The 109079-nt window shown below is 71.6% G+C and carries 78 protein-coding genes and 2 pseudogenes (1 of these 80 running past the window's edge); 38 read left to right on the plus strand and 42 right to left on the minus strand.

The genetic code is table 11. The annotated features are described in order from the left end of the window. The 8 genes in view from IO36_RS43180 to IO36_RS20715 are tightly spaced (at most 44 nt apart) and all read left to right on the plus strand, a layout consistent with a single transcriptional unit that may run on beyond the window. Positions 1-122, plus strand: partial view of a hypothetical protein gene (locus IO36_RS43180; protein ID WP_051900718.1) — the 3' portion only. It extends 2368 nt beyond the left edge of the window; only the last 122 of its 2490 coding nucleotides appear in the window; its start codon lies off the left edge, out of view; it ends in the stop codon at positions 120-122. Between the two features lie 12 nt (positions 123-134). Continuing rightward, entirely contained in the window at positions 135-1001 is an 867-nt protein-coding gene (locus tag IO36_RS20685; RefSeq protein WP_245173361.1) for an immunity 49 family protein, read from the plus strand. 44 nt (positions 1002-1045) lie between these two features. Further along, entirely contained in the window at positions 1046-1324 is a 279-nt protein-coding gene (locus IO36_RS20690) for a hypothetical protein (protein WP_037621808.1), read from the plus strand. A 21-nt stretch (positions 1325-1345) separates the two neighbouring features. Next, positions 1346-2725 (plus strand): type VII secretion integral membrane protein EccD, encoded by a 1380-nt coding sequence (gene eccD, locus IO36_RS20695; protein ID WP_051900719.1) that lies wholly within the window; start codon positions 1346-1348, stop codon positions 2723-2725. 11 nt (positions 2726-2736) lie between these two features. Then, positions 2737-3945, plus strand: coding sequence for a CpaE/TadZ family protein (locus IO36_RS44685; protein WP_078943316.1), 1209 nt, complete (start codon positions 2737-2739; stop codon positions 3943-3945). Between the two features lie 43 nt (positions 3946-3988). Further along, positions 3989-7987 (plus strand): type VII secretion protein EccC, encoded by a 3999-nt coding sequence (locus IO36_RS20705; protein ID WP_037621809.1) that lies wholly within the window; start codon positions 3989-3991, stop codon positions 7985-7987. Then, a complete protein-coding gene (locus IO36_RS20710; protein WP_037621810.1) occupies positions 7984-9399 on the plus strand; it encodes a DUF6177 family protein in 1416 nt (471 codons plus the stop codon). Before IO36_RS20705 ends, IO36_RS20710 begins: the two co-directional genes overlap by 4 nt. Then, complete coding sequence (locus IO36_RS20715) at positions 9396-11414, plus strand: PE-PGRS family protein (RefSeq protein WP_107065757.1); 2019 nt, start codon at positions 9396-9398, stop codon at positions 11412-11414. Before IO36_RS20710 ends, IO36_RS20715 begins: the two co-directional genes overlap by 4 nt. A gap of 96 nt (positions 11415-11510) precedes the next feature. On the opposite strand, the gene msrB is transcribed toward IO36_RS20715, so the two are convergent. The 4 genes from msrB to IO36_RS20735 form a co-directional block, all read right to left on the minus strand. After that, a complete protein-coding gene (gene msrB / locus IO36_RS20720) occupies positions 11511-11921 on the minus strand; it encodes a peptide-methionine (R)-S-oxide reductase MsrB (RefSeq protein WP_037621811.1) in 411 nt (136 codons plus the stop codon). A 46-nt stretch (positions 11922-11967) separates the two neighbouring features. Then, positions 11968-13356: a UDP-N-acetylmuramate--L-alanine ligase gene (gene murC / locus IO36_RS20725; protein WP_037621812.1), complete on the minus strand. Its 1389-nt coding sequence runs from the start codon at positions 13354-13356 to the stop codon at positions 11968-11970. A 162-nt stretch (positions 13357-13518) separates the two neighbouring features. Beyond that, entirely contained in the window at positions 13519-13992 is a 474-nt protein-coding gene (locus tag IO36_RS20730; RefSeq protein ID WP_209441232.1) for an indole-3-glycerol phosphate synthase, read from the minus strand. 141 nt (positions 13993-14133) lie between these two features. Further along, positions 14134-14943 (minus strand): pyrimidine reductase family protein, encoded by an 810-nt coding sequence (locus tag IO36_RS20735; protein ID WP_037622045.1) that lies wholly within the window; start codon positions 14941-14943, stop codon positions 14134-14136. Here IO36_RS20735 and zapE point away from each other — a divergent pair. From zapE to IO36_RS20760, 5 genes and pseudogenes are all read left to right on the plus strand, one after another. Beyond that, positions 14942-16081: a cell division protein ZapE gene (zapE, locus tag IO36_RS20740; protein ID WP_387704299.1), complete on the plus strand. Its 1140-nt coding sequence runs from the start codon at positions 14942-14944 to the stop codon at positions 16079-16081. The two genes, IO36_RS20735 and zapE, sit on opposite strands and share 2 nt — an antisense overlap. A gap of 119 nt (positions 16082-16200) precedes the next feature. After that, positions 16201-16911: pseudogene (locus IO36_RS48240) on the plus strand (slipin family protein); the annotation flags it as partial. 429 nt (positions 16912-17340) lie between these two features. After that, a pseudogene (gene thrS / locus IO36_RS20750) lies at positions 17341-18615 on the plus strand (threonine--tRNA ligase); the annotation flags it as partial. A 127-nt stretch (positions 18616-18742) separates the two neighbouring features. Continuing rightward, positions 18743-18949 carry a hypothetical protein gene (locus IO36_RS20755; RefSeq protein ID WP_037621816.1) on the plus strand — a complete coding sequence of 69 codons (207 nt, stop codon included), beginning with the start codon at positions 18743-18745 and terminating at the stop codon, positions 18947-18949. A 190-nt stretch (positions 18950-19139) separates the two neighbouring features. After that, the gene (locus IO36_RS20760; protein WP_037621817.1) at positions 19140-19904 is read left to right on the plus strand and encodes an aminoacyl-tRNA hydrolase; all 765 of its coding nucleotides are present in this window, start codon (positions 19140-19142) and stop codon (positions 19902-19904) included. A 12-nt stretch (positions 19905-19916) separates the two neighbouring features. Here the strand turns inward: IO36_RS20760 and IO36_RS20765 are convergent, their stop codons facing one another. Further along, the gene (locus tag IO36_RS20765; protein WP_051900720.1) at positions 19917-20405 is read right to left on the minus strand and encodes a hypothetical protein; all 489 of its coding nucleotides are present in this window, start codon (positions 20403-20405) and stop codon (positions 19917-19919) included. A 274-nt stretch (positions 20406-20679) separates the two neighbouring features. Between IO36_RS20765 and IO36_RS20770 the strand changes: the two genes are divergently transcribed. Together IO36_RS20770 and IO36_RS20775 are read left to right on the plus strand one after the other, a co-directional pair. After that, positions 20680-20910 carry a DUF397 domain-containing protein gene (locus IO36_RS20770; RefSeq protein ID WP_037622048.1) on the plus strand — a complete coding sequence of 77 codons (231 nt, stop codon included), beginning with the start codon at positions 20680-20682 and terminating at the stop codon, positions 20908-20910. A gap of 141 nt (positions 20911-21051) precedes the next feature. Next, positions 21052-21975: a helix-turn-helix domain-containing protein gene (locus IO36_RS20775; protein WP_037621819.1), complete on the plus strand. Its 924-nt coding sequence runs from the start codon at positions 21052-21054 to the stop codon at positions 21973-21975. A 37-nt stretch (positions 21976-22012) separates the two neighbouring features. On the opposite strand, the gene IO36_RS20780 is transcribed toward IO36_RS20775, so the two are convergent. Next, entirely contained in the window at positions 22013-22831 is an 819-nt protein-coding gene (locus tag IO36_RS20780) for an SAM-dependent methyltransferase (RefSeq protein WP_037621820.1), read from the minus strand. A 369-nt stretch (positions 22832-23200) separates the two neighbouring features. Between IO36_RS20780 and IO36_RS20785 the strand changes: the two genes are divergently transcribed. The 3 genes from IO36_RS20785 (at position 23201) to IO36_RS20795 (ending at position 27449) form a co-directional block, all read left to right on the plus strand. Next, complete coding sequence (locus tag IO36_RS20785) at positions 23201-24622, plus strand: MbnB/TglH/ChrH family RiPP precursor modification enzyme (RefSeq protein WP_063764884.1); 1422 nt, start codon at positions 23201-23203, stop codon at positions 24620-24622. A 190-nt stretch (positions 24623-24812) separates the two neighbouring features. Continuing rightward, positions 24813-25625: a TIGR04222 domain-containing membrane protein gene (locus IO36_RS20790; RefSeq protein WP_037621821.1), complete on the plus strand. Its 813-nt coding sequence runs from the start codon at positions 24813-24815 to the stop codon at positions 25623-25625. A gap of 180 nt (positions 25626-25805) precedes the next feature. Continuing rightward, positions 25806-27449 carry an alpha/beta hydrolase gene (locus tag IO36_RS20795; RefSeq protein ID WP_037621822.1) on the plus strand — a complete coding sequence of 548 codons (1644 nt, stop codon included), beginning with the start codon at positions 25806-25808 and terminating at the stop codon, positions 27447-27449. 113 nt (positions 27450-27562) lie between these two features. On the opposite strand, the gene hemQ is transcribed toward IO36_RS20795, so the two are convergent. Both hemQ and hemG read right to left on the minus strand, forming a co-directional pair. Beyond that, entirely contained in the window at positions 27563-28294 is a 732-nt protein-coding gene (gene hemQ, locus IO36_RS20800; RefSeq protein WP_037621823.1) for a hydrogen peroxide-dependent heme synthase, read from the minus strand. Between the two features lie 4 nt (positions 28295-28298). Continuing rightward, on the minus strand, positions 28299-29777 hold the full coding sequence (gene hemG / locus IO36_RS20805) for a protoporphyrinogen oxidase (RefSeq protein ID WP_037621824.1): 1479 nt from the start codon (positions 29775-29777) through the stop codon (positions 28299-28301). Positions 29778-30062: 285 nt separating this feature from the next. Here hemG and IO36_RS20810 point away from each other — a divergent pair, with 285 nt between their 5' ends. Both IO36_RS20810 and IO36_RS20815 read left to right on the plus strand, forming a co-directional pair. After that, on the plus strand, positions 30063-31181 hold the full coding sequence (locus IO36_RS20810; RefSeq protein ID WP_078943344.1) for a DUF4349 domain-containing protein: 1119 nt from the start codon (positions 30063-30065) through the stop codon (positions 31179-31181). Positions 31182-31208: 27 nt separating this feature from the next. After that, entirely contained in the window at positions 31209-32663 is a 1455-nt protein-coding gene (locus IO36_RS20815; protein WP_078943318.1) for an FAD-dependent oxidoreductase, read from the plus strand. A gap of 133 nt (positions 32664-32796) precedes the next feature. Here the strand turns inward: IO36_RS20815 and IO36_RS20820 are convergent, their stop codons facing one another. Beyond that, on the minus strand, positions 32797-33126 hold the full coding sequence (locus IO36_RS20820) for a hypothetical protein (protein ID WP_078943319.1): 330 nt from the start codon (positions 33124-33126) through the stop codon (positions 32797-32799). A gap of 209 nt (positions 33127-33335) precedes the next feature. Here IO36_RS20820 and IO36_RS20825 point away from each other — a divergent pair, with 209 nt between their 5' ends. Further along, the gene (locus IO36_RS20825; RefSeq protein ID WP_037621826.1) at positions 33336-34154 is read left to right on the plus strand and encodes a rhomboid family intramembrane serine protease; all 819 of its coding nucleotides are present in this window, start codon (positions 33336-33338) and stop codon (positions 34152-34154) included. Positions 34155-34169: 15 nt separating this feature from the next. Here IO36_RS20825 and hemE read toward each other — a convergent pair whose 3' ends face one another. Beyond that, positions 34170-35237 (minus strand): uroporphyrinogen decarboxylase, encoded by a 1068-nt coding sequence (gene hemE, locus IO36_RS20830; protein WP_037621827.1) that lies wholly within the window; start codon positions 35235-35237, stop codon positions 34170-34172. A 187-nt stretch (positions 35238-35424) separates the two neighbouring features. Between hemE and IO36_RS20835 the strand changes: the two genes are divergently transcribed. The 5 genes from IO36_RS20835 (at position 35425) to IO36_RS20855 (ending at position 42274) form a co-directional block, all read left to right on the plus strand. Next, entirely contained in the window at positions 35425-36102 is a 678-nt protein-coding gene (locus tag IO36_RS20835; protein ID WP_078943320.1) for a DUF3000 domain-containing protein, read from the plus strand. Positions 36103-36381: 279 nt separating this feature from the next. Then, positions 36382-37044, plus strand: coding sequence for a response regulator transcription factor (locus IO36_RS20840; RefSeq protein ID WP_019073943.1), 663 nt, complete (start codon positions 36382-36384; stop codon positions 37042-37044). Positions 37045-37166: 122 nt separating this feature from the next. Continuing rightward, positions 37167-38459, plus strand: a complete 1293-nt coding sequence (locus IO36_RS20845) for a ribonuclease D (protein WP_037621829.1) — start codon at positions 37167-37169, stop codon at positions 38457-38459. Positions 38460-38924: 465 nt separating this feature from the next. Then, positions 38925-40151: a thiolase family protein gene (locus IO36_RS20850; protein WP_037621830.1), complete on the plus strand. Its 1227-nt coding sequence runs from the start codon at positions 38925-38927 to the stop codon at positions 40149-40151. Continuing rightward, complete coding sequence (locus tag IO36_RS20855; protein ID WP_037621831.1) at positions 40148-42274, plus strand: 3-hydroxyacyl-CoA dehydrogenase NAD-binding domain-containing protein; 2127 nt, start codon at positions 40148-40150, stop codon at positions 42272-42274. The genes IO36_RS20850 and IO36_RS20855 overlap by 4 nt, the downstream gene beginning before the upstream one ends. Before the next feature lie 148 nt (positions 42275-42422). On the opposite strand, the gene IO36_RS20860 is transcribed toward IO36_RS20855, so the two are convergent. Together IO36_RS20860 and IO36_RS20865 are read right to left on the minus strand one after the other, a co-directional pair. Further along, positions 42423-43907 (minus strand): hypothetical protein, encoded by a 1485-nt coding sequence (locus IO36_RS20860; protein ID WP_037621832.1) that lies wholly within the window; start codon positions 43905-43907, stop codon positions 42423-42425. Between the two features lie 97 nt (positions 43908-44004). Continuing rightward, a complete protein-coding gene (locus tag IO36_RS20865; protein ID WP_078943321.1) occupies positions 44005-47862 on the minus strand; it encodes a bifunctional glycosyltransferase/CDP-glycerol:glycerophosphate glycerophosphotransferase in 3858 nt (1285 codons plus the stop codon). A 363-nt stretch (positions 47863-48225) separates the two neighbouring features. On the opposite strand from IO36_RS20865, the gene IO36_RS20870 reads away from it, so the two are divergent. Further along, positions 48226-49335 (plus strand): LCP family protein, encoded by a 1110-nt coding sequence (locus tag IO36_RS20870; RefSeq protein WP_051900721.1) that lies wholly within the window; start codon positions 48226-48228, stop codon positions 49333-49335. 166 nt (positions 49336-49501) lie between these two features. Here IO36_RS20870 and IO36_RS20875 read toward each other — a convergent pair whose 3' ends face one another. From IO36_RS20875 to IO36_RS20900, 6 genes are all read right to left on the minus strand, one after another. After that, positions 49502-50518 carry a DUF8189 domain-containing protein gene (locus tag IO36_RS20875; RefSeq protein ID WP_037621833.1) on the minus strand — a complete coding sequence of 339 codons (1017 nt, stop codon included), beginning with the start codon at positions 50516-50518 and terminating at the stop codon, positions 49502-49504. Between the two features lie 85 nt (positions 50519-50603). Then, on the minus strand, positions 50604-51662 hold the full coding sequence (locus IO36_RS20880) for an NlpC/P60 family protein (protein WP_037621834.1): 1059 nt from the start codon (positions 51660-51662) through the stop codon (positions 50604-50606). Positions 51663-51698: 36 nt separating this feature from the next. Next, positions 51699-52181 carry a poly-gamma-glutamate biosynthesis protein PgsC/CapC gene (locus IO36_RS20885; RefSeq protein ID WP_037621835.1) on the minus strand — a complete coding sequence of 161 codons (483 nt, stop codon included), beginning with the start codon at positions 52179-52181 and terminating at the stop codon, positions 51699-51701. Then, positions 52178-54058: a poly-gamma-glutamate synthase PgsB gene (gene pgsB, locus IO36_RS20890; protein ID WP_037621836.1), complete on the minus strand. Its 1881-nt coding sequence runs from the start codon at positions 54056-54058 to the stop codon at positions 52178-52180. The genes IO36_RS20885 and pgsB overlap by 4 nt, the downstream gene beginning before the upstream one ends. 6 nt (positions 54059-54064) lie before the next feature. Beyond that, positions 54065-56326: a HAMP domain-containing protein gene (locus IO36_RS20895; protein WP_037621837.1), complete on the minus strand. Its 2262-nt coding sequence runs from the start codon at positions 56324-56326 to the stop codon at positions 54065-54067. 418 nt (positions 56327-56744) lie between these two features. Beyond that, entirely contained in the window at positions 56745-57968 is a 1224-nt protein-coding gene (locus IO36_RS20900) for a CapA family protein (protein ID WP_245173367.1), read from the minus strand. Between the two features lie 65 nt (positions 57969-58033). On the opposite strand from IO36_RS20900, the gene IO36_RS20905 reads away from it, so the two are divergent. Both IO36_RS20905 and IO36_RS20910 read left to right on the plus strand, forming a co-directional pair. Next, on the plus strand, positions 58034-58966 hold the full coding sequence (locus tag IO36_RS20905) for a hypothetical protein (protein ID WP_107065758.1): 933 nt from the start codon (positions 58034-58036) through the stop codon (positions 58964-58966). 4 nt (positions 58967-58970) lie between these two features. Further along, a complete protein-coding gene (locus IO36_RS20910) occupies positions 58971-59417 on the plus strand; it encodes a PIN domain-containing protein (RefSeq protein ID WP_245173368.1) in 447 nt (148 codons plus the stop codon). A 244-nt stretch (positions 59418-59661) separates the two neighbouring features. Here IO36_RS20910 and IO36_RS20915 read toward each other — a convergent pair whose 3' ends face one another. From IO36_RS20915 to ngcE, 9 genes are all read right to left on the minus strand, one after another. After that, on the minus strand, positions 59662-61188 hold the full coding sequence (locus tag IO36_RS20915) for an amino acid permease (RefSeq protein WP_037622058.1): 1527 nt from the start codon (positions 61186-61188) through the stop codon (positions 59662-59664). Positions 61189-61335: 147 nt separating this feature from the next. Beyond that, a complete protein-coding gene (gene dxs / locus IO36_RS20920) occupies positions 61336-63267 on the minus strand; it encodes a 1-deoxy-D-xylulose-5-phosphate synthase (RefSeq protein ID WP_037621838.1) in 1932 nt (643 codons plus the stop codon). A gap of 193 nt (positions 63268-63460) precedes the next feature. Next, positions 63461-64750, minus strand: coding sequence for a sugar ABC transporter permease (locus IO36_RS20925; RefSeq protein ID WP_037621839.1), 1290 nt, complete (start codon positions 64748-64750; stop codon positions 63461-63463). Further along, a complete protein-coding gene (locus tag IO36_RS20930) occupies positions 64747-65535 on the minus strand; it encodes an ATP-binding cassette domain-containing protein (RefSeq protein WP_037621840.1) in 789 nt (262 codons plus the stop codon). The genes IO36_RS20925 and IO36_RS20930 overlap by 4 nt, the downstream gene beginning before the upstream one ends. Positions 65536-65715: 180 nt before the next feature. After that, on the minus strand, positions 65716-66816 hold the full coding sequence (locus tag IO36_RS20935; protein ID WP_037622059.1) for a substrate-binding domain-containing protein: 1101 nt from the start codon (positions 66814-66816) through the stop codon (positions 65716-65718). Positions 66817-66948: 132 nt separating this feature from the next. Then, the gene (locus tag IO36_RS20940; RefSeq protein WP_037621841.1) at positions 66949-68148 is read right to left on the minus strand and encodes an ROK family transcriptional regulator; all 1200 of its coding nucleotides are present in this window, start codon (positions 68146-68148) and stop codon (positions 66949-66951) included. A 242-nt stretch (positions 68149-68390) separates the two neighbouring features. After that, on the minus strand, positions 68391-69329 hold the full coding sequence (locus tag IO36_RS20945; RefSeq protein ID WP_037621842.1) for a carbohydrate ABC transporter permease: 939 nt from the start codon (positions 69327-69329) through the stop codon (positions 68391-68393). 15 nt (positions 69330-69344) lie between these two features. Continuing rightward, the gene (locus tag IO36_RS20950) at positions 69345-70277 is read right to left on the minus strand and encodes a carbohydrate ABC transporter permease (protein ID WP_037621843.1); all 933 of its coding nucleotides are present in this window, start codon (positions 70275-70277) and stop codon (positions 69345-69347) included. A gap of 34 nt (positions 70278-70311) precedes the next feature. Next, positions 70312-71763, minus strand: a complete 1452-nt coding sequence (ngcE, locus tag IO36_RS20955) for an N-acetylglucosamine/diacetylchitobiose ABC transporter substrate-binding protein (protein WP_037621844.1) — start codon at positions 71761-71763, stop codon at positions 70312-70314. A 486-nt stretch (positions 71764-72249) separates the two neighbouring features. On the opposite strand from ngcE, the gene IO36_RS20960 reads away from it, so the two are divergent. Further along, positions 72250-76074: a GH92 family glycosyl hydrolase gene (locus IO36_RS20960; protein WP_078943323.1), complete on the plus strand. Its 3825-nt coding sequence runs from the start codon at positions 72250-72252 to the stop codon at positions 76072-76074. 103 nt (positions 76075-76177) lie between these two features. Here IO36_RS20960 and IO36_RS20965 read toward each other — a convergent pair whose 3' ends face one another. From IO36_RS20965 to acnA, 3 genes are all read right to left on the minus strand, one after another. Further along, positions 76178-79456 carry a GH92 family glycosyl hydrolase gene (locus tag IO36_RS20965; protein WP_037621845.1) on the minus strand — a complete coding sequence of 1093 codons (3279 nt, stop codon included), beginning with the start codon at positions 79454-79456 and terminating at the stop codon, positions 76178-76180. Positions 79457-79872: 416 nt separating this feature from the next. Beyond that, entirely contained in the window at positions 79873-80982 is a 1110-nt protein-coding gene (locus tag IO36_RS20970; protein WP_078943324.1) for a lytic polysaccharide monooxygenase auxiliary activity family 9 protein, read from the minus strand. 283 nt (positions 80983-81265) lie between these two features. Continuing rightward, positions 81266-83980 (minus strand): aconitate hydratase AcnA, encoded by a 2715-nt coding sequence (gene acnA / locus IO36_RS20975; RefSeq protein WP_037622063.1) that lies wholly within the window; start codon positions 83978-83980, stop codon positions 81266-81268. A gap of 387 nt (positions 83981-84367) precedes the next feature. Here acnA and IO36_RS20980 point away from each other — a divergent pair, with 387 nt between their 5' ends. Then, complete coding sequence (locus IO36_RS20980; RefSeq protein WP_037621846.1) at positions 84368-84565, plus strand: DUF4236 domain-containing protein; 198 nt, start codon at positions 84368-84370, stop codon at positions 84563-84565. Positions 84566-84794: 229 nt separating this feature from the next. Beyond that, positions 84795-86324 carry a helix-turn-helix domain-containing protein gene (locus tag IO36_RS20985; protein ID WP_037621847.1) on the plus strand — a complete coding sequence of 510 codons (1530 nt, stop codon included), beginning with the start codon at positions 84795-84797 and terminating at the stop codon, positions 86322-86324. 183 nt (positions 86325-86507) lie between these two features. Here the strand turns inward: IO36_RS20985 and IO36_RS20990 are convergent, their stop codons facing one another. The 6 genes from IO36_RS20990 to IO36_RS21015 all read right to left on the minus strand — a co-directional run bounded on the left by IO36_RS20990 (position 86508) and on the right by IO36_RS21015 (position 95119). Beyond that, positions 86508-87725 carry a nitrate/nitrite transporter gene (locus IO36_RS20990; RefSeq protein ID WP_425535544.1) on the minus strand — a complete coding sequence of 406 codons (1218 nt, stop codon included), beginning with the start codon at positions 87723-87725 and terminating at the stop codon, positions 86508-86510. Continuing rightward, positions 87722-88450, minus strand: a complete 729-nt coding sequence (gene narI, locus IO36_RS20995) for a respiratory nitrate reductase subunit gamma (protein ID WP_037621849.1) — start codon at positions 88448-88450, stop codon at positions 87722-87724. Before narI ends, IO36_RS20990 begins: the two co-directional genes overlap by 4 nt. Next, the gene (gene narJ, locus IO36_RS21000) at positions 88447-89061 is read right to left on the minus strand and encodes a nitrate reductase molybdenum cofactor assembly chaperone (RefSeq protein WP_037621850.1); all 615 of its coding nucleotides are present in this window, start codon (positions 89059-89061) and stop codon (positions 88447-88449) included. Before narJ ends, narI begins: the two co-directional genes overlap by 4 nt. Further along, positions 89058-90839: a nitrate reductase subunit beta gene (gene narH, locus IO36_RS21005; protein WP_078943325.1), complete on the minus strand. Its 1782-nt coding sequence runs from the start codon at positions 90837-90839 to the stop codon at positions 89058-89060. The genes narJ and narH overlap by 4 nt, the downstream gene beginning before the upstream one ends. A gap of 1 nt (position 90840) precedes the next feature. Next, positions 90841-94518: a nitrate reductase subunit alpha gene (locus IO36_RS21010; RefSeq protein WP_037621851.1), complete on the minus strand. Its 3678-nt coding sequence runs from the start codon at positions 94516-94518 to the stop codon at positions 90841-90843. A gap of 175 nt (positions 94519-94693) precedes the next feature. Then, a complete protein-coding gene (locus IO36_RS21015; protein ID WP_037621853.1) occupies positions 94694-95119 on the minus strand; it encodes a DUF6299 family protein in 426 nt (141 codons plus the stop codon). 559 nt (positions 95120-95678) lie between these two features. Between IO36_RS21015 and IO36_RS21020 the strand changes: the two genes are divergently transcribed. Continuing rightward, entirely contained in the window at positions 95679-95873 is a 195-nt protein-coding gene (locus IO36_RS21020; RefSeq protein ID WP_037621855.1) for a DUF5999 family protein, read from the plus strand. A 15-nt stretch (positions 95874-95888) separates the two neighbouring features. Here IO36_RS21020 and IO36_RS21025 read toward each other — a convergent pair whose 3' ends face one another. After that, positions 95889-96287, minus strand: a complete 399-nt coding sequence (locus IO36_RS21025; RefSeq protein ID WP_037621856.1) for a RidA family protein — start codon at positions 96285-96287, stop codon at positions 95889-95891. 31 nt (positions 96288-96318) lie between these two features. Then, entirely contained in the window at positions 96319-97464 is a 1146-nt protein-coding gene (locus IO36_RS21030; protein ID WP_037621857.1) for an acyl-CoA dehydrogenase family protein, read from the minus strand. A 138-nt stretch (positions 97465-97602) separates the two neighbouring features. On the opposite strand from IO36_RS21030, the gene IO36_RS21035 reads away from it, so the two are divergent. After that, a complete protein-coding gene (locus IO36_RS21035) occupies positions 97603-99372 on the plus strand; it encodes an AMP-binding protein (RefSeq protein ID WP_078943327.1) in 1770 nt (589 codons plus the stop codon). A 15-nt stretch (positions 99373-99387) separates the two neighbouring features. After that, positions 99388-100242: a PaaX family transcriptional regulator gene (locus IO36_RS21040; protein WP_037621859.1), complete on the plus strand. Its 855-nt coding sequence runs from the start codon at positions 99388-99390 to the stop codon at positions 100240-100242. Here the strand turns inward: IO36_RS21040 and IO36_RS21045 are convergent. Both IO36_RS21045 and IO36_RS21050 read right to left on the minus strand, forming a co-directional pair. Continuing rightward, positions 100226-102514: a bifunctional salicylyl-CoA 5-hydroxylase/oxidoreductase gene (locus tag IO36_RS21045; RefSeq protein ID WP_037621861.1), complete on the minus strand. Its 2289-nt coding sequence runs from the start codon at positions 102512-102514 to the stop codon at positions 100226-100228. The genes IO36_RS21040 and IO36_RS21045 overlap by 17 nt on opposite strands. A gap of 7 nt (positions 102515-102521) precedes the next feature. Further along, positions 102522-103349 (minus strand): enoyl-CoA hydratase family protein, encoded by an 828-nt coding sequence (locus tag IO36_RS21050; protein ID WP_037621862.1) that lies wholly within the window; start codon positions 103347-103349, stop codon positions 102522-102524. 502 nt (positions 103350-103851) lie between these two features. On the opposite strand from IO36_RS21050, the gene IO36_RS21055 reads away from it, so the two are divergent. Further along, positions 103852-104292 (plus strand): ATP-binding protein, encoded by a 441-nt coding sequence (locus IO36_RS21055; RefSeq protein ID WP_037621863.1) that lies wholly within the window; start codon positions 103852-103854, stop codon positions 104290-104292. Positions 104293-104381: 89 nt separating this feature from the next. Here the strand turns inward: IO36_RS21055 and argF are convergent, their stop codons facing one another. Continuing rightward, a complete protein-coding gene (argF, locus tag IO36_RS21060) occupies positions 104382-105389 on the minus strand; it encodes an ornithine carbamoyltransferase (RefSeq protein ID WP_037621864.1) in 1008 nt (335 codons plus the stop codon). A 205-nt stretch (positions 105390-105594) separates the two neighbouring features. Beyond that, complete coding sequence (locus IO36_RS21065) at positions 105595-106818, minus strand: arginine deiminase (RefSeq protein WP_037621865.1); 1224 nt, start codon at positions 106816-106818, stop codon at positions 105595-105597. Between the two features lie 233 nt (positions 106819-107051). Here IO36_RS21065 and IO36_RS21070 point away from each other — a divergent pair, with 233 nt between their 5' ends. Further along, complete coding sequence (locus tag IO36_RS21070) at positions 107052-108131, plus strand: SPFH domain-containing protein (protein WP_037621866.1); 1080 nt, start codon at positions 107052-107054, stop codon at positions 108129-108131. Next, positions 108128-109021: an inorganic polyphosphate kinase gene (locus IO36_RS21075; protein WP_037621867.1), complete on the plus strand. Its 894-nt coding sequence runs from the start codon at positions 108128-108130 to the stop codon at positions 109019-109021. Before IO36_RS21070 ends, IO36_RS21075 begins: the two co-directional genes overlap by 4 nt. Positions 109022-109079: the final 58 nt, after the last annotated feature.

The raw sequence follows: 109079 nt of genomic DNA on the forward strand, positions 1-109079 counted from the left end.
GCATCGCGGACAGCCTCTTCGACGCGCTGGAGGATGGGAAACTTCAGTACGTCCTGGTGAAGGCGAACGAGAACACGGGCTCGTACACCGGCGCCGTTCTGGAACATTTCAAGATTTTCTAGAGGAGAGATCACGTGGTCACGAACGTTCCCCGCCATGACTTCCCCGCCGCGGCGGTAGCGGAGGACATGGCGGGGCTCCTCGGGAGCACCGGCCGTGTACTCGACCGGCTCGAAGGATCGGAGATGTCCCGCTCCCGAGCCTTGGAGAGCGCGCTGACCGTGGCCAAGTCCTTCTGTGCGAACGACCCGTGGGCGGGCAGGTTCGAGACCTGGGAGGCATGGGTCACCGCCATGCAGGTCGGCTCCGCACTGTTCGACGCGGCCATGGCGTCGGAGGGTCCCGTGGCATGCCGCATCGGGAGCCACGGCGAGGTGAAGAACCTGCCCGCCACCGGCCCCACGTCCTCTACACACGCCGGCGCCTGGGTCACCTCGTTCTACCTGGCGGTGATCTGCCGCGACAACGCCCGCGTCGATCGACTGGCCCAGGTGCCCGTGGCACTTCTCCGCGAGTCCGGCGCGGTCTTCGACGAGTACATCTACTCATGGGTGGAGACACTCCAGGGTCTGGTCTCCGGGCGGGCGGACGTCGGCAGCAGTCTCGAAGCGGCCTTCCACGGCACGGACCCCGAGGTGGCTCACGTCGCGGACAAGGAAACGCTGTTGAAGATCCTCTACCCGCCGGTCAACCTGTTCTACCGCTTGGTGAAGCCCGATCCCGGAGAATTCAACGAGGCTTTGACCGACGCGCTCACCTGGCACAAGGAGTACTGGACCGACAACGAGGCCCGATCACTGAGCAGCGACGGTCTCGTCGCCCTGGGTCCCCTCGCACTGGCCTGTATGGCCTTCGACAACGGCTTCCCCATCGAGGTCGAGTCCGAGTACCTGCCCAGATTCCTTCTTCAGGGCAACTGGGTCGGCGAGTACGCCACCTGACAACCGATGTCCCACCCCGCGACCTGAACGGACGACGCATACCCGTGGCAGCCCAGGACTACGACAGTCAATTGCTCGAGTCGGTGTCGGTTCGGCGTCGGCGGCTCAGGGATGCCGTTCTGTTCGGGACGCAGCGGCAACGGCGGTCGGTGGACGAGCGGTTGGGCAAGGCGTTCGCCGGGATCGTCGTCGCGGCGGTGCTGTGCGCCGGATGCGTGGGCTGGTCGTTCGTTTCGCACCGGGTCATCGGGAAAAGCCCGTACGGCACCTCCGTGCCCTCCACCTCGCCTTCCGCGGCGCTTTCGCCGTCTTCCACCCGATGACTCGATGATAGGTTCGAACGCGTGATATCTGCGGGGTCCCTGAGCCGTACGACGCCGAACCGGACGGCCCTGAGCCGGGTCACCCTGGTCGGCGAACGGAGGCGGGTCGATCTCGTCCTCCCCTCCACGGAACCCGTCGGACTGCTTCTGCCCGAAGTGATGCGACTGCTGGACGACCAGGTGTCCGCCCGGCCCGCGTCACGGCATCTGGTCACCGCTGACGGTTCGGCGCTCGCGCACGACAGCACGCTGGAATCTGCGGGAATCCCGGACGGAGCCGTCCTGCGGCTCGTGCGGCTGGAGGACGCCCCCGGGGCACCTGTGGTGCACGACGTCACCGATGAGGCCGCCGAGGATCCGCATGGCCGCGCATGGCGGTGGAGTCCCGCCGCCCGGCGCGTCGTGGCCGGAGTCGCGACGGTCGGCTGGGCCGCGACGGCCGGCACCCTGGCGCGCGGGGAGTTCGGTCCGTCGGCCGTGGGCGGCGCCCTGGCGGCAGTCGCTGTGCTGTGCTCACTGGCGGGGGCCCTTCTCGGTCGGGCCGCGCACCGTGGTCTGGCCACCACGCTCCTCGTCACCGGGGGAACCCTCGGTGCCCTCGGCGCATGGACGCTGGCCGACGCCCACGCCTGGTCCGGGGCCGTGCGCCTGGCCGGCGTCTCCGTCGCCCTCGTGGTGGCACTGCTCCTGCTGGGCCGGTTCGCACCGCTGGGCCGCGCCGGTCTCGTCGGTGCCGTCGCCCTGTTCGGCTGCACGCTCTGCTGGCAGGCGGCGCTCGCGGTCCAGTCGGGCGCGGGTACAACGGTCCAGCAGGCCCGTGCGGGCGCGCTGTCGGGCGTCGTCTCGATCGTCGCCCTCGGTGTGCTTCCTCGACTCGCGCTCATGGCATCCGGCCTGTCCGGGCTGGACGACCGCCGCTCCGGCGGAATGTCCGTCAGCCGCCTGGAGGTTCGCACCGCCCTGACCGCGACGCATCGTGGATTGGCTCTCGCCACCGTCGTCCTGGCCGCCTCGGCGATGTCCGCGGGGGTCCTCGTCCTGAGGGCGCCTTCGGTCTGGACCGTGCTGCTCGCCGTGGTGGTCGCCGCCGTTCTGGCGCTGCGTGCACGTGCCTTCCCGCTCGTCATCGAGGTCGTGGCACTGCTCGGGGCCGGCGCGGTGATCACCGTCCGGCTCGTCGGCGTCTGGCAGGAACGCTCCGGTGCCGTGGGGCCGTTGGCCTTGCTCGTCGCCCTGGCCCTCGTGCCCCTGGCGGTGCTGGCCGTGCAGCCCGCCGAGCATGTGCGGGTGCGGTTGCGGCGCTTCGGCGACGTCCTCGAGTCGGTGGGAGTCATCGCCCTGTTCCCGCTCCTCATCGGGGCGTTCGGTGTGTACGGGCGCCTGCTCGGCACCTTCGCGTAGGGGTGGGCTCCATGGCTCGGCGAGAGGACTGGCAGCAGGACGTGCTGCGGCAATTGGGACGGCACGAGGGTCCGGGGAAGACGGCCGGTGCGGGCGGAGCCGACGAGGCGGCCAGCGCGGGCGAGGGGACCGGTCCCGCCCCTGGGCCGACCGGTGCCACGGAACGGCCCCGACCGGCGCACGCACCGCCGGGGCCGCCCGGCGCCGCACGATCCACGGCCTCGCCCGGCTCCCCTCAGGGCTCGGTCCCCGCGTCGGCCCCCGTCGTCGCGAGTCCCGGTGATCCCCGCCTCCCGCTGCACACCCCGGAGTCCGTACCGACCGTCGACCCCCGCCTGGCGCTCGCCCTGGGGCGTCCCCGGTACGGCGATTCCGTGACCCGCCGGACCGGACGCACGCTCCGTGATCTCGCCGCCTCGGCTTCCCGGGATGTCGCCGAAGAGACCCGCCTCGCACAGGAGTTGCAGCAGCCGGTCACCACCGGCAGGGTCATCGCGGTGACATCCATCAGGGGCGGGGTGGGCAAGTCGACCGTCTCCGCCCTGCTGGGCCGCACCTTCAACCACTACCGGCACGACCCCGTCCTCACGCTGGAGGCCGACACCGCGCTCGGCACCCTCCCGGTGCGGATGGGCGCCGCGTCGGTGCGCTGGACGTGCGCCGACCTCGCCCGGATCCTCACCCCCGCGATGCGACTCACCGACGTCACGGGCTACTTGGTACCCGTGACCGACGGCGGATGGCTCCTCCCCGCCGGCCAGGGCCGCGTCGGCGCGCCGATGGACGTCCGCACCTACCGCACGGTGACGCTCGCCCTGCGGCGCTACTTCGCGGTGACGGTGGTGGACTGCGAGACGCTGCCGGGCGATGTGGCCCGTACGGCGATGGACACCGCCCACGCCCGGGTGGTGGTCGCCCCGATGACCGCGGAGGGCGTCAACGGCACCCGGCAGGTCCTGGACTGGCTGGCCCAGCTGCCGCACGCCGCCCTGGCCGGCACCGTCGTGGCCCTGTCCGCGCATTCCCCCGACACCACGCTGGACGAGAAGACGGCCGCCGCGCATCTGCGGGAGACCGGCGTGTCCGTCGTACGGCTCCCCTACGACCGGCATCTGGCGCAGGGAGGCCCGATCCACACCGCCATGCTCGGCCGGGCCACCCGGGACGCCGTCGTCCGCCTCGCGACGGAGACGATGCACCGCGCGGTCAGAGTGCGATGAGCACAAGCCAGGCTTCTGGACCCGTTCGAGAAAAGGCCCGTCCGTGACCCAGCATCTCGTCCACCGGCCCGCGCGGTCCACCCGCCCCCTCACCGCGCCACAGCCGCGCACCGTCGAACCGCCGCCCAACCTGCCCAAGGGAAAGACCGGCAACGCGGCGACCGCGTTGCTGCCGATGGCCGGCGTCATCAGCTCCGTCGTGATGATGACCGTGATCCGCAACAGCCAGTTCGCCGCCCTCGGGGCGATCGTGCTCGTCTTCGCCCTGCTCGGCGCGGCGGCGCTGTTCCTGTCCCAGCGAGGCAAGGCGCAGCGCACCCGGCGCGTGCAGCGCGAGCGGTATCTCGAGTACCTCGAGGAGCTGCGCGAGGAACTCGGCCTGCTCGAACTGGAGCAGCGTGGGCGGGCGCGCCTGCTGAACCCGCCGCCCGAGGCCCTGTACGACCTCGTGCGCGATCCGGCCCGGTTGTGGGAGCGGCGCCGCCAGGACCCCGACTTCCTGCGGGTACGGATCGGAACGGGGAACGTGCCGGTACAGGAACTGACGGTCGGGCAGAACGGCGCGGGCGGGGTCCTCACTCCCCCGGACCCCTTCATGCTCAACGAGGCCCGCGCGCTGCGGGAGAGGTTCGCCACGACGACACACTTCCCGCTCACCGTGCCCCTGGACCGGGCGGGCGACGTCAGCATCGTGGGTGACCGTGAGGGGGTGCTGCGGGTCGCCCACGCTCTGCTCGTCCAGACGGCGGTCACGCACGCGCCGGACGACGTGGCCGTCGCGCTCGCGGTGCCCGCCGAGCGGCTGGCCGACTGGGACTGGGCCAAGTGGCTGCCCCACGTGCTCGATCCGTCCGGGCACGACGGTCCGGTCGCCGCCCGCCGGATCGCGCCGGACCTGGCCGGGCTGGCCACGCTGTGCCGTCACGATCTGCGCCGGCGCGCCTCGTATGCGGCGGAGGTACGACGTGGGCTGTCGGACCGCGGCGCGCTCCGGATGACCGACCGGCTGCTGGTCGTCAGCGACGAGTACGGCGAGACTGCGGCCGAACTACAGCGCCCCGACACGGCGGTCGATCTGCCGGACATGGGCGTGACGGTGCTGCACCTGCTGGAGCAGCGCGTGCACGAGCCGGATCAGGTGACGGTCCGCGTCACCGTCGACGAGGACCGGATCACGGTGGAGGACCTGCGCGACACGTCGACGGCGGCTCAGGGCTCGCCGGATGCCATCGGCGTCGCGGGCGCGGCAGGGCTGGCCCGCATGCTCGCCCCGCTCAGGCTGTCCGCGGAGTCCGCGGCCGAGGGCACCCCCGTCTCCGGGCCGGTGGACTTCCCCGGCCTGCTGGACATCGACGACCCCGCGGCACTCGACATCGACCGGCTGTGGGCACCCCGGAGCGAGCGGGCGTTCCTGCGCGTGCCCATCGGCATGACGGACCGTCATGAGCCGGTGTTGCTGGACCTGAAGGAGTCCTCCGAGCTCGGCATGGGTCCGCACGGTCTGTGCGTGGGCGCGACCGGCTCCGGCAAGAGCGAGCTGCTGCGCACGCTCGTCCTCGCGCTCACCGCGACCCACTCCCCCGAGGACCTGGCGCTCGTACTGGTCGACTACAAGGGCGGCGCCACCTTCGCCCCCTTCACCGGCCTCCCGCACGTGGCCGGGGTGATCACGAACCTGGAGAACCAGGCCGGGCTCGTCGAACGCGTCCACAGCAGCCTCGCCGGCGAGGTCAAGCGCCGCCAGCAGGTGCTCAAGGACGCCGGCGACATCGCCGACATCGGCCACTACGCCGTTCTCCGTGCCACCGGGCGCCCGGACCTCGAAGCCCTGCCGCACCTGTTCGTCGTCATCGACGAGTTCGGCGAACTGATCACCGCGAAACCGGACTTCATCGATCTGTTCCTGTCGATCGGACGCATCGGCCGCTCGATCGGCGTCCACCTGCTGCTGTCCAGTCAGCGCATCGAGGGCGGCAAGCTCAAGGGGCTGGACACCTATCTGTCGTACCGCCTGGGCCTGCGCACCTTCTCCGCCGACGAGTCGCGTACGGTGCTCGACACCACGGACGCCTTCGATCTGCCGCCGCTGCCCGGCTTCGGCTATCTGAAGGTCGACACCTCCACCTACGAACGCTTCAAGGCGGGGTACGTCTCCGGTGCCTACCGCAGCCCGAACCCGCACGCCGAGAAGGACGACGAACCGCTCGCGTCGCCGTATCCGACGTACACCACGCCGGGCACGGAGTCCTCGGCGGCTGCGGCGGGGGAATCCGCGGCCACCAGACGGGAGACCGGACCGACGGTGATGTCGGTCATGGTCGGACAACTCGCCACCGCCGCCCCGCCGGTACGCCGGATCTGGCTGCCGCCCCTGCCGGACGCCGTCACGCTCGCCACCGCGGCCGGCCCTGTCGAGGCCGGCACGCAGGGCCTCCGGCTCGCGCGACGCGACGGCGCCCTGAGCGTTCCGCTGGGCGTTCTGGACGACCCGGCCAGGCAGTGGCAGCGGCCCTGGCTGCTGGACCTGACCGTCGCGGGCGGCCACACGGCCGTCATCGGCGGCCCGCAGTCCGGCAAGACCACTCTGCTGCGCACCCTCGCCCTCTCGCTGGCCCTCACCCGCACCCCGCACGAGGTCGCCGTCTACGGCCTCGACCTGGTGGGCGGCGGACTGTCCGCCCTCGCCGGTCTGCCGCACGTCGGCGGCATCGCGGGGCGCGCCGACCACGAGCGCGCCGCGCGTACCGTGGCCGAGGTCCGCGCCATGCTCGCCCAGCGCGAGGAGATCTTCCGCGCTCACGGGGTCGACTCCGTCGACCACCTGCGCCGACTGCGCGCCCAGGGCAGGCTGCCGCAACTCGGCTCGACCGACGTCGTGCTGCTCATCGACGGATTCGGGGCGCTGCGCGACGAGTTCGCCGACCTCGACGACGCCGTCGCCGACCTCCTTAAGCGGGGTGGCGGCTACGGCATTCACGTCGTCGCCGGAATGCTGCGCTGGAACGACGTCCGTATCGCCACCCAGTCGATGTTCGGGACACGCGTCGAACTGCGGCTCAACGACCCGGCCGACTCCTCGATCGACCGCAGACTGTCGGCGACGCTGGCACCCGACGTGCCGGGCCGGGTGCTGACCGACGGAAAACTGTTCGCGCAGGTCGCTCTGCCCCGCATCGACGACCGCCCCCACACGGAGGATCTCGCGGCCACCCTGGAGCGGACCGCCCGCACGATCCGCGCGGGCTGGCACGGCGACGTCGCCGCCCCCGTGCGGGTGCTCCCGGTGCGCCTTCCCGCGGCGAAGCTCCCCTCACCGGCCGGCGCGCCGGGGGTGGTTCCCATCGGCGTGGACCAGGACGCGCTCGCCCCGGTGCTGCTGGACCTGTTCGGGAGCGATCAGCACCTGCTCGTCCTCGGCGACAGCGAGTGCGGCAAGACCAACCTGCTGAAGCTGATCGTGCGGCAACTCGTGACCCGGTACGGCGACGAGGAGCTGGTGTTCGGTGTCTTCGACCCGCGGCGCGGTCTGCGCGGTGTCGTCCCGGAGCCGTACCGCGGCGGTTACGCCCACAACGCGAAGCTGGCCGCCGCCCTGGCGACAGGCATCGCGGCCGAGCTGGAGAAGCGTCTGCCGGAGACCGCGGACCCCGACGCGACCGGTGCGGATCCCTCGTTCACCGGGCCGAGGATCGTGATCCTGATCGACGACTACGACATCCTCACCACCGCCGGACAACAGCCCCTGGCCCCCTTCCTGCCGTACATCTCCTCCGCCCAGGACATCGGCCTCCACTTCGTCGTCGCCCGCCGTACCGCCGGAGCCTCCCGCGCCCTGTACGAACCGCTGCTGACCACCCTGCGCGAGACCGGCACCGCCGCCCTCGTCATGACCGGTGACCGCTCCGAGGGGCAGCTCTTCCCCGGCCTGTACGCGTCCGCCCAGCCTCCCGGCCGCGGCACGCTCGTCCGCCGCGGCCACCACCGGCTCGTCCAGACCGCCGTCGTGGACGAAGCCGACGACGATCGGGGATCCGCTCCATGACCAGGGACGTCATCGCCCTCACCCCGAGGATGCCGGACCTGCGCACCCTCCTCGCCGGCCTCTACGCCGGAGGTCCCGACCTCGGTGTGAGCACCTTGGCCGACGGCGCCGTCATCCAGCTCCGCGCACCCGACGGTCGGCCGCTCGTCTCCGTCGAAGCCCCTGTCCTGGTCCAGGTCCCCGGCGAGACCACCCGCCTCCTCGGCGCGGCTCCCGGTCTCCCCGACAGCCCGGTGTGGTGGACCGAGGCCCGGGCCGCCACCGCCGTCGCGGAAGGCGGCCTGCTGGCGGGCTCCTTCGCCGGACGCCTCGCCACCGTCCTCGACGGATCGGTCTGGCCCCCGGAGGCCGCCTCGACCGGTGTCGTGCCCCTCACCACGGACATCTCCGCGGTACCCGTGCCCGCCACCTCGGCCCCGGCGGTGGACGTCCTCACCGACAAGGCCGCCGTGGTCATCCAGGACCGCCCCCTCGTCACCATGACCAGCTGGCTCTCCGACGCCCTGCGCGGCGCGGCCGCCGACGGCCGCGCCCTTCAGATCGTCACCCCGCGTGCCACCCGCCTGACCCGGCCCGCTCTCACCGCCCTGCATGGCCACCCCAACCGCTGGGTCGTCCAGGAGGCCGACCACGGCTTCTACGACGGCCTGTCCGGTGCCGTGCTGCACTGGAAGGGCGGCGTCTTCACCCCCGTCCTCGACGAGAACGGCGCGGCGTCGGTCGCGGACGCCTTCGCCACCACCGCCGACAGCGGGGAACGCCAGCTCGTCCTCTCCCTGCGCACCCGGCACCCCGCCGACGAGGACCTCGTCCTCGGCCGGGCGCCGGAAGCCGCCTGGCGCATCCTCACCGGTGCCCCACCCACCGGATGGAGCACCGCCGAACCCGTCAACCTTCCGTGGTCGACACGCCAGTTGACCGACCTCGCCCGCGACCGCGCGCCCCGGCCCACATTGCTCATCGCCGTCGGCCACCCGGACCGCCCGGCCATCGCGACCGTCCGCGTCACCCGCACGCCCGACGGCGTCGAGGAGGACGTCGTCCTGGCGCTCGGCTACGGCCGGGACGAGACCCCGCCCCTGGACAGGGTCGCGTCTCTCGCCGAGACCCTCTGCGCCGAGCACTCCCTGACCAGCATGCTGACGTCGCTTCGCGCCGCCCGTCGTGATCTGACCGTTCCCCCGCGTTTCGAGGCCCCGCCCGTCCCCCACACCTTCACGCTGGGACCCGGCGAGGTCAGGGCGGTCGGCCTCGCCCACGCCCTCAGCCCGCCCCTCGGCCCCACCCCTGTCCGGCTCGGCCCACCGGCCGGCCCCGCCCTGCACTACCCGATCGGCGACGGCACCGACCCGCGCGGCTGGCACACCTTTCGCGGGCTCACCCGGCACCTGGAGCGGGGGACACCGGCGTGACGACGCCACGGGAGAAGGCCGACGCGATACTCGCCGAGGCCGGTCTGGAGGACGCGGGCGGCTGGGGCGCCGGCTCCGGCGCCCTCCCCGTCCGTGCGGCGCTGCGGCCGATCGCGGCGGGAGACGCCGTACCGGCCGCGGTCGTACGACTGGACGCCGTCGCTCCGTTCGCCGACACCGACACGGAGTGGTTCCGGCTGGCCACCGCGCACGGGCTGTTCGGCGAGGACGGCGGCTTCCTGGTCACGCTGGGCCACGGCGGCTGGTTCAGGGTCCGGCTCGGGGAGGATTGGCGGCTCGCGGAGGTCCTGCGGGATCAGCCTCGCTGCCCGGAGTTCATGACGCTCTCCCCGGACGGGAAGACGCTGATCGGCGTCACCACCGAGGAGTACGAGATCTGGCTCATCGTGGTCGTAGACCTCCCCGCGCACCAGGAACGACGGGCCCTGGCACTGGCGCGGGAGGAGAGCGAGGAGGAGCGGGAAGCGGCCTGGGAGGGGCTGTTCGGCAGGCTCCGGATCTCACGGCGGACACGCGAACGGTGGGCGATCGGACTCCTGTCCAACCCCTCGGTGCCCAAGGACCTCCAGCTCGACCTCTCGGTACGCACCGGGCGTCACCACGGCCGCGACCTGCCCGCCGACCTGATCGAGCAACTGCTCGTCCACCCGGAATGGAACGTGCGCAGCGCCTTGGTCGACACCGGTGTCAACCAGCTGACGCCCGGCCAGTGGAGCCGCCTCGTCCTCTCCGAGGAGAACGACCGCCGCCGCTGGGCCCTGGTCAGCGTCGCCGTCGATCACCGCGCGACCTTCACCTCGGCCGCCTACGAGCGGCTCGCCGCCGATCCCGTCGCGCGTGTCCGCGCCGAGTCCGCCTCCCTGACGGGCCTGCCGGTCACCGTGGCCCGCGCCCTCCTCACCGACCCCGAGCCCCGGGTCCGACGGTCCGCCTGCCCCGCGGCCTGGCCTGACCTGGACGACGACGAGCGCCACGCGCTCCTCACCGACCCCGACCCCGGCGTCCGCACCGCCGCCCGGCGGCTGCATCACCGCGAGCATCCGGTCCCCCTCGCCGTCTTCCTGAGCGGCGACCTCGGCGACGCCATCCGCGTCGTGACCGACTCCGTACTGGAACCGGAACTGGCCCACCACCTGTCCCGGCACCCGGATTCCGCCCTGCGCCGTGCCCTCGCCGGCAATCCTCACCTGTCCCCGGCCCTGATCGCCGTCCTGGCCGTGGACCCAGACCCCTCCGTCCGGGGCACGATCGCCCGCCGCCCGGACCTCACCGAGACCCGACGCGCCACCATCTCCTACGACTTCGATCCCACGGTCCACCACGACACGCTCCCCTGGGTCCACGCCCTCCACGACGACCCCGAAGCCATGCGCCGCCTCTCCGCCTCGGCCCACCCGCTGATCCGCCGCTCCGTCGCCCGCGCCCGCCACCTCCCGCCGGACGTCGTGGACCGTCTCGCGCACGACGAGGACCGGGTCGTCCACCTCTTCCTCGCCGAGTCCTGCGACGACGCCCCGCCCTGGATGCTGCTCCAGGTCTGGCGCTGGTGGAACGGCAGCCTCACCGCCCCCGGCCGACCCCGTACGCACCCCCGCTTCCCGCGCACCGGCCTCCTGCGACACGCCGGCGATCCCGACCCCCGTCTACGCCAACTCGCCCTGGACGACCCGGACTCCACCCCGGAACTGGTCGACCGCCTCACCCTCGACCCGCATCACGAGGTCCGCTTCCGCGCCGCCGAAGATCCACGCCTGAGCGGCCTGGGCGCGGTCCGTCTCCTCGACGACCCCGACCCCGCCGTCCGCCGGGCCGCCGCCCGCTGCCCCCGCCTCCCCGCCCACGTCCTGGTCGCGCTCCTGCGTGACCACGACACCGCCGAGGACGCGGCCCGGAACACGGCGATCCCGCCCGGCGTCATCCGGAGAATGGCCGAGCGGGATCGGGGCGCGCCGGAGGGAAGCACCGAGGCATCTCCCGGCCCGGACCCGGCCTGAGCGAGGTCGGGCCGACGCGACCTGGGGAAACGTGACGACGCCCGGGCAGGACCTCCTGCCACGGGCGTCGTGCGGTCCGGCGTCAGCCGGTGGTGGTCAGCTCTCGTCCGCCGGTGTCAGCCGCAGCGAGATGCTGTTGATGCAGTACCGCTGGTCCGTCGGGGTCGGGTAGCCCTCGCCCTCGAAGACATGGCCGAGGTGCGATCCGCAGCGGGCGCAGCGCACCTCCGTGCGCACCATTCCGTGCGAGCTGTCGGCGATCAGCTCGACGGCGTCGGAGTCCTTCGGGTCGTAGAAGGACGGCCAGCCGCAGTGCGAGGCGAACTTCTCCGTGGAGGTGAAGAGTTCGGCGCCGCAGGCACGGCAGGAGTAGACGCCCTTCGTCTTGGTGTCGGTGTACTCACCGGTGAAGGCGGGCTCGGTGCCCGCCTTGCGCAGCACCGTGTACTCGGCCGGGGTCAGCTCCGCGCGCCACTGCTCGTCCGGCTTTTCGATGTCGTACGACATGAAGCTCAACCCCTCACGTTCAAGGAGGCCCCCTGAGGGCCCACGGTCATTCGGCCAGGCGGGCGAGGATCTCGGGTCCGAGGTCCGTCACGTCGCCGGCGCCCATGGTGAGAACGAGATCACCGGGCTTCGTCATTCCCGCGACGACCGCGGGAACCTCGGCCTTGTCGTGGACCGGGGTCACCTCGGCACCCGCCTTCCGCGCGGCCTGGATGATCAGCTCGCTGGTGATCCCGGGGATCGGGTCCTCGCGGGCCGGGTAGATGTCCAGGACGACGGAGGAGTCCGCCAGCGACAGGGCCTCGCCCATCTCCGTGCCCAGCTCCTGGGTGCGGGAGAACAGGTGCGGCTGGAAGACCACGAGGATGCGGCCCGAGGCCCCGGCCCGCATGGCCTCCAGGTCGGCGGTCATCTCGGTCGGGTGGTGCGCGTAGGAGTCGACGACCTGGACGCCGGCCGCCTCGCCCTTCAGCTGGAGCCGGCGCTTCACGCCGGTGTAGGAGGCGAGCGCGGGGGCCAGCTCGGCCGCGGGGATGCCGAGCGCGGCGCCCGCGGCGAGCGCCGCCACCGCGTTGTGCGCATAGTGACGGCCCGGGACGGAGACGGTGAAGGTCAGCTCGGCGCCGTCCAGCAGGACCGTCACCTCGCTCGTGAGGCCGTGCGGGACCACGGACAGCACCCGCACGTCCGCGTCGGCGGCGTCGCCGTACGTCACGACGCGCACGGCACGGCCGGCGAGGCGGCGGGTCAGCTCGCGGGCGCCCTCGTGGTCCGCCGAGATCACCAGCGTGCCGCCCTCGGTGACCCGGTCCACGAACGTCTCGAAGGACTCGTAGATCTCTTCCATCGACGCGTAGTTGGCGTGGTGGTCGAGTTCGACGTTGAGGATGATCGCGACCTCGGGCGCGTACTTGTGGAAGCTGCGGTCCGATTCGTCCGCCTCGGCGACGAAGATCTCGCCCGCGCCGTGCAGGGCGTTGGAACCGGGGGCGTAGAGGTCGCCGCCGATGGCGTACGAGGGGTCGAGGCCCAGCGTCGACAGGGACACGGCGAGCATCGAGGTGGTGGTCGTCTTGCCGTGGGTGCCGGCGACCGCGATCGGGCGCAGACCGTCCATCAGACGGGCCAGGGCGTCCGAACGGTGGACGACCGGGATGCCGAGCTCGGCCGCGCGGGCGAGCTCGGGGTTGTCGGCGCGGATCGCGGAGGAGACCACGACGCAGGTGGCGTCGGGAGCCAGGTGACCGGCCGCGTGCCCGATGTGGACCGTGGCGCCCAGCGAGCGCAGCGCCTCGGCGGTGGCGGACTCCTTCGCGTCACTGCCCGCGACCACGGCTCCGCGCTGCGCGAGGATCTTGGCGATGCCCGACATCCCGGCGCCGCCGATGCCGATGAAGTGCGGTCGGTCCATCGCGGTAGGAAGGCCGGGTGCCATGCGTGTTTCTCCCCAAGATCCGGTACGAAGGTGGGCGCGCTCTCCCGAGGGGAACGCGGGCCCAGCCTATTGGGTGCGGCGGACACCGCCTCACAAGGGACACCGCCGGACGCGCCCGGGCGAGCCCAGGGCACCCCGGGCGGGCGTCGGCGGGGCCCTCGGTCACGCCTTGCTGTGCGAGAACAGCTTCAGGACCGGCACACCGACCTTGTGGCGGGCCCGGGAGGCCCAGTCCCGGTGGAAGAACTCCTCCACGTAGTGGGGGTCGGTCAGCACGATGACCTCGTCGGCCTCCACCTGGTCGACCAGGCCCTTCAGCGCGTCGAGGGGGTGGTCCTCGATGAGCCGGCCCTCGGCCGTGTTGCCGGACCCGCGCAGCGCCAGCAGCGAGACCTCCAGCGCCCGCTCGCCCTGACTGGCGGCCTCCTCGCCCTCCGGTGTCTCGCCCTCGTGGGTCGCCTCGTCGATCTCGCCCATCGCGACGTCGTCGATGGCCCGCAGCAACCGGTCCGCCTGGTCGCCCCGGGGCTGGAGCAGCACATGGAAGGCGACCGTCTCGTCACCGTGCAAGGTGGTGACGAACTCCACGTCGGCGGACGTCAGGGCCTTCTCGATCATCAATACGCTCGTGAACACGACAGGCGCCCTTCTCGTCCGTGGGCCGTCCCGGCCCCCTGCGGAAACCATCCTGCCCCGTGACAGCACGGGTACTGCGCGAATTAGTGTGCCCGTCCGAAGAGAAACGGAATCTTTCATTCCGACTGTCGACCGCGGCAGCTATTCCGACTGTCGGCCAGGGCGCCGGTACCGGCCGTACAGGAACCCGTCCTCCTCCAGCAGGGAGACCAGTTCGAAGCGCCGGGGAACCGGTACCGAAGGCCCGCCGGCGATCCGCTGGGCGTCGCCCGCGGCAAGCATCGGGGACAGCGTCACGCACATCTCGTCCAGGACGCCGGCCGCCACGAACTGGCCGAGCAGCCGGGGCCCGCCCTCGGTCAGCAGCCGGGTGTGCCCGAGGGCGCCGAGGGCGCTCACGGCACGGGCGGGATCGACTCCGGTGCCGTCCCCCGCGACGACCACGGTCGCGCCCGCCCGCTCGGCCTCGGCGATCCGTTCCGGCGGCGCCGCGGCGCCGGTCAGGACCAGCGTGGGCACCAGGGGCGAGGTGAACAGCGGCAGCGAGAAGTCGAGGCCGAGGCTCGCCGTGACCACCGCGATCGCGGGCGCGGGGCCCTGCCCGGCGGCCTCCCGCCGGGCCGCGAAGGCCTCACGCGCGCGTGCCGGCCGGTAGCCCTCCTGCCGCACCGTCTCCGCCCCGACGACCACGACGTCCGCGAGCCCCCGCAGGACGCCGAAGATCCTCATGTCGGCGGCGTTGGAGATGGGCTGCGAGCGCCCCTCGTGCTGGGCGGCGCCGTCGAGCGTCGACACCATGTTGGCCCGGAGCCAGGGCGAGGAGACCGCGGGGTAGGCGTACGCCTCCGCCAGTTCCCCGAGCTCCCACTCGCGCTCCGTCACATCCGTCCCGGGGGCCTCTCCAGAGGGCTGGGCAGCTGTTTCATAGGTCACAGGGAACAGGCGTCGCATGACGTGCAGTGTGGCACGGAGCATAGAGTGGGGAACCGTGTCGTCCACCTCCACCGCCTCCGCGATCGACCCGATAGCCGAAGCGGCCCCGCTGTCCCTGTGCGCCCGCGAGCCGCACGTCCCCGCCGACCGGCTCGTCGCCGAGATGGTGCCGCCGCCGCGCTTCGACTCGGTCCGCTTCGCCACGTACATCCCGGACCCGAACCAGCCCAGCCAGACCGAGGCCGTGGGCATCCTCGAAGGGTTCGCGGCCGGGCTCGGCGGAGCGCACGCCGTGGGGGCACCCAAGCGCAGGCTGTTCGGCCGCGGCAAGGCCCCGAAGACACCGGCCGGCCCCCGCGGTGTCTACCTGGACGGCGGCTACGGCGTCGGCAAGACCCACCTGCTCGCCTCCCTGTGGCACGCGACCCCGGCGGAGCCCTCGCTCAAGGCGTTCGGCACCTTCGTGGAGCTGACGAACCTGGTCGGCGCGCTCGGCTTCCAGCAGACCGTGCAGACCCTGTCCGGGCACCGCCTCCTGTGCATCGACGAGTTCGAGCTCGACGACCCGGGGGACACCGTCCTCGTCTCGTCCCTGCTCGGCAGGCTGGTCGACGCGGGCGTGGCACTCGCCGCCACCTCGAACACGCTTCCGGGCAAGCTCGGCGAGGGCCGGTTCGCCGCCGCCGACTTCCTGCGGGAGATCCAGGGCCTGTCCGCGCGCTTCCGCCCGCTGCGGATCGACGGTGAGGACTACCGCCACCGCGGGCTGCCCGAGGCGCCCGCCCCGTTCTCCGAGGAGCAGGTCACCAAGGCCGCGTACGCGACCGACGGCGCGTCCCTGGACGACTTCCCGCACCTGCTCGCCCACCTCGCCCGGGTCCACCCGAGCCGGTACGGCGCCCTGACCGACGGGGTCGAGGCGGTCTGCCTGACCGACGTCCAGCCCGTCCCGGACCAGTCGACGGCGCTGCGGCTCGTCGTCCTCGCCGACCGGCTGTACGACCGCGAGGTACCGGTCCTCGCCTCCGGAATGCCCTTCGACCAGTTGTTCAGCGAGGAGATGCTGAACGGCGGCTACCGCAAGAAGTACTTCCGCGCGATCTCCCGGCTGACCGCGCTGGCCCGTGACGCGAAGGGGCTCGTGGAGAGCCACTGAGCCCGCGGGCCGCGGCAGGCGGCAGGCGGCGGATCCCCCCTCCCCCCCGGCGGCAACAGCGCCCCCGCGACGTAAAGTGGAATGGCCAGACAAACGGGGCGGCTCGGAAGGGGGTCGTCATGGTCCAGGAACTCATCGTGGCGATCACGGCGGCCTGCTCCGCCTCGGTGGTCTATGTCGCGGCCGGCGCCAAGGTCGTCAAGCAGTACGAACGCGGGGTCGTCTTCCGGCTCGGGCGCGTGGCGGGCGAGGTCCGCTCCCCCGGCTTCACGATGGTCGTGCCGTTCGTGGACCGGATGCGCAAGGTCAACATGCAGATCGTGACCCTGCCCATCCCGGCCCAGGAGGGCATCACCCGGGACAACGTCACCGTCCGCGTCGACGCCGTCGTCTACTTCAAGGTGGTGGACGCGACGAACGCCATCATCCAGGTCGAGGACTACCGCTTCGCGGTCTCCCAGATGGCGCAGACCTCGCTGCGCTCGATCATCGGCAAGAGCGACCTGGACGACCTCCTGTCCAACCGCGAGAAGCTCAACCAGGGCCTCGAGCTGATGATCGACAGCCCGGCGATCGGCTGGGGCGTCCAGATCGACCGGGTCGAGATCAAGGACGTCTCCCTGCCCGAGTCGATGAAGCGGTCCATGGCCCGCCAGGCCGAGGCCGACCGCGAACGGCGCGCCCGGGTCATCAACGCCGACGCGGAACTCCAGGCCTCCAAGAAGCTGGCCGAGGCCGCCGGGGTGATGTCGGAACAGCCCGCCGCCCTCCAACTGCGCCTGCTCCAGACCGTGGTGCCGGGGTCGACCCCGTCGAACCTCCCCTCACCGCGGAGCGGCTCGGCAGGTCGCTGGGCGCGCTCGGTATCCCGGAGTCGTTCGCCGACACGGACGGGCTCGGCGTCCCGGACACGTTCGGGATCCTGGGTGAGCCCAGGGTGCCGATGGAACCGGAGGGACCGGAGGAGTCCGCGCGCCCGCAGGAGTTCGGGAACGGCCAGGACCGGGCTCCGGACCCGGAGGAACACGCGAAGCCGGAGACGCCCTCGGGGTGAGGCCCGCCGGGGCCGGCGCGGAGCCCGGGGGTACCCGTGCATCCGAGCCGAGCACCCGTGGGGCGATACCCGCCCCGCGCAGCGAAATTCGCGTGCCCAGCGAGGGAACCGGCCGCTAGCGTGTCCGCCATGAAGCAGCGTGCCGCGATGAACACGACGACGCCGGAGAGTGCCCCGGCGCGCTGACCGCTGACGTGAGTCGAAGCCCCGGGGCGAGCGCCCCGGGGCTTCGCCGTGCGGTCGCTCGCCCTCCGTACACGAGGAGACCGCCATGAACGACCACCGCCGGCTCGGCCGCGAACTCGGCCTGTTCGACACCGACCCCCTGATGGGCGCCGGACTTCCGTACTGGCTGCCGGACGGCGCCGCCGTGCGCCACGCCCTGGAGGAGTACGTCCGTGACGCCGAACGGCGCGCCGGGTACCAGCACGTGTACTCGCCGGTGCTGGGCAAACGGGAGCTGTACGAGATCTCCGGGCACTGGTCGCACTACGGCGACGACATGTTCCCGCCGATGCAACTCGGCGAGGAGCAGATGCTGCTGCGTCCGAGCCTGTGCCCCCACCACGCGCTGATCTATCGATCCCGGCCGCACAGTTACCGCGAACTTCCCTTCCGTATGGCGGAGTTGGGCGGCATGTACCGATCCGAGCTGTCCGGTGTGCTGGGCGGTCTGACCCGGGTGCGCGCCATCCAGCTCAACGACGCCCACGTCTTCTGCACCCCGGACCAGGTCGCCGAGGAGGCCTTCGCGGCCCTCGGAATGATCCGCGCCGCGTACGACGCGATGGGCATCGAGGCGGCCCGTTACCGGCTGTCGCTGCCGGGCCCCGGAGGCAAGTACGTGGCCGGTCCCGGGCTGTGGGAGCGGTCGGCCGCGCTGCTGCGCGAGGTCCTCGACGCCTCGGGCGTGGCGTACGAGGCCGTCGAGGGCGAGGCCGCCTTCTACGGACCCAAGATCGACGTCCAGATCGCCGATCCGGCGGGCCGCGAGTCCACCCTCTCCACCGTCCAGGTCGACTTCCACCAGCCCGAACGCTTCGGACTGCACTACATCGGCGCCGACGGCGGAAGGCACCGGCCCGTCATGGTGCACCGCAGCGTGATCGGCAGCCTGGAGCGGGCGGTCGCCCATGTCATCGAGGTGCACGGGGGCGCCTTCCCGCCCTGGCTGGCGCCGGCCCAGCTGGTGGTCCTGCCGGTCTCCGAGGCCGAGACCGAACCGGCGCTCCGGCTGGTGCGCCGCTGCCGCGACGAGGGGCTGCGGGCCCGGCTCGCCGCCCCGGAGGAGGGCACCCTGGGCGCGCGGGTGCGGGCCCACCGGCTGGTCCCGTACCAGGCGGTGATCGGCGCCCGGGAGGCGGCGGACGGCCTGGTCGCCCTGCGGCTGCGGGACGGTCGCCGTCTCGACGCCCGGCCGGCCGACGAGGTCCTGCACCGCGTCAGGGAGCGGATCGCCTCGCGCGGCGCCGAACTCTGACCGCTTCCGGCCGGGACCGGCTCCTCGGTCCCGGCCCCACGACGCGTCCGCTCCCCGCCCGGTCCGGGCCCCGGGGTCCGTCAGTTCCCCACCCGGTCCTCTGCCATGCCCCTCGTAAGGTGGGGGCATGAGCGACGACCAGTGCACGAGCGGCACGGACGGGGCGGCCCAGGAGGCCGGCGGGGTTCCGGGCGCGGCGGAGCCGGGCGGGCCCCCGTTCGCGGAGTGCGTGCTGTGCCGCGAGCCGACCGAGTACCCGGAGTCGCACAAGGGGATCACGCTGTGTCCCGTCTGCGCCTGGCAGGAGGCCCAGCGCACCGCGTGCTCGGGCTGATCACAAGACCGGGCTGCCCACGAGATCGGGCCGACCCCGAGCGGAGGCTGCCCGGGAGCGGGAGCCTGCCAGGAGTGGAGGCCCGCCGGGATGCGGCCCGCCCGCGGAGCGGGCGCCCCCGGACCGGACCGACCGCCCGTGCGGTCGCCCGCCCGTCCGGGGCGGATCTTCCGCCTGGCAGACTGGGGGCGTGAGCAGCGACGACCCGACCCCCGCCGACACCGACGCCGACGCCGGACCGTTCCGTGAGGAGCACACCGTGCGCGACAAGGCACGGCAGTTCGTGCTGCCCCTGGTGGTGCACATCGAGAAGGACGCTCCCCCGGCGCGCACCGACGCGCTGGAGACCTCCGCGCGGGCCGTGCTGACGATGCTGAGCGACGAGCGTTCCCTGGGGGACGGCATCTGGGCGCAGGCGATGCGGGACTGGCAGGACGCCCGGATCCGCAAGGTCGTACGGCGGGCGCGCGGAGCGGAGTGGCGGCGGGCCGAGGCGCTGCCCGGCATCACCGTGACCGGGCGGTCGGCGGAGGTACGGGTCTTCCCCCCGGTGCCCCTGGACGGCTGGCCGAAGGATCTGGCACGGCTCCAGGTGTCGGGAACGGATCTGGACGATCCGGAGCCGCCGGCGCCGGCCGATCCGACCGCGCCCGTGCTGTGGCTGAACCCGGAACTCGACATGTCCGCCGGCAAGACGATGGCACAGACGGGCCATGGCGCCCAACTGGCCTGGTGGGAGCTGTCGGAGGAGGAGCGGATCGCCTGGCGCGAGGCGGGCTTCGCCCTCTCCGTGCGCACCGCCGATCCGGCCCACTGGAGTGAACTGAGCGTCTCCGACGTGCCGTTGGTCCGGGACGCGGGGTTCACCGAGATCGCTCCCGGCCTGACCGTGGCCGTCGAGGGGCACGGCCGTGCCGGTGCCCTGCCGAAGCGTTCCGTCGCGGCGGCGGACTGACGGCGGGCGCGCTCAGTCCGCCAGCGTGGTGGCCAACTCCGCGGTGACTCGGACGAGTTCGGTGTCCGGCTCGGCCAGCAGGTGCTCCAGGGTGCCGCGCCGGGCGCGTACGGCCTGACGGGCTTCGCGCTCCCAGCCCACCCAGTTCTCACGGCGGTTGAGGAGCTTGGGGTAGGCGGCGGCGGTGCGCTCCCACTGCCGGGCCTCGGCGATGTCCCTCAGCAGCTGGATGATCTGCACACGGCAGGTGACCTGGGGCAGTTCGGCGAGCTCCCAGAGGAAGGGGACGGTGGCGGCCGTCGCCTGCTCGACGACGAACCCGAACTGGCAGATTCGTTCCCGCAGGTCCTGCAGGGCCTCTCTGGCCGTCTCCGCGTCACCCCGGGCCACGGTGTCGAGCAGGAAGGGGATGGTTTCTGCGGACCCCTTGGAGTCCTTGATCTCGTCCCACGACACGCGTTCCAGGTTCCTGAGTGGTGTTGCCATTTCCGCTCCCTCCAAAGGCGTCGGACAGTGACAGGTGCGCGGGGGGCCACCGGCCCTCCCGGACGATCACGCTCCTCGGGGAGCGGCTGAACCGACGTCAGAACGGGCCCCTGGTAACGAGGTTGACGCCACGGCTATTATCCACGCTGACAGCGTCTTCGTGCAATTGCACGAGAAATTGCATGAAGACGGAGAGGGTCACGGGCCGGGCGAGGTCCGGCCCGGCGCCCGCGACCGGGCCGCCGGCCGGGTCCGTACCTGGTGGAACGTCAGCAAGGAGAGTGCGTTGGTGCCATCAGTGCCGAACGGAGTGCGGGCCAGCTCGCTGGGAGCCTCCTGGATCAAGAGCAGGCACAGCAATGCCGAGGGCAACTGCGTCGAGGTGGCCTCCCTGGACGGCGGCGGCATCGCGCTGCGCAACTCCCGCGACCCCGACGGTCCCGCCCTGGTCTACACCCCGGCCGAGGTGGCGGCGTTCCTGGCCGGCGCGAAGGACGGGGAGTTCGACCACCTGCTCTGACCAGCGCGTCCCGGCCGGTCTCCCGCACCCCGAACTCCGGTGAAATGGAAGGGTGGTTGTCCACTTCCGACTCCCGCTGCGGCAGACCCCCGGGCAGTGCGATAATTTTGGCTGCCTTCTGCCGGTCGACAGGGAGTCAGGATGTCCGTCGAGTCACCCCGCGTCTCCCGCCTCGAACCGTATCTGAGCCGGGAGGAGCCCGCTCCCACTCTGCTGAAGATGCTGGTGGGCGTTCAGCTGGCCGGCGCCCGCGAGGACGCGGGTCTCTCCCAGGAACAGGCGGCGCGCTCCCTCGGGTTCAGCGCGGCGAAGCTGTCGCGCATGGAGGCGGGCAAGGGCCGCCGCCCGCCCGTCGAGGCCGACGTCCGCGCCCTGCTGGAGCTGTACAAGACCGACGAGTACGAGATGTCGGTGCTGCTCAGACTGCTCAAGCGGGCGGGCGAGCCGGGATGGTGGCAGCGCTACGACAAGCGGCTGATGCCCGAGTGGTTCGACCGGCTGGTCGGACTCCAGGAGGCGGCCACCACCATCCGCACCTTCGAGATCCAGTACGTCCCGGGCCTGCTCCAGACCGCCGAATACACCCGGGCCGTGGTGGAGCGCGGACTGCCGACGGCGCCCGCCGCCGAGGTTCAGCGCCGGGTCGAGCTGCGCATGCGCCGGGCGGAGTTGCTGAACCGGGAGGACCCGCCCCATCTGTGGGCGGTGGTCGACGAGTCCGTGCTGCTGCGCGTCCTGGGCAGCCGTGACGTGATGCGCGCCCAGCTGGAGCACCTCGTCGAGATGGCGCAGCGGCCCCACGTGGTCGTGCAGGTCGTCCCGCTGGACGTCACCAACGCCTCGGCCCCGGCCATCCCCGTCACCTATCTGCGCTTCGGCGGTGTCGAACTGCCCGACATCGTCTACCTGGAGCACATCAGGAGCGCCAACTTCCTGGAGGACCGCGACGAGACGGAGGAGTACCGCGTGGTGCTGGACCGGCTCGCCGACGAGGCGCTCAGCCCGCGCGCGTCCCTGGAGCTGCTGCGCGACACGGTGGCACAGCGGTACAGCGCCTCGCGCTGACGGGGCCGGCGGATCGGGCCGGCCCCGGCCGGCGGTGTCAGCGGATCCGGCCGACCCCGCCGAACTCGATCCACTCCTGGGTGAGCTGACGCGGCACGACATCGGTGTCCGGGCGCCAGGTGGACACCTCGACCAGTCCGGGCTCCAGGACGTCCATGCCCTCGAAGAACCGCTCGACGTCCGCCTCCTGGCGGACCCGGCCCCAGTGCCCCTGTGTGGCCTTGTCCATGAAGTCGGTGACGAAGTCGCGGACCGCGGCGTCCTCGCTGACCAGCTGGCACATCACCATGAAGCTGCCGGGCGCCAGCCGTTCGGCGACGCGCCGGATCACGGGGAGGGGACCGTCGGTCTCGCTGTCCGGGATGCAGTGGAACACCGAGTTGAACAGCACGGCCACCGGCTGCTCGGGATCGATCAGCCGCCGGGTGTCCGGGTGGGCGAAGATCTCCTCCGTCTGCCGCAGATCGGCGTGGATGACGGCGGTCCGCTCGTTCTGGTCCAGCAGGGCCCGGCCGTGCACCAGCACCATCGGGTCGCTGTCGACGTAGACGACCCGGCAGGTCTCGTCGACCGCCTGGGCCACCTGGTGCACGTTGTTCTGCGTGGGCAGGCCGGATCCGTGGTCGAGGAACTGCCGGATCCCGTATCCGTCCGCGAGGGTGCGGACCACCCGCTGGAGGAAGCGCCGGTTGTTCAGCGCGAGCGCGCGCGTGCTGGGCACGACCTTGTCCAGCTCTTCGCACGCCGCCCGGTCGGCGGCGTAGTTGTCCTTGCCGCCGAGGTAGTGGTCGTACATGCGCGCGGCCGTGGGCACCGTGGCGTCGATCGACGTGGACAGCTGTTCGCCGGACTGCATCGTTCCCCCAGATCACCGTCGGCCGGCCCGACCGGCCCGACCGGCAAACCATCTTAGGGAAGCGGAAGTTGGCGTTGCCAGCCCCGAACGGAGGACACGGGAGGGGATTCGGGCCAACTTGTGCCCCGCCGCCCCACGGGCTGGCGCGAAACGACCGATCGGCGGTCGTTGGGCCCGCGTGTGCGCCACCACGGCCGTGACAGCCGTGCGAGTCCCCGGCCGGGGGCCGAAACCTCAAATGTTGCTCTGAACGTCCTCCCCGGTGGGTTCGGTCCCGGTTCCCGGGGCCATGACCTGTTCACGCCGGGGCACCGGCCGTCGTGGGGAGCGACGCAGGGGCACGGCCCGGGCCGTGACGGAGGAGGGGACATGCGGGAGCCGATACGGCTGGGCACGGGAATCGGATGGCGTCCGGAGATCGCCGAGGCCGTGGAGAACCTGCCCGGCGTCGACTGGGTCGAGGCGGTCGCGGAGAACCTGTGCCCCGGCCACCTCCCGGAGTCGCTGGTGCGGCTGCGCGAGCGGGGGGTCACGGTGGTGCCGCACGGCGTCTCCCTGGGACTCGGCGGCGCGGACCGGCCCGACGAGGCGCGGCTGACCGCCCTCGCCGAGCGCGCCGAGGCGCTGGGGTCCCCGCTCGTCACCGAGCACATCGCGTTCGTCCGGGCGGGCGGCCCGCTCACCGCGTCACCGCTGCTGGAGGCCGGGCACCTGCTGCCCGTGCCCCGCACCCGGGACGCGCTGCGCGTGCTGTGCGAGAACGTCCGCGCCGCCCAGGCCGCGCTGCCGGTCCCGCTCGCCGTGGAGAACATCGCCGCGCTCGTCTCCTGGCCCGGCGAGGAGATGACCGAGGGGCAGTTCCTCTACGACCTGGCCGACCGGACCGGCGTCCGGCTGCTGATCGACGTCGCCAACCTCCACACCAACCACGTCAACCGCGGCGAGGACCCCGCCGAGGCGCTCGGCGAGCTGCCCGTGGAGGCGATCGCGTACGTCCACGTCGCCGGGGGCTTCGAACGTGACGGCGTGTGGCACGACAGCCACGCCCATCCCGTCCCCCGGCCCGTGCTCGACATCCTCGCCGACCTCGCGTCCCGGGTGACCCCGCCGGGCGTCCTCCTGGAACGGGACGAGAACTTCCCCGCACCGGCCGAACTGGAGCGGGAACTGACCTCGATCCGGGAGACGCTGGAGAAGGCGGAAGCCCCGTACCGGACGACCGGCAGGTACGGGCAGAGGGCCGACCCGGACCCGCACGGCGACGCCCTCGCCGACCCGGACCCGCACGGCGACGCCCTCGCCGACCCGGACCCGGACAGCGACGCCCTCGCCGACCCGGACCCGGACAGCGACGCCCTCGCCGACCCGGACGACTCCCTCGCCTCCCGGCAGCGCGTGGCGCTGGCGCAGGCCGCGCTGTTGTCCGCACTCGTCGCCGGGACCCCCGCGCCCGAGGGGTTCGACCGGGTGCGCCTCGGGGTGCAGGCCCGCGCCCTCGCCGCCAAGCGGGCCGACGTGGTGGCGAAGGTGGCCCCGGAGCTGCCGGAGATCCTCGGCGACGGCTACCGCCCCGCGTTCCTCGCGTACGCGCGGCGGCACCCGATGACCGGCGGCTACCGCCGTGACGCCCTGGACTTCGCCGGGCACCTGCTGCTCACCGGACTCCCGGAGGGCGCCCGGGCACGACGGCTGCGGGCCTGGTGGCTGGAGCGGTCCGGTCCGGCACCGCTCTCGGAACGTCCCGTGACCCGGCTGGCCCGCGCCACCCGCAGGACACTGCTGCGCCGCTGAACGGCCCGCCGCCCGGGCGCCCCCGGACTCACCGTCGCACCGCCACCGCCTCCCCGCGGGACCAGTCCGTACCGGGTGTTCGGGACTTCCGCGCACCCAGGAAAGCGGAATGTCACACACCGGCAACGGCTCCGTCCCACATAGTGAGTGGAGCATGGCGTCGGCCCGGCCCATCGCATAGAAAAACGCCATGTTCTGGGTCCTTCTCCTGCTCCTGGCCTGGGCGGCGGCCGGTGTCTCCTGCGCCCGCCTGTGTCTGGCCGCAGTCCGCGCCGCCTCGCTCGACACCGACACCGACACCGACGCCGACGCCGGCCGCGGGCACGATCTCACGCTGTACGAGGCCGCGTTCCTGTCCGGCGGCCCCGCACGGGTGGCCGACCTGACCCTGGTGTCGATGGCCCGTCAGCGCCGCCTGCTGCTCGCGCACACCGGCTGGGCCACCGTCGTGGACCCGCGCGGGCGCGACGAGATGGAGCGCTCGGTCATCGGCGCCATCGGCCCCGAGGGCCAGTCCCGGATAGCACCGCTGCGCGCCGCCACCGCGGCCGCCGACTCGGTACGCCGGCTCGCGGACCGCCTGGTCGCGGCGGGCCTCGCCGTCCCCGACGGGGCCCGCACCACCGTCGCGGGGGCCCTGCGCCAGGTCCAGGCCGCCGCGGCCGCCGTCCTCGTCCTCGGCGCCGCCGCCCTGCTGCTGCCGGGTCAGACCCCGGGCAGCGACGTCCCGGTGGCCGTCTGGTTCCTGCTCCCGCTCATCCTGACGCTGAGCTGTCTGGCCATAGCCCGGATCGAGGTGCACCCCAGCACCCGCTGGGCCTCCCCCGCCGGGCAGCGCCTGCTCGGCACCCTGGCACGGCACTCCGACGCCTCCGGTGACGACCGTACGTACCTCACGTCCGTCGCCGTACGCGGCATCCGCGCCATCGGCGAGCCGGAACTGCGGGCGGCCCTGACCCACCGGGACCGGGACCGCGACTCGGCCTGGCGGGAAGCGCACTAGAGCCTGTCCGCAGCCCCCGTCCGCCCGGCGACGCCCCGCACGCACCGGCCGGGGGGTGGAAGTGCGCCCGCGGGGGGCGCATCGGGGGCATTGGCGCCGACACCGGCGGGCGGTGCTTTACTTCGCCGTCCGCCGAACGAAGCATCCTTCTGTCGCCGCCACGCGCCGAAGGGACTCGCGATGAGAGCTGCCGTCCTCCACGGAACCGCCGCAGCCCTGCTGCTGACCGGACTCGTCGCCGCCCCGGCGGGCGGTGCCCCGGCCTGGCCCGCACCGGCCGGTTCCGCCGAGACGCACGGCACCGCCGTCGCCGCCCGGCGCGCCGCCGCCGCGGGCATCCGTTTCGGCAGCTGCCCCAAGGAGGAGCACCTGCCCTCCAGTCTCCGGTGCGGCACGGTCACCGTGCCGCTCGACTACGCCGTCCCCGACGGCAGACGGATCAGACTGACCGTCAGCCGAATCAAGGCCACCGGCAAGGACCCGCACGACGCGAAGCACAGCGTGCCGCGCCAGGGAGCCCTCGTCTACAACCCGGGCGGTCCCGGCGCCTCCGGCATGTTCTTCCCGCTGATCGGCTACCTGCCCGAGTGGAAGCGGATCGGAGCCGCGTACGACCTCGTCGGCTACGCGCCCCGCGGCGTCGGCCGGTCCGCGCCGCTGTCCTGCCGGGACCCCCGCCACCCGGCGAAGCCCCTCCTGGAGTCCCCGGCCGTCCCCTCGGAGGCGTTCAAGAAGGCGCGGATCGCGGAGGCGAAGGCGTACGCCCGCGGCTGCGCCCGGCGTTCGGGCGCCGCCCTGCGCCACTACACCTCGCTGAACAACGCCCGTGACCTGGAGGTGCTGCGCGCCGCGCTCGGCGAGCGGAGGCTCACGTACATGGGTGCCTCGTACGGGACGTACTTCGGCGCGCTGTACGCGACGCTGTTCCCCTCGCACGTGCGCCGGATGGTCTTCGACTCGGCGGTGAACCCCGACCCCGACAAGATCTGGTACGAGAACAACCTCGACCAGTCGGCCGCGTTCGAGGTCCGCTGGGCGGACTTCCGCGCGTGGACGGCCCGGCACGACGGGGTGTACAAGCTGGGCCGCACCCCCGAGGCGGTGCAGCGCTCGTACGACCGGGCCCGGGCCCGGCTCGCCGCCTCGCCCGCGGGCGGCACGGTGGGACCCGCCCAGCTCCAGGGCGCCTTCCTCCAGGCCGGCTACTACGACGACTACTGGCCGCAGCGGGCGCTGGCGCTGTCCGCCTATCTCGCCGGGGACCCGAAGCCGCTGATCCAGGTGGCGGCACCGCAGCGGGAAGCCGCCGCCGAGCAGGAGAACTCGAGCGCGGTCTACACGGCCGTGGAGTGCAACGACGCGCCCTGGCCCACCGACTGGCACACCTGGGACCGGGACAACACCCGGCTCGCGCGGGTCGCCCCGTTCGAGACCTGGGACAACGTGTGGATGAACCTGCCGTGCGCGTACTGGTCCGCGCCCCGGCAGAAGCCGCTCGACGTACGGACCCTGCCGGGCGAGCTGCCGCCGACGCTGATCCTCTCCGCCGAGCGGGACGCGGCGACGCCGCACGAGGGCGCCGAGGAACTCCGGCGACGGCTGTGGGGCTCGGTGCTGGTGACCGAGAAGGGCGCCGGTACCCACGGGATCGCGGGCGGGCCCAACAAGTGCGTCAACGGCCACCTCGACGCCTATCTGCTGGAGGGCCGGCTCCCCGAGCACGACGCCGGGTGCGCCCCGCACAAGGAACCGGTGCCACCGGCGCCCGCCGGCCGGGCCCGGGGCGCGAAGGGCGGCCACCGCACGACGGCGCCGAAGGGCTGAGCGCGCTCCGGGACCGGGCGGCCGCGTGAGCGGCGGACGGCCCGGCGCGAAGGACGCGGACAGGAAAAGGCGGGCGTCCCCCTCGGGGGCGCCCGCCTCGTGTGCCGGGACCGTCAGGCGAGGCCCGCGACCAGGTCGGCGACGTCCTTGCGGCGGCCGGTGTAGAACGGGACCTCCTCGCGGACGTGCCTGCGGGCCTCGGAGGCGCGCAGGTGACGCATGAGGTCGACGATGCGGTACAGCTCGTCGGCCTCGAAGGCGAGGATCCACTCGTAGTCGCCGAGCGAGAACGAGGCGACCGTGTTGGCGCGCACGTCCGGGTAGCCGCGGGCCATCTTGCCGTGGTCGGCGAGCATGCGGCGGCGGTCCTCGTCAGGCAGCAGGTACCAGTCGTAGGAGCGCACGAAAGGGTAGACGCTGACGTAGTCGCGGGGCGTCTCGTCGGCGAGGAACGCCGGGATGTGCGAGCGGTTGAACTCGGCGGGCCGGTGCAGCGCCATGTTCGACCAGACCGGCTCCAGGGCGCGGCCCAGACGGGTGCGCCGGAAGAGGTTGTACGCCTCCTGGAGCTGGTCGCTGGTCTCGGCGTGCCACCAGATCATCACGTCGGCGTCGGCGCGCAGGCCCGAGACGTCGTAGGTGCCACGGACGGTGACGTCCTTCGCGGCGAGCTGGTCGAACAGCTCCTGCACCTCGTCGGCGTAACCGGCGCGGTCCTCCGGGAGCACGTCCTTCAGCCGGAAGACCGACCACAGGGTGTAGCGGATGACCTCGTTCAGGTCCTTGGCCAGCTTGCCCTTGTTCGGGATCCTGGCGGACTCGGTGGTGGGGGCGTCGTCACTCATGGGGCTATTCTCCCGCGCCGCCGTGCAGGCTCTGCACCGGGGCGGCCGCGAGTGCCTCCAGGGCGCCGCCGTCGCCGCCGAGCCGGTCGACGGCCGCGTACGCGGAGGCGATGCAGGCGGGGATGCCGACCCCGTCGTACGCCGCGCCGCACACCGCGAGGCCGGGCAGCTTCGCGACGTGCTCGCGGACGCGGGCCACGCGCGCGTGGTGGCCGACCGGGTACTGGGGCAGCCCGTCGTCCCAGCGGGTCACCCGCGACTCGACCGGCTCGGCGTCGAGACCGGTCGCCTCCTTCAGGTCGTGCCGGGACACGGCGACGAGGTCGGCGTCGGGCCGGCCGAGCACCTCCGTCTCGCCGTGGCGTCCCACCGAGGTGCGCAGGACCAGCAGGCCGGGGTCCTGATCGGCGATCCAGCCCCATTTGCGGGAGGCGAAGGTGGACGCCTTGATGGTGTGCCCGTCGACCGGCGGCACCAGGAAGCCGCTGCCCTCGGGGAGGGTGACGCCCTCGGCGCGGTAGGCGAGGGTCACCAGCGCCATCGACGCGTACTCCACGGCGGCCAGCTCGGCCGCGGCGGCCGGTGCCTCGGCCCGCAGCAGCGCGGCGGCGGCCGGGGCCGGCACGGCGAGGACGACCGCGTCGGCGTCGAGGACCCGGTCCCCGGCGACGACGCGCCAGGCCGAGGTGGCCGGGCCGGCGGTCCCGGCCGCCGCGGTCCGGCGCAGTTCGGTCACCGGTGTCCCGGTCAGGATCTCGCCCCCGCGGGCCGTCACCGACGCGGCGACGGCGAGCGGCAGCCGGCCCACCCCGCCGTCGATGCCCATGAACACCGGGCCGCTCTGCCCGGCGGCGGCCGCCTTCTCCTGGATCTCGCGCACCGCCTCGGTCAGGGACGTGTGGGTACGGGCGGCGGCGTAGAGCTGGGGGACGGCCAGGCGCAGGGAGATGCGGTACGCGTCGCCCGCGTACACCCCGCCGAGGAGGGGTTCGACGAGCCGGTCGACGACCTCGCGGCCGAGGCGCGCCGCCACGTACTCGCCGACCGCGATGTCCTCGCCGACCTCGGTGCGGGGCAGGTCGGCGTCCCGCTCGATGCGGCGCAGTCCCTCTTCGGAGAGGACGCCGGCGACGGCGGAGGCGGTGCCGGGGACGCCCATGACATGGCCCTTGGGCATGGGGCGCAGGGTTCCGCGGGTCCACAGGGAGGCCGTCGCCGTGGCGGGCGGCTGGAGACTGTCGCCCAGGCCCGCCTCGCGGGCGAGGTCCACGGCCTCCGGGCGGCGCGCCAGCATCGACTCCGCGCCGAGGTCCACGCGCGCGCCCGCGATCTCGCCGGCCAGCAGCTTGCCGCCGAGGCGGTCCGAGGCCTCCAGGACGGTGACGCGGGCGCCCCGTCCGAGCAGGCGGTGGGCGGCGGCCAGCCCCGCGATCCCTCCGCCGACGACCACGACGTGTTCCGGGGAAGTGTCCTCTTCGCGCATGTCTCCACCTTCTCAGACGGCGCCGCTGCCCCGGCCGGGAGCCCGGTGTCCGGCGCGAGTCCCGACCGTGACCTCTTCGGGACCGAACTCCGCCAACGTCCCGCCCTCCTCCGGCGTCGAAGAACCGTCAGTCGTCACCACCCTGGGGGGAAGACCCACATGCGCACACGCAGTCACGGACAACCGGTCCGGCCCGTCACACCCGTCGCGTCCGCCGCGTCCCCGCCGTCCGCCGCGCCCGTCGCGTCCGCCGCGCCGGTGCGCGCCGGCCGCACGACCCGGGTCATGGCGGGGACGTTCCTCGTCGCCGCGCTCGCGCTGGCGGGGTGCGGCGCGAACGAAACCGGCGTCGCGAGCGACAAATCGGCCGCGCGCAGCGCCGGGGACGCGGCCGTCGCCCCCGGGGAACGGGCGGACTCGGGGGCGGCGGGCAGCGGCTCCTCGAACGGCCGCAAGGCGGCGGCCCCTCCCAAGCTGAGCGTGAACAGCATCATCCGCACGGCCTCGCTGACCGTCGTGGTCAAGGACGTTTCCGGGGCGCTGGACGACGCCCGTACGGCGGCCGAGAACGCCGGCGGCTACGTCGGCGACGAGACCACCACCCGGGACGGGCACGACCACGAGCGCACCCGCGTGGTCCTGCGGGTGCCCTCCGAGCGGTACGACGAGGTGCTCGCCGGTCTGGAGGGCGCCGGCAAGGTCGTCGAGCGCACGGCCAAGGCCGAGGACGTCACCGACCAGGTGGTGGACGTGGAGAGCCGGGTGAAGTCGCAGCGCGCCAGCGTGGCCCGGGTCCGCGAGCTGATGGACAAGGCGACGAAGCTCAGCGATGTGGTGGCCCTGGAAGGGGAGTTGAGCAGCCGGGAGTCCGACCTGGAGGCGCTGCTCGCCCAGCAGGCCTCGCTGAAGGACCGCACGAGCCTGGCCACGATCACGCTCACGCTGTCCGAGACCCCGGTGAAGAAGGCCGAGAAGAAGGAGTCGGACCCGGGCTTCCTGGACGCGCTCTCGGGCGGCTGGCACGTGCTGGTGACCGTGGTGCGCTGGCTGGCCCTGGCGATCGGTGCGGTGCTGCCGTTCGCGGTGGTGCTGGGTCTGATCGCCCTGGTGTGGGCGCGTGCGGTGAGCCCCCGGCTGCGCCGCCGCCAGGCCCCGGCGACGTCTCCCGGTCCCTCTCCGGCGATGGCTGTCGGCCCGTACCCGGCCATGGCTTCCGGTCCGTCCCCGGCTGGTGCCCCTGGTCCGGCCGCGGGTCCGGTTCCGTCTCCGGCGGTGCCCGGGGGCCACGGACCGGCGCCGGTTCCGGGCTCCCGCCCGGCGTCCGACCCGGGGGAAGGCCCGGCCGCCGAACCGGCGGGCGGCGCGCCCTCCGGTACGGATCGGGAAGGCGGCGGGGAGGACTGAAGTGCCGTGCCCCCGTAGCGTGTTCGCATGAGCATCAGTGGCCCGAGCGGCGCGATCGACACCGGTGGTACGCGGGGGACGGACGGGACGGGCGGCGGGCCCGGCGCCCGGGAACGGCTGGTCGTGATCGGGGGTGACGCGGCGGGCATGTCCGCCGCGTCACAGGCGCGCCGGCTGCGCGGCCCGGACGAGCTGGAGATCGTGGCCTTCGAACGGGGCCACTTCACGTCGTACTCGGCGTGCGGCATCCCGTACTGGGTGGGCGGCGACGTCCCCGACCGCGACCGGCTGATCGCGCGGACCCCGAAGGAGCACCGCGAGCGCGCCATCGACCTGCGGATGCGCACGGAGGTCACCGCGATCGACGTCGCGGGCGCCCGGGTGCGCTCCCGGGACCTGGAGACCGGGGCGGAGGCGTGGACGCCGTACGACAGGCTCGTCATCGCGACCGGCGCGCGGCCGGTGCGCCCCGACCTGCCGGGTGCCGACGCGCCGGGTGTGCACGGTGTGCAGACCCTGGACGACGGGCAGGCCCTGCTGGACTCGCTCGCGGCGGCACGGGGCCGGCGCGCGGTGGTCGTCGGCGCGGGTTACATCGGCGTGGAGATGGCCGAGGCGCTCATCAACCGCGGCTACGAGGTGACCGTCGTCAACCGCGGCAGCGAACCCATGGCCACCCTCGACCCGGACATGGGCCGCCTGGTGCACACCGCCATGGAGGGACTCGGCATCACCATGGTCGGCGACACCGAGGTCACCGGGTTCCTCACCGACGACGACGGCCGGGTCCGCGCGGTCGCCACCGCGGACGCCGAGTACCCGGCGGACGTGGTGGTGCTCGGCATCGGCGTCCGCCCCGAGACGTCGCTCGCCCGCGCGGCCGGGCTGCCGCTGGGCGAGCACGGCGGCCTGCTCACGGACCTGTCGATGCGGGTCCGCGGGCACGAGGACATCTGGGCGGGCGGCGACTGCGTCGAGGTGCTCGACCTGGTCTCGGGGCGCGAACGGCACATCGCGCTCGGCACCCACGCGAACAAGCACGGCCAGGTCATCGGTTCCAACGTGGCCGGCGGATACGCCACGTTCCCCGGGGTCGTCGGCACGGCGGTGAGCAAGGTCTGCGATCTGGAGATCGCCCGCACCGGACTGCGCGAGAAGGACGCGCACCGGGCCGGCCTCAGGTTCGAGACCGTCACCATCGAGTCGACGAGCCGCGCGGGCTACTACCCGAACGCCGCCCTCATGACGGTGAAGATGCTCGCGGAGCACCGCACGGGACGGCTGCTCGGCGTGCAGATCGTCGGCCGCGAGGGCGCGGCGAAGCGCGTGGACATCGCGGCGGTGGCGCTGACCGCGGGCATGACGGTGGAACAGATGACGATGCTGGACCTCGGGTACGCGCCGCCCTTCTCCCCCGTCTGGGACCCGGTCCTGGTGGCGGCCCGCAAGGCGGTGGCGAAGGTCCGCCGGGGAGCCGCGTGACGGACACGGCCCGGGCGTCCCGCCGGGCCGGGCACGGCGGCCGCCCCCGGTGCCGGCCGCCGTGCCCGGGTCGGCCGTCCGGCGGGCGGGGCACTACGGCCTCGCCGTCCCGGACGACCGGGCAGGACACGACCTAGGCGGATTCGTTCCCGGCCGAGCCGTTGATCCGGTCGATCGCCTGGCGGGCCTGCTCCGCCGGGCGGGGCGGCAGGGAGGAGACCGAGCCGGACGCAGTGACCGCGGGCGGGCTCTGGGCCGGCTTGGCGTGCGCCGCCGGACGGGAGGACCGCAGGCGGTGGCTGACGGCCTCGTCCAGGGTCACCGGCCGCTGCATCCGGGCCGCGAGCCGTCCGGCCTCCTGGCCGAGCGCGGCGACGTCCTCCCATGGGAGGTGCAGCACCAGGGCGATTTCCGCCTCGCCGTCGGGCAGGGCATGCATCGGAGGAGTAACTCGGTCGCTCATGGCCTGTGTCCTCACGTCTTCACGTCGTCGCGTCGTCGTACCCCTCGGGTCGTGGGCGCGACGCGGGGGGCTGTGGAGACATACGGCCGCGGGGGCACAAGTGTTCAGTGGGTCCGGCGGGAACCTTCCCGGCGACGGGACCGGCCGGGCGCCCCGCCGGTGGCGGTGCGGCGCGGATTCAGGCCGTGCTCCGAGGGCAGTAGTTCCTCGTGGTCATTCCCGTCCATGACGTGAACCCGGTGCGGCGCACGCCCTGTGTGACGTACGCGCTGATCGCCGCCAATGTGCTCGTCTTCCTCTACACCCCCGGTCTCGCCGGATCGGTGGCGGGCGACAGCGCCCTGTCGCAGCTGTGCCATCTGCACGCGTTCATGGACCACTACGCCGCCGTGCCGCAGGAACTGATCCACCATCGGATGCCCCGGCTGGTGCCCACCGGCGAGGTCGGCGGCGGCCCGCACGACGCGGGCTGTCTGCTGGGCCCGCCGGACTACACCAAGTCGCCGCCGCTGTCGGTGCTCACGGCGATGTTCCTGCACGGGAGCTGGCTGCATCTGCTCGGCAACATGCTCTTCCTGCTGATCTTCGGCAACAACATCGAGGACCGCCTCGGCCATGTGCGCTTCACGCTGTTCTACGTGGCCTGCGGTTTCGCGGCGGCCTACGGCTTCGCCCTGGTGAACGAGGACTCGGGCGACCCGCTGATCGGCGCCTCGGGGGCGATCGCCGGGGTCCTCGGCGCCTATCTGGTGCTGTATCCGCGGGCCAGGGTCTGGGTCCTCGTCCCGTTCCTGGTGTTCCTGCCGCTCCGGCTGCCCGCGTGGCTCGTGCTGGGCTTCTGGTTCGTGCTCCAGGCGGCGTACTCGTCCGGCGCCGCCGTGCCCTCCGCGGGCACCGTGGCGTACGCGGCCCACGTGGTCGGGTTCCTGGCGGGCATGCTCCTGGCCTGGCCGCTGCGTCCGGGCACCCCACCGCCGCCGGAACCGCGCCGCCTGCTGTGGGGCAGACAGGCGCGGCACGGCTGGTGAACAGGCGGAGAAGACTTACCGGGCCGTCTGCGTGTGGACGTACTCCACCAGACGGCTCAGCGCGTCCGGGTCCATGCTCGGCATGACGCCGTGGCCGAGGTTGAAGACGTGGCCCTCCAGACCGGCGGCGGCGTCGAGCACCTCGCGGGTCTTCGCCTCGACGGCCTCGGTGCTCGCGAACAGGACCGCGGGGTCGAGGTTGCCCTGGAGCGCCTTGCCGGGGCCGACGCGGCGGGCGGCCTCGTCGAGCGGCACGCGCCAGTCGACGCCGACGACGTCCGCGCCGGCCTCGCCCATGAGGCCGAGCAGTTCACCGGTGCCGACACCGAAGTGGATGCGCGGCACCCCGTACGCGGCGACGGCGTCGAAGACCTTGGCCGAGGCGGGCATCACGGAGCGGCGGTAGTCCGCGGGAGCCAGCGCGCCGACCCAGGAGTCGAACAGCTGGACGGCGCTCGCGCCGGCCTCGATCTGCACCTTCAGGAAGGCGGAGGTGATCTCGGCGAGACGGTCCAGCAGATCGGCCCACAGCTGTGGGTCGCTGTACATCAGCGCCTTGGTGTGCTCGTGGTTCTTGGACGGACCGCCCTCCACGAGGTAACTCGCGAGGGTGAAAGGCGCGCCCGCGAAACCGATGAGCGGGGTCTCGCCGAGTTCGGCCGTCAGCAGCCCGATGGCCTCGGTGACGTACCAGACGTCCTCGGGGGTCAGATCGCGCAGCTGGGCCAGGTCGGCCCGGGTGCGGATCGGGTTCTGGACGACCGGGCCGACGCCCGGCTTGATGTCCAGGTCGACGCCGATGGCCTTCAGCGGGACCACGATGTCGCTGAAGTAGATCGCCGCGTCCACCTGGTGCCGGCGGACCGGCTGGAGCGTGATCTCGGCGACCAGCTCGGGCCGCATGCAGGACTCCAGCATGGGGATGCCCTCGCGCACCTTGAGGTACTCGGGCAGTGAGCGGCCGGCCTGCCGCATGAACCACACGGGCGTGTGCGGCACGGGCTCGCGCCTGCACGCCTTCAGGAAGGCGGACTCGTACGTGGCTGTCGGCTGCTGCCCGGCGGGGCTGTGGTTGGCGCTCACGACGGAAAGTCTCCCACGCCGGGCGGGCGCCCCCGTCCCGGGCTCCGGTGCGCCCGCCGCGCCCCCGCTCCGGTCCACCGGACGGCGCGAGCGCTCGGCGGTGTCCGCGTGGCGTGATCCGGACAGGGGTCCCACGCACGGGTGTCTCTCCCTGCGCGCGGGCTCCGTTCCCCTTAATCTTCCCGGCATGGCTGCGGCTCAGGGACGACTGTCGGACGGCGCTGGCGGAATGGACGACGCGAGGGAGAAGAAGGAGGAGGACAGGAATGCGGCGGAGACGGCCCCGTTGCCCTTCCGGGCGGCCGTCGAGGCGCTGCGCGGCGCCCGGCTGCGGCCGGACATCGAGATCGACCCGACCCGACCACCGCAACGCCTGGCTCCGTACGCGTACGCGCTGGAGGCCGCGGTCGTCGCCGACGACGAGGACCTGGCCGACGGCAGGCTCATCCTGCTGCACGACCCGGCCGGGCACGACGCCTGGCAGGGCTCCTTCCGTCTGGTGACCCTGGTCCGTGCGGAGCTGGAGCCGGAGATGGCCGCCGACCCGCTGCTGCCGGAGGTCTGCTGGTCCTGGCTGACCGGCGCGCTGCAGGCCCGCGGTCTGTCGTACGGCGAGCCCAGCGGCACGGTGACCCGGGCGAGCTCGCACTACTTCGGCGGGCTCGCGGAACGCCCGGCCGCCTCGCAGATCGAGATCCGCGCGTCCTGGACGCCCCGGGAGGGACTCGGCGGCGTACCGGACACCGCCGCGCACCTCGCCGGCTGGGGCGACCTGCTGTGCCAGATCGCCGGGCTGCCGCCGGTGACTCCGGGCGACGCGTCGGTGGTCACCCTGCCGCAGCGCCGGGGACCACAGTCCCGCTGACCCTCCGAAGGGCGCGCGCCGACGCGCGCGCCCTTTCCTTTTCCTTACCGGGGGCGCCTCGATACGGCCACTTTCGGCCGCGTATCGACGCGGAACGACTCGGTTCGATCTTCGGATGATCGATCGCGTGTCCGAATTGCACGGATTGTTACTCACCCCATCGTGATCATTCCCTAAAGGTCGACAGGTTTGGTGCCGAAGACCCCTGTGACCTTGAAAGCACGGTTCGTCCTGGCTCACCCCCCAGAGCCGGCCCCGTCCCGCACCCCAGGAGGCCTGGTGTCCGTTCTCCTCGAGCAGCCCGCAAGCCTGGTCGCCTACCGCCCGAACAAGCCGACCGCCATGGTGGTCGTGGCCGACCCCCGGGTCCGTTCCACCGTCACCCGCCACCTGTGGGCGCTCGGAGTGCGCGACGTCATCGAGGCGTCGTCCGTAGCGGAGGCCCGTCCCCGAATCGGCAACCCGCGTGACATCTGCGTCGCCGACGTCCACCTGCCGGACGGTTCCGGCCTCACCCTCCTCTCCGAGACCCGAGCCGCGGGCTGGCCCAACGGCCTCGCCCTCTCGGCGGCCGACGACATCGGCGCCGTGCGCAACGCCCTCGCGGGCGGCGTCAAGGGCTATGTCGTCACCGGCACCCGTACGAACGTCGGGCTCCCCACCCGGCCGGGTGCCGCGCCGATCGGCTCGGCCGCCGCCCGTATGCACCGCCGCCCCCCGGGTGCCCCGAGCCACCCGGGCGGCTACCGCGAACTGTCCGGCCGCGAGGTCGAGGTCCTGCGACTGGTCGCGGAGGGCCAGTCGAACAAGGCCATCGGCGTCTCCATGGGCCTGTCCGCACTGACCGTCAAGAGCCACCTCGCCCGCATCGCCCGCAAGCTCGGCACGGGCGACCGCGCCGGGATGGTCGCGGTCGCCCTGCGGACCGGAATCATCCACTGACCCCTCCCCGACACCTTGCCCCCGACGCCCCTCCCCCGAACCGGCCGGGCCTCCCCGCCACCGGAACCACCGGGACCGCTTTCCCCGCTTCCCCCCGCGCGTGAACCGCGCCTTGCGCTCACCTGACTGGTTTACGACCATCCGACGCCCAAGAGACCGCAGCAGACAGCTCACTGCGAACCACCGGAGGCGCCCCTCCGGACGACGTCGAACCGGCGCCGATCCCCTTGCTCGAGCCCCGCGAGGGCATTCCCCCGGTGATCGCCGACGACGACGCCCTCGCCGAGGTGATCGCCGCCTTCGCCGCCGGGTCCGGCCCGGTGGCCGTCGACGCCGAGCGCGCTTCCGGCTATCGCTACGGCCAGCGCGCCTATCTGGTGCAGCTTCGCCGCGAGGGCGCCGGGAGCGCTCTCATCGACCCCGTCGCCTGTCCCGACCTCTCCGGTCTCGGCGAGGCCGTGGCCGGGGCCGAGTGGGTGCTGCACGCCGCGACGCAGGACCTGCCCTGCCTGCGCGGGATAGGCATGATCCCCACCACGCTCTTCGACACCGAGCTGGCCGGACGCCTTGCCGGGTTCCCCCGGGTGGGCCTCGGCGCCATGGTCGAGAGCGTCCTCGGCTTCGTCCTGGAGAAGGGGCACTCCGCCGTCGACTGGTCGACGCGCCCGCTGCCCGAGCCCTGGCTGCGGTACGCCGCGCTCGACGTGGAACTGCTGGTCGACCTGCGCGACGCCCTGGAGAAGGAGCTCGACCGGCAGGGCAAGCTGGACTGGGCCCGGCAGGAGTTCGACGCCATCGCCCAGGCCGAGCCCGCGCCGCCGCGCAAGGACCCCTGGCGCCGTACGTCCGGGATGCACAAGGTGCGCCGGCGCCGGCAGATGGCCGTGGTCCGCGAGCTCTGGGAGACCCGGGACCGCATCGCCCAGCGCCGGGACATCTCGCCGGGCAAGGTGCTCGGGGACGCGGCGATCGTCGAGGCGGCGCTCGCGGTGCCCGCCAATGTGCACGCGCTGGCCGCGCTGAACGGCTTCGGGCACCGCATGGGGCGGCGCCAGCTGGAGCAGTGGCAGTCCGCGGTCGACCGCGCGAAGGCGCTGCCGGACGCCGAGCTGCCGCAGCCCGGGCAGCCGGTGACCGGGCCTCCGCCGCCGCGGGCGTGGGCCGACAAGGACCCGGCCGCCGCGGCCCGGCTGTCCGCCGCGCGGGCCGCCGTGTCGGCGCTGGCCGAGCGGCTGAACATGCCGCAGGAGAACCTGATCACCCCGGACACCGTGCGGCGCGTGTGCTGGGAGCCGCCGAAGACGCCCGACGCGGAGTCCGTGAGCGCCGCCCTGACCGCCTGCGGGGCCCGCCCCTGGCAGGTCGAACTGGTCACCCCGCCCCTGGTGACCGCCCTGTCGGTCAGCACCCCGTAACCGGGCTTCACCCGAACGGCCCATTCCCGGGCAGCGACGTACGGAGCCGCGACCTGCGGGGCGCGGCTCCGGGACCATGACGCACGACCCGGGGTGCGGTCGCCCCTGCCCGCCGGCGCGCGGTTGGCCCGTGGTGTGCGCCGGGGTCTGGCCTTCGCGCCTGGTTGCGCCTCGGTGCGCCGGGTGTGTGCGGAAGATCCGCCCGAACGGGTGCGGCGCCGCCGGGTCGGCCCGTCGAACGAGGGACGAGATCACGCCAAGATCCTGGGCCGGGACCGCGCACCGGCGCCGGGAGCGTGCGCCGGTGCCGCCGGGCCGGAACGCGCCGGCCCTCCGGATGTGACCTTCGCCGCTCCCGCCCGCGGGACTGGGCAGGTTGGTTACTCGTAAGTAGCATGGGTGCTGAGCGCGCGCTCAGGCGTGTGTCGCGCAGCAGTGCCATCCCGCATCTGGAGGAGAGCCATCGTGCCTCGTACCGTCAGGGACGTCGTCTTCGTCGACGGCGTCCGCACCCCGTTCGGCAAGGCGGGCCCGAAGGGCATCTACCACGAGACCCGCGCCGACGACCTCGTCGTGAAGGCCATCCGGGAGCTGCTGCGCCGCAACCCCGGTCTTGACCCCAAGAAGATCGACGAGGTCGCCATCGCCGCGACCACGCAGATCGGTGACCAGGGTCTGACCCTGGGCCGCACGGCCGGCATCCTCGCCGGACTGCCGCAGTCGGTCCCGGGCTACTCCATCGACCGTATGTGCGCGGGCGCGCTGACCGCCGTCACCTCCGTCGCGGGCTCCATCGGCTTCGGCGCGTACGACGTCGTCATCGCCGGCGGTGTCGAGCACATGGGCCGTCACCCCATGGGCGAGGGCGTGGACCCGAACCCGCGCTTCGTCAGCGAGAAGCTGGTCGACGAGTCCGCCCTGTTCATGGGCATGACCGCCGAGAACCTGCACGACCGCTACCCGACCATCACCAAGCAGCGCGCCGACGAGTACGCCGTGCGCTCGCAGGAGAAGGCCGCGAAGGCGTACGCCAACGGCAAGATCCAGCAGGACCTGGTGCCGATCTCGGTGCGCAACACCAACCCGGCCGCCGGCGAGACGGGCTGGGGCCTGGTCACCGCCGACGAGCCGATGCGCCCGGGCACCACGCTGGAGAACCTGTCCGGCCTGAAGACCCCGTTCCGCGTGCACGGCCGGGTCACCGCGGGCAACGCGGCCGGTCTGAACGACGGTGCGACCGCGTCGATCATCGCGTCCGAGGACTTCGCCCGCGAGAACGACCTGCCGGTCAAGATGCGCCTGGTCTCGTACGCCTTCGCGGGCGTCGAGCCGGAGGTCATGGGCTACGGCCCGATCCCGGCCACCGAGAAGGCCCTCGCCCAGGCCGGTCTGTCGATCGAGGACATCAACCTCTTCGAGATCAACGAGGCCTTCGCCGTCCAGGTCCTCGCCTTCCTGGAGCACTACGGCATCGCCGACGACGACGCGCGCGTCAACCAGTACGGCGGCGCCATCGCCTACGGCCACCCCCTCGCCTCCTCCGGCGTCCGTCTGATGACGCAGCTGGCCCGCCAGTTCGAGGAGCAGCCGGAGGTCCGTTACGGCCTCACCACCATGTGCGTCGGCTTCGGCATGGGCGCCACGGTGATCTGGGAGAACCCGCACCACAAGGACGCCGGAGGCGACAAGTGAGCACCGCTGAACTCCTCAAGGGAGCGGCCGAGCTGTTCCCCGACGAGGTCGTGACCTCGGCGAACGTACGCCACCTCGACCTGCCGTTCGGTGCCGGGCGCTTCGCGCTCATCACCCTCGACAACGGCTTCGACCACACCAAGCCGACCACCTTCGGCCCGGCGTCGCTGGCGAACCTGAACGCCGCCGTCGACCAGGTCGAGCAGGAGGCCGCGGCCGGCGAGATCGTCGGTATCGGCGTCACCGGCAAGCCGTTCATCTTCGCGGTCGGTGCCGACCTCAAGGGTGTCGAGCTGCTGAAGCGCCACGAGGACGCGCTCGCCATCGGCAAGGGCGGCCACGAGGTCTTCAAGCGCCTGTCGGGCCTCGCGGTCCCGACCTTCGCGTACTACAACGGCGCGGCGATGGGCGGTGGCGTCGAGGTCGGTCTGCACTGCACCTACCGGACCGTCTCCGCGGCCCTGCCGGCGTTCTCGCTGCCCGAGGTCTTCCTCGGTCTGGTCCCCGGCTGGGGCGGCTGCACGATCCTGCCGAACCTGATCGGCGCGGACAAGGCCGTCTCGGTGATCATCGAGAACTCGCTCAACCAGAACAAGCAGCTCAAGGGCGGCCAGGTCTACGACCTCGGCATCGCCGACGCGCTGTTCGAGGGTGCGGACTTCCTGGAGCAGTCGCTCCTGTGGACGGCCGCCGTCCTCAAGGGCGAGATCGCGATCGAGCGCCCGGAGATCGACCGCGGCGAGGCCTGGGACCAGGCCGTCGCCCGGGGCCGGTTCATCGCCGACGGCAAGGTGCACGGGGCCGCCCCGGCCGCCTACCGCGCGCTGGACATCATCGCCGCGGCCAAGGACGGGGACCTGCAGAAGGGCTTCGACGCCGAGGACGTGGCGCTCGCCGACCTGATCATGGGTGGCGAACTGCGCTCCGGCATCTACGCCTTCAACCTGGTCCAGAAGCGCGGCAAGCGTCCGGCCGGCGCGCCGGACAAGTCCCTCGCGCGTCCGGTCACCAAGGTGGGCGTCGTCGGCGCGGGCCTGATGGCCTCGCAGCTGGCCCTGCTCTTCCTGCGCCGCCTCGAGGTGCCGGTCGTGCTGACCGACATCGACCAGGAGCGCGTCGACAAGGGTGTGGGCTACGTCCACGCCGAGATCGACAAGCTGCTGCTCAAGGGCCGCGTCAACCAGGACAAGGCCAACCGCCTCAAGGCCCTGGTCTCCGGTGTCCTGGACAAGGCGGAGGGCTTCTCCGACGCGGACTTCATCATCGAGGCCGTGTTCGAGGAGATCGGTGTCAAGCAGCAGGTGTTCGCCGAGGTCGAGGCGGTCGCCCCGGCTCACGCGATCCTCGCGACGAACACCTCGTCCCTCTCCGTGTCGGAGATGGCGTCGAAGCTGAAGAACCCCGAGCGGGTCGTCGGCTTCCACTTCTTCAACCCGGTCGCGATCCTCCCGCTCCTGGAGATCGTGCGCGGCGAGCAGACGGACGACGCCTCGCTGGCCACGGCGTTCGCCGTCGCCAAGAAGCTGAAGAAGACCGCGGTGCTCACCAAGGACGCCCCGGCGTTCGTCGTGAACCGCATCCTGACCCGCTTCATGGGCGAGATCCAGAACGTCATCGACGAGGGCACCCCGGTCGCCGTGGCGGAGAAGGCGGTGGAGCCCCTGGGCCTGCCGATGTCTCCTCTCGTCCTCCTGGAGCTGGTCGGTCCCGCGATCGGTCTGCACGTCTCGGAGACCCTCAACCGGGCCTTCCCGGACCGCTTCACGGTCTCCCCGAACCTCGCGGCCGTCGTCAAGGCGGGCAAGCGCGGCTTCTACGTCTACGACTCCGGCAAGCCGGAGCTGGACCCCGAGGTCGCCGCGCTCCTGAAGCAGGGCGACGTCGTCCTGACCGAGGAGCAGGTGCGGGACCGGGTCCTCGACGCGGTCGCCCAGGAGATCGGGCTCATGCTCGACGAGGGTGTCGTCGCCGAGGCCCAGGACATCGACCTCTGCCTGATCACCGGCGCGGGCTGGCCCTTCCACCTGGGCGGCATCACGCCGTACCTGGACCGTGAGGGCGTCTCGGAGCGGGTGCGCGGCAAGCGGTTCCTGGAGCCGGGCGTGGCGTCGGTCCCGGCGTAACACCCCACCGCTGCAACCGAAGGGGGCCTCCGGCGACGGAGGCCCCCTTTGCCGTGCGGGCGGCTTGTGGTGCGTACGGCTGTCGTGCGTACGGCCCTCGGGCGGGCGCCGCCGGATCGGCAGCGGCCGGCAGGCTCCGCGGACCGGCTCAGTGGGCGGACAGGGACATGACGTCGAAGGTGACGGTCGCCGGTGGGGACGCCTCTCCCTCCTCGTTCGCCGCGACGATCTCGACGGTGTGGGGACCGGGGGCCCACTCGCCCTCCGCGTTCCAGAGCCAGCGGCCGTCGTGGGCGACCGGGCAGGAGCCGAGCAGGGTGCCGTTCCTCCGGAAACCGATGCGGGTGGCGCCGTTGGAGGCACCGGTGAAGCGGATGCCGCCCGAGAGGAGCTGCTGGCCCGGTTCGGGGGTGTGCGGCAGCGGGGGCAGGAGGGTGACCCGGGCCCCGGCGGTGTCGAAGTCCCGCTCGGGTTCCGTGGTCTCCGGCACCGGCGGCGGCGTGATCCGGTCCGACGTCGTGAACGTCACGTCGGTGCGGGCCGACTGGATCCCGTTCCGGTCGACGGCGAAGAGGCGCACGGTGTGCTCGCCGGTGCTCCAGCCCTCCTCGCGCCGCCAGGTCCAGTCGCCCTCGGGGCCGACGGGTGCCGAGGCCAGGTAGACGCCGTTCTGCCAGATGCTGACGCGTACCGCCCCGGGTGCGCGGCCGGTGAGGGCGGCTCCGCTCACGGGCTGCGGGTCGTGCGGGGGCGGCGCGGTGACGACAGGTGCCGCGAGCCAGTCCTGGACGACGGAGGTCGCGGCGAGGAACCCGGTGATGCCCGACCGGTCGGCGTCGGGTTCCTCGTAGCCGTGCCGGGTGAAGCCCAGTCTCGGGCTGATGCCCTCCACGAGCAGACCGGCGATCCCGAGCAGCGGAGGCGTGTTGCGCTGGGTGACCTTGCCGTGGCCGGTGATGTGCGGGGACTCGCTGTAGAGGAAGTTGAAGTTCGGGTACCGCTGGAGCAGTCCCAGATACGGCTCGATCTGGGTGGCGTACTGCTCGTCCTGCGGCGAGGACACCAGGTAGAGGTGGGCGGCCGGGTTGGCCTCGGAGGCCAGCAGGTCGGTCAGGACGGTGTCGAGACGCCGGACCATGTCCTCGGGCATCGTCTCGCCGAGCATGTGGCGGCCGGTGCGCGGATACATGTCGCGGACGAAGCTGCCGATCCGCAGCTGCGGGACGCTGGCGACGATGTTGCGGAAACCGTGGCGCAGTCCGAAGTACAGGGCCGCGCTGCCGCCCTTGGAGCTGCCCCACAGGGTCACGTCGGCCGGCGTCAGCCCGAGGGCGTTCATCACCCGCCGGACGAGCCCGATCACGGACCGCTCGACCCCGAAGTCCCCGTCCTTGCACAGGTAGTAGGTGTTGCCGCCGTCGAACCGGTCGCGGATCCAGAGGATGTTGGAGCGCAGATTGTCGAGGACGCCGGTGGCCCAGCCGTAGTCGTCCGGGGCGTCGATGTTGGCGAAGACGACCGTGAGGTGCCGGTTGCCGCCCCGCGCGTGGGCGAACCGGTACTCCACGGGGTAGGCGCCCGAGGCGTCGATCCCCGAGATCACCGTGCGGCCCTTGGCGGCTGATGGAGACATGCTGCGCTTTCCTTGTCGTGCGAAGAGGGAGCGTGCCGCGGCGCCGTTGCGAAGGGGCGCCGCGGACACGCTCATGAAGTGACCGGGCCGTACGCGGTCAGCGGGCCATGCCCTCGGCGATCCTGCCGAGGGCAACCCGGCTGTCGTCGGCGTCGCCCCGCGCGGGCTGGCTGGGCAGGCCGTTCACGGGCCGGCCGGGGCCCGCCGCGGCCTCCTGCGAGGTCGGCCGCGACGCGAACGCGTCCCAGGAGAGCGGGGTCAGGGGACGCCCCTGGTGCCGGGTGGCCGCGGAGCCCGCTTCGGGGGCCCGTGCCTCCCCGGGGGCGAGGTCGCCTCCGGCGGTCAGCATCCGGTCGGCCAGCCGGGCCGCGGCGAAGCCGTCGTCGAGGTCGCAGAACTCCCGCTGGAAGGCGCGGTAGCGCTCGGCGTAGGCGTCCTGGATCCCGTCGATGTCCCGTACGGCGTCGACCAGTTCACCGGACGTGCTCACCAGCGGTCCGGGGGCCTTGCCCTCGAAGTCGAAGTAGAAGCCGCGCAGGGTGTCGCGGTAGTGGTCCAGGTCGTAGGTGAAGAACAGGATCGGGCGGCCGGTGTTGACGTAGTCGAACATCAGGGACGAGTAGTCCGTGATCATCACGTCGGTGATCAGGGACAGGTCGGCCATGTCCGGGTAGTCGGAGACGTCGAAGACGAAGCCGTCGCCGGCTCCGGGGACCGGGTCCACCACGTTGGGGTGACGGCGTACCAGGAGCACGTGGTCCGCGCCCAGTCGGGCCCGCGCGTCCTCCAGGTCGATCCGGAAGTCCAGCTTGTACTTGCCGGGCGCGTAGAACTGGTCGTCGCGCCAGGTCGGCGCGTACATCACGACCCGCTTGCCGTCGGGCAGTCCGATCCGGCGGCGGATCTCCCGCTCCCGGTGCTCGGTGCCGGGCCGGCGCAGGAGGTCGTTGCGCGGGTAGCCGCACTCGACCATCTCGCCCGGGAAGCCGAAGGCGCGCCGCAGGATCGGGGTGGAGAAGCTGTTGGGCGAGACCAGCATGTCCCAGTTCCGCACCTCCTTCTCGACGCGTTCCAGGTAGCGCTGGTCGGCGAAGTGGATGGCCTCGATGTCGTGGCCGATCTTCTTCAGCGGGGTGCCGTGCCAGGTCTGCACGACGACCTGGCCGTCGCGCTTGTGGAACCAGTCGGGCAGGTGGTTGTTGGCGACCACGTAGCGGCTGGTGGCCAGGGCCTCGTACCACTGCGGGGACCACATGCGCACCGGTGTGGCGGTCGGCGGGACCTGGACCTGGTCGTCGCGGACGACCCACAGGTGGTCGAGGGGGACGCCACGGCGCACCAGTTCCTCGTGCAGGGCGCGCGGGCTGTCCGAGTACTGGGTGCCCTTGAACGCGTCCAGGAGGATCGCGGGGCGCACCTTGTCGCGGCGCGCCGCCGGATAGGCCTTGGTGCGCAGCAGCTTCTGGCGGTACGGGCCGCGGGCGTCGTCCGGCATGGCGGAGTGGACGAGCAGGGACAGCCGGTCGTAGGCCTCGGCCTGGAGCTCGTAGCGGCGTTCGGCCGCCTCGTACTGAGCGGGGAAGGCGGGGACGATCTCCTGCTCGATCTTGAGCATGAGGTCGCCCAGCCGGTCCTCGCGGGCGACCGCGGACGGGTCCTGGCGGCGCAGGAAGAAGTCCCAGCGTCCGGACGCGAGGGGGATGTCGCCGGCGAGGGTGCGCATGGCGGCCGGGGTCAGGACGGCCCGGAACGCGTCGCCGTCCCACTGGAGGGGGACGGGGCGTTCGGCTCCGTGGGCCCGCGAGCGGACCACCAGGTGGGCGTCGCGGTACTCGCGCTCGGTGAGGCGGTCGGCGGCCAGGTAGCGGCCGGTGACCTCCAGGGAGCCGTCCTCGTGCCAGGCGAAACCGGTCGCCGTCGGCAGGGTGGCGCGTTCGAAGAGCACCAGATAGCCGGAGCCGTTGCGGTGGACGACGACCTCGCGGTCGCCCTCGCGGGTCTGGAGCGGGGCGGGCAGGGGGTAGTGCCCGTCGGGGGTCTGCTCGGCGACCACCGGGTAGATGGTCATCTTGCGGCCCTCGACGTGGAAGGTGGTCTTCCAGCCGTTGCTGCCCATGCTCCAGGACTGGGGCACGTCCACGCCGGACGCGGCGTCGGCGCGGTGTCCGGGCACCAGGGCGTCCAGCGGGATCCGGGCGGTGAAGGTGCACCAGCCGTCGCCGCCGGGCAGGAAGCGGACGCCGGCGTCATGGCGTCCGGCGCCGCTCATGCTGGTGAAACGGAGCTTGCCCCACTCGGGCACCCGGGGACCGAGGTAGACGCCGCTGAGCTCCAGCTGGTCACCGGTGATCCGGTGGCCCGTGATCCGGCAGCGCACGACTTCCACCCGCAGCTTGAGCTTGCCCTGCAGAAACACGGGCAGCACGCGGGTGTTGCGGTCGACGTAGCGGTACGGCGGATTGGCGGCGGTTCCGGCGCCGCCGCGGCCGATGCCCCGGTAGCGGAACAGCCCGCGGCTCAGGACGCCGACGGCGACGTCCCAGGTGCCCTCGGTCCACTCGCCCTTGTGCTTGAGGCGCGTGGTGTCGATCTGGGTCTCGAAACCGGCCCAGTCGTAGCAGTAACGATTCTGCGCAGAGTGTTCGGTGGCCTGGGGCGCGTACGTCGTCTTCGCGGTGCCGAGGACCATCCGCCCCTGCTTCTTGTTGCGCAGGGCGACGGCCTTCACCGACATGTGCTTCTTGTGCACGTTGATGTAGCGGACGTACGCCGCGCCGGTGAGGGTGAGCTGATGGCCGTCGGGGCTCCAACGGGCGCCCTCCAGCGACCCGTGCAGCGAGAACTCCTTGTCCAGCCGGTAGGCCTTCTTGTCGAGGCCGACTTCCCGGTCGCCCAGGAAGGGGTAGTTCAGATAGCGGCGCAGACGCCGCTGGACGGGCATCGGACCGCCGCGCCGCTCGAAGCCGATGACCTCCAGCAGCTCGGCCAGCCGGCGCTCGCGCACCAGCAGCCACTTGATCCGGGCGTCGGCCGGCAGTCCGTCGATGATGGCGGGGTCCGCCTCGTCGAGGAACTCGTTGGCCCACCGCATGAAGGCCTCGCGGTACTCCTCGTCGGCGTCCGGGAGCACCTTCAGGTGGAGCATCAGGTCGGACTTGAGGCAGGCGAGGTCGTACTTGCGCTTGCTCTCCTCGTAGAGCCGGGAGCGGCGTTCGGCGAGGAAGCGGCTCACGGACTGCACGGCGGCGACCCGGTCGCGCAGGTTGGACAGCTCGGTGTGCCGCTGGGTGATCGAGGGGGCGGCTCCGCCCTCGCGGCGGCGCCAGAAGTAGACGACGTCGGTGACGACGTCGACCTTGGCGGCCCGGAAGTGGGCGTACATGTTGACCCAGGAGTCCTCGTAGAGGACGCCCTCGGGGAACTTGATGAAGTGGCAGTCCCAGAAGGACCGCCGGAACAGCTTGTTCCACACCGTCCGGTCGTAGATGAGCGCGTCGAACTTCGTGATGTGGGTGCCGCGCCGGTTCTTCTGCATCGGGCTCTGGTGCAGGGGCGACTGCCACTTCGTGGTGGAGTTCATCATCTGCACGTTGCCGGAGACGAAGTCCGAGCCGGACTCCTGCAGGGTGCGCGTCAGCAGTTCGTAGGTGTACTCGGGGATGACGTCGTCACCGTCGACGAAGGCGATGAACTCGGCGCGTGGGTGCATGGCCCGCAGGCCGGTGTTCCGGGCGTGTCCGGGACCGTGCGCGTCCTGCCGGACGAGCCGGAAGCGCGGGTCGGCGGCGCAGAACTCGGCGGCGATACGTGTCGAACCGTCGGTGGAGCCGTCGTCGACGAGGATCACCTCGAAGTCGCGGAACGACTGACGCGCTATCGATTCCAGACACTCTGTGAGATAAGCCTCGACATTCTGGAACGGAACGACAACGCCGAGACGCGGATGATGCGTCAATTTGACTCCTACCGAGACAACTCACCCAGTGAGTTCATCGATCAGCTGACACTGGGCACCCCCGTGACCCGGCGGATCCGCGGCCCCTGCCGCGCGACGACCACCGTCCCGTGAGCTCGGACACGAGCCCCCTCCACCCGATGATCACAGGACCTGCACATTCTTAGCCAAGGTTCCCGCTGAGTCAACGAGAGGCAACGTGGCGTTCACCTGAGGTTCAACGAGAAGCCATCCCCCTGTAAAACGCGCTCGTCAGGGCACCTATAGTTCGCACTGCACCGCTTCGTTCCCGTCGGGCCGGCTCCCCCTCCCGGACCCCACAACTCCGCTCGCGCGGAGCCCGTGAGGAGAGGACCCCACCCCATGACGTACAACGCCCTGCCCGAAAAGCGGCCCGGCGACGAGACGCACGGCACCGGACGGCGCGGCACCGGACGGCGCGGCACCGGGCCACGCCGGAGGCGCCGCGGACGCATCGTCCTGCTGACGCTCCTGGTCCTGCTGCTGACCGCCGGTGGCACCGCCTACTGGCTCTACAGCGACCTGGACGGCAACATCAAGGGCGTCGACCTCGACGAGGCGCTCGGCGACGACCGGCCCGAGAAGCTGCCCACCTCGGGGCAGAACATCCTGGTCCTCGGCTCCGACTCGCGCGCCGGCGCGAACGCGGCGCTCAAGACGGGTCGTGTCTCCGGGGCGCGGTCCGACACCGCCCTGGTGATGCACATACCCGAGGGCCGGCAGAAGGCCTTCGCGGTCAGCATCCCGCGCGACACCCTGGTCACCCGCCCCGAGTGCACCCGGGCGGACGGCACGAAGGTGCCCTCCGCACAGCGGGTCATGTTCAACTCCATCTACTCCCAGGTCGGTTCGGCCTGCGTGGTGAAGACCGTGGAGAAGATCTCCGGGATCCGCATGGACCACTACATGGAGATCGACTTCGCCGGCTTCAAGGGCCTGGTGGACGCGATAGGCGGCGTGACCGTCACCGTCGACAAGGACATCCACGACACCTCCAGCGGCCTCGACCTGACCGCCGGGACACACCGGCTGGACGGCACGCAGTCGCTGGAGTTCGTACGGACCCGGCACGGCATCGGCGACGGCAGCGACCTCGGACGCATCGGGCTGCAGCAGCGGTTCCTGACCGCGCTGCTCTCCGAGATCAAGAAGCAGGACCTGCTGGGCAGCCCCGCCAAGACCTACCGGATCGCCGACAGTCTGACCCGGGCGCTCACCACCGACTCCGACCTCGCCTCGCTCTCGGCGCTGGCCGACTTCGGCCGGAGCATGAACGGCGTCGACCCGTCCACCATGGAGACGATCATGCTCCCGGTGGCGTACGACAGGATCGACCCCAACCGCGTGGTGGCCGCCGAACCAGGGGCCTCGAAGCTGTGGAAGGCCCTGCGCACCGACTCCGCGATCCCCGAGTCGGCGAAGAAGTCGCCCGCCACGGGCGGGAGTTCCTGACCTGCGGACACGGGCCCGGCCGCTGCCTCGACAGGTGGCGGCCGGGCCCGTGTCCATGGACGGCGGTGCCGGGCCGGACGCCGGGCGGTGTGGGACCGCAGGCGGTGTCCGGCCGCTCGCCGGGTGGTCCGGACCGCCGACGGTGACGGCCGCTCGCCGGGCGGTCTCAGACCGCTCGCCAGGCCTCCAGCGCGATCCCGGGCTCGTCCTTGCGCCGGGTGACGCGGAGTTCGCCGGTCCCCGGGGAGAGCGTCGCGGCGACCACCCGGCCCTTCTCGTCCTCGGCCAGCGACAGCAGGGCGTCGGCGGGGAGTTCGGGCCCCGACTCCGTCCACCACGCGCCCGCCGACTCGTCCTCCGTCGGGTAGGCCGCGAAGGCCACCCGGCCGCTCGCCGCGCGCTGGGCGAGCAACGTGCAGTCGTGGCCGTCGAGTTCACAGCGGATGACCCGGACGGGGCCGGGGCCGGCCGAGGCGAGCAGGGCCACGGGCCTGGTGCCGGGGCGCCAGGCGCACACGTCGCCGGACTTGTCGGTGAAGAAGAGCGTGGTGGAAGCGGCGGAGGTCGCCAGCGCCTGGAGGGTGTCCGGGCGCACCGGTGCCTCCAGCGCCTCGTCCAGGGCAGGAACCGCGCCCGGCTCCTCCTGGCTCCAGTGCAACAGCCCGCCGGTGACGGCCGCGTACAGCTCGACACGGCCCGACGTCCCCGTCACGGCCGCCAGGTCTCCCCGGACGTCATGGCCCTTGAGGTCGTGCCAGGGCCCCCAGCCGCCCTTCTCCTTCTGGGCGGTCATGCCGACCCCGCCGCTCGCGTTGCGCACGAAGACATGGGCGCGCCCCTGGGCGTCGACCGCGACGGCCGGATTGCCCGTCCGGTCCCCGCTGCGGTCGGGGTGCCCGATGGGGTTCCAGTCGAGGGCGGCGAGGTCCGGCCGGAAATGGGTCGAGTGGACGAGGCCCGACTGGCCCTTGACCGTCGGCCGCCAGGAGACCAGATGGGTGTAGCGGTCCGGCCCCTGGCCCAGGGCCAGTACGGAGTGCAGACGCTGGTCGCCGCCCACGGTGCGGGGCGGGTCCCAGGGGCCTCCGGGTCCGTGCTCCGCCCGGCAGCGGACGGTGGCCTCCGACAGCAGGTAGGCGCTGAGCCTGCCGTCGCGACCGCGTATGAGCCAGTCGACGTTCACCGCTTCACCTTAGTCGCCGGCGGCTGACCCGGTGATCCGGGGCGGGCCGCCCGCGAGGGCGCGCGCGCCCGCCCCCGTCAGCGGTTCACAGACGCTTGGCGCTGCGCAGCAGCTGGGCGTAGAAGCCGTTGCCGTCGATGCGGGAGGCTCCGCCCTTGTCGCCCATGGTCGGCCCGTTGACCTCCTTGCGGCTGGAGATGAAGACGCGGTGGCCGTCGGTGTCCACGCCGAGGTACATGGCGACGTGGTCGATGTGGTTGCCGGTGCGGTGGTCCATCTTGAAGAAGAGGAGGTCACCGGGCTGGACCACGTCGATGTTCTTGGGGCGCGTGTACCAGGGCGAGGGACCGGTGATCTTCAGGATGTCGACGCCGATCTTGGAGCGGGCCATGCCGTCGGCGCTGCGCGGGAGCCCGTCGCCGGAGGTGTTCGTCGCCATCAGGGGATAGCGGGCCCGGTAGCCCCAGATCATCCGCATGAACCCGGAGCAGTCCAGGGCGCGGTAGCGCTCCTTGCGCGCCACCATCGAGGTGCCGTCGCGGAAGGTGTAGTTGATGCCCAGGTAGTCGTAGAAGTCGTTCTGCTCGAGGCGGTCGACGCCGTCCTCCTTGAACGGGCCGAAGACCGCGTCGCCCGCGTACGGGACGCCCTCGTCGTCCTTCTTCACCGGTGCGCCGTCGACGTACTGGAAGGCGATGGCGAAGATGTCGTCGGCCTGGCTGCCGTAGTACTCCTTGAACCAGTCCTTGAACCACTTCTCCTTCTCGGCCCCCTGGCGCCAGGCCTCCGGCATCAGGCGCACCCAGTCCTGGGTCATCACCCGGCTCTGGGTGTTGGCCGGCTCGGTGAAGGTGCGCGAGGGGCCCCGCAGGGTCGCGGTGCGGGCTCCGTCGGTGAAGGTGGCGAGGATGTCGCCGTTCTCGCCGCGCAGCACGGAGCGCGTCGGGTTGTTCAGGCGCTCCCAGGTCTGCTTGCCGGTGGCCTTGCCCGAGTTCTCGAGGTCGGGCTTGTCCGTGACGGCCTGCACGGCCGGGACCTTCGCGTCCTCGTCCTTGCGGAGTTCGAAGGTGAAGAAGGCGCTGCCCGCGAGCAGCGCGATGACCGTGGCAGCGTGGAGGACGGGACGGCCTTTGCGCTTCGGCATGGTGACGGCTCCAGGGGTACGGAAAGAACGGGTGTGTCAGGCGGAGGGCATGGCGCCGAGGAGGATTCCGGCGGTCAGCACGACGTAGGTGGCGAGCGTGACCGTGCCGGTCGACAGCAGGGTGGCCCCCTTGGGCTGACGCACCAGCTGGTAACCGACGAGACCGGGGACGATGAAGCCCAGGGTCTGGTTGGCGTAGAGCAGCGGGAACTCCATCTGGAGCACGATGATCACGGTGGCCTGGATCAGCACGCCGCTCAGCACGACGGCCGCGAACAGCCGCTTGCCGTAGAGGATCACGAAGCGCTGGAGCAGCAGCGTGGTGACGTACGTCAGCACGGTCACGCCGACGACGAGCGCGGCGCGCTGGAGGTCCTCGATGAGGGTCAGTGCCAGCCAGCCCGGGGTGATCATGCCGCCGGGCGAGAGGTTGGTCGTGAGGTAGCAGATCAGCGAGAACATCAGGCCCAGGCCGATGCCGATCGCGGCGATCTCGGGGGTGAGGACGGAGGGGATCAACGGGGCTCTCCTGGGCTGTGCCACTGCTGGGTGTCGTCGGTGGGCTGTGCGAGGGGGACACGGGGTTCGAACAGACCGCGGGTCATGGGCTGTTCACCGGTCCCGGGTGACTGCGGACGGGTGCCGGAGGTGTCCCGGGGCAGCTCCGGCCAGGGCTCGCGGCCGGGTTCGGGCCGCTGCGCCTGCTCCGGCCGGCCGCTGTCGTGCGGCTGCTCGGGAACGCGGCCCGGATACGGCTGCTCGGGAACGCGGCCCGGGTACGGCTGCTCGGGAGCGGCGCTCTGGTACTGCCGCTGCTCCGGTCCGCCGTTCCCGTAGGGCTGCTCGGGCCGGTGCGGCTGCTGCTCCGCGTGCTGCTGCGGCCGGCCGCCGCGCGGCTGGAGGTCCTGCCGGGGCTGCTCGGGGCGCAGCCGCCGCGGGCGGTCCTGCTGCGGGTAGGGGTCCTCGGCCGTGCGCTGCACCGGGACCTCGGGCCGGGGCGTGTACCGCGTCTCGTACGCCTCCGAGTAGCCCTGGTAGGGGTCGATCCGCGGGGCGTAGAGCTGGACGGTCTCGACGTGCTCGCGCACGGCCGGGACCTGACGGCGCCCGCGGGTGGCCGGGGCTCCGGCGTCGCGCGAGGCTCCGGTCGCCCGGGCGTCGTCCCGGCGGTCGTCCCCCCCGCCGGAGCCGCCGTCGGCCTCGTCGTCGGCGCTGTCGTCCGCGGGGAGTTCGGCGAGGTGCTCCAGGAGGTGCTCGCCCTGGCCGTGGATGTTGCCGATGGCGACCAGCGAGCTGTCCGTGCCGAGCTCGGCGAGCAGCAGCCCCATGAACTCCTCGGGGTCGCGCTTGTCGCCGCCGAGGTCGACGGCGCGGCCGCGGTACTCCGCGGGGATCGCGTCGATGGCGCTCTTGGCCGGGTGGCCGATCACGAAGACCTTGTCCGGGTCCAGCTCGGGGATGATCTCGCCCATCTGGCCGTTGCGCTCGACGCGGTCGGGACGGCAGTTGATGACCACGTTGAGCGGGCGGTGGATGGCGCCGAGGTCGAGCAGCTGGTTGATGTTCATCAGCGTTGACTCGGGGTCGTTGGCCGCGAAGACGTTGGCGAAGCGGAGCCTCTTGCCGTCCTCGGTGACGTACCGCTCGACGGAGAGGACACCCGGGTCCGGCGGGGCGTCGTACATGCCCTGCAGGGCCGTCTGCCGCTCCACGCCGAGGAGCTCGGCGACCTTGAGCGCGATCGCCACGTTCTCCTTGAAGGTGAACCAGCTGAACCCGCGCAGCTCCTCGTCGCTGACGGTGTCGGGGTCGGCGTAGATCAGCTCGCAGTCACGGGAGTCGGCCTCCTCCTGGAGGATGTGGAACCGGTCCTTCTCCGCGGTGACGCAGATGCCGCCCTCCGGCATGGAGCGCGAGAGCGAGCGGGCCACGTCGTCGAGGGTGGGGCCCATCTCGGCGAGGTGGTCCTCACGGACGTTGCACAGGACGCCGATCGTGGAGCGGATCAGCTTGGACTGGTTGATCTCCTGGAGGGCCGGCATGACGGCCATGCACTCCATGACCAGGGCGTGCGGGTTGTACGCGGCCGCGCGCCGGACGATCCCGATCTGCTCGACGACGTTGGCGATGCCGAACTTGCGGTAGACCGGCTCCTCGGTCGCGTCGGGGTGGATGAACCGGGCCGCCGTACCGGTGGTCTTGGCGACCGTGGTCAGTCCGCCGCCGCGCAGCGCGCCGGCGCACAACCGGGTGATGGACGACTTGCCGCGGATGCCGTTGACCAGCACCCGGGTGGGGATGTTGTCCAGGTTGGTGAAGTGCCGACGCTGTTCGACGATGCCCGCCACCAGCAGGATCGCGCAGCCCGCCATCAGGACGGTGTAGAGGAAGAGCACGGCCGATCAGTTCCTAACGTGCTGCTGGTGAGCGCTGTCCGGTGCGCCGCGGCGCCCGGACGGCTGCTGTCTGCGCTGTCCCTGGAGCTGCTGGCGCACGAGTTCCAGGGAGCGGGTGACCGCGCCGACCTCGTCGTGGTTGCGCGGGAACAGGACGGTCTTGCGGTCTCCGGCGGCCAGCGCCTCGGCCTGGCCGGCCAGGACGCGCAGCGGCCGGGCCACGACGATGTGCATCCAGCCGAGGCAGGCCGCGGCCGCGGCCGCGCCGAGCAGTCCGGCGAGCACCGTGCGGTGCTGGACGTCGTACTCGGGGATCTCCAGCCGGTCCGCGGGCTGCCAGCTGACGACGGTCCAGCCGAGCTGCTTGGCCGGTCCGCCGCCCACGAACGGGGCCGCGGCGGCGATCTGCACGCCGTCCTCGCGGTAGAGGACACCGGCGGCGTGCGCGGACTTGCCGACCTTCTGGCCGGAGGCGAGGACCAGGTCCTTCAGGCGGTCGCTGGGCAGCGACTGGAAGGCGAGGTAGCCGGTGTTGCCCGCGATGATCTGCCCCTTGTCGTCGACGAGGCGGACGACGCCGAGGCCGGGACGCTTGAGCACCGAGTTGAGGAAGTCGATCCGGAACTCGCCCACCAGGGCGGATCCGTCACGTCCGGGGATCTCGGCGGTGCCGACGACGAGCGGCTTCTTGCCTCCCTGGCCGAGGAGCTGGATGGGGTCGGCGGTGGCCGGCTTGGGCCGGGCCTCCTTGGGCTCGTCCCCGACCTTGGCCACGACGTCCCCGGAGGCGTCGACGACGTAGAGCGCCTGGTACCGCAGGTGCTGGTTGAGGGTGCGGTCCAGCACCTTCGTCATGTCCTCGGGGCTGGTGCGGTCGCCGATGAGCGTGGCCACGGACTGGAGGTCGGCCTCGCCCTCGTTGAGCGCGCGGCGCACCCGGTCGGTGAGCGTGTCGGTGCGCTCGCGCTGGTCGTTCACCAGCTGCTGCGGCACGACCACGGTTCCGTCGGCCCGGTTGAGGATGAGCAGCAGCGGGGCCGACCAGGCGAGCAGCAGGACCGCGCAGACGGAGAGGAGCCCGCGGGTGCCGATGCGGCGCAGGCCGCGCGGCCGGGCGGGGCTGTCGTCCGGCTCCGCCGGTTCGCCGAGCAGCTGGCCGCGCAGTCGCTCCAGGGCCGTGCCGATGCGGCGGGCCTCGCCGTAGCCGGGGACGTTCACGGGGCGGGTCAGGTCGCCGCGGGTGAGGCGGCGCGACTCCAGGAAGAGCCGGATGAGCGGCCGCTGCACGGTGCCGAGCAGGACGGCGACGGCGATGCCGCCGATGAGCAGGAGGGCACCGGCCGCGAGGAGCCCGAACACGGGCGAGGTGGAGTGGGTGGGGTCCTCGGCGACCTTGACCATGGCGACGACGGTGAGGCCGAGGGCGGTCGCGGTGGTGGTCTCGCCGGGCTCGGTCGCGGTGAGGGTGGCGTATCCGCCGACGGACCGGTCGCTGAGCCAGGTGCCGCCGAGCAGGCTGCCGCTCACGCCCAGGTAGCCGCCGGAGCCGGGCTCCTTGGTGCTCTGGGGGTGGTTCCCGGCCTTGTCCGCCGCCGTCTTCGCGAAGGACTTGAGCTGCTTGGTGGAGGCGGCGACCTCCTTGCGCTGGAGGTCGGTGAGGACCTGCTCGGGCTCGGGGATGCCGTCGCTGCTCAGGATCGTCCCGGAGCGGTCGACCACCGCGATGGCGCGGAACTGGCCGAGGCTGATGCCGGGGAACTTGAGGCTGTTGGAGGCGACGAGGAGCAGCTGGGGCTTGCCGGGCCAGGACAGCAGCGCGAAGGACAGCAGGCGGACCTCGCCGTTCTCCAGGCGCACCATGCGCGGGGCGAGACCGTCCTCGTCGCCGAGCTTGGACCGGTTCAGGGAGGTCAGCGGGACGGTCTCGCCGCGGGCCGCGACGAGCTTGCCCGAGCGGATCTCGATGACCGCCGTCCCCATCCACTTCTGGTACGTGTTGCCCAGTTTGTCGAGCACGGCGTCACCGGAGACCGGGGCGCCGGCGCTGAACAGGGCGGCGGAGCGGTCGAGGTCGGTCACCGACTCGTCGATGGAGGCGCGCAGGGCGATCGCGCCGTCCTCCGCGAAGTGCTGCTGCGAGGTCTGGACGGCCTTGGGCAGGCTCGTGTCGCCCGCCGGGCCGAGCACGAGCGCCGTGACGGCCGCGAGGGAGAGGAGCAGCGCCGACAGGACCGCTATCGGCGGTCGTATGCCGCCAAGCAGCGACATATCTGCTCTGCGGCGAGCGCGGTGCTGCCGGGCCGGGGGCGATGACGCCAACGGACTGGTCCTCTCAAGCGGTTGTACGGGCGGAACGAGCGTGGGTCGGTCCGCTCGCGGATGGGGCTCGGATGCGGCTGCGACACGGGTCCACGGATGGGGAACCTGAGTCTCTGCGCGTGTCAGACCGTCGAAGAAGGTAAGAAGTTGTGCAGAGTCAGAGTGATCTGAGCAACACGGAAATACGGATGGGCATTTTCATTCAGTTCTGTCGGGTTCCGGCCACGTTCGCCCCCGTTTCGGCCTCGTCGGCCCGGAGCACCCGCCGGGCCTCGCGGACCGGGGGCGGCCCCCGGCCCGAGGGCCGGAACGAGGTCCGGCGCCCGGCCCGGGGCGGGCCGGGCGCCGGTGGCGGCGCGGGGCGGCCTCAGCCCGGCATCTCCGTCAGGGGCTTCAGCCCGTCCTTCTCGGCGCCGCGGTTGAGCATCGTGCCCTCGGTCCGCTCGAAGGCCAGCCGGAGCCGGGACCGCTCCAGGTCGCTCAGGTCGTCCCGCTTGAGCTCGGCCGCCACGTCCACCAGCCGGTAGTCCTTGACCTGGCCCTTCGCCGGCTCGACCGGGGTGCCGTCGGCGCCGACCTCGGCGTCCGGCGGGATCTCCACGAGGGTCGGCTCGTAGCGGGGCTCGACCTCCCACTTGCCGCCGCGCTCGGTGAACTGGAACCAGCCGATCACGCCCTCCTCGGTGAGCCCGGTCGGCACGTCGTGCCGCGCGACCTGGTTGCCGAGGCCGTACGCGATCCAGGTTCCGTCGACCTTCTCCATCGGCTGCACGACGTGCGCGTGGTGCCCGATGATCAGGTCGATTCCGGTGTTCCGGGCGAGCTGCCGGGCGAACTTCAGCTGCGGGGTCGAGGGGTTGGGGTGGTGCTCACGGCCCCAGTGGATGGAGAGGATGACGACCTCGGCGCCGGCCGAGCGGGCCCGCTTCTCGGCCGCCTTGATCCGGCCCAGGTCGTTCTGGTTGACCAGCCACGGCTTGTCCTTGGGCAGCTCGTGGGCGTTGAAACCGAAGGCGAAGGAGATCTGCGCGACCTTGACGCCCTTGACGTCCATGATCAGCGGAGTGAGGGAGTCCTTCTTCGTGCGGAAGGATCCGGTGTGCTTGAGGCCCGCCGCGTCCAGCGTGTCCAGGGTGCGCTTGACGCCCGCGTACCCGTGGTCGATCGAGTGGTTGGAGGCGGTCGAGCAGGTGTCGTAGCCGACGTCCTTGATGGTCGTGGCTATCTGCGGCGGTATGAGGAAGTTGGGATAGCTCTCGAAGGGGCCCTTCGGGGTGCCGATCACCGGCTCCATGTGACAGATCGCCAGGTCCGCCTTGCTGATCACCGGCTTGATCCCGGCCATGAGCGGACCGAAGTCCAGCCCGGCGACACCGCGGCCGGTCTCCTTGGCGTCCGCCGTCGCCTGCTCGATCAGCTGCGGGTGGATCAGGATGTCGCCGGCCGCCGCCACGGTGAACGAGCGCCCGTCACCCTTTGACGCCGAGCCCGAGTCACCGCCCCCGACGAGCCCGCATCCCGCCAGCGCGGCGACGAGGACTAGGGGGACCGAAAGGGTGGGCAGGATGCGGCGGCTACGACGTCTGGTCACCGAGATATCTTGATACAACCATGAGGGCAAACGGCTCCAGAACGATAACGATCGCAACACTTCTCTTGATTCTGACCGCGCTCGCCGGATGGGGGGCGGTCTCCATGCACCGCTCGCACGACACCGGCCCCGACCCGTCCGCGGACCACCGCGCGGACGGTCCGCCGAGCGTGGACCTGGACCGCGCGGTCGCGGCCTACACCGAGCGCTTCTCTCCCGACGGCGCCTTCCGGCCCCCCTCGCGCACCGAGCGCCGGACCGTCGCCGACGGGGTGACGCTGCTCCTCGACCACCACCGCGAACAGGCGGAACAGCGCCTCGCCGGGGTCGACTTCGCCGTGCGCACCCTCGTCGACAGCACCACCGGCCGCAGATTCGCAGAGGTGTACGACCGGGTCGACCAAGGCCCCGCGCCCCGTGGCTGGGGACGGGTCTTCCTCGACCTCGACCACCCCGTCCGATGGTCCGCACAGGTGCCCCATCCGGTGTCGGACGAGAAGTCGGAACTCCTCGGCGTACGGGTTCTCAGGGGCGCTCCCGGTGGCCTCCTGATCATTGCGGGAGCACATCGCGAATCCGGAGAGGGCAACTCCGCGGATGTGGCGCACCGCCGGGACACCGTCTTCGACGCCATCTGCGCCGAACTCGTCGAGCGCCGGCTGCCCGGCATCCAGCTGCACGGCTTCGCGCACAAGTCCGCTCCGCGCTACGACGTGATCGCCTCGTCCGGGGCCGGTTCGGCCGGCGAGGGGGCCGGACGCGCGCTCGCCGACGCCCTCCGCGAGCGGCACTTCGCCGTGTGCCGGGCCTGGGTCCGTTCCTGTCCGCTCGCCGGGCACGAGAACGTGCAGGGCCGGGCTGCGGCCGCCGCCGGGGTCCCCTTCCTGCACGTGGAGTTCGCACCGGGGCCGCGGACCGAGCCCTCGCAGACGGCCAGGGTGGCCGAGGCCGTCTCGGTCGTGACCCGGGACTGGGCGGCCCACGCTCCGGCAGGATGAACGCATGACGGACCGGCAGGACGGCACGGACGGGCAGGACGACACGGATCCGCGCGACGCGGCCGCGCCGCCGGACGGGGTGACGCTGCTCGTCGTGGACGGCGCCAATGTGGTGGGGTCCGTCCCGGACGGCTGGTGGCGGGACCGCCGCGGGGCCGCCGAGCGGCTCAGGGACCGGCTGGCGGACCTCGCCGGGCCCGGTCTGCCCGGACGGCCCGGCCCGCTGGAGATCGTCCTGGTGGTCGAGGGCGCGGCGCGCGGCGTCGCCTCCGTTCCCGGGGTCCGGGTGGACGAGGCACCGGGCAGCGGCGACGACCGCATGGTGGAACTGGTGGCGGAGGCCGGTGGCCGCCCCTGCCTCGTGGTCACGGCCGACCGCGAGCTGCGGCGGCGGGTCACCGGCCTGGGAGCCGAGGTCACGGGACCGCGCTCCGTACGCCCCCGTCCCTGACCACCTCCCCGGCCCTGACGCCGGAACGGACGCGACACGGTGCGAACGTGCCCAGCCCCCGACGCCCGGACGGACGCGACCCGATACGAATCCCCCGCGCACCCGACGGCCGGCCGGACGCGACGCACTGCGGACGTGCCGCGCACCCGACGCCCGGACGGATCCGACGAGCCACGGACACACCGCGGCCCCGCGCCTCCCGGCCGATGCGGGGGACACGGGGCCGTGGGACGCCGCGGGCCGGCTATCCGGCCGAGGGGCCGGGCGGGTTCTGGGGGCCGCTGCCCCCGACCGCCTCCGGGCGGCGGGCCAGGCGGCTGTGCGAGCGCCCGTAGAGGAAGTAGACGACGATCCCGATCACCATCCACACCGCGAACCGCAGCCAGGTCTCCGCCGGCAGGTTCAGCATCAGCCACAGGGTCGCCATCACCGACAGGATCGGCACCCACGGCACCCACGGGGTGCGGAAGGCGCGGGGCAGGTCGGGACGGGTGTGGCGCAGCACGACGACGCCGACCGCGACCACGATGAAGGCGAAGAGCGTGCCGATGTTGACCAGCTCGGCGAGCTCGCTGAGGCTGGTGAAGCCCGCGAGGATCGCGATGATCACGCCGAGGAGGATGGTCGGCCGGTGCGGGGTGCGGAACTTCGGGTGGACGCGGGAGAAGAAGCGCGGCAGCAGTCCGTCACGGCTCATCGCGAAGAACACGCGGGTCTGGCCGAGCAGCAGGATCATGCAGACCGTGGTCAGGCCGACGGCGGCGCCGAAGCTGATGACACCGGCGAACCAGGGGTGTCCGGTCGCCTTGAACGCGTCCGCGAGCGGCGCGTCCACGGACAGCTCGGTGTACTTCTGCATGCCGGTGACCACGATCGACACCAGGACGTAGAGCGCGGTGCAGATGACGAGCGAGCCGAGGATGCCGCGCGGCATGTCCCGCTGCGGGTTCTTCGTCTCCTCGGCGGCCGTCGCGACCACGTCGAAGCCGATGAAGGCGAAGAACACGACCGAGGCCGCGGTGAAGATGCCCAGCACGCCGAAGTTCGTCGGCGCCCAGCCGAACATGATCTGGATGAGCGGCGACTTGATGCCGGTGCCCGCCTCCACGGTCTGCGCCGGGGGGATGAAGGGCGAGTAGTTCTTGCCCTCGATGAAGAAGGCGCCCGCGATGATCACGATCAGGACGACGGTGACCTTGATCGCGACGACCAGCGTGGTGATCCGGGCGGAGAGCTTCACGCCGACGACGAGGATGGCGGTGAGCACCAGCACCAGCGCGGCGGCGAGGATGTCGAAGCCGAAGCCGTGGGCCCCGTCGCGCCCGCCGAGCGACGCGGGCAGGTGCCAGCCCGCGTTGTCCATCAGGGACCGCACGTAGCCGGACCAGCCGACGGCCACCACCGCCGTGCCGAGCGCGAACTCCAGGACGAGGTCCCAGCCGATGATCCAGGCGGGCAGCTCGCCGAGCGAGGCGTAGGAGAACGTGTACGCGGACCCCGCGACCGGGACGGTGGAGGCGAACTCCGCGTAGCAGAGGGCCGCCAGCGCGCAGGCGACACCCGCGGCGACGAAGGCCAGCGAGACCCCGGGTCCCGCGTTCTCCTTGGCCACCTTGCCGGTGAGGACGAAGATGCCGGTGCCGATGATGACGCCGACGCCGAACACGGTGAGGTCCAGAGCGGACAGCGACTTCTTGAGCGCGTGCTCCGGCTCCTCGGTGTCCAAGATCGATTGTTCGACCTTCTTCGTCCTGAAGAGGGTGTTGCTCACGGACGTACCTCCCACGCTTGTCGTCCTCGACATGATCGAGAGGGCAGGTAGCACGTATGCCCCGACGCGGCGGGCATCACGCAGACGGGCCGGTTCCACCACCCGTACAGGGTGCTGGAACCGGCCCATCGGCCGTGTGGGGAGGCGTCAGTCGCGCGCGGGCTGTACGGCGTCCACGGCCTGCGCGGCGCTGCCCTCGTAGCGGCCGTCGAGCTTGGAGACGAGGCCGGTCACCTGCCGGGCGATGTCCGGCGCGGTCAGCCCGATCTCGGCCATGACCTCGGCGCGGGAGGCGTGGTCGAGGAAGCGCGGCGGGATGCCGAAGTCGCGCAGCGGGAGGTCGACGCCCGCGTCGCGCAGGGCCTGGGCGACGGCCGAGCCGACACCGCCGACCCGGGAGTTGTCCTCGACGGTGACCACCACGCGGTGCTTCTCGGCGAGCGGCGCCATGGCCTCGTCCACCGGCTTGACCCAGCGCGGGTCGACGACGGTGGTGGAGATGCCCTGCCGGTCCAGCAGCGAGGCGATCTCCAGGCACATCGGGGCGAGCGCGCCGACGGAGACGAGCAGCACGTCGGGCGTGTCGGTGCCGGGCTCCCGCAGGACGTCCATGCCGCCGATCCGGCCCACCGCGGGGACGGCCGGGCCGACCGCGCCCTTGGAGAAGCGCACGACGGTCGGCGCGTCCTTCACCTCGACGGCCTCGCGCAGCTGGGCGCGGACCTGGTCCGCGTCGCGCGGGGCGGCGAGCCTGAGGCCCGGGACGACCTGGAGGATGGACATGTCCCACATGCCGTTGTGCGAGGCGCCGTCGGTGCCCGTGACGCCGGCCCGGTCCAGGACGAAGGTGACGCCGCACTTGTGCAGGGCCACGTCCATCAGGACCTGGTCGAAGGCACGGTTCAGGAAGGTCGCGTAGACGGCGAAGACGGGGTGCAGTCCGCCGGTGGCGAGGCCGGCCGCGGAGACGGCGGCGTGCTGCTCGGCGATGCCGACGTCGTAGACCCGCTTGGGGAACGCCTTGGCGAACCGGTCGAGGCCGACCGGCTGGAGCATCGCGGCGGTGATCGCGACGATGTCCTCGCGCTCCTTGCCGAGCTCGACCATCTCGTCGCCGAACACGGAGGTCCAGTCGGCGCCGGAGGAGGCGATCGGCAGGCCCGTGTCCGGGTGGATCTTGCCGACGGCGTGGAAGCGGTCCGCCTCGTCCTGGAGGGCGGGCTGGTAGCCGCGGCCCTTCTCGGTGAGGCAGTGCACGATGACCGGGCCGCCGAAGCGCTTGGCGCGGGCCAGGGCCGACTCCAGGGCCTCGATGTCGTGGCCGTCGATCGGGCCGACGTACTTCAGTCCGAGGTCCTCGAACATGCCCTGCGGGGCGATGAAGTCCTTCAGGCCCTTCTTGGCGCCGTGCAGGGTCTCGTAGAGCGGCTTGCCGACGACCGGGGTGCGCTCCAGGAGGTCCTTGCCGCGGGCCAGGAACCGCTCGTAGCCGTCGGTGGTCCGCAGGGTCGCCAGATGGTTCGCGAGGCCGCCGATGGTCGGCGCGTACGAACGCTCGTTGTCGTTGACGACGATGATCAGCGGGCGGTCCTTGGCGTCGGCGATGTTGTTCAGCGCCTCCCAGGCCATGCCGCCGGTGAGGGCGCCGTCACCGATGACGGCGACCACGTGGTCGTCGCGGCCGAGGACCTCGTTCGCCTTCGCCAGTCCGTCGGCCCAGCCGAGGACGGTGGAGGCGTGCGAGTTCTCGATGACGTCGTGCTCGGACTCGGCCTGTGCCGGGTAGCCCGAGAGGCCGCCCTTCATCTTCAGCCGGGAGAAGTCCTGGCGGCCTGTGAGGAGCTTGTGGACGTAGGACTGGTGGCCCGTGTCCCACAGCACCCTGTCCTTCGGTGACTCGAAGACGCGGTGCAGGGCGATGGTCAGCTCCACGACACCGAGGTTGGGGCCGAGGTGGCCGCCGGTCTTGGAGACCGCGTCGACGAGGAAGGTCCTGATCTCGCCGGCCAGCTGGTCCAGCTGCTCCAGACTGAGCCGGTCCAGATCGCGCGGTCCCGTGATGCGGGTCAGCAGCGCCACCCGTGCCTCCTTGCAGTTGAGCTGTTGCCGGGCTTCGTCGAGTCTAATGTTCCGCCTTTTCGGGCGCGGGCCGGGCCCGGCGATCCACGCCACACGAACGGATCAACCGGACGGGAACACGTGTTCCCGTCCGGACGTGACTGTGCCCGGCACCGCCATTGGTGCCGGGCACAGGCTTGAGTGGGTGGAAACCCTACGCGCGACCCGCGGTCTTCTGGGTCTTGCGGGTGACGGCGTCGATGACGACCGTGGCGAGCAGAACGCCACCGGTGATCATGTACTGGACCGGCGAGGCGATGCCCTGCAGGGCCAGACCGTACTGGATGGAGACGATCACCAGGACACCCAGCAGGGCGTTCCAGGTGCGGCCACGGCCACCGAAGAGGCTGGTGCCACCGATGACGGCCGCCGCGATGGCGTTCATCAGGAGGTCACCGGCGCCGGCGCCCTGGTTGGCGGAGGCGATCTTCGAGGCGATGAACAGACCGCCGACGGCGGCGAAGGTGCCGGAGATCGAGAAGACCGAGATGCGGATCAGCTCGACGTTGATACCGGCACGGCGGGAGGCCTCGACGCTGCCACCGAGCGCGAAGATCTTCCGGCCGAAGGCGGTACGGCGCAGGATGAAGTCCGTGACCAGCAGGACCGCGAGGAAGATCACCACGGCGAGCGGCAGACCCTTGTACTGGTTGTACATGATCGCCACGCCGAAGCTGAGGATGCCCAGCAGCACCGTGCGGACGATGGTCTCGCCCACCGGGCGGGACGGCACACCGGCCGCCTCGCGGCGCTTGTTGCCGAGGAAGGAGCTGACGAAGAACCCGGCGGTCACGACGACGGCGAGCACGTAGGCGGCGGCGACATCGGTGAAGTAGTAGCTGGTCAGCTTGGCGACGACGCCCTCGCTGTCCAGGTTGATGGTGCCGTTGCTGCCGAGGATCTGGAGCATGAGGCCGTTCCAGAACAGCAGACCCGCCAGGGTGACGGCGAAGGCCGGCACACCGATGCGCGCGAAGACGAAGCCCTGGACCGCGCCGGCGACCGTGCCGGTGAGGATGGCCAGGACGAACGCCAGCCATTCGTTCATGCCGTGCGTGACGCTGAGCACGGCGAACGTGGCGCCGGCCAGACCGGAGAGCGAACCGACCGACAGGTCGATCTCACCGAGCAGCAGCACGAAGACGATGCCGACCGCGATCATGCCCGTGCCGACCATGGCGACGGAGATGTCGGACAGGTTGCCCGCGGTGAGGAAGTTCTCGTTCAGGCTCGCGAAGATCGCCCAGATGACGATCAGGCCGATGACGACCGGGATGGAACCCAGGTCACCGGACTTCATCTTGCGCTTGAACTCGCCGACGTAACCGGCGAAGCCCTGCTCACGGACGAGCAGGCGCGGGTCGACGGCGGTGACCGCCTTGGCGGCCGCCTCCGGGTTCGCCACCTCGTGGGAACCGGTCTCAGAAGTCTTGTCGATGCTCACTTCTGAGCCTCCCCGCTGCGCGCCGCACGACGGGTCACGGCGTTCTCCGTGGCGCCCGTGATGGCGGAAATGATCTCTTCCTGGGAGGTCGACTTGACCTCGAAGATGCCGTTGTTGCGTCCCAGACGCAGAACGGCGACCTTGTCGGCCACGGCCTTCACGTCAGCCATGTTGTGGCTGATGAGGATCACCGCGTGACCCCGCTCGCGCAGGCGCTCGACCAGGTCGAGGACCTGGGCGGTCTGCTCGACGCCGAGGGCCGCGGTGGGCTCGTCGAGGATGACGAGCTTGGGCTCACCGAGCATCGAACGGGCGATCGCCACCGTCTGGCGCTGACCGCCGGAGAGCGAGGCGATCGGGATGCGGACGCTGGGGATGCGGATGGACAGCGTGTCCAGCAGCTCGCGGGAGCGGCGCTCCATCTCGACCTCGTCCAGGACACCGCGCTTCTTGAGCTCGCGACCCAGGTAGAGGTTCCCCACGACGTCGATGTTGTCGCAGAGCGCGAGGTCCTGGTAGACCGTCGCGATGCCCAGGTTCTGGGCGTCGTGCGGGCGGTTGATCTGAACGGCCTTGCCGTCCCATTCGATGGAGCCCTCATCGATGGGGTGCACGCCGGCGATCGTCTTGACCAGCGTGGACTTTCCGGCGCCGTTGTCGCCCACCAGGGCGACCACTTCACCGGCGTGGACTTCAAGCTCTACATCGGTGAGCGCCTGGACGGCACCGAATCGCTTGGAGACCCCGCGCAACGCCAGAACAGGCGTAGCGGACACGTGAACCATCTCCTTCGCCGCCTGACCCGGCGGGAGGTTGTGCAGAAGTTTGCGGTGGGGGTTCCTTCCGGTGCCCCGCTTAGCTTGCGGGGCTGTTGGATGCGGGGCACCGGAGGAGCTTTGGATCGCACGAGTCACGTACGGGAACTCTGCGGCGAATTCCCGTACGCGTTGGCTACTCGCGGTTGTTTACTGCAGGCCGGCCTTCTTGCAGGCCGCGGCGTAGGCCGGGGTGCAGATGTCCTGGACCGTGTACAGGCCGTCCTTGACGACGGTGTCCTTGATGTTGTCCTTGGTCAGCGAGGTGACCGGAACCAGCAGGGACGGGATCTGCTTGTCGGTCGGGCTGTCGACCTTGTCCTTGGCGACGGTGTCGAGGGACTTGCCCTGGGCGAGCGCGACGGCCAGCTCGGCGGCCGCGTCGGCCTCCGGGGCGTACGGCTTGTAGACGCTCATGAACTGCTCACCCGCGAGGATGCGCTGCACACCGGCGAGCTCGGCGTCCTGGCCCGTGACCGGGACCTTGATGCCGGCGGCCTTCAGCGCGGTGATGATACCGCCGGCCATGCCGTCGTTCGCGGAGTAGACACCGATGATGTTCTTCTTGCCGAGAGCCGAGATCGCCGCCTCCATGTTGGCGTTGGCGTTCTCCGGCTTCCACTCCTTGGTGTCGTACTCCTTGCCCACGTTCACCTTGCCGTCGAGCACCTCGTGGGCGCCGGCCTTGAACTGAGCGGCGTTCGGGTCGGTGACCGAACCGTTCATCATGACGATCTTGCCGGACTTGGCCTTGGAGCCGAGCGCCTGGAGGAGCGCCTCACCCTGCGTCTTGCCGACGGTCTTGTTGTCGAACGAGGTGTAGCCCGAGATGGGGCCCTGCGCGAGGCGGTCGTAGGCCACGACCGGGATGCCGGCGTCCTTGGCCTTCTGGACCGAGCTCTTGATCGCGGCGGCGTCCACAGCGTCGACGATCAGCACGTCCACCTTGTTGGTGATCATGGTGTCGACCTGCTGGTTCTGGGTGCTGGCGTCCTGCTTCGCGTTGGCGTAGACGACCGTGCCCTTGTTGTTCGTGAGCTCCGCGACCTTCTTCTCGATCAGCGGCTTGTCGAACTTCTCGTAGCGGGCCGTCTGGTTCTCCGGAAGGAGCAGACCGACCTTGATCGCGTCGCCCTTCTTCGCGGAGCTGGCGGAGCTGTCGCTGCTGCCGCCCGACTCCTTGGCGCTGCCACAAGCGGCGAGCGAGACAGCCATTGCACCAGCGGCAACGGCAACGGCGGCACGACGCATCTGCGTGTTCATTCTCAAACCTCCCTGACGAGGCCGCGTCGTTGCGGCCGAGGTGGACTGGAGTCAACTCGGCCACACGTGCGACGTCAAGAAGTAAATACTTAACGAGATGGCAACGGTGCCATGCGTTCTCTAAGTGAAGGCAGGAGCCGCAGCCGTGAGAGAGCCATCCAAAAGGGTCGAATCGCCCATCTCGCTGAGTGCGAGAGCGAGCGCTCCGAGCACCTCCGCACGGCCCCCAAGTGCCCCTGGCAACACCGAGAGTTGACGTGCGGCGCTGGGGATCGCGTAGCGGCCGACAGACTCCCTTATGGGCCCGAGGACGAGCTCACCGGCCTCGGCGAGATCGCCGCCGAGGACCACCCGACTCGGGTTCAGCAAATTGCAGAGATTCGCGACTCCACTGCCGATGTGGCGACCGACGTCGGCGATCACCCGACGGCAGCCCGGATCTCCGTCCCGCGCCAGCCTGACCACGCCCTCCATGGTCAGATCGGTGCCGTGACTGGACTGGAGGAGCGGCAGCACATAGCGCGCCGCCGCAAAGGTCTCCAGACAGCCACGGTTGCCGCAACGGCACACGGGGCCGGATTCATCAAGTGTAATATGCCCGATTTCTCCCGCTGTGCCACCCGGGCCGCGGTAGATCTTGCCCTCGATGACCAGACCCGCGCCGACGCCGCTGGCGACCTTGATGTACGCGAGATCGCGGACCCCTCGCCCGCTGCCCCAGACCATCTCGCCGAGCGCGCCCAGATTGGCGTCGTTGTCCACGTGCACCGGCACGCCGAGCCGCCCCCGCAGCTCCTCGGCGGGCCTGGCGCCGGTCCAGCCCGGCAGGATCGAGGTGGACCCCAGGGTCCCCGATTCCACGTCGATGGGGCCCGGCACGCCGAGCCCCACACCCGCGATTTTGGACCGGTCGACCCCGGTTGCTGCGATCAGGCGACTGACGAGCTCCTCGGCCCGGTCGAAGCCCTGCGCGGCGGACGCGTCCACGTCCAGCGGCTCGGACTCCTCGGCCAGCACCTGATGGGCCAGATTCCCGACGGCGACGCGCAAATGGGTGTGCCCGAAGTCGACGCCGATGACGATGCCGGCGTCGCCGCTCAAGGACACGCTGCGTGCCCGGCGGCCGCCGGCCGAAGTGGGTGTGACCTCGACCGTTCCGCCGTCCTTGAGTTCACGGACGATATTGGAAACGGTCGCGGCCGACAGGCCCGTCGTCCTCGCGATCTCCGCCTGCGTGAGCGAACCGGCCAGCCGCACCGCTCGCACGACGCGCTCCAGATTGGCTCGGTGCAGCGACGACTGCGACCCCGGAGTCTCCATCGACTCATCCACTCCTGCCCTCAGCCGGGCGGCCCCGATGCCGCCCGTGTGATCTGGGTCACGTCAACGGGACCCCGGTCACTTACAAGTTGTGAACTCCAAGCTCCGCTGAACGGGTTACCGCAGTCAAGTCCTTGACGGAAATCGGGGGCGCCCAGTCATGTTCGAATCGTGACCTGACCCGCACGCACATGCGCCACCCCCGGGACGGAGGTGGCGCATGGGACGGACGGGATGATTCGTTACTTGAGCGTCGCCGAAGTGAGACCGGCCTGGACCTGGCGCTGGAAGGACAGGTAGACGATCAGCATCGGGACCATGGCGATCGTGACGCCGGCGAACAGCACGGGCAGGTCGGTCGCGTACCCCTGCTGCTGCTGGAGCTGGATGAGGCCCTGGGTCAGCACGTAGCGCTCGGGGTCCGAACTCGTCTGCGGCTGCATCAGCACCGAGGGCAGGATGTACTGGTTCCACTGGCCCAGCACGTTGAAGATGCCGACGCTGAGCAGTCCGGGCTTGGCCATGGGCAGCATGACCTGGAAGAACGCCCGGGTGTGCGAGGCCCCGTCGAGCACCGCCGCCTCGAAGACCGCCGTGGGCAGCGTCCTGAAGAAGGCGTGCATGAAGAACACGGTGAACGGCAGCGAGTAGGCCACGTACACCAGGACCAGGCCTTGGTAGGTGTTCAGCATGTCGAGACGCTTGACCATGAAGAACAGCGGCACCAGGGCCAGGAAGACGGGGAACATGGCCCCGCCGACGAAGAAGAAGTAGACGATCCGGTTGCCCGGGAACTCGTAGCGGGCCAGCACGTACGCCGCCATCGCGCCGAGCAGCATGGTCAGCGGGACCGAGAACACCAGGACGATCAGGGTGTTGGTGAAGTAGTCGCCGATGCCCTTGTTCCAGGCGCGGCTGAAGACGTCGAACTGCCAGTTCGAGGGCCAGCCGAGGGCGGAGCCGCCGATCTGCGCGTCGGTCTTGAAGGAGCTCAGGACCAGCCAGAGCAGCGGCAGGATGATGAGGATCGCCCACAGGGCGAGGAACCCGTGCGAGAAGACGTTGAGGGCCACGCCCTCGGTGCGCTTGTCGCCCGGCCGCGGCGGGGCCTTCCGGGCGCCTCGCTGCGGGGGTACTGCGGCGCCGTCGACCTTCGCCGGCTCCGTGATGGGTGCGCTCATAGTCGTGTCTCCCGCTCAGAACTCGATGCGCTCGCGGCGGGTGGCGCGCAGCGTGACCACGGACAGGATCAGGGTGAGAAGGAGCATGACGACGCCCATCGCGCAGGCGTAGCCGCTCTTCCCGAAGTAGAGGAAGTTGCGCATCATGACGTTCGCCATGACCTCGCTGTGGTGGTCGGGACCGCCGCCGTAGCCGGTGCCCTGGGTCATGGTCGAGACGAGGACGAACATGTCCATCGCGATGATGCCGAGATAGACCCAGGCGGTCTGCACCGTGTCCCAGAGCAGGGGCAGGGTGACCCGGAAGAAGGTGTGGGTGCGGCTCGCGCCGTCCAGCAGCGCCGCCTCGTAGATGTCCTTCGGGATGGACTGCATGGCGGCGGAGAACAGCACCAGATAGAAGCCGACGCCGTGCCAGACGACGACCGCCATCAGGCACCAGAGCACCAGGTCGGGCTCGTTCATCCACTCGATGGGGTTGTTGCCGTCCACCAGGCCGAGCTTGATCAGCAGGCCGTTGAGCAGACCGCCGCTGTCACTGCGGTAGAGGGCTCCGAAGAGCACCGCCACGATCGCAAGTGACAGGACCTGCGGGAAGAAGTACACGATCTTGTAGAAGCGTGAGCCCGCGACGCCCTGGACACCGCCGGCGCCACCCCGCCCGCCCGCGTTCACCATGAAGGCGAAGAAGAGGGCGAGCAGGATGGTGATCACCGGGATGAACACCAGGAACAGGATGTTGTGCCAGATCGCCTGGAGGAATACGTCGTCCTGGAACAACGCCTTGTAATTGTCCAGGCCGACGAAACTGAACGACTGCGACTGGCCCTTCCAGTCGGTGAAGGAGTAACCGATGGTCTGTAGGTAAGGCCAGATCACGAAGATCAGATACAGAGCCAAAGGTGCGAGGAGAAACCCCGCGACGAACCGGTTCTGCCCTTTTCGCATGGCATCCTGCCCCTGGTGTTCCGGGTTTACGTGATCAGTCGCGGTGGTTCTTCTTGGACGCCGGGTCCTTGGCCGCCTTGTCGACCGCCGCCTGCGCGCGCTTCAGCCATTCCTTCGGCTGGATGCGCTTGGACATCAGCTCGTTGGACGCGTTCTGGATGGAGACGTCCATCTCGCTGTACCAGTTGGGGTACAGGTAGTTGAAGGAGTTGGAGCCGGCCGCCTTGGAGGCCTCGACCGTGGACTGCGTACCGGGGCGCAGCTGCACGCCGTCGGACACGCCGTCCTTGAGGATGGTGAGCGAGTTGGCCTTCTGGGCGAAGAGCGTCGACCACTCCTTGGAGAGCATGCTGCGCATGAACTCCTGGGCCTCGGGCAGGTTCGCGGCCTTCGCCGGGATGATGAACGGCTCGCCGGAGCCGGCCCGGATCGCCTCGAACGGCAGCTTGTCACCCGGCAGGCTGGGCATCGGCATGAACTTCATGTCGAAGTCGGCCGGGGTCTGCTTGAGCTGCTCGTTCTCCAGCCAGGAGCCACAGGTGATGAACGCGGCCTTGTACTGGTTCCACCGGGTCTGCGACTCGGTGTGGGTCAGGCCGTTGGTGCCGGCCATCAGGTAGCCCTTTTCCACGACCTCGTAGACGGCCTCGATGGCCGCCTTCGCGGCGTCGGAGCCGACGAACGCCTTGGGGTCGAGGTTGTCGATCGCCTTCATGGCGTCCAGACCGCCCTGCTTGGCGATGAGGTCCATGATGGCGACGTTGATGTAGTACGGGTACTTGCCCTGGTGCGCGAGGCCGCCGACGCCCTGGGACTTGGCGTCCTTGCAGATGGCGAGGAAGTCGTCCCAGGTCTTCGGAACCTCCCAGCCCTTCTCCTTGAAGAGCTTGCCGGAGTACCACAGGCCCCACACCGTGTAGATGTAGTTGAGGGCCACGACCTTGCCGCCCTGCAGGCCCGGGTCGAGCGTGCCGGGGATCAGGGTGTCGCGGACCTTCTTCGACGGGTCGTCGATGGAGGGGGCGTCGAGCACCGCGGCCAGGTCGAGGAGCTGACCGTTCTTGTAGAGCACGTCCAGCTTGATCTGCTGGGCGCCCGAGTCGTCGACGATGTCCGGCGGGTTGCCGCCGTTGAAGCGCGGCTGGAGCTTGCCGGTGATCTCCTGGGTACCGGTGTGGGCGCTCTTGCTGCCCCACTTCTTGTCGAACGCGGCTTCCCACGCCTTGGCGTAGTCGTCGCCGTAGCCGCCCTTGAAGACGACGACGTCGAGCTTGCCGTTGCCCTTCTTCACACCGAAGGGGTTGTCCTTGCTGGTCTTGCCGGTGCCCTTGTCGCCGGAGTTGTCGTCATCGCCCCCGCCGCTCGCACACGCGGACAGGAAGCTCATCGTCGGGACGGTGATCAGGCCGAGTGCGGCCGACCTCTTGATGAGGTCGCGGCGGCCGACACCCTCGGGGCTGTTGTTCTCGGCGGAAGTGGATCCCATGCTCAAGTCCTCGCCTTCTCCAGGACTCAGGCGGTGAACCGGATCCTCCCCGGCACCGCGGTCAGTTCAAGCTGGGGTCGTGCGTGGGGGATTCAGCGGGACGAGCCGGCAGTACGTGTATGGCCCACGTTCCACCGTCCCGCGGAATTCCCCCCTGGGTCCTGCCTGTCCAGAGCCGGTCGATCGACTGGCCGGACGCGACAGGTATAGTCCACTTCCCGCCAACGGAGCAAGATCGAATGCAGGTTTGGCCGTCGGTCTTTTCCGAGTTGAGACCTCACGGAAATATGGGGCAGCCCAGGATCACCCCGGCGAAGATCCACAGGGCGGGGGCGTCCCGCAATGAACGCAATGCACGGTTCGTCACACGGTATTCACCCCGGATGCCACACCCAACACCCTTGACATCCCTGTCGACTTGACGCCCAAATGGACCTTGCGCAACAAGGTGACAACGTTGTCCAGGTGCAGGGAGGGTACTCGCGCATGCAGCACAGAGCCCGGTGCAGACAGAGTTCCACGCGGCCGCGGGGGTGGCGTTCGCCCGCGGCCCTCGGGGTGGCGGCCCTCGCCCTGTTAGCGGCCTCCCAGGGCGTCGCGGTCGCACTGCCCGCCCAAGCAGCAAAGGCGGACCGGGAGTTCGCCTCCTCGTTCGAGACGGACGATCCGGCCCCGGACTGGCTCAACACGGTGGACACCGCTCCCGACGGGACGAAGCGCACCTCGGGGGTCGACGGCGGCTACAGCACCGGCATCCCCGGCAATGTGACCGACCACGTCACGGACGTGCGGGCCAGCGGCGAGAACACCGGCGCGGGCGAGGTCAAGGAGAACCTCGTCGACGGTGAGCCGAGCACCAAGTGGCTGACCTTCGAACCCACCGGCTGGGCGGAGTTCGACCTGGACGCGCCCGTCAGGGCGGTCACGTACGCGCTCACTTCCGCAAACGACCACGACGAGCGCGACCCGAAGGACTGGACGCTCCAGGGCTCCACCGACGGCAAGGACTGGAAGACCCTCGACACCCGCTCCGGGGAGTCGTTCGGCGAGCGGTTCCAGACGAAGTCGTACGACATCCAGGAGCCCGTGGAGTACCGGCACTTCCGGCTCGAGGTCACGAAGAACAACGGCGGCGACATCCTCCAGATCGCCGACGTCCAGTTCTCGACGGGCAAGAGCGACGACCCGACGCCCAAGGACATGCTCTCGCTCGTGGACCGGGGGCCGAGCGGCTCGCCGACCGCCAAGGCGGGCGCGGGCTTCACCGGCAAGCGGGCCCTGCGCTACGCCGGCACCCACAAGGGCGACGGCCGGGCGTACTCGTACAACAAGGTCTTCGACGTGAACGTCGCGGTCGGGCGCGACACCGAACTGTCCTACCGCGTCTTCCCCTCGATGGCGGACGGCGACCGGGACTACGACGCCACGAACGTGGCCGTGGACCTGGTGTTCACCGACGGCACCTCGCTGAGCTCCCTGAACGCCGTGGACCAGCACGGTTTCGCGCTGACCCCGCAGGGCCAGGGCGCCGCCAAGGTGCTGTACGTCAACCAGTGGAACAACGTGGCCTCCCGGATCGGTTCCGTCGCGGCCGGGAAGACCGTCGACCGGATCCTGCTCGCCTACGACTCCCCGAAGGGCCCCGCGAAGTTCCGCGGCTGGCTCGACGACGTGGCGCTGCGCCGGGCCGCCCCGCAGAAGCCGGCCGAGCATCTGGCCGACTACGCGCTCACGACCCGCGGCACCAACTCCAGCGGCGGCTTCTCGCGCGGCAACAACTTCCCCGCGACGGCCGTGCCGCACGGCTTCAACTTCTGGACGCCGGTCACCAACGCGGGCTCGCTGAGCTGGCTGTACGACTACGCCCGCGCCAACAACGCGGACAACCTGCCCACCATCGAGGCGTTCAGCGCGAGCCACGAACCGAGTCCGTGGATGGGCGACCGGCAGACCTTCCAGGTGATGCCGTCGGCCGTCTCCGGCACCCCGGACACCGGACGCACCGCCCGTGAACTGGCCTTCCGGCACGAGAACGAGACCGCCCGGCCGTACTACTACGGGGTGACGTTCGAGAACGGCCTCAAGGCGGAGATGGCCCCGACCGACCACGCGGCGGCGCTGCGCTTCACCTACCCGGGCGACGACGCGAGCGTGATCTTCGACAACGTCACCGAGCAGGCGGGCCTCACGCTGGACACCTCGGCGGGCGTGGTCACGGGCTACTCGGACGTGAAGTCCGGCCTGTCGACCGGCGCCACCCGGCTGTTCGTCTACGGCGTCTTCGACGCGCCGGTGACCGAGGGCTCCTCCAGCGGCGTCAAGGGCTACCTGCGGTTCAAGCCCGGCGCCGACCACAGCGTCACCCTGCGGCTGGCCACCTCGCTCATCAGCATCGACCAGGCCAAGGACAACCTGCGCCAGGAGATCCCGGACGGCTCGTCCTTCGACAGCGTGAAGAAGGACGCGCGCAGGCAGTGGGACCGGCTGTTCGGCCGGATCGAGGTGCAGGGCGCCACGCCGGACCAGCTGACCACCCTGTACTCCAGCATGTACCGGCTCTACCTGTACCCGAACTCCGGTTTCGAGAAGGTCGGTTCGACGTACCAGTACGCGTCGCCGTTCTCCCCGATGCCGGGTCCCGACACCGCGACCCACACCGGGGCGAAGATCGTCGACGGCAAGGTGTACGTCAACAACGGCTTCTGGGACACCTACCGCACGACCTGGCCGGCCTATTCGCTGCTGACGCCCCATCAAGCGGGTGAGATGGTGGACGGGTTCGTGCAGCAGTACAAGGACGGCGGCTGGACCTCGCGCTGGTCCTCGCCCGGCTACGCGGACCTGATGACCGGCACCTCCTCGGACGTGGCGTTCGCGGACGCCTACGTCAAGGGCGTCGGCTTCGACGCGAAGGCGGCGTACGAGGCGGCCCTGAAGAACGCCACCGTCGTCCCGCCGACCTCCGGCGTGGGCCGCAAGGGCATGGCCACCTCCCCCTTCCTCGGCTACACGAGCACCTCCACGGGCGAGGGCCTGTCCTGGGCCATGGAGGGCTACGTCAACGACTACGGCATCGCCGAGATGGGCAAGGCGCTCTACAGGAAGACCGGCGAGAAGCGCTACAAGGAGGAGTCGGACTACTTCCTCAACCGCTCCCGCGACTACGTGAACCTGTTCGACTCCAAGGCCGGCTTCTTCCAGGGCCGCAACGCCGAGGGAGACTGGCGGGTCGACTCCACGAAGTACGACCCCCGTGTGTGGGGGTACGACTACACGGAGACGAACGGCTGGGGCTACGCGTTCACCGCGCCGCAGGACTCGCGCGGTCTCGCCAACCTCTACGGCGGCCGGGCCGCGCTCGCGCAGAAGCTCGACACGTACTTCTCCACCCCCGAGACGGCCTCACCGGACACCGTCGGCTCCTACGGCGGGGTCATCCACGAGATGACCGAGGCCCGGGACGTGCGCATGGGCCAGTACGGCCACTCCAACCAGGTCGCCCACCACGTGAACTACATGTACGACGCGGCCGGGCAGCCCTGGAAGGCACAGAAGAACATCCGCGAGGTCCTCTCCCGGCTCTACGTCGGCAGCGAGATCGGGCAGGGCTACCACGGTGACGAGGACAACGGCGAGCAGTCGGCCTGGTACCTCTTCTCCTCGCTCGGCTTCTACCCGCTGGTGATGGGCAGCGGCGAGTACGCCATCGGCTCCCCGCTGTTCACCAAGGTCACCGTCCACCTGGAGAACGGCAAGGACCTGGTGATCAAGGCCCCGCGCAACAGCACGAAGAACGTGTACGTGCAGGGCGTCCGCTTCAACGGCAAGCAGTGGAAGTCGACCTCGCTCCCCCACTCGATGATCACGCGCGGCGGAGTGCTGGACTTCGACATGGGCCCCGAGCCGTCCTCGTGGGGCACCGGCAAGGACGCGGCCCCGGTGTCGGTCACCGAGGACGACGCCGTGCCGACGCCCCGGGCGGACACCCTCAAGGGGGACGGCGCCCTGTTCGACAACACCTCGGCGACGGACGCCACCGTCACCTCGGTGGATCTGCCGGTCGGCGGCGACACCAAGGGGGTCCAGTACACGCTGACCTCCTCGGACCACACCAAGGCCCCGGCCGGCTGGACGCTGCAGGGTTCCTCGGACGGGACGACCTGGACGGACCTCGACAAGCGCTCCGGTGAGTCCTTCCCCTGGGACCGGCAGACCCGGGCGTTCACGGTCGCGGCCCCCGGCTCGTACGCCCACTACCGTCTCGTCCTCGACGGCGAGTCGACCCTCGCGGAGGTGGAACTGCTGGCCTGAGCGGCACCGGACCAACGACGAAGGGGCGGGCCCGGAGGAGACTCCGGGCCCGCCCCGCGTCCGTGCACGGATGCCCGTGCGCGGCCGCTTCCGTGCGGTCAGGTCACGGGCTCACCGCCAGGGTGAAGACGTGCAGGTCCGCGTTGTCGGGGAGCTTGACGCTCCTGACGGTCCGCCCCTCCGGCGCCGTGAACGGCCTGGTGGCGAAGACGTAGGTGGCCACCGGGTCCTTGTCGGCGCCGGCGACGTTGCGGTAGGCCGCCTTGGCGACGGTCTCGTTGCCGTACTGGACGGTGCCGCCCCCGCCGCCGACGGTCCAGTCGGTGAAGGACAGGTCGACCACGTCCGTGCCGCCGTCGGTGTAGGTGACGGTGGCCGTGGCCTTCTGGTTGCCGTTCACCGCGCTGCCGATGAAGGACAGCCGGCTCGCCGGGGTGCCCAGCTCGACGGTCTGCCCGGCTGACGTGGCGTTGTCGGGGCGGCCCGAGGGGGACTTCGGCCAGGTGAAGGCCAGACCGTCCACCGTCCCCCGGCCGCCCGGGGTCAGGCCCGCGTCGGCGAGGGCCTGACGGGAGTAGCTCCAGCCGCCGCCGTCGTAGTCGGCCTCGGAGTGGTCACCGGTGTCGTCCGAGACGCCGGTGTTGTCGTAGGCCGCGAGGAGGGTTCCCGGGGCCGCGACGGTGAGCGCCACCGGCTGCGTGTACGAGGTGGCGCCGGAGGTCACGGTCACCTTGGCGTCGGAGAAGCCCTGCTCGGCGTCCTCGGCCGCGGTGAGGGTGATCCGCTGGGCGCCGTCGCTCACCGTGCCCTCGGCCGGCGTCGCGCTCACGCCCGGGGGCACGTCCACGTGGAAGCGGACCTCGGGCCCGGCGCCGCCGCCCAGGGCGAGGGCGCGGATGTCGAGCGCGGTGCTGGTGCCGGGCGCGAGCGTCGCGGCGGTCGGGCCCACCCCGATCTGGTACGGCTGCTCGCCGGTGCGGAAGGAGGGCGGCGCGGCGGACTCGTCGGTGCCCCAGCTCCGGTTCGGCGTCGCGGACAGCGTGTAGTCCAGGGTGCCGCCGTCCCGGACGAAGGAGGCCGGGAGCCAGGGCCTGCCGCTCACGGCGCCGTCGACCCGCAGCGACTGGACGTACGGGCTGTCCGCGGCCGCTCCCCGGGCGTGGATCTCGATGTCCCCGCCGCCCGGACGTTCGATCTCGATCCGCGGGAACAGCGGCGAGGCCAGGACGAGTTCGGCCCGGGAGGGCACCTGGGGGTACATGCCGAGCGCGGAGAAGACGTACCAGGACGACATCTCGCCGAGGTCGTCGTTGCCGGGGATGCCCTCGGGCCGGGTCGACCACAGCCGGGTCATCGCCGCGCGGACGGTCTCCTGGGTCTTGTGGGGCGCGCCCGCGTAGTCGTACAGGTAGGGCACGTTGACCGACGGTTCGTTGTCCAGCTCGGACTTGTCGCCGCCGCTGCCGCTGAACGCCCAGCCGCCGTCGGCGTCGTGGAAGAACGTGTCGAGCCGGTCGAGGGCCTTGGCACGCCCGCCCATGGCGGCGAAGAGGCCCGCCGGGTCGTGCTGCACCATCCAGGTGTACTGGGCGGCCGTGCCCTCCACGAAGCCGTTGCCGGTCGCGGGGGTGAACCCGGTGACCCAGCTTCCGTCGGCCTTGCGGTTGGCGATGTAGCCGCCGCTCCGGTCGGCCGCGATGTTGAAGTTGTTCTGCCACCACTGGGAGCGCACCGCGAAGTCGGCGGCGGTCTTCTTCTCCCCGGCTGCCCTGGCCAGTTGGGAGATCGCGAAGTCCGCGCCGGACATCTCCAGGGTCTCGGCGGCGCCGCCCCAGGCGTTGGACACGGAGGGCATGTAGTGGTGGTCGAGGTACTTGTCGAGCGAGGGGCGCTGTCCGGCCGAGAGGACCGGTTTGCCCGCCGCCGAGAGGTCGGCCTCGGTCGGCACGGTCGCCGCCTTCACCAGTGAGCGGAGCGCTCCGCGCAGATCGAAGCCGGTGCCGCCGAACGCGCGGATGCCGGCCAGGGCGGGCGCCGAGGGGTCGCCGTTCATGACGTGCGTGCCGCTCGCCCCGTGCAGCCAGCGGTCCCACACTCCCCCGTTCTGCCGGGCGAGTTCGAGCAGGGACTGCGCGATGTCGGAGCCGGTGTCCGGGTCGAGGAGGGTCAGCAGCTGGACCTGGGAGCGGTAGACGTCCCAGCCGGAGAAGGTGCCGTACTGGGCCTCGTGCCCCCGGCCGACGGTGTGGACCTTGTCGTCGGAGCCCCGGTATCTGCGGTCGGCGTCGCTGATCACGTTCGGGTGCAGCAGGGCGTGGTACAGCGCGGTGTAGAAGGTCGTGCGGTCGCCGTCGGTGCCGCCGCCCACGCCGATCGCGCCGAGCCGCTCACGCCACGCGCGGTGGGCGGCCCGCTGCACGGAGGCGAAGGAGCGGGACGGCGGGTTCTCGTCGTCCAGGTTGGCGGTGGCGCCCTCCTGGCTGACGTAGGAGATCCCGACCTTGACGTTCACCGGGTCGGTGCCGGGCTCGAACTCCACATAGCCGCCCGCTCCCTTGCCCGCGAGGGGACGGCCGCCCTGCTCGAATCCCCCGGTGCCGCCGCTCGCCTCGGTGGCGCCCGGGTTCAGCCGGTCGTCCTGCCAGGTGCCGGTGGTCTTGAAGGCGCGGTCGAAGCGGGCGGTGAAGTACAGGGTGTAGTAGGAGCGCCGGCCTTCGGGGTCCAGGTAGCCGCAGAAGTTCCCGGAGGTGACGGAGCCCGAGACGGTCCGGGTCGCCGGGTCGATGCGCACGGTCGAATCCGTCGATCCGACCTCGGAGTTGGCGGTGCGGATCAGCATCGAGGCGGGCTTGCCGGCGGGGAAGGTGAAGCGGCCCGAGCCGGTGCGCGGGGTCGCGGTGAGGTCGGCCGTCACTCCGGAGTCGAGTCCCAGCTTGTAGTGGCCGGGCTCGGCCGTCTCGTCGGTGTGCGCGAACCCTGCTGCGTAGACGGCGTCCTTGGTGTCGGCCGCCGGGGACGAGGTGACCTCACCGGCGTACGGGAAGAACGGGATGTCGCCGCTGCCGCCCGCGCATCCGGTTCCGGACATGTGGGTGAGGCTGAAGCCCCGGACGCGCGTGGCGTCGTACTGGTAACCGCCGGGCGCGGCGGTGCGGGTGGCGTCGCCGCGGGTGTTCTCCGGGCTCCAGGAGAGCATGCCGAAGGGCGTGACGGCGCCGGGGAAGACGTTGCCGCCGTTCCTGGTGCCGATGAGCGGGTCGACGTACGCGGTGGGGTCCTTGACGAGTTCCGGCGGCCCCGACACGGGCGCGGCGAGCGCGGGGACGGCGCCGGCGACCGTCAGGGCGACGGCCAGCAGTAACGATGACGGACGGAAACGCATGACGCGGCCCCTCCTCCTTCGGACGGGTCGCGCACCAGGGGTCGCACAAGCCGCAGGGACAGTAACGTGCGCCACGGGTACCACGGAAGACCGCCCGCGGTGCCGGGGCGCGCCCCGCGCCCACTCCGATGGAGCCGTGCGGCGCCGGCCGGGCGCGGGCACGCTCCGGTCCGGCCCGGCGACCTGCACGGGTACCGGCCGTCGGGGGGCGTGAACGGGCCGAGGTGGCCTTCAACGTTCTTGACATCGTTGTCCGTTGAGGCGATAGAGTTCCCCCAGACCGATCGACAACGTTGTCGCGCACGGCGGTCGCCACAAGCCGCACCATCCCCGGGCAGGGCCTCCCCCGCCGCGTCCGGGCTCGCGGACCGGGCGGGTCCGAACCCACCCGCCCGGTCCGCCCCGAGCACCGCCCGTCAGCCGACCCGGCAGGGAAGGGCCGTCGACGGGTCGTCACCCGAGCCCTGGACGACGTAGCCGAACGTGGTGCTGCCGCCCGGGCTCAGCGAGCCGTTCCAGTCGGCGTTGTGCACCATCACGTCCTGGCCGGTGTAGGTCGCGTTGCCGTTCCACAGACTGGCCACCGACTGCCCGCCGGGCAGCGTCCAGTCGACCATCCAGCCGAGCATGGGGACCGTGCCGGTGTTGGTGACCGTCACCTCGGACTGGTAGCCCCCGGGCCAGCTGTTGGTGGTGCGCCGGGTCGCCGAGCACGCTCCGGGCGGGGGCTCGGTCGGGTTGCCCGGGTCGTGGATGCCGGTCACCTCGCCGTGGCCGCCGTCGAAGACGACGTCCGAGCAGGAGTAGAACGTCTCCGCGCTGTCGGAGCGCTGCCAGACCATGTAGACGATGTGCCGACCGGTCTTGCCCGCCGGCAGCGCCCCGCTCCAGGAGTAGTTGGCCTCGACCGTGCCCGGGGTGCCGTTCAGCGGCGGGTGGTCGACGGTGAGGAACGGCGTGGCCTCCATCGCGTCCCAGGTGAGCGGTTCGGTCGGGTCGAAGCCGTCCTTGGTGATGTAGACGTAGAACCAACCGGGGTGCGCCGCCCAGGCGTTGTAGGCGAAGTCGACGGTCGCGCCCGCGGTGAGGTGGGTCAGCGGCCAGTCGGAGCGCGGCAGATCGAAGCCGGCGAAGTTGGGGTTGCCACCGCTGCACAGCGAGCCGTCGGGGACGAAGCCGCGGGTGCGCCCGGCACCGTCCGACCGCAGCACCGAGAACCAGTTGTAGAACGGCGTGGTCCCGCCGGCCTGCTGGGCCGCCTTGCAGGCCGGGTTCACCGGTTTGATCTCACCGGTGTCGGTCAGCGCGTCCTGCCAGCACAGGAACGTACGGCTGGCGGGCTTCATGGGCGTGCCGTGCGCCTGGGCCCGGCCGCCGGCCGCGACGATCAGGGCGAGGGCCGGCAGCACGGCCAGCAGGGCGATCAGGACGAGGAGGGGGGAGGGACGGCGGCCGGGGAGCGGGGGCCGTAATCGAGAGCGCGGCGGCCGTCCTCCCGCCGCCGGCCACGATGTTGTTACGTGCATGACAATCCCTTCGTGGGGTGTACGGGATCGGGCGAGGCGGGAGCGGCTCCCGGGCGGGTTCCGGTCCACCGGATGGGAGCGCTCCCACCTCACTCGGAAAGTAGCGCGCTCAAGAACCCCTGTAAACGCCCGGCGCACCGGGCACGCCCATCGGACGCCGCCCGGAAGGGAGTTCGCCCCCACGCGATGCCCCGTACAGGCCGAGGGCCGCACCCCCGTGGTTCGGGAATGCGGCCCTCGGGCTCCTTTCGGAGCGGGTCCTACACCTGCTTCACCGGATCGCTCAGTTGCGGATCAGGTTGCGCAGCACGTACTGCATGATGCCGCCGTTGCGGTAGTAGTCCGCCTCGCCGGGGGTGTCGATGCGGACGACCGCGTCGAACTCGACGCCGGTGTCGGTGGTGACCTTCACCGTGCGCGGCGTGGTGCCGTTGTTGAGCTCCTCGACACCGGTGAAGGAGAAGGTCTCCTCGCCGGTCAGACCGAGGGACTCCGCCGTGGCGCCCTCCGGGAACTGGAGCGGCAGGACGCCCATGCCGATGAGGTTCGAGCGGTGGATGCGCTCGTACGACTCGGCGATGACGGCCTTGACGCCGAGGAGCGCGGTGCCCTTGGCGGCCCAGTCGCGGGACGAGCCGGAGCCGTACTCCTTGCCGGCCAGGATGACCAGCGGGATGCCCTGCTCGATGTAGTTGCGCGAGGCGTCGTAGATGAAGGAGACGGGGGCGTCGCCCTTCGTGAAGTCGCGGGTGTAGCCGCCCTCGGTGCCCGGCGCGATCTGGTTGCGCAGGCGGATGTTGGCGAACGTGCCGCGGATCATGACCTCGTGGTTGCCGCGGCGCGAGCCGTAGCTGTTGAAGTCACGACGCTCCACACCGTGCTCGGTGAGGTACTGGCCGGCCGGGGTGTCGGCCTTGATGGCGCCGGCCGGGGAGATGTGGTCGGTGGTGACCGAGTCGCCGAGCTTGGCGAGGACGCGCGCACCGGCGATGTCCGAGACCGGGGTGGTCTCCATCGTCATGCCCTCGAAGTACGGGGGCTTGCGGACGTACGTCGACTCGCTGTCCCACTCGAAGGTGTTGCCGGTCGGGATCGGCAGCGCCTGCCACTGGGCGTCACCCGCGAAGACGTCCTGGTAGGACTTGTTGAACATGTCCTCGCCGATGGCGTTGGCCACGACGTCGTTGACCTCGGCCTCGGTCGGCCAGATGTCCGACAGGAAGACCGGCTTGCCGTCCTGGTCGGTGCCGAGCGCGTCCTTGGTGATGTCCACCTTCATGGAACCCGCGAGGGCGTACGCGACGACCAGCGGCGGGGAGGCCAGGTAGTTCATCTTGACGTCGGGGTTGATACGGCCCTCGAAGTTCCGGTTGCCGGAGAGGACCGAGGTGACCGCGAGGTCGTGGTCGTTGACGGCCTTGGAGACCTCGTCCGGCAGCGGGCCGGAGTTGCCGATGCAGGTGGTGCAGCCGTAGCCGACCAGGTTGAAGCCGACCTTGTCGAGGTAGGGGGTGAGCCCCGCCTTGTCGAAGTAGTCGGTGACGACCTTGGAGCCCGGGGCGAGGGTGGTCTTGACCCACGGCTTGCGGGTCAGGCCCTTCTCGACGGCCTTCTTCGCGACGAGCGCGGCGGCGACCATGACGTACGGGTTCGAGGTGTTGGTGCAGGAAGTGATGGCCGCGACCGTCACCGCGCCGTGGTCCAGCGTGTAGGTCGTACCGTCGGGGGCGGTCACCTGGACCGGGTTGGACGGGACGCCGTTGGAGGAGGCCGGGGCGTCGGAGGCCGGGAAGGACTCCTTGCCCGCCTCGTCGTCGTCGGCGACGTAGTTGCGCACGTCGCTCTTGAACTGCTCGGCTGCGTTCGCGAGGACGATGCGGTCCTGCGGGCGCTTCGGGCCGGCGATCGAGGGGACGACCGTGGAGAGGTCGAGCTCCAGCTTCTCGGAGAAGTCGGGCTCGGCGGCCGGGTCGAGCCAGAGGCCCTGCTCCTTGGCGTACGCCTCGACGAGCGCGAGCTGCTGCTCGGAGCGGCCGGTGAGCTTGAGGTACTTGATGGTCTCGCCGTCGATCGGGAAGATCGCGGCGGTGGAGCCGAACTCCGGCGACATGTTGCCGATGGTGGCGCGGTTCGCCAGCGACGTGGCGGCGACGCCCTCGCCGTAGAACTCGACGAACTTGCCGACGACACCGTGCTTGCGCAGCATCTCGGTGATCGTGAGGACCAGGTCGGTGGCGGTCGTGCCGGGGGTGAGCTCACCGGTCAGCTTGAAGCCGACGACGCGCGGGATGAGCATGGAGACCGGCTGGCCGAGCATCGCGGCCTCGGCCTCGATGCCGCCGACGCCCCAGCCGAGCACGCCGAGGCCGTTGACCATCGTGGTGTGCGAGTCGGTGCCGACGAGGGTGTCGGGGTACGCCTGGCCGCCTCGGACCATGACCGTGCGCGCCAGGTGCTCGATGTTCACCTGGTGGACGATGCCGGTGCCCGGCGGGACGACCTTGAAGTCGTCGAAGGCGGTCTGGCCCCAGCGCAGGAACTGGTAGCGCTCCTTGTTGCGGCCGTACTCCAGCTCGACGTTCTGGCCGAAGGCGTCCTTCGTACCGAACTTGTCGGCGATGACGGAGTGGTCGATGACCAGCTCGGCCGGGGAGAGCGGGTTGACCTTGGCCGGGTCGCCGCCGAGCTCCTTGACGGCCTCACGCATGGTGGCGAGGTCGACGACACAGGGCACGCCGGTGAAGTCCTGCATGATCACGCGGGCGGGCGTGAACTGGATCTCCTGGCTGGGCTGGGCCTGCGCGTCCCAGCCGCCGAGGGCACGGATGTGGTCGGCGGTGATGTTCGCGCCGTCCTCCGTGCGGAGCAGGTTCTCCAGCAGGACCTTCAGGCTGTACGGAAGGCGAGCCGAGCCTTCCACCTTGTCCAGCCGGAAGATCTCGTACGACTCGTCGCCCACCTGCAGCGTGCTGCGGGCGTCGAAGCTGTTCGCCGACACGACAGTCTCCTTCATTGATGTGCGCGTTCCCACCGCATCCTGCCGCCACGGCCTGATGACCGATCCGCTAAGGTAAGGCTTAGTTAGGTAACCCTTACCAGAGGGGCGGCTGCGGTACGCCTCGGCAGATATCTCGATGTCGAGATAACTCTAGTGCATGGGGGCGGAGAGGTCATGTCCGCACGCCCGCATGTCCGGGCCGTTCCCCTTGTCCCATTAAATGGACAATGCCCGCATCATCCGGCATCACCCCGGCGCGGGGCCGCATCCGCGCCCCGCACGCACGGAACTTGACGCCCCGAAGCCCGGAGCAGGCACACCGCGGCGGTTCGGGGGTACCCGGTTCCCGCCGGGAAGGTCCCGGCGGAGACGACACCGGGGGGCACCATGCCGCTCACCTTCCGCAAGAGCTTCCGCATCTTTCCCGGGGTGCGGCTCAACATCAACCGCAAGTCGTGGTCGATCACCACGGGCGGCGGACACCACGGGCCGCGGTACACGCACAGCAGCACCGGGCGCAGGACGACGTCGATGGATCTGCCGGGCCCGTTCGGCTGGCGCAAGACCACCCGCAAGGCGAAGTGACCCAAGGTCGGACAAACCGGCCCAGTCGGATGAACCGTCACGGAAGCACCCCTTGACGGCAATCGCGGCGGCGGCGCGCTCGGGCGGAGCCCTCCGCCGCCCCGCGGGCGCCGCCGCCGGACCGGTGCGGGGCGCCCGAACTGCCCCTCGAACACCGCCTGGTGACCCACGCCACCCGGAAGGCGGCGCTCCATTTTTCTTTATCTCACATCCGATATACGGTCGCGCCATGGCAGACGACTACCTCGTACGTATCGGCAAGCTCATCCGTGACGCCCGGCAACACCGGGGCTGGACACAGTCGCAGCTCGCCGAGGCGCTCGGCACCAGTCAGAGCGCCGTCAACCGCATCGAGCGCGGCAACCAGAACATCAGCCTTGAGATGATCGCCCGAATCGGTGAGGCGCTCGACAGCGAGATCGTCTCGCTCGGATATGCGGGTCCGATGCACCTGCGGGTGGTCGGCGGGCGTCGTCTGTCCGGCTCGATCGACGTCAAGACCAGCAAGAACGCCTGTGTCGCGCTGCTGTGCGCCACGCTCCTGAACAAGGGGCGCACGGTCCTGCGCCGGGTCGCCCGGATCGAGGAGGTCTACCGCCTGCTGGAGGTCCTCAACTCGATCGGCGTCCGCACCCGCTGGATCAACGACGGCGTCGACCTCGAGATCGTGCAGCCGAGCGAGCTGGACATGGAGTCCATCGACGCCGAGGCCGCCATCCGCACGCGGTCCATCATCATGTTCCTCGGCCCGCTGCTGCACCGCCTGGAGGCCTTCAAGCTGCCCTACGCGGGCGGTTGCGACCTCGGCACCCGCACCATCGAGCCGCACATGATCGCGCTGCGCCGCTTCGGCCTGGACATCGCGGCGACCGAGGGGCTCTACCACGCCCGGGTCGACCGCACCATCACGCCCGGCCGGCCGATCGTGCTGACCGAGCGCGGGGACACGGTCACCGAGAACGCGCTGCTCGCCGCCGCCCGCCACGACGGCGTCACGGTCATCCGCAACGCCTCCTCCAACTACATGGTCCAGGACCTGTGCTTCTTCCTGGAGGCCCTGGGCGTACGGGTGGAGGGCATCGGCACCACGACGCTCACCGTGCACGGTGTGCCGAACATCGACGTCGACGTCGACTACTCCCCCTCCGAGGACCCGGTCGAGGCGATGAGCCTGCTCGCCGCCGCCGTGGTCACCGAGTCGGAGCTGACGGTCCGCCGGGTGCCGATCGAGTTCCTGGAGATCGAGCTCGCGGTCCTGGAGGAGATGGGCCTCGATCACGACCGCACACCCGAGTACTTCGCGGACAACGGGCGGACGCGGCTGATCGACCTGACGGTGCGGCCCTCCAAGCTGGAGGCGCCCATCGACAAGATCCACCCGATGCCGTTCCCGGGTCTGAACATCGACAACGTCCCGTTCTTCGCGGCCATCGCGGCCACCGCGCAGGGCCAGACGCTGATCCACGACTGGGTCTACGACAACCGGGCCATCTATCTGACGGACCTCAACCGCCTCGGCGGCCGGCTCCAGCTGCTCGACCCGCACCGGGTGCTGGTCGAGGGCCCGACCCGCTGGCGTGCCGCCGAGATGATGTGCCCGCCCGCGCTGCGCCCCGCCGTGGTCGTCCTGCTCGCGATGATGGCGGCCGAGGGCACCTCGGTGCTCCGCAACGTGTACGTCATCAACCGCGGTTACGAGGACCTCGCCGAGCGTCTGAACTCGATCGGCGCGCAGATCGAGATCTTCCGGGACATCTGACCGCCCGTCGCGGCCCGGACCTCGTGTCCGGGCCGCCTCCGTCCGCGCCCCGCAGGACCGCCCGCAAGCGGTCCGGCGGGGCGCGGTGGTGTCTCCGGGAGCTCCGGCGCACACCGGGCGGGCCGGGTGCGGCGAGTGGGCGTGCAGGGCGTCGCCGGGCGGACGGAAATTGTCGGACAGGCCCTAGCCGACGGGCCGCGGGGTGCGGGGGCGGTCCGCGTCGCGCATGCGGCCGTAGGCGTAGACGCAGCCGGCCAGGGCGAGGTCGGAGAGCAGCATGAAGCCGATGGCGTAGGAGCTCTTGGCGCTGTAGACGGCACCCATGACCAGGGGCGGGACGAAGCCGCCGAGGCCGCCGGTGGCGCCGACGATCCCGGTGACGCTGCCGACCTGCGGCGGCGGGGTGACCCGCGCGACCATCGCGAACACGCTGCCGCTGGTGGTGCCGAGGCCGGCCGCCATCACGAGGAGGAAGACCGTGCCGCCCGGGACCAGGCCGGGTTCGAACGCCTGGCACACCGCCATGGCCCCCACGACGCCGAGGGCCCAGGAGGTGACGACGGCCGGGTGGACACGGTCGGAGAGCCAGCCGCCGATCGGGCGGAAGATCACCGTGACGAGCGCGAAGCCGGCCGCCCGTGTACCGGCGTCGGTGGGCGTCAGTCCGTACCAGGTCTTGAGGTACGTGGGCAGGTAGACGCCGAACGCGACGATGCCGCCGAACCCGATCGCGTACAGGGCCGCGAGCTCCCAGGTGACGCGCAGCCGCCCGGCGTCGGCGAGCCGCTTCCCCAGCGAGGTGGTGGGGACCACCCGGTCGGGACGGTCGGTGAGCAGGGCGTACTCCACGACGGCCATGACGGCCAGGGCGACGGCCAGCACCAGGAACGGCAGGTTCTCGCCGTGCTTGTAGATGCGCGGGGTGAAGTAGCCGGACAGGGCCACCCCGCCCATGCCCGCGCCGAAGACGCCGACCGCGAAGCCGCGACGCGCGGGCGGGAACCAGGAGTTGACCAGGGGGACGCCGATCGCGAAGGTCGTGCCGCCCAGGCCGAGGAAGAATCCGACGACGAGAAGGCCCCCGTAGGAGTCCTTCACGACGGTCAGCAGCAGGACCGGCACGATGGTCAGCGCGGTGACGAGCGGGAACATGATCTTCGCGCCGAAGCGGTCGGTGAGCGCGCCGACGGGCACCCGGCCGAGCGAGCCCACGAGCACGGGGACGGCGACCATCAGCGACTGCTGGAAGGAACTCAGCGAGAGCTTCTCGCCCAGGGGGGTGGCGATCGGCGCGATGAGGTTCCACGCCCAGAAGGTGATGGCGAAGCCGATCGTGGCGACCACCAGGTTGCGGTAGGCGGCGCCGGGCACGGCCGGGGTCCGGTCACTGTCCGCGGTCACGGCACGCGCTCCCATCCGGGCCGCTCGGAGCGGGTGCCGAGCTGACCGCGCTCACGGCTGCGGTACACGATGTAGGGGCGGAAGAGGTACTGCACGGGGGCGCTGAACATGTGGATCAGCCGGGTGTAGGGGACGAGGGCGATGAGCAGGAACCCGATGACGATGTGGATCCGGTAGGCGGTCGGTACGCCGTGCATCCGCGCGTAGTCGGGTGTGAGGGTGAAGACGCTGCGCAGCCAGGGGGCGATGGTGCCGCGGTAGTCGTAGCCGTGGCCGCCCGCGTGCGTGAGCTTGGCCGTCATGCCCGTCAGGATCGCGGCGAGCAGGACGACGTACATGAGCTTGTCGTTGCGGGTGGTGGCGAGGAAGACCGGCCCGTTGGTGCGGCGGCGGTAGATCAGCAGCGCGATGCCGGCGACGGTGGCGAGGCCCGCGAGCGTGCCGGTGGTCAGGGAGAGGTAGTGGTACGCGGTCTCGCTCACCCCGAGCGCGCTGGTCCAGGAGTCGGGGACGAACAGTCCGACGAGGTGGCCGGCGAGGACGAAGAGGATGCCGTAGTGGAAGAGCGGGGACGCGATCCGCAGCAGCCTGGACTCGTAGAGCTGCGAGGAGCGGGTCGTCCAGCCGAACTTGTCGTAGCGGTAGCGCCAGACGATCCCGCCGACGAGCAGGACGATCGTGACGTACGGCATGGCCGTCCACAGGAGGCTGTCGGCGATGCTCATCGGGGGACGACCTCCAGGAGCGGGGTGCCGAAGGGGGCGAGCCCGACCTCCTCGCGCGGCGGTCCGCTCCGGGCCATGGCCTGGGCGGCGGCGCGGTCGCGCGGGGAGGCGCCGGGCAGGGTGGCGACGAGGGCCTGGAGGACTCCGGCCCAGGGCGAGTCGGCCTCGGTGAGGGCGAAGCGCAGCAGTTCCAGGGCCGGGCGGTGCTCGCGCAGCAGGTCGTCGGTTCCGGCGAGGGCGGAGAACTCGCAGACGGCGGGCAGGAAGTCGGGGAGTTCCCCGGTGTCCGCGTACTCCCATCCGTGGTCGCGGTAGACCTCCTTGAGGCGTACGAGGGACGCGCCGCGGCGGCGGGTGTCGCCGTCGGTCCACCAGGTGAGGTGGAGGCAGCGGCGCCCGGAGAAGTCGAAGGTGCGGACGTAGTCCTGGCGGAGCGTGTCGGGGGCTGCGGCGTCCGCGTGGTCGAGGAAGGCGCGCAACTCCGCCCGGCCTGGACCGGGTTGCTCGTCGAGGGCCGCGCGCAGGACGCCGAGGCCCGCGTGGAACTCGTCGTCGGGGTAGGCCAGGCAGCGGGCGACCGCCGCGTGGACGACGGCGTGCGGGGCGGTCATCTCTGCTCCTCGTCGTCGGCGTCGTGCGCGTTCCGGGGCGGTCGCGGGGCGGCGCCGGTCCCCTTCATCCCGTCGGTCCGGTCGGTCGTACCGGTTCCGTCGGTCCGGCGGGGGAACAGGCCGGCGGGGTGGCCGCGGCCGTCCCAGTTGAGGAGGTTGACGCGGCTGCGGCCGGGGTCCGCGGGGGCGTCGGCACTCTGGCGGTCGCGCAGGACGTGGAAGTTCTCCACGGACACCGGCGGCGCCGCGCCGGATCCTTCGCCGTAGGGGCCGGAGCCGATCATGCCGGGGCCGCCCGCGTAGTCGAGGCTGCACTCGTCGGGCAGGACGGACTCCTCCAGGCGCCGGGCGTCGCCGACGGCCGCGGTGGGGATCACGTACCGCTCCTCGTACTTGGCGAGGGCCAGCAGCCGGTACAGCGCGTACATCTCCTCCCCGGACATGCCGACCGAGCGGGCGATGTCCTCGTCGACCGGGGCCGGTCCCGAGGTGCCGCCGGCGAGCAGGCCGGGGCGCATCGCTCCGCGCATGGCGGCGAGCTTCTCCAGCGAGGCGCGGACGGGCGCGGTGTCGCCTGCGGTGAACAGCTCGGCCAGGTACTCCAGCGGGATGCGCAGGGTGTCGATCGCGCCGAAGAGGTTGCCGGTGTCCTCGCCGTCGAAGCCGGTCTCGGTCAGGGCCTCGACGACCGGGGAGAGCGGCGGGATGTACCAGACCATCGGCATCGTGCGGTACTCGGGATGCAGCGGCAGCGCCACCCGGTGCCTGCTGATGAGGGCGTGGACGGGTGAGCGGCGGGCGGCGGCGATCCAGTCCTGGGCGATGCCGGCCCGCTCGGCCTCCCGGCGTACGACGGGGTCCTCGGGGTCGAGGAACACACCGAGCTGGGCCTCGTAGAGATCGGTGTCCTCGGGCGCGGAGGCCGCCTCGAGCACCTTGTCGGCGTCGTAGAGCATGACGCCGAGATAGCGCAGCCGTCCGACGCAGGTCTCGGAACAGACGGTGGGCAGGCCGACCTCCAGGCGCGGGTAGCACAGGGTGCACTTCTCGGCCTTGCCGGTGCGGTGGTTGAAGTAGACCTTCTTGTACGGGCAGCCGGTGACGCACATGCGCCAGCCGCGGCACTGGTCCTGGTCGACCAGGACGATGCCGTCCTCCTGCCGCTTGTACATCGCCCCGGACGGACAGGAGGCGACACAGGACGGGTTCAGGCAGTGTTCGCAGATCCGCGGCAGATAGAACATGAAGGTCTGCTCGAACTCGAACCGGACCTTCTCCGCGGCCTGTTCACGGACCTTGGCCACCATCGGGTCGAGTGCGCCGTGCTCGTTCACGCCGCCGAGGTCGTCGTCCCAGTTGGCGCTCCACTCGATCTTCATGGGCTTGCCGCTGAGCAGGGAGCGCGGCCGGGCGACGGGGACGTCGTCGCCGAGGGGAGCGTCGAGGAGGTTGGCGTACTCGTAGGTCCAGGGCTCGTAGTAGTCGCCGATGGCGGGCAGTTGCGGGTTGGAGAAGATGTGGGCGAGCTTCGAGAGGCGTCCGCCGGCCTTCAGCCGCAGCCGGCCGCGCTTGTTGAGCTCCCAGCCGCCCTTCCAGGTCTCCTGGTCCTCGTAGCGGCGCGGATAGCCCTGTCCGGGGCGGGTCTCGACGTTGTTGAACCACACGTACTCCACGCCGCCGCGGTTGGTCCACGCCTGTTTGCAGGTCACCGAACAGGTGTGGCAGCCGATGCACTTGTCGAGGTTCATGACCATCGCGATCTGTGCCATCACGCGCATGTCAGTACTCCACCGGCTCGGTGCGGCGCCGGACCACGGTGATCTCGTCGCGCTGGTTGCCCGTCGGGCCCAGGTAGTTGAACGCCCAGCTCAACTGGGCGTAGCCGCCGATGAGATGGGTCGGTTTGAGCAGCAGCCGGGTCAGGGAGTTGTGGGTGCCGCCGCGTCTGCCGGTCGTCTGGGTCCGGGGGGTGGCGATGACCCGGTCCTGGGCGTGGTGCATGTACACGGTGCCCTGCGGCATGCGGTGGCTGACCACCGCGCGGGCCGCGACGACGCCGTTGCGGTTGACCGCCTCGATCCAGTCGTTGTCGCGCACGCCGATCGCCTCGGCGTCCTGCGGGGACATCCAGATGTTCTGGCCGCCGCGGGAGAGCGACAGCATGAGCAGGTTGTCCTGGTACTCGGAGTGGATGGACCACTTGCTGTGCGGGGTGAGATAGCGGACGGTCACCTCGGCCTGGCCGTCCTCCCCGGTGGAGACCCGGTCGCCGAAGAGGCGGCGCATGTCGAGCGGCGGCCGGTAGACGGGCAGGGCCTCGCCGAGTTCGTGGATCCAGTCGTGGTCCAGGAAGAAGTGCTGGCGGCCGGTGAGGGTGTGCCAGGGCTTGGCGTGCTCGGTGTTGAGGGTGAAGGCGGTGTAGCGGCGGCCGCCCGCCTCGCTGCCGGACCACTCCGGGGAGGTGATGACCGGCACGGGCGCCGCCTGGGTGTCCTCGTAGGTGATCCGTTTGCCCTCGTGCTCGGCGGCGAGGTGGGCCATCGGCTGCCCGGTGCGGCGCTCCAGGGTGAGGAAGCCCTGGGTCGCGAGGTGGCCGTTGGTGGTGCCGGACAGGGCGAGGATCGTGTTCGCCGCCTTGACGGCGGTGTCGAGCAGCGGCCGGCCCGCCGCCGGTCCCGCCCTGCGCAGGCCGTGCCGGCCGGCGAGCAGCCTGACCTCCTCGGCCACGTCGAAGGTGATGCCCTTCGCGGGCAGGCCGAGCTTGTCCGCGAGCGGTCCGAGCGTGGCCATCTTCTCGGCGATCGCGCCATAGTCCCGCTCCACGACGGTCAGTTGGGGCATGGTGCGGCCCGGCACGGGCTCGCACTCCCCGCGCCGCCAGTCGAGGGCGACGCCGCCGGGCTGGGCGGTCTCGCCGGGGGTGTCGTGCTGGAGGGCGGTGGCGACGAGGTCGCGGCGCACGCCGAGGTGGCGCGCCGCCATCGCGGAGAACGAGCGGGCGAGGGCGTGGAAGGCGGCGAAGTCGGTGCGGGCCTGCCAGGGCGGGTCGACGGCCGGGGTGAAGGAGTGCACGTAGGGGTGCATGTCCGTGCTGGACAGGTCGTGCTTCTCGTACCAGGTCGCGGCGGGCAGGACGACGTCCGACATGAGGGTGGAGGAGGTCATGCGGAAGTCCAGTGACAGCAGCAGGTCGAGTTTTCCCTCGGGTGCCTTCTCGTGCCAGCGCACGTCGCGTGGCCGTTCCTCGGGCCCGGCCTCCCGCGCCCCGAGCGAGGAGGTGGTGCCGAGCAGGTGTTTCTGGAAGTACTCGGCGCCCTTCGCGGAGGAGCCGAGCAGGTTGGCGCGCCAGAGCGTCACGATCCGGGGCCAGTTGGCGGGGGCGTCCGGATCCTCTCCGGCGAATCCCAGCTTCCCTTCGCGGAGTTGGTTCACCGCGTACGCGGCCGGGTCCTCGTCACCCGCCTCGTCGCAGAGGTCGAGGGGGTTGCGGTCGAAGGTGGGATAGGAGGGCATCCAGCCCGAACGGGTGGCCTGGGCCAGGCAGTCGGCCGCCGTCATCCCCGCGAGGGCCCCGCTGCCGAGCGGGGAGGCGAGCGTGTCCGCGCGGTAGTGGTCGTAGCGCCACTGGTCGGTGTGCAGGAACCAGTAGGCGGTGCCGATCGCCTGCCGGGGCGGGCGGGACCAGTCGGACGCGGCGGCGAGGGTGGCCCAGCCGGTCGCGGGGCGGCACTTCTCCTGGCCGACGTAGTGGGCCCAGCCGCCGCCGTTGCGGCCCTGGCAGCCGGTGAGCTGGAGCAGGGCCAGGAAGGCGCGGTAGATCGTCTCGGAGTGGAACCAGTGGTTCGTGCCGGCGCCCATGAGGATCATGCAGCGGCCGCCGGAGCGTTCGGCGCTGTCGGCGAACTCCCGGGCGGTACGGACGGCCGCCGCGGCCGGGACGGAGGTGTGGACCTCCTGCCAGGCGGGCGTGCCGGGGACGGAGGCGTCGTCGTAGCCGGTGGGCCAGGTGCCGGGCAGTCCGGCGCGGCCGACGCCGTACTGGGCGAGCAGCAGGTCGTACACGGTCGTCACCAGGTGGCCGCCGATCCGCGTGGCGGGGACGCCGGCGCTGCGCACGGCCCCGCCGCCCTGGCCGTGCGGCCCGCCGTCGGTGTCGAAGCGGGGCAGCAGCACCTCGGCGGGAACGGCTCCGTCACGCCCGTACAGGGTGAGCCGGGGCGTCAGATCACCGAGCTCCAGGTTCCACCGCCCCTGGCCGGACTCGGTCCACCGGAAGCCGAGCGAGCCCGGGGGGACCTCCGGCCGGCCGGTCGCGTCGTCGAGGACGACCGTCTTCCACTCCGCGCCCTCCGCGGTGTCGCCGAGGTCGCCGGCGCGCAGGAACTTGTCCGGGACGTGGGCCCCTTCGTGCTCCCTCAGGGTGACGAGGAACGGCAGGTCGGTGAACCGCCGGACGTAGTCGGTGAAGAACGGCACCTGCCGGTCGACGAAGCACTCCTTCAGCACGACGTGCCCCATCGCGAGGGCCAGCGCGCCGTCGGTGCCGGGGTGGGGGTGCAGCCACTCGTCGGCGAACTTCGTGTTGTCGGCGTAGTCCGGGGAGACGACGACGACCTTCTGTCCGCGGTAGCGCGCCTCGGCCATCCAGTGGGCGTCCGGGGTCCGGGTGACGGGCACGTTGGTGCCCCACATCATCAGGTACGCGGCGTCCCACCAGTCCCCCGACTCGGGAACGTCGGTCTGGTCGCCGAAGACCTGCGGGGAGGCGACCGGAAGGTCGGCGTACCAGTCGTAGAACGACAGCATGGGGGCGCCGATGAGCGAGTGGAACCGGGCGCCGGCGGCGTGCGAGACCATCGACATCGCGGGGATCGGGGAGAAGCCGGCGATGCGGTCGGGGCCGTGGGTCTTGATGGTGTGGACGTGGGCGGCGGCGGCCAGCTCCACCGCCTCGTCCCAACTCGCCCGCACCAGACCGCCCTTGCCGCGCGCCTGCTGGTAGCGGCGGCGGCGCTCGGGGTCGGCCTGGAGGTCGGCCCAGGCGAGGACGGGGTCGCCGGTGCGGGCCTTCGCCTCCCGGTACATCCCCAGGAGGACACCGCGGACGTACGGGTAGCGCACCCGGGTCGGTGAGTACGTGTACCAGGAGAAGGCGGCCCCGCGCGGACAGCCGCGCGGCTCGTACTCGGGGCGGTCCGGGCCGACGCTCGGATAGTCGGTCTCCTGGGTCTCCCAGGTGATGATGCCGTCCTTGACGTACACCTTCCACCGGCAGGAGCCGGTGCAGTTGACCCCGTGGGTGGAGCGCACGACCTTGTCGTGGCTCCAGCGGTCCCGGTAGAAGACGTCGCCGCTCCGCCCGCCCTCCTTGGAGAGGGTGCGCAGATCGGCGGAGGTCTCCCCCCGCCGGAAGAACCGCCCGGTGCGCAGCAGCAGATCACTGGCCCTGCCGTCCATCCCGCCACTGCCCCCGGCCCCGGATCCGGCCACGGCTGCTCCTCTCCCAGGCTTCACCCCAGCCCACCACCGACGGACGGGGGGCGCATGTGACGGGGGGCCGGAAGGGTGAGGGGGCGGTGCCATGCCGAGGAGCCGCCGGTCCGTGGTGTCGGCGGCTCCTTCGGATGGGCGGTCAGCTCTGTACGAGCGTGACGTCCTGGTCCCGGACCGCGTGGAACGTGGGGAGGGGGAGGCCCGTGGCGGCCAGTTCCATGACGGTGGCCTGGACGTGGGCCGTGCCCGCCTTCAGGGAGCCGGGGGCGGGCTTCTGCGCGTTGGTCCAGCGGTGGTCCGCGCCGTCGCACTGCGCCGCGGTCCCGCCGATGCCCTGGCCGACCCGGGCGTCCGCCTGGGACACCGAGGAGGACACGAAGACCGGGCCCGAGGCGCCCGTGCAGCGGTACGTGCCGGAGAGGGTGACCGTGCCGTCGGCCGCGAGGGTGCCGGTCGGGTCGACCGTCACCTCCTCGGACGCGCGGGACACGGCGACGGCGGACGGGGCGAGGAGCAGGAGCAGCGCGGCACCGGCGGCCGCGCCGACGGCCTGGCGGAACAACATGGGGGTACCTCCTGGAGCGGGGACCTGGACAGGGCGCCTAACAGGTACCGGTCCGGGGCCCCCGGCGCGGTGATCATCACCCCAATGGTGGCGAGTTGGCGGGCCGCATTCGGTGAGCGAGGGTTGCTGACCGGGGGCGGCCTCGATGACCGGCGAGGGCTGACCAGGGGCCGTGCTCGATGACCGGTGGTGTCGGAACGGGGGTGCGCTCGATGACAGGCGGTGCCTGACCGGACGCCGCGCTCGGTGAGCGGTGGTGGCGGACCCGGCGCCGCGCTCGGTGGCCCGGTGGTGTCGGAACGGGGGTGCGCTCGATGACCGGCGGTGCCTGACCGGGTGCCGCGCTCGGTGACCAGCGGTGAAGGACCCGCTGCCGCGTTCGGTGACCAGGCCGTGGCGGATCGGCGTCGTCCGTCTCGGGGGCGTCCGAGAGTTGTCCTCGTGTTGTCACGCTTCTCGGCCGGGTGTTCCGTTCGGTTCGCCGCGCGCGCATGGTCTATGCATGCGAGGGCGACGACAGCGCCGCCGACACTCTTCGCATCCCACGTGGAGGTGCACCATGTGTTCACACCGGTCTTCGTGCCCGTCCGCGGACACCGCCGCACCGCACATCGTCTCGGCCCACCCCGAGCAGGGCTGGAACCTCCTGTGCAACGGCGCGATCGTCTTCGACGACAGCGGTGAACTGCTTCCCGACGGCAGCGTGGTCGCTCCGCACCGGGTGTTCGCCGAGCGGCTCGCCGTCGCCGCCTGATCCGGAAATCCCGCCCTACGCCAGCACCGCGAACCCGTCCAGTTCGACCAGTGCCTCCGTGTCCCACAGGCGTACGGCTCCGATGACGGCCATCGCCGGGTAGTCGCGGCCCGCCAACCGGCGCCAGACGCGGCCCAGTTCGGGCGCGTGGGCGCGGTAGTCGGCGACGTCCGTGGCGTAGACGGTGACCCGGGCGAGGTCCGCGGGGGTGCCGCCCGCCGCGCGCAGGGCGGTCAGCAGATTGGCCAGCGCCCTCTCGAACTGCTCGGGCAGGGTCTCCCCCACGACCTTGCCGTCCCCGTCCAGCGCGGTCTGTCCGGCCAGGAACACGACCCGGGAGCCGGTGGCGACGACCGCGTGGGAGAAGCCGGCCGCCGGGGAGAGCTCCGGCGGGTTGACGCGCTCGGCGGTCATACGGGCCCCGCCTTCCCGGTGGGTGCGGGGGTCACGGGGACACCTTGCCTTCCTGCTGCTCGGCGGAGCGGTACAACTCCTTGGCGATGATGGCTCGTTGGACCTCACTGGCGCCCTCGTAGATCCGCGGCGCGCGCACCTCGCGGTAGAGGTGTTCGAGGAGGTGACCCCGGCGCAGGGCGCGGGCACCGTGCAGCTGGACGGCCGCGTCGACGACGTACTGGGCCGTCTCGGTCGCCAGCAGTTTCGCCATCGCCGCCCGCCGGGGCACGTCCGCCGCCCCCGCGTCGTACGCCGCCGCGGCCGCGTACACCATCAGCCGGGCCGCCTCGGTGCGCAGCGCCATCTCCGCGACCTGATGGGCCACGGTCTGCAGGTCCTTGAGCCGGCCGCCGAACGCCTCGCGCCGTGCCGTGTGGGCGAGGGCCGCGTCCAGCGCGGCCTGCGCCATGCCGACGGCGAAGGCGCCGACGCTCGGCCGGAAGAGGTTGAGGGTGTTCATGGCGACCCGGAACCCGTGGCCCGGCTCGCCGAGGACGTCGTCCGCCGTGACGGGTACGGCGTCGAAGGCGAGAGCGCCGATGGGGTGCGGGGAGAGCATGTCGAGCGGGGTGCCGGTGAGGCCGGGGCGGTCGGAGGGGACGAGGAACGCGGTGATCCCTCGGGCTCCGGCGCCGGGCGCGGTGCGTGCGAAGACGGTGTAGAGGTCGGCCTCGGGGGCGTTGGAGATCCAGCACTTCTCGCCGGTGAGCCGCCAGCCCCCGGCGTCGTCCCCGTCCGCCCGCAGTTCCAGCGCGGCGGCGTCCGAACCGGCCCCGGGCTCGCTCAGGGCGAAGGCGGCCACGGCGGTGCCGTCCGTGACCCGGGGCAGCCAGTGCGCGCGCTGGGCCGCGGTGCCATAGGCGTGGACGGGATGCGCGCCGAGCCCCTGGAGGGCCAGCGCCGTCTCGGCCTCGGTGCACTCCCGCGCCAGGGACTCGCGCATCAGACAGAGGTCGAGGGCGCCCGAGGAGAACAGCCGGGCGAGCAGTCCGAGCCGGCCCAGCTCGGCGACGAGCGGTCTGTTGACATGACCCGGCTCGCCCTTGTCGGCCAGGGGGCGCAGCTGCTGCGCGGCGAGGGCCCGCAGCTCGGCACACCAGGCGGTCTGCCCCGGATCGAGCGAGAATGCGGTCATTGCCCGTCCTCTCTCCCCATCGGACGTCACCACGTTATCGCGAACCGTTGACTGTCGTCACCAACACGATACGCTCCTTGTGCGAGCCCACCGCGACGCCCACCGGGGCGGCCCACCAAGGCAAGGGGGCGAGACGCCATGGACCTTGTGGATCCGCTGGATTCCGCAGACACCTCGGGGCCGGCCCGCTCGGCCCATGTCGACACCTTCGCGCGCGACCACCTGCCGCCCCCCGAGCAGTGGCCCTCCCTCCGCTTCGACCTGCCCGAGCTGCGCTACCCGGCCCGGCTCAACTGCGCCGCCGAGCTCCTCGCGGACACCGACGCCGGCCGCCCGGCCTTCCGCACACCGACCGGCGCGCCGTGGACGTACGGACAGCTGCGCGCCCGGGTCGACCGGATCGCCCATGTCCTGACCGGCGAGCTGGGTGTCGTCCCGGGCAACCGGGTGCTGCTGCGCGGTCCGACGACCCCGTGGCTGGCGGCCTGCTGGCTGGCGGTGCTGAAGGCGGGCGCCGTCGCGGTCACGGTCCTGGCGCAGGCGCGGGCGCACGAGCTGGGCACGATGTGCGGGATCGCCCGGGTGACGCACGCGCTGTGCGACGTCCGCTCGGTCGACGACCTGGTCAAGGCGGAGGTCCCGGGGCTGCGGATCACGACGTACGGCGGTGACGCGCCCGGCGATCTGCTGCTGCGGATCACCGGCGCCCCCGAGGAGCCGTACGACGCGGTGGACACGGCCGCCGACGACGTGGCGCTGATCGCGTTCACCTCGGGCACCACCGGCCGGCCCAAGGGCTGCATGCACTTCCACCGCGATGTGCTGGCGATCGCGGACACGTTCGCACGCCACGTGCTGCGGCCGCGCGAGGACGACGTGTTCGCGGGCAGCCCTCCGCTGGGCTTCACGTTCGGGCTCGGCGGTCTCGTGGTCTTCCCGCTGCGGGCCGGCGCCAGTTCCCTGCTGCTCGAACAGGCGGGCCCGGCGCAGCTGCTGCCCGCGATCGCCGGGCACCGGGTCTCCGTGCTGTTCACGGCGCCGACCGCCTACCGGGCGATGCTCGCGGAACTGGCGGAGTCCGGGCACGACATCGGGTCGCTGCGGCGCTGTGTGTCCGCGGGCGAGAACCTGCCCGCGGCGACCTGGCGGGCCTGGCGGGAGCGCACCGGGCTCGGGATCATCAACGGCATCGGCGCCACCGAACTGCTGCACATCTTCATCTCCGCCGCCGACGACGACATCCGCCCGGGCACGACGGGCGTTCCGGTGCCGGGCTGGGAGGCGCGGGTGGTCGACGACGAGGGGTCGCCGGTGCCGGATGGCGAGCCCGGTCTGCTCGCCGTGCGCGGCCCGGTCGGCTGCCGGTATCTCGCCGACCCCCGGCAGCGGGAGTACGTACGGGGCGGCTGGAACATCACCGGCGACACCTACGTCCGCGACCCCGACGGCTACTTCCGTTACGTGGCCCGCGCCGACGACATGATCATCTCGGCGGGGTACAACATCGCGGGCCCCGAGGTCGAGGACGCGCTGCTGCGGCACCCGGACGTGCTGGAGACCGCGGTCGTGGGGCGGACGGACGAGGCGCGCGGGCAGATCGTGGTGGCGTACACCGTGCTCAGGGAGGATGCCCCCCGGGACGCCGAGGCGCTGCGCGCGTTCCTCAAGTCCGAGCTGGCACCGTACAAGTGCCCCCGCGAGATCGTCTTCCTGGACGCGCTGCCACGGACCGCGACGGGCAAGCTCCAGCGGTTCCGGCTGCGGGAGGAGAACCGTTCCGGCGATACCGCGGCGACCCCCTCGCCGAAGGCCGCGGCGTCCGTCCCGTCGAAGGCTGCGCCGCCTGTGGCGGGCAGTCAGACTCCGTTGGCCGAGGGCGACTTGCCCCCGGCCGGCGATCCCAAGTGATCTTCGCGCACTAGAGTGATCGACGTGTCAGAGCACCACGCCCCCCGGTCCCTCATCGTCACCTTCTACGGCGCCTACGGCCGCTTCGCCCCCGGCCCGGTGCCGGTGGCCGAGCTGATCCGGCTCCTCGCCGCGGTCGGCGTGGACGCGCCCTCGGTGCGCTCGTCGGTCTCACGGCTCAAGCGCCGGGGACTGCTGGAGCCGGCGCGCACGCCGACGGGTGCCGCCGGGTACGCGCTGTCGCCCGACGCACGGCAGCTGCTCGACGACGGCGACCGCCGGGTGTACGCCACGGCGCCCCCCGGGGACGACGGCTGGGTGCTCGCGGTGTTCTCCGTGCCCGAGTCGGAGCGGCAGAAGCGGCACGTGCTGCGCTCCCGGCTGGCCGGCCTCGGCTTCGGCACGGCGGCTCCCGGCGTGTGGATCGCCCCGGCCCGGCTGTACGAGGAGACCCGGCACACGCTGGAGCGGCTGCGGCTCGACCCGTACGTGGAACTCTTCCGCGGCGAGCACCTGGGCTACGCCGCGACGGCGGACGCCGTGGCGCGCTGGTGGGACCTGACCGCCATCGCCAAGGAGCACGAGGCGTTCCTCGGCCGGCACGCGCGGGTGCTGCACACCTGGGAGGAGCGCCCGGACACCCCGCCGGAGGCGGCCTACCGCGACTATCTGCTCGCCCTCGACTCCTGGCGCCATCTCCCCTACACCGACCCGGGTCTGCCCGCGCCGCTGCTCCCCGGGGACTGGCCGGGCGCCCGCTCGGCCGCCGTGTTCTCGGCACTGCACGAGCGGCTGCGCGACGCGGGCGCGGAGTTCGCCGGGGTACCCCCGTGGTCCGGGTACCCGGACCCGCTCAGCCTCCCAGGGTGAGGCGGGGCCGGGGAGCGTCGGTGCGGCCGGTCTGCGGGCGGCGGCTGCCCGCGCGGTAGGGCATCGGCCAGACGGCGCCCGGACCCTCGTAGCCCTGTTCGGCCGCCGCGTGCAGCGTCCAGTTCGGGTCGTAGAGATGCGGCCGGGCGAGCGCGCACAGGTCGGTGCGTCCGGCCAGGATCAGGGAGTTGACGTCGTCCCAGGAGGAGATCGCGCCGACGGCGATCACCGGGATGCCGGTCTCGTGACGGATCCGGTCCGCGAACGGCGTCTGGTAGGAGCGGCCGTACGCGGGGCGTTCGTCCGCGACCACCTGTCCGGTCGACACGTCCACCGCGTCGGCGCCGTGCGCTGCGAAGGCCCGCGCGATCGCGACCGCGTCGTCCCCGGTGGTGCCGCCCTCGGCCCAGTCGGTGGCGGAGATACGGACGGTCATCGGGCGTTCCGCGGGCCACACCGCCCGTACCGCGTCGAACACTTCGAGGGGGAAGCGCAGCCGCTTCTCCAGCGATCCGCCGTAGGCGTCGGTGCGCCGGTTGGTCAGCGGGGACAGGAAGCCGGAGAGCAGATAGCCGTGGGCACAGTGCAGTTCGAGGAGGTCGAAGCCGCAGCGGGCGGCACGGCAGGCGGCCGCGGTGAACTGCTCGCGCAGATCGGTGAGCTGGGCCCGCGACAGCTCGCGGGGTGTCTGACCGCCCGGCTTGTACGGGAGCGGGGAGGCGGCCACGAGCGGCCAGTTGCCGTCCGGGAGGGGTTCGTCGATGCCCTCCCACATCAGCCGGGTCGAGCCCTTGCGGCCGGCGTGGCCGAGCTGGAGCCCGATCGCGGCGCCCGGTGCCTGACGGTGCGTGAAGTCCACGATCCGGCGCCAGGAATCGGCCTGCCGGGCGGTGTAGAGGCCCGCGCAGCCGGGGGTGATGCGCCCCTCCGCGCTGACGCACACCATCTCGGTCATCACCAGTCCCGCGCCGCCCAGGGCCCGTGCGCCGAGGTGGACGAGATGGAAGTCACCGGGGACGCCGTCCACGGCGGAGTACATGTCCATCGGTGAGACGACGACCCGGTTGCGCAGGGTCAGACCGCGCAGCCGGAACGGGGTGAACATGGGCGGGGTCCCCGGCGGGCAGCGGAACTCCCGCTCGACCGCGGCCACGAAGCGCGGATCGCGCAGCCGCAGATTGTCGTGGGTGACCCGGCGGCTGCGGGTGAGCAGGTTGAACGCGAACTGCCGTGCGGGCTGGCCGAGATAGCGGTCGAGGTTCTCGAACCAGTCGAGGCTGGCGCGGGCGGCCCGCTGGGTGGAGGCCACGACGGGGCGCCGCTCCTCCTCGTACGCGGCCAGCGCCGCCTCGGACGAGGGATGTTCCTCCAGACAGGCGGCCAGGGCGAGCGCGTCCTCGACGGCGAGCTTGGTGCCGGAGCCGATGGAGAAGTGTGCGGTGTGCGCGGCGTCGCCGAGCAGGACCAGATTGCCGTGCGACCAGCGGTCGTTGACGATCGTGCGGAACGTCGTCCAGGTGGAGTTGTTGGAGCGCAGCGGGCGTCCGCCGAGCGCGTCCGTGAAGATCTTCCCGCATCGCTCGACGGACTCCTCCTCGCCGAGGTCCGCGAACCCCGAGGCCCGCCACACCTCTTCGCGCATCTCGACGATGACGGTGGAGGCGTCGGCGGAGTACGGGTAGCCGTGCAGCTGCATCACGCCGTGTTCGGTCTCGGCGATCTCGAAGCGGAAGGCGTCGAAGGCGAAGTCGGCGGCGAGCCAGATGTACCGGCAGCGGTGCTCCTCGACGGAGGGACCGAACACCTCCGCGTGGGCCGCGCGCGTGAGGCTGTGCACCCCGTCGGCGGCGACCACGAGGTCGTGGGACGCCATCAGTTCGGCCACGTCCGGGGCCTCGCTGCCGAAGAGCAGCTCGACGCCGAGCGAACGGCAGCGTTCGTGCAGGATCTCCAGGAGCCGGCGCCGTCCGAGCGCGGCGAATCCATGGCCGCCGGAGGTGTGCCGCACCCCGCGGTGCACGATGTCGATGTCGTCCCAGCGGACGAACTCGGCCTGGAGCGCCGCGTACACGACCGGGTCGGCGTGCTCGATGCCGCCCAGGGTCTCGTCGGACAGGACGACACCGAAGCCGAAGGTGTCGTCGGGCGCGTTGCGCTCCCAGACGGTGATCTCGCGCTCCGGGTCTAGGCGCTTGAGGAGGGCCGCGGCGTACAGCCCGCCGGGACCGCCGCCGATCACGGCGACCCGCCTCACACCGCCGCTGCCGCGCATCGCGGGCTCACCTCCCGCGCCACTTCGGGGCCCGCTTCTCCGTGAAGGCCGCGTGGAACTCGGCGTAGTCCTCGCCGTTCATGAGCAGGGCCTGGGTCGCGGCGTCCAGTTCGACGGCGGCCGCGAGCGGCATGTCCAGTTCGGCGGTGAGCAGGGCCTTGGTCTGGGCGTACGCCAGCGCCGGGCCGTCGGCGAGACGGCGGGCCAGCGCCTGCGCGGCCTCGTCGGCGTGCCCCTCGTCGGTGAGCTCGCTGATCAGTCCGATGCGCTCGGCCTCGGGGGCGCGCACCGGTTCCCCGAGCATCAGCAGCCGGGTCGCGTGCCCGAGGCCGACGACGCGGGGCAGCAGATAGGCCGCGCCCATGTCGCCGCCGGACAGCCCGACCCGGGTGAAGAGGAACGCGAAGCGGGCGCTCGGGTCGGCCACCCGGAAGTCGGCGGCCAGCGCCAGCACGGCCCCGGCGCCCGCCGCCACCCCGTGCACCGAGGCGATCACGGGGAACGGGCACTCCCGTACGGCCCTGACGACCTGCCCGGTCATCCGGTTGAAGTCGAGGAGCTGGGCGGTGTCCATGGAGAGGGTCGCGCCGATGATCTCGTCGACGTCTCCCCCGGAGCAGAAGCCGCGGCCCTCGCCGGCGAGCACCAGGGCCCGCACGGAGCGCTCGCGGGACAGCTCGGCCAGCAGGTCGCGCAGGTCGGCGTAGGCACCGAAGGTGAGCGCGTTGAGCTTCTCGGGGCGGGCCAGCGTGACCGTGGCGACGCCGTCGGTGAGCTCGTACCTCAGATGCTGCCAGGCGGGGGTGCGGCCGGCGGAGCCGGTGAAGGGACTCATGGCGGGCGGCCTCCTAGGGCGGGGGCGACGCTGTACGGCTGTCCCGCCAAGTTATCACTCGTTCGTGACTGTCGTCACGAGTGCGCGATACAGGATCACGGCGCGGACCCGGGACCCTTGGAGGCCGGGCGATCGCCCGTCACACACGGCGACGGGTCGGCTGCGGGTCGTGAAGGGGGAGGCGGGGCCGGCCCGGAGCGCGGCGACAGAAGGCGAAGGCGGGAGTGACGGGCCGTGAGCGGAGCGGCCGATGGGTGAGCGGGGGCCGTGACCGCGTCACGGATCGTCGATAGCCGTGTAACGGTGGGAGCGGACGCGGGAGGGGGGCCGTTCGTCCGGGTAGACAGCCCGTATCGGACCGATCGTCCCGAAAGGAGGCGCCGGAGGGCCGGGGACACATCGGCCGATGTCCCGAGAAAGCCCACCGCGCGCGTTCCCCGGACGGCGCCGTACCATTCCTAAGGTTGTACGCAGGACGCCCTGCTCCACGAACGGACCCGCCTTGCACGACACCCCAGCACCCGCCTTCTGGCGCATCGCGCTGCCGCACACGTTCGCGGCCGTGCCGGTGGCCCGCGCCCTGGTCCGCAGGGCACTCTCGGATCGGGAGCACGCGGCCGACAGCGACACGGCCGAGCTGCTCACCGCGGAGCTGGTCGCCAACGCCGTCGAACACACCGCGGGAGAGGGACCGATAGAGCTGGTCGTCGAGCTGATGCCGACCGGCTGCCGGGTCGAGGTGCACGACCCGGACCCGGACCCGCCCCTCGATCTCACCCTCCCGCACCCGCCCGGTGAGCCGGACCCCTGGCAGGAGCACGGGCGCGGACTGCTGCTGCTCCGCGCGCTCAGCTCCGCCTGCGGACACCGCCCCACCGACACGGGCAAGGCGGTCTGGTTCCGGCTGCCGGTGATCCCCGCCCAGCGCCGGCCGGCGCTGTAGCGGTCAGCCGGTGCCATAGCGGTCAGCCGGCGCCGTAGCGGTCAGCCGGTGCCGTAGCGGCCCGCACGCACACGGGGGCGCCCGATGGATCAGGCCAGCGTGGCGACCATGATCGCCTTGATGGTGTGCAGCCGGTTCTCGGCCTGGTCGAAGACGACGGAGTGCGCCGACTCGAAGACCTCGTCGGTGACCTCCAGCGAGTCGAGTCCGTACTCCTCGTACAGCTCGCGGCCGACCTTGGTGCCGAGGTCGTGGAAGGCCGGCAGGCAGTGCAGGAACTTGACGCCCGGGTTCCCGGTGGCCCGCAGGACGTCCATGGTCACCGCGTACGGGACCAGGGCGCCGATGCGCTCGGCCCACACCTCCTTGGGCTCGCCCATGGAGACCCAGACGTCGGTGGCCACGAAGTCGGCGCCGCGCACCCCCTCCGCCACGTCCTCGGTGAGGGTGACCGTCCCGCCGCTCTTCGCCGCGAGGTCATGGGCCGTCGCGACGATCTCGTCGGCCGGCCAGTAGGCCCGCGGGGCCACTATCCGGACGTCCATGCCGAGCAGCGCGCCGGTGATCAGGTAGGAGTTGCCCATGTTGAAGCGGGCGTCGCCGAGGTAGGCGAAGGCGGTCTCTCCGACCGGCTTGGCGCAGTGCTCCCGCATCGTGAGGACGTCGGCCAGCATCTGGGTGGGGTGCCAGTCGTCCGTCAGACCGTTGTAGACGGGGACTCCGGCGTGGGCGGCCAGTTCCTCGACGGCGGCCTGGCTGTCGCCGCGGTACTCGATGGCGTCGAACATGCGGCCGAGTACGCGGGCGGTGTCCTTGACCGACTCCTTGTGGCCGATCTGCGAGCCGGCCGGGTCCAGGTACGTGGTGGAGGCTCCCTGGTCCGCGGCCGCGACCTCGAAGGCGCAGCGGGTGCGCGTCGAGGTCTTCTCGAAGATCAGCGCGATGTTCCTGCCCCGCAGGTGGCGGGTCTCCGCCCCGGCCCGCTTGGCCGCCTTGAGTCCGGCCGCCAGCTCCACCAGGCCGAGGAACTCCTCCTCCGTGAAGTCCAGCTCCTTGAGGAAGTGACGGCCGGCGAGGGCGGTCGGGACTGTCGCCATGGGGGCGCTCCAGGGATGACGGGGGCGGGGACGGGACCGGACGTCTGGAATTCTATACGACGCACAGCATTTATATGCGACCTGTGTTCGACTCCACGTACCGGCCCGGATGGCGGTCCCGGCGGGGCGCTCGGCGGGGCGCTTCGGCCGCCACCTCGGCGGCGGCCCCGCCGAGGGCTCCGGCGGCGCCCCCGCGGGCGGCCGGCTACACCGGGCCGCGTTCGACGGGACAGCTCATACAGCGCGGGCCGCCCCTGCCGCGGCCCAGTTCGCTCCCCGGGATCTCGATCACCTCGATGCCCTGCTTGCGCAGATGGGTGTTGGTGGTGGAGTTGCGCTCGTAGGCGATGACGACGCCCGGTTCGACGGCGAGGACGTTGCAGCCGTCGTCCCACTGCTCCCGCTCGGCCGCGTGCACGTCCTGGGTGGCGGTCAGGACCCGGATCTCGCTGAGGCCGAGCGCGGCAGCGATGGCACGATGCATGTGCTCCGGGGGATGGTCGGTGACCTTCAGCTCCTTGTCCCCCGCGCCCGGCTCGATGGTGTACGAGCGGAGCATGCCGAGCCCGGCGTACTGCGTGAAGATGTCCCCGTCGACCATGGTCATCACGGTGTCGAGGTGCATGAGGGCCCGCCGCTTCGGCATGTCGAGCGCCACGATGGTGCGGGCCGAGCCGGCCGCGAACAGCTTGTGGGCGAGCATCTCGACGGCCTGGGGCGTCGTCCGCTCGCTCATCCCGATGAGCACGGCCCCGTTGCCGATGACGAGGACGTCCCCGCCCTCGATGGTGGACGGGTAGTCGGCCTGCCCCTCCGACCAGACGTTGAAGTCCTCCTCGCGGAAGAGCGGGTGGTGCCGGTAGATCGCCTCGAAGTGCACGGTCTCCCGCTGCCGGGCCGGCCAGCGCATGGCGTTGATGGAAACCCCGTCGTAGATCCAGGCGGAGGTGTCCCGGGTGAAGAGGTGGTTGGGCAGCGGCCGCAGGAGGAAGTCGTCGAGGTCCATGACATGGAAGCGCACGGAGGTGGGTTCCGCGTGCGCGTCCAGGAACTCGCGCTTGGTCATGCCGCCGACGAGCACGGACGCCAGCTCCGGGGCGGGCATCGCCTCGAACGCGGCCCGGAGGTGGTCGGTGGCGAGCGGACCGTACTCCTTCTCGTCGAAGACCCGGTCCAGGACGAGCGAGCGGGCCGCGCCGATCGCCAGGGTCTCCGCGAGCAGGTCGCCGAAGAGGTGGACGGTGACCCCACGGTCGCGCAGCACGTCGGCGAACCCGTCGTGTTCCGCGCGCGCCCGGCGCACCCACAGCACGTCGTCGAAGAGGAGCGCGTCCTTGTTGCTGGGGGTGAGCCTTTTGAGCTCGAGATCGGGCCGGTGCAGGATGACGCGGCGCAGCCGCCCGGCCTCGGAGTCGACATGGAATCCCATGTCTCCATCCTGACCATCCGGACGCGTGTTCACCCGTGGATCGCCCAGGTCCGCACCACGATTCCCGCCCGCCCCGCGCGCCAGGCCCGCCCCCGGCCCCACACCCCGGCCGCCCCTTGGCGCACTCCCTTCATTTCGTCCTCTTGACGATAAGCGGGTTCTTCATTATCGTCTCAATGACGACAACGAGAGAAGCAAAATCGCCGGGGAACGCCCGGCGCGAGGGGGTACTCATGGCCGACATCACGCGACGCCTCGGCTGGCGCCATCTGCGCGGGGCGCCCACCGCGCACGTGCGGCACCACAAGTCGGGACAGCTGGTCCACGACGGCCCCGGACTCAGCTTCTGGTACCGCTCACTGACGGCCGCGCTCTCCGAAGTGCCCGTCGACGACCGCGAGCTGGCGATGACCTTCCACGCCCGCACGTCCGACTTCCAGGACGTCGCGGTCCAGGCGACGGTCACCTACCGGGTCAGCGACCCCGGGCTCGCGGCCTCCCGCATGGACTTCTCCATAGACCCCGACACCGGCGCCTGGCGCGGCGCCCCGCTGGAGCAGCTGGGCTCGCTGCTGACCGAGACGGCCCAGCAGCACGCCCTCGACGTGCTCGCCCGCACCTCCCTGGCGTCCGCCCTGGTCGACGGTGTCACGGCGGTACGGGAGCGGGTCGCGGCCGGTCTCGCCTCCGAACCCCGGCTGCCCGCCACCGGCATCGAGGTGGTCGCGGTCCGGGTCGTCGCGCTGCGCCCCGAGCCCGAGGTGGAGCGGGCGCTGCGCACCCCCGCCCGCGAGCAGATCCAGCAGGACGCGGACAAGGCGACGTACGAGCGCCGGGCGGTCGCCGTCGAGCGGGAGCGGGCCATCGCCGAGAACGAACTCGCCAGCCAGATCGAACTCGCCCGGCGCGAGGAGCAGTTGGTCGAGCAGAAGGGCACGAACGCGCGCCGCGAGGCCGAGGAGCACGCGGCCGCGGACGCGGTGCGCGCCGGGGCCGAGGCGGCCCGTACGGTCCGGCTGGCGGAGGCGGAGGCCACCCGGTCGCTGCGGCTCGCGGAGGCGGAGGCCACCCGCAAGGTGCGGCTCGCGGGGGCCGAGGCCCAGGCCGAGCGCGAGGTCGGCGCCGCGCGGGCCGAGGCGCAGGCGGCCTGGCTGCGGGTCCACGGCGAGGTCGACACGGCCACGCTGCACGCGCTGACCGGGAGCCGGCTCGCGGAGAACCTGCCGCGGATCGAGAACCTCACCGTGTCGCCCGACGTCCTCACCGGACTGCTCGCCAAGCTGGGCAACGGGACCGCCGGGGACTCGGCGTGAGTCTCGCGCCCCGGGTCGTCATCGTCCACCGGACCACGGAGTACGAGGAGTTGACGGCCCGGCACGGCACGCACGGGCAGGCGGCGTTCTTCCTGTCCTCGCGCGGCCGGGACATCGCGGAGGTGGCCGAACGGCACAACCGCTCCCGCGAGGCGCTCGCCGCGGTGGTCGCGGCCATTCCGCTGACCTGGCGTCAGGCCCGTGTGGAGCGGGCCGACTTGGACCGGTTCCTGTTCGCGCCGGAGGACGTGGTGGTCGTGGTCGGCCAGGACGGGCTGGTCGCGAACGTCGCCAAGTACCTCGAAGGCCAGCCGGTGGTGGGGATCGACGCCGATCCCGGGCGCAATCCGGGCGTGCTCGTGCGGCACCGGCCGCGGGACGCGGGGGCGCTGCTCGCCTCGGCGCGGGGCGGCGGCGCCGACGAGCTGACCATGGTCGAGGCGGTCGCGGACGACACCCAGCGGCTGGTGGCGCTCAACGAGATCTACCTGGGGTCCGCCGGTCACCAGACGGTCCGCTATCGGCTGGGGCTCGACGAGTACGGGGGTGTCGTCGAGTCCCAGGCGTCCTCCGGGGTGCTGGTCGGCACCGGGACCGGGGCCACCGGGTGGCTGCGGTCGCTGTGGCAGGAGCGGGGCGAGCGGCTGCCGCTGCCCGGGCCCACGGACGAGCGGCTGCTCTGGTACGTCCGCGAGGCCTGGCCCTCGCCGGCCACGGGCACCTCGCTCGTGGCCGGCGAACTCACCGCGTCCGGGCGGCTGTCCCTCACGGTGGAGTCGGACCGGCTCATCGTGTTCGGGGACGGGATGGAGGGGGATGCGGTGGAACTCGTGTGGGGGCAGACGGTTCGGGTGGGCGTGGCAGAGGTGCGGCTTCGCCTGGTCGGCTAGGACTACGGGGGTGAGCCCCGGTGGGGGCGGGGGCTGGGGGGCGTCTGCTGCCCCGGTG

The organism is Streptomyces aureus, from assembly GCF_000725495.1.
Classification (GTDB): Bacteria; Actinomycetota; Actinomycetes; order Streptomycetales; family Streptomycetaceae; genus Streptomyces; species Streptomyces aureus_B.

Bases quoted from the DNA above. Each gene is read 5' to 3' on its own strand.
- IO36_RS20910 (WP_245173368.1), top strand. From the start codon at position 58,971: ATGACGGACCGGCAGGACGGCACGGACGGGCAGGACGACACGGATCCG.
- msrB (WP_037621811.1), bottom strand. From the start codon at position 11,921: ATGTCGTACGACATCGAAAAGCCGGACGAGCAGTGGCGCGCGGAGCTG.
- IO36_RS20960 (WP_078943323.1), top strand. From the start codon at position 72,250: ATGCAGCACAGAGCCCGGTGCAGACAGAGTTCCACGCGGCCGCGGGGG.
- IO36_RS20820 (WP_078943319.1), bottom strand. From the start codon at position 33,126: ATGAGCGACCGAGTTACTCCTCCGATGCATGCCCTGCCCGACGGCGAG.
- IO36_RS20795 (WP_037621822.1), top strand. From the start codon at position 25,806: ATGAGAGCTGCCGTCCTCCACGGAACCGCCGCAGCCCTGCTGCTGACC.
- IO36_RS20945 (WP_037621842.1), bottom strand. From the start codon at position 69,329: ATGAGCGCACCCATCACGGAGCCGGCGAAGGTCGACGGCGCCGCAGTA.
- IO36_RS21050 (WP_037621862.1), bottom strand. From the start codon at position 103,349: ATGAGTCCCTTCACCGGCTCCGCCGGCCGCACCCCCGCCTGGCAGCAT.
- IO36_RS21020 (WP_037621855.1), top strand. From the start codon at position 95,679: ATGTGTTCACACCGGTCTTCGTGCCCGTCCGCGGACACCGCCGCACCG.
- IO36_RS20895 (WP_037621837.1), bottom strand. From the start codon at position 56,326: ATGTCGCTGCTTGGCGGCATACGACCGCCGATAGCGGTCCTGTCGGCG.
- IO36_RS20780 (WP_037621820.1), bottom strand. From the start codon at position 22,831: ATGCAGTCCGGCGAACAGCTGTCCACGTCGATCGACGCCACGGTGCCC.
- IO36_RS20935 (WP_037622059.1), bottom strand. From the start codon at position 66,816: ATGCGTCGTGCCGCCGTTGCCGTTGCCGCTGGTGCAATGGCTGTCTCG.
- IO36_RS21025 (WP_037621856.1), bottom strand. From the start codon at position 96,287: ATGACCGCCGAGCGCGTCAACCCGCCGGAGCTCTCCCCGGCGGCCGGC.
- IO36_RS21035 (WP_078943327.1), top strand. From the start codon at position 97,603: ATGGACCTTGTGGATCCGCTGGATTCCGCAGACACCTCGGGGCCGGCC.
- IO36_RS21010 (WP_037621851.1), bottom strand. From the start codon at position 94,518: ATGGACGGCAGGGCCAGTGATCTGCTGCTGCGCACCGGGCGGTTCTTC.
- narI (WP_037621849.1), bottom strand. From the start codon at position 88,450: ATGAGCATCGCCGACAGCCTCCTGTGGACGGCCATGCCGTACGTCACG.
- IO36_RS20735 (WP_037622045.1), bottom strand. From the start codon at position 14,943: ATGCGACGCCTGTTCCCTGTGACCTATGAAACAGCTGCCCAGCCCTCT.
- IO36_RS20950 (WP_037621843.1), bottom strand. From the start codon at position 70,277: ATGCGAAAAGGGCAGAACCGGTTCGTCGCGGGGTTTCTCCTCGCACCT.
- IO36_RS20985 (WP_037621847.1), top strand. From the start codon at position 84,795: ATGGCAGACGACTACCTCGTACGTATCGGCAAGCTCATCCGTGACGCC.
- narH (WP_078943325.1), bottom strand. From the start codon at position 90,839: ATGCGCGTGATGGCACAGATCGCGATGGTCATGAACCTCGACAAGTGC.
- hemG (WP_037621824.1), bottom strand. From the start codon at position 29,777: ATGCGCGAAGAGGACACTTCCCCGGAACACGTCGTGGTCGTCGGCGGA.
- argF (WP_037621864.1), bottom strand. From the start codon at position 105,389: ATGGCGACAGTCCCGACCGCCCTCGCCGGCCGTCACTTCCTCAAGGAG.
- IO36_RS44685 (WP_078943316.1), top strand. From the start codon at position 2,737: ATGGCTCGGCGAGAGGACTGGCAGCAGGACGTGCTGCGGCAATTGGGA.
- zapE (WP_387704299.1), top strand. From the start codon at position 14,942: ATGACGTGCAGTGTGGCACGGAGCATAGAGTGGGGAACCGTGTCGTCC.
- IO36_RS20870 (WP_051900721.1), top strand. From the start codon at position 48,226: ATGACGTACAACGCCCTGCCCGAAAAGCGGCCCGGCGACGAGACGCAC.
- IO36_RS20755 (WP_037621816.1), top strand. From the start codon at position 18,743: ATGAGCGACGACCAGTGCACGAGCGGCACGGACGGGGCGGCCCAGGAG.
- IO36_RS20775 (WP_037621819.1), top strand. From the start codon at position 21,052: ATGTCCGTCGAGTCACCCCGCGTCTCCCGCCTCGAACCGTATCTGAGC.
- IO36_RS21015 (WP_037621853.1), bottom strand. From the start codon at position 95,119: ATGTTGTTCCGCCAGGCCGTCGGCGCGGCCGCCGGTGCCGCGCTGCTC.
- murC (WP_037621812.1), bottom strand. From the start codon at position 13,356: ATGGCACCCGGCCTTCCTACCGCGATGGACCGACCGCACTTCATCGGC.
- IO36_RS21070 (WP_037621866.1), top strand. From the start codon at position 107,052: ATGGCCGACATCACGCGACGCCTCGGCTGGCGCCATCTGCGCGGGGCG.
- IO36_RS20930 (WP_037621840.1), bottom strand. From the start codon at position 65,535: ATGGTTCACGTGTCCGCTACGCCTGTTCTGGCGTTGCGCGGGGTCTCC.
- hemQ (WP_037621823.1), bottom strand. From the start codon at position 28,294: ATGAGTGACGACGCCCCCACCACCGAGTCCGCCAGGATCCCGAACAAG.
- IO36_RS20970 (WP_078943324.1), bottom strand. From the start codon at position 80,982: ATGCACGTAACAACATCGTGGCCGGCGGCGGGAGGACGGCCGCCGCGC.
- IO36_RS21030 (WP_037621857.1), bottom strand. From the start codon at position 97,464: ATGACCGCATTCTCGCTCGATCCGGGGCAGACCGCCTGGTGTGCCGAG.
- IO36_RS20860 (WP_037621832.1), bottom strand. From the start codon at position 43,907: ATGTCTCCATCAGCCGCCAAGGGCCGCACGGTGATCTCGGGGATCGAC.
- IO36_RS20815 (WP_078943318.1), top strand. From the start codon at position 31,209: ATGAGCATCAGTGGCCCGAGCGGCGCGATCGACACCGGTGGTACGCGG.
- IO36_RS20980 (WP_037621846.1), top strand. From the start codon at position 84,368: ATGCCGCTCACCTTCCGCAAGAGCTTCCGCATCTTTCCCGGGGTGCGG.
- IO36_RS20790 (WP_037621821.1), top strand. From the start codon at position 24,813: ATGTTCTGGGTCCTTCTCCTGCTCCTGGCCTGGGCGGCGGCCGGTGTC.
- IO36_RS20810 (WP_078943344.1), top strand. From the start codon at position 30,063: ATGGCGGGGACGTTCCTCGTCGCCGCGCTCGCGCTGGCGGGGTGCGGC.
- IO36_RS20940 (WP_037621841.1), bottom strand. From the start codon at position 68,148: ATGGAGACTCCGGGGTCGCAGTCGTCGCTGCACCGAGCCAATCTGGAG.
- ngcE (WP_037621844.1), bottom strand. From the start codon at position 71,763: ATGGGATCCACTTCCGCCGAGAACAACAGCCCCGAGGGTGTCGGCCGC.
- narJ (WP_037621850.1), bottom strand. From the start codon at position 89,061: ATGACCGCCCCGCACGCCGTCGTCCACGCGGCGGTCGCCCGCTGCCTG.
- IO36_RS20710 (WP_037621810.1), top strand. From the start codon at position 7,984: ATGACCAGGGACGTCATCGCCCTCACCCCGAGGATGCCGGACCTGCGC.
- IO36_RS20880 (WP_037621834.1), bottom strand. From the start codon at position 51,662: ATGCCGAAGCGCAAAGGCCGTCCCGTCCTCCACGCTGCCACGGTCATC.
- IO36_RS20785 (WP_063764884.1), top strand. From the start codon at position 23,201: ATGCGGGAGCCGATACGGCTGGGCACGGGAATCGGATGGCGTCCGGAG.
- IO36_RS21045 (WP_037621861.1), bottom strand. From the start codon at position 102,514: ATGCGCGGCAGCGGCGGTGTGAGGCGGGTCGCCGTGATCGGCGGCGGT.
- IO36_RS20835 (WP_078943320.1), top strand. From the start codon at position 35,425: ATGGCTGCGGCTCAGGGACGACTGTCGGACGGCGCTGGCGGAATGGAC.
- IO36_RS21065 (WP_037621865.1), bottom strand. From the start codon at position 106,818: ATGGGATTCCATGTCGACTCCGAGGCCGGGCGGCTGCGCCGCGTCATC.
- IO36_RS20965 (WP_037621845.1), bottom strand. From the start codon at position 79,456: ATGCGTTTCCGTCCGTCATCGTTACTGCTGGCCGTCGCCCTGACGGTC.